Source organism: Brevibacterium epidermidis NBRC 14811 (genome assembly GCF_001570805.1).
Classification (GTDB): Bacteria; Actinomycetota; Actinomycetes; order Actinomycetales; family Brevibacteriaceae; genus Brevibacterium; species Brevibacterium epidermidis.
Genome location: NZ_BCSJ01000018.1, coordinates 170,240 through 275,291 on the forward strand (window position 1 = coordinate 170,240; position 105,052 = coordinate 275,291).

Consider the following 105,052-nt stretch of genomic DNA (forward strand, 5'->3'; position numbering starts at 1 on the left):
CGAGTTTCAGATCGGCAAACTCTGCTTCAGGACGATGCCGCTGAATATGTGCCCATGGGCCTCTCATCAGGAATGCTGTCCGAATGCCCATTGAGTTGGCTGGTGCGATGTCGTTATCTACCCGATCGCCGACATAGAGTATCTCGCTTTCGGGCACTGCTGCAGCATCGATCACCCGAGCAAAGAACCCTCTCGACGGCTTCTTTACTCCCCACTCGGACGAAGAAGCTATGAAGTCGACGGGGACCTTCAGACGGCTCAATCGTCGAGCGAGTCCGGAAGGTTGGTTTCCGGCGATTCCCACTATCGTGCCCGTCGCCCGAATGGTCTCAATACAGTCGATTGCGTCGGGGTACAGATCGACAGGTTCAGTTTGAGTCAGTTCAGCAGGTGGACGTAGTCCCAGCTCAGTCCAGATCCCGCTGTGATCGTCTCCTCGTTCGATCAGCGCCCCAAGCACAGCGAAGAACGTCAACGACGTCACTCCAGCACGTTCCGCATGATCGGCCCACATCCGAGTCTCGTCGACAAGAGTCTCACCGACGTCGAAGACGACGGCTCGGACCTTGGCTCTCGAGAAGTCATTCATCACTCGGTCTCCGCATCGAATATTCGACTACGTAGCGGAGTCTGCCACCGGCTTCACCAGGATCAGGCACGGCGTATCAGCACCCCACAGGTCAGTCTCCTCCAGAGGCAGGAAGCCCATCTTCTCGTAGAAGTGACGGGTCCGCGCATAGTTCGGATCCTCCTTCGACGGTCCGAGAGTCTTCACCTCGAGCAGCTTCGCCCCACGGGCACGCACATCCTCGGTGATGGCCTCGATCATCGCGGTCCCGACTCCCCCGCCGTGGACGGAGCGGTCGACGACGGTGAAATGGATTTCGCTGGTCTGCGGGAAATGGTGTGAGACAAGAGTGACCCCGACGACTCGGCCGCTGTCGTCGCGCACGGTCCACGTCTCCATGGTCCGGGAGTCGTCGATGTATTCGGCGTTGGATTCGGGTCTGCCGAACCATTCCGGCACGGTGGCGAGCAGCCGTTCCACATCCTCGGGGACGGCATCGTCGCGCTGGGCCATCCAGACGGCTTCAGTCATGGGCACCACCTTAGACTCCGCATCGAAGCTCCGGTACCCCGTTGCTAGACTCAGCCCCATGAGCGAGCCCGAATCCCCCGTCCTCCGACTGATCCCGTATCTTGCGGCGATCACCGCAGCCATCTTCATCGCGCTGCCCCGCCTCGGCGGTGACGGGAACCTGCTCATCAACCTCGTATTCGCGGCAGTCGCCTATTTCGCCGTGTACTTCATCGTCAAGCTCATCATCCACGCCCTCGTCACCCGCATTGATTCCGGCAGCCACGACGACCAGGACTGAGGTTCGGCCAGCCGCTCCTACTTCTTCGCCTGCGCCGGGACGACGACCTTGCGGATGATGATGAGCGCCGAGGCGGCCACCGGCACCGCGACCACCGCACCGAGCACACCGCCGAGGGTTCCGCCGGCGATCGCGGCGATGATGACGAGGGCACCGGGCACGTCGACGGCCTTGTTCATGATCCGCGGGCTGAGCAGATACGCCTCGACCTGCATGTACACGAGGTAGTAGATTCCGGCCGTGATGCCCAGCCCGGGCGAGACCATCAGACAGGACGCGGTGATGATGATCGAGCCGGTAATCGGACCGACCAGGGGAATGAGCGAGCCGAGGAACGCCACGAACGCCAACAGCGCCGGCAGCGGGGCACCAATGATGGTCAGGAAGATCGCCGAGCACACGCCGTTGATGACTCCCAAGGACACCTGACCGAGGACGTAGCGCCCGATGGATCGGGTGACCTCCTCGGTGACGGATTCGACTGTTGGCCGTGATGAGGCCGCGACCAGGGAGAACATCGCGGATTTGATCGTCGGCATGGACACGGCGAAGTAGATGGTGAGGATGACGACAATGATCACGCCGGTGAGGAAGCTGAGGATCCCCGCCCCGATCGACACCACGCCGCCGCCGAGGGAGAGCACATTCTTCGGGTCCGAAGCCCAATCCGCAACGTTGGCGAACACCGCGTCGATGTCGATCGCGCCGGTGAATTGCTCCTCGAGCTCCGTCACCCACCCGGTCGTCGCGAGGTTCGCCACGATCCCTGGCAGATCCGCGACGAACGTCTGGATCTGACTGATCACGGCCGGCGCGATGAGCAGCACGACGCCGACGACGATGAGGATGAAGGCCACGACGACGATGAGCACCGACAGTGACCGCGGCACCTTGCGATCGACGAACCACTGCACGATCGGCTCGAGACCGAGCGCGAGGAACAGCGCCAAACCGATGTAGATGATCACGGTCGCCACGGACTGCAACGCCGTCATCACCACGATCGCCAACCCCACGCCCAAGGCGCCCGTGAAACCGAGCTGGAACGCGCTGTTGAGTGTGAGGGACTTGCCCCGACCAGTGCCCATGGAAACCAGTGTAACCAGCGATCATGCACTGGTCGGCTGACTCACGTTAGGATCGGAGCGAGACCCCAACCGCTACGAAAGTGAATCGTCGAGAATGAGCGCAGATCCGAACGGCATCGATGTCTGGGAAGCGTTCCTCGACCCACAGACCGACTATTCGCTGCCCGACTTCTCCGCGGTCACCGCGGAGACGCTGCTGACCGCGGTTCACACGGCGACCGATTTCGCCCGCGCCGAGGTGGCTGCCATCATCGCCGATGAAGCGGAGTCCACGTTCTTCTCCACTACGGTGAGGTTCGAATCCGCGTCCGTTCCGATGACCCGGATCGCCTCCGTCGCCGCAGCCATCGAGTCGAATCATCTGCGTCCCGAGCTGACCGACGCCATCGGCGAGACCTGGGAACTCCTGTCCGCTACCCAGACCGAGATCCTGCTGAACGTGGACCTCTTCCACCGCATCGAACAGGTTTCGGTCTCCGACCTCAACCCCGAGGACAAACGTCAGCACGAACTGACCATCGAACTCTTCGTCCGTGCGGGAGCCCGCCTCGGCGAAGAGGAACGAGAGCAGATGGCCACGATCGCGGCCGAACTGACCACGCTGGAGAACTCCTTCTCCCGGGCTCTGCAGCTCGATACACGTGAGCTGGCCGTCCATGTCAGCGAAGCCGATTCCCTGGCCGGAATGAACGACGATCAGATCGCGGCAGCGGCGAATCGGGCTGCCGAGCGCGGCGTCGACGGCTACCTGCTGCCGCTGAACAACTTCACCCAGCAGGGCGTGCTCGAATCATTGAGCACAGCGCAGACTCGTCGGCACGTGCTGAACAATTCGATGGCGCGCGGATCCCGCGGCGGCGACGGCGACACCCGCACCCAGGTGGCCGACACCACGGCCCTGCGTGCGCTGAAGGCGCATCTGCTCGGATACCCCTCCTACTCGTCGTTCGCCATCGACAATCAGACCGCCGGCAATCCCGATGCCGCAGCCGATATCGTCTCTTCCCTCATCAACCCCGCGAACGCCCAACTCGATGCGGAGCTTGCACAGGTCAAGGAGCGCTACGGCCTGGAGACGGTCGCGGCCGAAGACGTGAAGTACTATCTCGCGAAGTACCGCGCCGACGAATTTGGCATCGACCCCGACGAGGTGGCCAAGTACTTCGAGTTCGACACCGTCCTCACCGAGGGGGTCTTCCGCGCCGCCACCGGACTGTACGGAATCACGTTCGCCCCCTATGAAGGCGTCACCGCCTGGCACGAGGACGTCCGCGTCTACGAGGTCACGGACGCCAACGAGCGACACCTGGGACTCGTGCTCATCGACCCGTACTCCCGGGACACGAAGCGCGGCGGAGCCTGGATGGACCAGCTGGTTCCCGCCTCCCGGCTGACCGGGCTGCTGCCCGTCGTCACTCTCTCGCTCAACCTCGCCAAGCCCGGTCCGGGTCGGCCCACCCTGCTCAATCCGACCGAGCTGACGACGTTCTTCCACGAATTCGGCCATGTCCTCCACGGCCTCTTCGCGAACTCCACCTACCCGTCGACGGCGGGCACCGCAGTCCCTCGCGACTATGTCGAGTTCCCGTCCCAGCTCAACGAGATGTGGCGCTTCCACCCGCAGGTCCTCCCCCACTTCGCCAAGCACGTCGACACGGGTGAGCCGATGCCGGCCGAACTCGTCGATGCGCTCGTCGCCAGTGAGAAGTTCGGGCAGGGCTTCGACACGATCGAATACCTCGCCGCGGCCATGCTCGATCTGTCCTGGCATTCGCTCGAGGCCGGGGAGCACATCACCGAGGTGCTGTCCTTCGAATCCGAGGTGCTCGCTGCGTCCGGGTTCTCCCCGCTCGTTCCGCCTCGCTACCGGTCGACGTACTTCGGGCACATCTTCGCCTCCGGGTATGCGGCCGGCTACTACTCCTACCTCTACTCCGAGGTCATCGCCGCCTGGGTGAGCGAATGGTTCGAAGAGCAGGGCGGACTCAACCGGGAGGCCGGCGATGCCTTCCGCGAAGCCATCCTCGCCCCCGGCTATTCGGTCGACCCGATGTCGGCGATCGAACGCTTCTTCGGCACCCGCCCGGATGTCGCCCCGCTGCTGCGCCGTCGCGGTCTTGCCGAACCCGTCACCGAAGTGGACGACGAAGACGACGAAGCCACGGCCGAGGCCGAGCCCGGAGCCGCCTCGGCGAAGTGGGACCACCCCAACCACGAGGCGGTCGCCGCCGATCTCACGGCCGCGGGCATCGATCCGCGCATCGAGGTATTCGACGACTCGACGCCGACGGCAGCCGCAGCGGCCGAGGCCCTGGGCATCGAGGTCGGGGCGATCGCGAACAGCCTGATCTTCTCCTCCGGCGGGGAGCCCGTGCTCATCATGGCCTCGGGCGCCCACCGGGTCGACACCGCACATGTCGCCGAACTCATCGGCGTCGACTCCCTCGATCGGGCGTCGAAGGAACTCGTGCGCGAAGCCACCGGGCAGGTCATCGGCGGGGTCGCTCCCTGCGGTCATCCGGGCCCGATTCCGACCTATGTCGATGTGTCGCTGAAGGACTATCCTGTTCTCTGGGCCGGCGCGGGGACACCGAATTCGATGGTGCCTCTGACGTACGAGCAGCTGCTCACGGTCACCGGAGGAAAGGAAATCACCGTTGTCGCAGAAGAGTCCTGAGGCTGAGCCCGGACGCTCCGAATCCGAGTCTGGGCAGCCGGGTCGTACCAGCGATCCGGCGCATACCTCCTCGGCTGCACGCTTCGCAGCATTCGCTTCCTCCCGGGGCCGCTACTATGCGGTCTTCCTGGCCGTGTTCTGCGCGGTGCTCATCATCTCGAACATCTCTGCCACGAAGGTCATCGGCTTCGGTCCGATCGTCACCGACGGCGGCGCTTTCCTCTTCCCCATCGCGTACATCCTCGGTGATGTGATCAGCGAGGTCTACGGTTTCAAAGCCGCACGGAAGGCCGTGATCACCGGTTTCGCCCTGCAGATCATGGCCACCTTCGTCTTCTGGCTCGTGCTCATCTCGCCTCCGGGTCCCGGCTACGAGAATCAGGACGCCTTCGCCGCCGTCCTCGGCTTCTACCCGCGCATCGTCGCAGCCTCCCTCGTCGGATACTTCGTCGGCCAGCTGCTCAATTCCTGGGTGCTCGTGGCCGTGAAGAAGCGGATGGGCGAGTCGAAGCTGTGGGCGCGTCTGCTCACCTCGACCGGCGTCGGCGAGTTCGTCGACACCTTGCTGTTCTGCGTCATCGCCTTCGCCGGAGTCATCCCGGGGCTCGACTTCCTCAACTACATCATCGTCGGCTTCGTCTACAAGGTCGCCGTCGAGGTCATCTTCCTGCCCGTGACCTACCGCGTCATCAAGCTCGTCAAGCGCCACGAACCCAGCTACGAGCTCGAAGCGGACCCCGCGTAGGGGCGCCGGAGCGGGCCTCGGAGGTCGGGTAGGGCCGCCGGGCACCCGCACCGGGTCACATTCCGTACACTTCTCACCACATTACGTACGCCGATGGCCACATTTGGTGCCACACATCTGTTCGCGAACTGATGCACCGGACGCATAGTGGTCGGCCTCGAACGGAAAACGGTTACCGACGAGTGTCATCGAGTTTCGTCCTCGGCTGCATCTACTTTTGGACAGCGCATCGGGATCAAACTCGATGTGCTGATCAGAAGTCGATGACTGACCGGTACGGACCGGCGGGCGACCGCAGCGGCCGCCGACAGCGCGGCTACTTCTTCGCGTAGTAGCGGCCGAGGACCTCAGCCTCGAGCTCGTCGAAGCGGCCGTCGATCATCGACTGCCGAATCTCGTCGACGAGTGAGACGACGAAGTGTTCGTTGTGGATGGTGCACAGGGTGGAGAAGAGCATCTCCTTCGCCTTGTACAGGTGCCGGAGGTACGCCCGTGAGTAGTTCTGGCATGTGTAGCACGAGCAGTCGGGGTCGAGCGGTCCGAAGTCGCGGCGGTACTTCGCACCGGTTAGGTTAAACCGGCCGTCGCGAGTGTAGATCGCAGCATTGCGGGCCACGCGGGAAGGCGAGACGCAGTCGAAAGTGTCCGCGCCGGTCTTGATCGCTTCGAACAGGTCATCGGGTTCGGAGATGCCCAGCAGGTGGCGCGGCTTGTTCTCCGGCAGCTCCTCGCACACCCAGCGGATGATGATGCCGAGGTTCTCCTTCTCCAGGGCACCACCGATGCCGAAGCCGTCGAAGTCCATGGCCCCGAGATCCCGGGCGGCCTTGCGCCGCAGGTCCTCGTACTGCGCGCCCTGCAGCACCCCGAAGAGCGCCTGGTAGGGACGGTGCGACCGTTCCTCGGTAAGGCGGAAGTGCTCTTCGATGCACCGGATCGCCCACAGACGGGTCCGCTCCAAGGATTCCTCCTGGTAGCCGCGGGTGTTGACCAGAGTGGTCAGCTCGTCGAAGGCGAACATGATGTCGGCGCCCAATTCGTGCTGCACACGCATCGAGATCTCCGGAGTGAAGCGGTGCATCGACCCATCGAGATGGGACTTAAACGTCACCCCGTCATCGTCGACGTTCGACAGCCGCTCCTTGCCGACGGCGACGAGTTCATCGTTCTGCTCCCCCGTCGCCTCCATCGAGATGACCTTCTTGAACCCCGAGCCCAGGCTCATCACCTGGAATCCGCCGGAGTCGGTGAAGGTGGGTCCCGGCCAGTTCATGAACTTTCCCAGGCCGCCGGCCTCGTCGATGAGGTCCGATCCCGGCTGCAGGTAGAGGTGGTAGGCGTTCGAGAGCACCGCCTGCCCGCCGAGTTCGGCGACCTCGTCGGGGCGCACGGCCTTGACTGTGGCCTTCGTGCCGACCGGGATGAACGCCGGGGTCTGGATATCGCCGTGCGGGGTGTGGATGACCCCGGTGCGTCCGCCCGTGTCCATGCGGGTGCCCACCTCGAATCCGAAGTTCGATCGGTCGTTGATGGGGGCGGTCTCGAATGCCGCCGAAGTTTCGTCTGCAGTCACCAGACAAGCTTAACTAAGTCCATGACGTTCACCCAGATGCTCACCCTCGCCGAGGCGGCCGCTCCCATCGTCATCGACGGCGGGCTGGGCAGCGCCGCCGAGGATCGCGGCATCGACCTCGACCACGCACTGTGGTCGGCCGAGCTCATCCGCCGTGATCCCGGCACCCTGCTCGAGGTGCACACTGCCTTCGTTGCTGCCGGTGCCCGCATCCTTACGACTGCGAGTTACCAGGCGACGCCGCGCGGATTCGCCGATGTGGGAATCAGCGACGATGAGGGACACAAAATCATCGCCGACAGTGTGGGAATCGCGCGCTGTGCAGGGAACGCGCACGCGCGCTCGGAAGCGGCCGGCGCCGGGCCGGCCGCCACCCCGCCGCTCATCGCAGGCTCCGTCGGCCCCTACGGCGCAGCACTCGGCGACGGTGCCGAATACACCGGCGACTACCGCCTGACCTCTGCCGACTACACCGCCTTCCATCGTCCGCGCATCGACGCCCTCACCGAGGCGGGAGCGGACCTGCTCGCCATCGAAACCCAGCCGCGCCTCGACGAGATCGCAGCGATCATCGACCTGGCAGACGAGACCGGTCTCCCTTCCTGGGTGACCGTGACTCTACAGACCGGCACGGACACGAGATCCCCGACCCTGCCCGACGGCAGCACCTTGGCGGAGTTCGCGGAGGCGGCGGCCGCCTCGGCGAGAGTGCAGGCGATCGGGGTCAACTGTGTGCGTCCATCTCTCGTCACTCCGGCTCTGAAAGAACTGTCCCGGCACACGGACCTGCCGCTCATCGCCTATCCGAACTCGGGCGAGATCTACGACGCGACCACTCTGACCTGGCGCGACGGTGCGGAAGCCGGCATCGCTTCGTGGCCGGTGGCGGAGTGGATCAGCCTCGGCGCGCGGATCATCGGCGGCTGCTGCCGGGTGCGTCCAGACGACATCGCGAAGCTCGGCGGCCTCCTCAGGCGCTGAGCACCCGGGCCCGTGAGCTCAGACCTGAGCGCCCACGAGTTCGGGATAGAACTTCTCGGCGACGTTCGGGTGGGAGCGCAACCGGGAGAGGAAGGCGTTCTCTCCATAGACGGCGTGGAGGGCGTCGCGTTCGTCCTGAGTCACACCGCGGGAATCGGCGGCGAGTTCGGCGGGCAATTCGACCTCGGGCAGACGAGCGTTCAGAGCCGGGTTGAAGAAGAACGGGATGGAGATGCGGTCCTGCCCGGGTCCGGTCGGCAGGACACGGTGGACGGTGGCCTTGAGGTAGCCGTTCGTGGCGACTTCGAGGAGTTTGCCGATGTTGACGACGAAGGTGTTCTCGATCGGATCCGCATCGATCCAACCGTCATCGGTGAGCACCTGCAGGCCGGTGGTGCCCGGCTGCGGGTAGAGCAGGGTGAGCGTGCCGGCGTCCCGGTGTTCGCCCACACCCTGGGTGACGGACTCGGATTCGGCTTCGGGGTAGCGGACGATCTTGATGAAGGATTCGGCATCCTCGGCGAAGGCGGACGCGAAATGATCGCCCGCCTGACCGAGGCTCAGCGCCCACTGTTCGAGGAGACGAGCGCCGACCTCGCTCAGCTGCCCGTGCCAGGATTCCGTGGCCTCGCGCAGCTCGGGCAGCGATTCCGGGTACTGGTTGGGGCCGGTGAGGTGGTCGAAGTCGTTGACCGGCTCGGCCACGGGTGCGCGTTCGGGGCCGATGTCGATCTGCTCCCGCCAGTCGACGCGCCCCTGGGTGCGTTCGCCTCCGGTGCGGGTGTAGCCGCGGAAGTGCGGAGAGTTCGTGTTCTCGATCGCGAGCTTCTCGGCCTCGGGCAGAGCGAAGAAGCGATCGGCGACATCGATGATGCGGGTGAAGTCGGCGTCGGGGATTCCGTGGCCGGTGAGGTAGAAGAAGCCGATCTCATGGGTGATACGGCGCAGGTCTGCACGGAACGCCTCGGCGGTCGCGGGGTCTTCGGCCAGGCTGAGGTCGAGGATGGGGAGCTGGGTGATGGTCATGTCACAGACGATAGGCACGTCCGCCGTCGAGGCAGCGGCGATCCGTCATCGTGCGCAACACTCCGTCATACCTGCTTGAATAGTCGGGTGACTCATTTCTATCGCCCGTCCGAAGGCCACCGTCTGCCGCACGACCCCTTCAACGCCATCGTCGCGCCGCGGCCCATCGGCTGGATCGGCACAGTCGATGCCGAGGGCCGCCGCAATCTCGCGCCCTATTCGTTCTTCAATGCGCTGAACTACTCTCCACCGCTCGTGGGCTTCTCCAGCAACGCGTGGAAGGACACCGTTGCCAACTGCCGGGAGACCGGGGAGTTCACCTGGAACCTCGTCACTCGGACCCTCGCCGAGGCGATGAACGCCACGTCGACCACCGCGAAAGTCGACGAGTTCTCCACCGCAGGAATCGAGGAGGCCGAGTCCGTGGAGATCTCTGCGCCACGCGTGGCAGCCTCACCGGCGACCTTCGAATGCCGAGTCACCCAAATCATCGACCTGCGCACCGCGGACGGGGAGAGCTCCGGCTCATGGTTCACCGTGGGCGAAGTGGTGGGAGTCCATCTCGACGAATCCCTGCTCACCGACGGGATCGTCGACACAGCCGCCGCCGATCCGGTGCTGCGCGGCGGCGGACCGACCGCCTACTTCGGGATCAGCTCGGATCAGCGCTTCGACATGCGTCGGCCGGGCTGAGTTCGGTCACCCGAGGTCTCAGCCGAGCATCTTCCCCGGGTTGAGGATCCCCAACGGATCGACCGCCGCCTTGATCGAGGTCTGCAGCGCCCGCGCACCCGCATCGAGTTCGCGCACCAGCCAGTCCTTCTTCAGATACCCGACGCCGTGCTCACCCGTGATCGTCCCACCCAGGTCGAGCCCCAGCTGCATGATCGCAGCGAACGTCTCCTTCGCCTCGGCCACACTCGCCGGATCGTGAGCATCGAAGAGCACACTCGGATGCATGTTCCCATCCCCGGCATGCCCGGCCGTGGACACCTCCACCGAATGCCCACCCGCGATCTCGTCCAACCTGGCGAAGAACTCGCCGAGGCGGGACCGAGGAACGCACACATCATCGATGAGCTCTCCCCCACCAAGCCCCGACACGTACTTCTCCATCGCCGGAGACACCGCCCGACGAGCCGCGACCAACATCTCCGAATCCGCCGGATCATCGGAGAAGAACACCTCATCGGCGCCCTGCGCCCACGCGATCGCCTCGAACGATTCCAGCTCGGTCACACCGGCCTGCCCCGGAGCATCCGACTGCACCAACAACAGCGCACCGGCCCCGTCGGGCAGTCCGAAATCACCATAGGCATTGATCATGCCCACGGTGCCTCCGTCCATGAGCTCCAACATCGACGGGGCCGCCCCGGAAGCCATGAACTCCGTCACCGTACGCCCGGCCGACTCCATATCGGGAAAGATCCCGACCCCGGTCACCGGCGGCGCCAACAGCGGTTTGAGCCCGAGCGTGATCTCGACGATGACGCCCAGAGTCCCCTCGGACCCGACGAACAGACCTGCCAGGTCGAGACCGGCCACCCCCTTCGCCGTCTGCCGACCCAACCGGGTCACTGTCCCGTCGGCGAGGACCACGGTCAGACCCCGCACATAGTCCCTCGTCACTCCGTACTTCACACAGCACATGCCACCGGCGTTCGTCGCGACGTTCCCGCCGATCGTCGAGATCGCCACCGACCCCGGATCCGGCGGATACGACAGACCATGCTCGGCCAGCGCGGTCTTGAGGTCCTGGTTGATGACTCCGGGCTGGATCCGGCAGGTCTGGTCGACCTCGTCGATATCGACGATCGCGTTCAGCTTCGCGACGTTGAGCAGGATCGCGCCGTCCGTGGCGTTCGCCGCCCCCGACAGTCCCGTCCTGGCACCCTGAGTGACCACCGGGATCCGATGCGCGGTGGCGAACCGCATCACCGCGACCACATCATCGACGTCGGCAGCACGAACGAGCGCCGAGGCGGTCCCCGCCGGACAGAACAGGGCTTTGTCCGACGAGTAGGAGTCGATGACATCCCGATCGGTGACCAGGGCGCCCGAGCTCAGTTCGGCCGCAAGTCCGTCCAGTTCCGTGCCCACCGTCGTCTCCGCGCTCATCGTCACAGGGACGCGGCGACCTTGAGCACACGGTCGAGTGCCTCATCGGGTCCGATGCTCACGCGCACGCCGCCCTGCAGTCGACGCACGGCCACGGCCTGCTTCGCGCACTCGCCTTCGAAGGCGACGGCCGCCTCGGGGTCGAGCGCAATCCACACATAGTTGCCCTGAGCATCGGGCACGGACAGACCCAGGTCCCGCAGATCATGAGCGAACCGGTCGCGCACCGCGGCGATCTCCTTGGCGCGCACGGCCACCTCGTCGACGCGTGCCAGGGATTCCCGAGCCGCGGCCTGGGCACCGGCGGTGACGGAGAACGGCGCGATGACCTGTCGCATCGCCGAGGCGATCTCGGCGTCGGCGATGCCGAAGCCCACGCGCAGACCTGCCAGGCCGTGCGCCTTCGAGAAGGTGCGGGCGAGCACGAGGTTCGAGTGCTTGCGGTAGGCGGCGAGGGAGTCGGCGGCCTCGGTGGCGAATTCGAGGTACGCCTCGTCGAGGACGACGATGACAGACTCGGGCACCTCGGCGAGCAATCCCTCGAGTTCGGCATCGGTGATCGTCGGACCGGTCGGATTGTTCGGCGAGCACAGCAGCACGAGGCGGGTCGTGTCATCGATCGCCGCGGCCAGCCCGGCGAAGTCGTGCCGACCGTCTTCCAGCAGAGCGACGGGGCGCTTCTCCGCGCCCCGCGCCGAGGCGAGGATCGGGTACATCTCGAACGACGGCCACGGATAGACCACGGACGTGCCCGCTTCGAGGGTGATGTTCGTCAGCGCCGTGAGGACCTCGGAGGCCCCGGCGCCGGGGACCACCTCGGCGGGTTCGACATCGAGGTGGGAGGCGATATCGGCCACGAGCGCGGCTGCGGTGGGATCGGGGTAGTTCCCCGGAATCGCAGAGGCGGATGCCACCGATTCGACGACACCCGGCAGCGGCGGCAGGTGGTTCTCGTTCGACGACAGTTTGTACGGGGTCAGGCCGGGGGATGCGACGGGAGGCTTGCCGGGAACGTAGGGAGGGAATTCGGCGAGCGCGTCACGGAGCTGGAAACGTTTGGACATGTGCCCATAGTTGCATATCTTGTGGCGGGCAACACAGACTGTCTTGCCAAAGCGTCCGAATGGTCGGATAAAGGCGAGCAGGGCGGACGTCCATCCGCTGTGAGAATGCTCTCGCGACGCTTCGTTCCCTCCTCCCGGGTTACAGGTGGGCCGATGCCGGAGAGTACCCTGAGAGACGAATACATGTAGTCAGAGACGAGGAATGAGAGTCCAAATGCCCTCACCGCAGGAAAAAGTCGACGTCGTCTTGATCGGCGGCGGCATCATGAGCGCCACTCTGGGCGCCATGCTGACCGAACTTCAGCCCGATTGGGACATCCGTGTCTACGAGAAGCTCGACTATGTGGCAACGGAGAGCTCCGACCCCTGGAACAACGCCGGCACCGGCCACGCCGCACTCTGCGAACTCAACTACACCCCTGAGGACTCCAACGGTCAGATCGACCTGGAAAAGGCCTCGAACATCAACCAGCAGTTCCACCACTCGCGCCAGTACTGGTCGCACCTCGTCGACACCGGTGTCATCACCGATCCGACGACCTTCATCAATCCCATCGCCCACGTCAGCTACGGACGCGGCGACAAGGGACGTGACTACATCAAGAACCGCTACGAGACGATGGTGCGCAATCCGCTGTTCGCGGACATGGAATACACCGAGGACGCGGACACTCAGGCCGAATGGCTGCCGCTGATGTTCTCCGGCCGCGGTCCCGGGCAGGTCAACGGCATCTCGCGCATCAAGCAGGGCACCGACGTCGACTTCGGCTCTCTGTCGTCTCAGCTGCTCAGCTACGTCGCCGCCAAGGGCGCGACCGTGCGCACCAGCCACCAGGTCACCGACCTCGACCGTTCCTCGGACGGCTGGACTCTCACCGTGAAGGATCTGCTCTCGCACGAGACCCACCAGGTGGGCGCGAAGTTCGTCTTCGTCGGCGCCGGCGGCGGTGCACTGCCGCTGCTGCAGAAGTCCGGCATCCCGGAGGGACGCGGCTACGGCGGCTTCCCGGTCTCCGGCTACTTCCTGCGCACCGCGAACCAGGATCTCGTCGCCCGCCACCAGGCGAAGGTGTACGGCCAGGCCGCTCAGGATGCTCCCCCGATGTCGGTGCCGCACCTCGACACCCGTGTCGTCGACGGCCAGGACTACCTGATGTTCGGCCCCTACGCCGGCTTCTCGCCGAAGTTCCTCAAGAAGGGCCGCTTCACCGATCTGCCGCTGTCCGTGCGCGGAAACAACATCGGCACGATGCTCAATGTCGCCAAGGACAACACGGACCTCGTCACGTACCTCCTCGGTGAGCTCGCCGCAACGAAGAAGGCCCGCTTCGAGGCCCTGCAGACCTTCATCCCCTCCGTCGACCCCGCCGACTGGGAACTCATCCAGGCCGGTCAGCGCGTGCAGGTGATGAAGAAGGATCCGAAGAAGGGCGGCGTCCTCCAGTTCGGCACCGAACTCATCTCGTCCGCCGATGGTTCGCTGGCAACCCTGCTCGGTGCTTCACCGGGTGCCTCGACCGCGGTGCCGATCATGATCGATCTGCTCAAGACCTGCTTCCCGCGTGAGTACGCAGGTTGGGAGAAGACCTTCAAGGACATGATCCCCTCGCTGGGTCGCGACCTCGTCGACGACGAGACGCTGCTCAAGGAGGTCTCCGAGTACACCTCGCGGACCCTGCAGCTCATCTGACTCAGCGCCTCATCTGACTCAGCGCAGACATAAGAAGCGGCCTGCCGGAATCACTTCCGGCAGGCCGCTTCTTGTCTCAGGGCCTCAGAGCTCGACCTGACGGTTGACGTCCTTGTACAGCAGGTAGCGGAAGCGTCCGGGACCGCCGGCGTAGCAAGCCTGCGGGCAGAAGGCGCGCATGGAGATGAAGTCGCCTTCCTGCACCTCGACCCAGTCGCCGTTGAGACGGTAGACGGCTTTGCCCTCGAGCACGTAGAGGCCGTGCTCCATCTCATGCGTCTCCGCGAACGGGATGACCGCTCCGGCTTCGAAGGTGACGATGTTGACGTGCATGTCGTAGGCGAGGTCGTCCGGATCGAGCGGACGGGTCGTGCGCCAGCGTCCGTCGGTTCCCGGCATCGGTGACGGTTCGACATCGGCTTCGTTGCCGAACTTCGCTTCAGGGGTCAGTCCCGCCACGGGCTGGTAGCGTTTGCGCACCCAGTGGAAGCGGGCCGCCTCGGTGCCGGTGGACTTCGCCGACCACGTCGAACCTGCGGGCAGGAACGCGAACCCGCCGGGGGTCAGCGTGTGCGCGGTGCCCTCATGGGTGACCTCGAGCGTTCCGGCCATGACGAAGAGGAATCCCTCGACCTCGGGCTGCGGTTCCGGTGCCTCTGAGCCTCCGCCAGGGGCGACTTCGAGGATTGTCTGCGAGAACGTCACCGCTCCCCCGGCCACGGGCTTGCTGAGCACCCACGACCGGGTCCCGGTCCACTCGGGCAGGTTCGAGGTGACGATGTCGCGCATCACTCCGCGCGGGATGACCGTGTAGGCCTCGGTGACGAGTGCGCGGTCGGTGAGCAGATCGGACTGCGGCGGGTGACCGCCGGTCGGGGCCCAGTAGGTGTACGGGTCGGTCGTCGTCATGGGTGGGATCTCCTTCGGTCTGTGGTCAGTCTGCTCAGTCGAGCGAGCCGCTGCGGGCGAGCTGCCCGAGTTGGGTGAGGCTGAGGTTCGTCCGCGAGGTCACGAACTCCTCGGTGTGGGCTCCGCAGACGAGCCCCCGGTCGAGGTAGCGGGCGAGAGCCTTCGCGGTGGCGGGTTCGTCGAGGACGGTCGAATCGGCCTTGAACACGTAGTCGTGCAGGCGCTGCGCCGCCCGTGCCCCGCCTTCGCGGTAGAACGCGAAGGTCGCTAAGAACCGGGTCGGCAACTGGTGCGGGTGCAGGTCCCAGCCCTGGTAGATCCCCCGCTTGAGGTGGCGGCGGACGAGTCCGGCGTGCAGGGCCCACGCATGGTGGACCTCTGCGGGTTCGCCGAGCGGGAGGATGTTCGTCGACCCGTCGGAGAGGTGGACTCCGGTGCCGGCGACGGCGAGCATCATCTGGTTCTTCGCGAAGTCCGCGACCGGATGATCCATCGCCTGGTAGGCCGCGGCTACGCCCATCGACGCCGAATAGTCATACGTTCCGTAGTGCAACGAGGTCACACGCCCGGCCCCCGCCTGCAGCGCCGCCGCCAGCGGAACGGTGCCGTCCGCGGCGAGGACGATCTGCGGAGTCTCGACCTGGATCTCGAACGTGATCGTCCCCTCGCCGAGGCTGTGCTCGGCTTCCAGCGCACGTGCGGCGAGCACCATCGCCCTCACTTGGTCGACGGTGCTGACCTTCGGCAACGTGAGCACGAGGTTCTCCGGCAGTCCGCCGCCCGCCTTGATGAGCTCGGACAGGAACAGGTCGAGAGTGCGCAGACCGCGCTCCCGGGTCGGCTTCTCCATGCATTTGAACCGGATGCCCACGAAGCCGGGGGCGCCCTTCTCGGTGCGGCCGGCCACCGCATCGCGGGCGGCCTGGACGACCCACCGGTCCTCGGTCTCATCGCCCTGGTCGCCGAAGCCGTCTTCGAAGTCCAGACGCAGGTCCTCGATCGGTTCGCGTTCGAGCTTGGCGGTGACCGCCTCGGCGAGGAGTTCGGCCTCTCTGGCCACCTGATGAATGCTCGCCACCTGGCCGGGGACTGCGGGACCGGATTCCTTCCGGGCGGCGGTGATGACGCGTTCGGCCAGCTGCAGCATTCCGCCATGGGCCTCGACGCATTCGAGCGCCTGCTGTCCCCACTGATGAGGCAGGTTCGCACTCGTACGGTGGCCGGGGACGTAGACGGTGTGCACGGGTTGGCGGACATCGCGGTCTCCGGGGTATGCGGTTGCCAGAAGCTCGTCCGTGTCTCCCAGCAGTGAGTCGATATCGGCCAGTGTTGATCGTTCCACTTTCACATTCTCTTTCTCTGCACGGGGTTCGACGGCGAGGCGGCGGTGCCGGGCCTGGCCACATTGTCTCTCATTCCCCACCCCCAGGCACGGAGACTCTCTGAGGTTTCAGGACGAGACCTGGGCGACCGCCTCGGCGACCTTCGTCGCGACCTCCGGGTCGAACACGGAGGGGATGACGTAGCCGGGGTGGAGTTCGTCCTCGGGTATGCACGAGGCGATGGCGTCGGCCGCGGCGACCATGATGTTCTCGTCGACGTCGCGGGCTTCGGCGTCGAGGAGTCCGCGGAAGATTCCGGGGAACGCGAGCACGTTGTTGATCTGGTTCGGGAAGTCGCTGCGGCCGGTGGCCACGACGGCTGCGTGCTTCGCCGCCTCGGCGGGGTCGACCTCGGGGTCGGGATTGGCCATGGCGAAGACCAGGGCGTCCTTGTTCATCGCTGCGATGTCGTCGCCGTTCAGCACGTTCGGGGCGGAGACGCCGATGAACACGTCGGCACCGACGACGGCTTCCTTCAGGCTGCCCGCGAAGCCTTCGGGGTTCGTGTTCGCCTGCAGCCACTTCTTGTGGTCGGTGTCGACCGTCGAGTCCGGACCGATCGCCCCATCACGTCCGCAGGCGATGATGTTCGTGGCCCCGGCGACCTGCAGGAGACGGATGATGGCGTTGCCGGCCGCGCCGACTCCGGAGACGACGATCCGCAGATCCTCGAGCTTCTTGCCCACGACCTTGAGCGCGTTCTTCAGTGCGGCGAGGGTGACGACGCCGGTTCCGTGCTGGTCATCGTGGAAGACGGGGATATCGAGTTCTTCGCGCAGGCGGGCCTCGATCTCGAAGCATCGCGGAGCCGCGATGTCCTCGAGGTTGATTCCGCCGTAGGCCGGGGCGATGGCCTTGCAGATGGAGATGATCTCCTCGGTGTCCTTCGTATCGAGCGCCACCGGCCAGGCGTCGACGTCGGCGAACTGCTTGAACAGCACGGCCTTGCCCTCCATCACCGGCATGGCCGCCTCGGGGCCGATGTCGCCGAGGCCGAGCACCGCGGTGCCGTCGGTGACCACTGCGACGGTGTTGCGTTTGATCGTCAGGCGGCGCGCATCCTCTCTGTTCTCCGCGATCGCCTTGCACACGCGGGCCACTCCGGGGGTGTAGGCGCGGGAGAGGTCGTCGCGGTTGCGCAGGGGCACCTTCGGAGTGGATTCGAGCTTCCCGCCGAGGTGGAGGAGGAAAGTCCGGTCAGAGACCTTGTGGACCTCGACTCCCGTCAGGGCATTGAGGGCGTCGGAGACTTCGTCGGCGTGGGCGACATCGCGGGTGTCGGCGCTGACGTCGATGATGACCGAGTGCGGAGTGGATTCGACGACGTCGAGGGCGGTGACTGACGCGCCGGTGGCGGCGGCCGCGGCGACGAGGTCGGAGGTCGAGGCCTTCCCGACCTCAGTGCCGACGCGCAGAGTGATGGAATATCCGGGGCTGGTGGCAACCATGGGCAATATCCTCCTTGATATCGTCTTTCCGTATTATGGATAGCAACTTTTGCCTAGTGGAAATTCTAGACCGTGTGAGTGAATTCGGAAAGTTTATTCCATTTCAGGGCTAGACTGAACGCAGTTTCACTGCCGAGACTCCCCACAGATTAAGGAACATCGATGAGCAGCAAGGACACCCCGGCGATCCGCCAGTCGAAGGGCGGCGTGCAGTCCGTCGAACGTGCGTTCGGACTGCTTGAGTGCATCGCGAACTCCGCAGGCTCCGCGACGCTGAGCCATATCGCCGCGGACGTCAATCTGCCGCTGCCGACGATCCACCGTCTGCTCAACACCCTGGTCAATCTCGGCGTAGTCCGGCAGCTGCCCGATCGCGGGTATGCGCTCGGACCCGGGCTGGTCCGCCTCGGAGATATCGCCGGATCTCAGCTCGGCGCAATTGCCCGGCCCTATCTGCGCGAACTCGTCGCCGAACTCGGGGAATCGGCGAACGTGGCGACGATGGACGGAGACATGGTCGTCTACGTCGATCAGGTCGCGTCGGAACGGCAGATGAGGATGTTCACCGAGGTGGGACGCCGTGCCCATATGCACGCCACCGGGGTCGGCAAGGCCATCCTCGCGGGCCTCGATTCCGAGCAGGTGCGGCATATCGCCACCACCGCCGGAATGCCCACTCCCACGGAGTACAGCATCGGGACGATCGACGGTCTCGAAGCCGAGCTCGAGCTCATCCGCGAGCGCGGCTATGCCATCGACGAACAGGAGCAGGAGCTCGGAGTGCGCTGCTTCGCCATGGCCATCCCCGACTCCCCCGCCCCCTTGGCGATCTCCGTATCAGGGCCGATCAGCCGCGTCGACCAGTCATTTGCCGATCGCGCCGTGCCGCTGCTCAAAGAAGCGGCCGCCCGCATCTCCGCAGAGATGCAGAGCGGCCGCTGACCCTGCGCTCCTGAACCTGGTCAGGAGTCTCCGCCGGCCGTTCCCGAGGTTCCGGCGTTGACGTCGTTGAGGCGATAACGTCGAGCCGCCTCGGCGGGGATGGACCCGTCGATCTCACCGCGCTTGGCGAGCAGCTGCAGGGTGCGCACGACCATCGAGTGCGCGTCGATCTTGAAGTGCCGGCGAGCGGCCGCACGGGTATCGGAGAAGCCGAACCCGTCGGCGCCCAGCGTCGCGAAATCGTGGTCGAGGAACGGCCGGATGAGGTCCGGCTGGGTCGAGTCGAAATCGCTCGTGGCCACGATCGGCCCCGGGTGACCTTCCAGCTTCTGCCGCACATAGGGCACGCGATCCGCGGCTTCGTCGTCGCCTGCGGCCGCGTTGAGTTCCGCGGCTTCGCATTCGAGACCGTCACGGCGCAGCTGCGCCCACGAGGTCACCGACCATACGGCGGCGTCGACGCCCCAGTCGGCTGAGAGCAGCTCCCGGGCTTCGAGCGCCCAGGGCACTGCCACACCGGAGGCGAGCAGCTGCGCTTGCGGACGGTCGCCCGCAGCCGCCTCGGCGACGCGATGGATTCCCTTGAGGATGCCCTCGACGTCGACGTCCTCCGGCTCAGCGGGCTGGAGCATCGGCTCGTTGTACACGGTGAGGTAGTACATGACGTTGCGCGCGTCTTCGCCGAGGTCGTGCTCGCCGTACATGCGGTGCAGACCGTCGCGGACGATGTGACCGATCTCGTAGCCGTAGGCCGGGTCGTAGACGCGCACGGCCGGGTTCGTGGCCGCGAGCACCGGTGAGTGTCCGTCGGCGTGCTGCAGTCCTTCGCCGGTCAGGGTCGTCCGTCCGGCGGTGGCGCCGATGATGAACCCGCGGGTCATCTGGTCGCCGGCGGCCCAGAAGGCGTCGCCGGTGCGCTGGAACCCGAACATCGAGTAGAACACGTAGATCGGGATCATCGGTTCGCCGTGGGTGGAGTACGCGGTTCCGGCGGCGGTGAAGCCGGCTGCGGCACCGGCTTCGTTGATGCCCACGTGGAGGAGCTGACCGCTCACGGCTTCTTTGTACGAGAGGAACATCTCGCGGTCGACGGCGAGGTAGTTCTGCCCGTTCGGGTTGTAGATCTTCGCGGTCGGGAAGAACGCGTCGATTCCGAAGGTGCGGGCCTCATCGGGGATGATGGGCACGATCCGCTCGCCCAGTCCCTTCTCGCGCATGAGGTCCTTGAGCAGCCGGACGAAGGCCATCGTCGAGGCCGCCATCTGCTGCCCGGAGCCCTTCTTCGTCTGCGAGAACGCCTTGTCACTCGGCGCAGGCAGGGTGATCCGGTTGTTCTCCGGTTTGCGCGTCGGCAGGAATCCGCCGAGCTGACGCCGGCGGTCGAGCATGTACTGGATCTCCTCGGAGTCCTTGCCCGGGTGGTAGTACGGCACCGCGTACGGGTCTTCGTCGATGACCTTGTCGCTGATCGGGATGTCCATCCGATCACGGAAGGCCTTGACGTCGGCGGCGGTGAACTTCTTCATCTGGTGGGTGGCGTTGCGGGACTCGAACGTCGTGCCCAGTCCGTAGCCCTTGACGGTCTGGACGAGGATGACGGTCGGCTTGCCCTTGGTGTTCACGGCCTTCTGGTAGGCGGCGAAGACCTTGTGATAGTCGTGGCCGCCGCGCTTGAGGTTCCAGATGTCGTCATCGGTCAGGTGGTCGACGAGGCCCTTCGTCGCGGGGGTCCGGCCGAAGAAGTTGTCGCGGATGAATCCGCCGGATTCGGCCTTGAAGGTCTGGTAGTCGCCGTCGAGGGTCTCATTCATGATCTTCACGAGGTCGCCGGTGCGGTCCTTGGCCAGCAGGTCGTCCCATTCGCGGCCCCACAGCACCTTGATGACGTCCCAGCCGGCGCCGGTGAATGTGGCTTCGAGCTCCTGGACGATCTTTCCGTTTCCGCGCACGGGTCCGTCGAGGCGCTGGAGGTTGCAGTTGATGACGAAGGTGAGGTTGTCCAGCCCTTCGTTCGCGGCCAGCTGCAGGGCGCCGCGCGATTCGGGTTCGTCCATCTCGCCGTCGCCGAGGAACGCCCACACTCGCTGGTCCGAGGTGTCGGTGATGCCGCGGTTGTGCAGGTAGCGGTTCATCTGCGCCTGGTAGATCGCGTTGATCGGACCCAGACCCATCGACACGGTCGGGAACTGCCAGAATTCCGGCATCAGCCGCGGGTGCGGATACGAGCTCAGTCCGTGCGGTGCGCGTGAGACCTCCTGGCGGAATCCGTCGAGGTCAGCCTCGGTGAGGCGGCCTTCGAGGAAGGCTCGAGCGTACATTCCCGGTGAGGCATGGCCTTGGAAGAAGATCTGATCGCCGCCGCCGGGATGGTCCTGGCCGCGGAAGAAATTGTTGAACCCGATTTCGTAGAGGGTGGCGGCTCCGGCGTAGGTGGAGATGTGACCGCCCACGGAGATCTCGGGCCGCTGCGCCCGGTGGACGAGCATCGCGGCGTTCCAGCGCAGCCACCTGCGGAAGCGGCGTTCGACCTTCTCCTCGCCGGGATAGAACGGCTCCTGGTCGACGGGGATCGTGTTGACGTAGTCAGTGGTGGTGACCTTGGGTTGGGCGACGGAGTTCGTGGCCGCGCGTGCACGCAGCGCCTCCATGATCTCGCCCGCGCGCTGGGTTCCGCGCGCGTCGACGAGCCCCTCCCAGGACTCGATCCATTCATCGACTTCTTCGTCGGTGATTCCCCTCGAACTCGCCGAGGTTGTGTCCTGTGTCATAACGGGGGTTTCCTTCTCACGGGGTCCGGGCTCCCGGAACAGTACCCCGGGAGCCCGGAGATGGAAAGTCCTGTCTCAGCAGGTGATGGTCAGATCTCAGCAGAAGCCGGCGATCTGTGCCCAGGCATCCTTGTTCTCGTCGACGCCGTCACGGGTGAAGGTGGCTTCGATGAGGCCGTAGGGGCGGTCGGCGACGATGAAGACCTCGTTCGGATTCTCGAGTCCGAAGCGTTCGATGTCGTAGAGGAAGTGATGCTTGTTCGGGCAGGAGAAGCGGATCTCGTCGATCTCCGGCACGGCCTCGATGACCTTCTCGCCCATCTGGTACAGCGTGTGCTGCAGGGCGTGGGAGAAGTGATCGGTGAAGGAGTCGAGGATGATCTCCTTGACTCGGCGGTACACGGCTTCGAAGTCGAGGTCGGTGGTGTTGTAGATCCAGCGGGTGGCGATATCGGTGGCCAGTATCCGGTCCTCGGTCTCCGGCAGAGTCGTGTATTTGTCCTTCGGGTAGCCGACGAAGCCGGATTCCGTGGTCTTGAGCACGGTGAGTCCGTTGAAGCCGGAGATCAGCGTGTCCTTGTCGCCGTCGCGGGTGAAGACGGCGGTGCGGACCTCGGGTGCGGACTTGAAGAACGAGTGCTTGTGGTCGTTGATCCGGTCCCAGCCGTATTCTTCGGCCTCCCAGCGTCCGCCGGTGACCCAGTCGAAGCTTGAGGTGAAGTGGTCGGCCAGGCCCATGAGGAACTGTTCGGGCGAGCTCACGCCCAGTTCCTTGGCCTTCGCGAAGACCGTGTTCTTCTGGGTGTCGGTGGCGACGACGTGTTCGTTGTTGCCTTCGGTATGTGCGGTCTCGAAGTCGCCCCACAGCTGCGAGGTGACGTTGAGATCGCGGATCTCATGGCGGTCAGAATCGCGGTAGACCCGCATCAGTCGGTTCTCCGCCTTGCCGTACTGGTTCGATGTCAGTCGGACCTTGCTCATTTTCTTCCTCCAGTTCGTCGGCGTGCGAGCCTGCGCACACCGTGACCATTCGATTGGCGAGGCCTGCCGGAACGGACCGGTCGGCTTCGGCGGTTTGTTGAGGATGGAGATCCTGCAGGGGGCCTGCTTCCCCTGATTGCGATTATGTGAGCGGCTCAGCTGCCGCGGTAGGTGCTGTAAGCGAAGGGGCTGAGCAGCAGCGGAATGTGATAGTGCTCCTGCCCTGCCTGAACGGTGAAGTCGATGGTGACAACGGGGTGGAAGTGGTCGATCTCCCGGGCTTCGAAGTAGTCGCCGGTGCCGAAGACGATCCGGTAGTCTCCCGGCTCAAGGTGGTCGGGGCCGAAGTCGGAGACTCTTCCGTTGTCGTCGGTGCGGGCCGAGACGATGACCTCGTCACCGGAGTAGAGAGTGACTTCGAGGTCGGCGGCCGGGGTGCCGACCATCGAGTCGAGTGCGTGGGCGGTGATGAAGCTCATGCGAGGATTCCTTCGAGTCTCAGTTCGGCGATCTGGATGAGCTGTTCGCCGACCTCGGCGGTCTCATCCTCTTCGGTATTGTCCATGCGGCGCTGCAGTTCGGACAGGATCTCTTCGGGTGCGCGCCCGGCGGCGCGGATGAGGAAGACGCGGTCGAAGCGGGCTTCGTAGGCGGCGTTGCCCTCGGCCAGCTGGGACTGCACATCTGCTTCCAGGGTGCCGAGTCCGGCCTGTTCACGGCTCGAGTGGGCCGCCTCGGCGCTCTCGCCCTTCGCCTTCTCACCGATGCGCGGATGGTGGGACATGGCCGCGTCGATCTCGGCGGTGGTCAGCGGTGCAGCGGATCGGGACGCGGCCGTCGCGGAGTCGAGGTCGGTCAGGGGGCGGGCATCGACGATCGCGTCGATCCACCGGTCGACATCGAGGCAGGGACGCAGAACTCCGCGGGCGTCATCGGCCGGGAGTCGATTGAACTCGGCCAGGTCCACGGTGACCTCCTAGGCAGGCGCTGAATGACTTTCACCGTTCGGAATACCATTTCCGAACAACTGATCCGAGTCTGCTGGGCGCCATCGGCAATGTCAAATTGCTCACACATTTTTGTGGAAACTTTCTTCCGTATGGTGGATACTGTTCATGTGGCAACTGCCGCACACCCGGTCATCGACGATGAGGTTGAATGAGTGCATGAGCCTGAAAACGACAGATCAGACCCCGTCATTCGTCTGCGCCCCTGACTCCTTCAAGGGCTCAGCCTCCGCTCCTGCCGCCGCGGCCGCCATGGCCCGCGGAGTTCGGGCGGTGTTCCCCGAAGCGCGGGTCACCGAGCTGCCCTTCGCCGACGGCGGGGAGGGCACGCTCGACGCACTGCTTGCCGTGTGGGGAACTCAGCCGCGCACAGTCGACACGGTCGATGCCCTGGGCAGGACCACCTCGGCGGCCTTCGGCCTCTCCCCCGACGGGAAGACCGCGGTCATCGAAGCGGCCCAGGCCAACGGCCTGCCACAGGTCTCGGACGTCGAACTGCAGCCCGAGCGCGCCGACACCTTCGGCGTCGGTCGCATCACGGCCGCGGCCCTCGACCTCGGGGTCGAGGAGATCCTGCTGTGCATCGGCGGTTCGGCGAGCACGGACGGCGGGACCGGAATACTGGCCGCCCTCGGCGCCCGCTTCTCCGATGCGAACGGCGATCCCGTCGCACCCGGCGGCGGTGGGCTGGCCGCGATCTCCGCGGTCGACACCACGGGGCTCGACCAGCGGGCCACAGCGGTGCGGTGGCGGATCGCCGTCGACGTCGACAATCCGCTCACCGGACCCCGCGGGGCCGCCGCGGTCTTCGGTCCGCAGAAGGGAGCGGACGCGAACTCGGTGGACGTGCTCGATTCCGGGCTCGGTCACTTGGCCGAAGTGCTCACCGGCACCTCTGCCGACGCCGAGGCCCTGGCGGCGACGCCGGGATTCGGGGCCGCTGGCGGGATCCCGCTGGCGCTGACGAAGCTGCTCGGCGCCGAGGTGGTGCCCGGCTCGACGATGGTCGCCGAGGCCGTGGGACTGACCGCGGCCCTGGCCGACGCGGACTTCGTGCTCACCGGAGAGGGATCCTTCGATTCCCAATCCTTGGGCGGGAAGGTCGTCGCGGCCGTACGGGACCACGCCCCCGCCTCGGCGAGGGTGATCGTCATCGCCGGTCGGGTCGGACTGTCCGCCGCGGAATGCCGGGACGCCGGAATCACGGCGGCGCTGTCGATCGCACCGGGACCGGCGGACCTGGCCACACTGTCCGAACGCGCCGAAGCGCTCATCGAGGACACGGCCGCGCAGGCGTGCGCACTCGCGGCTGTCTGACACTCCATTTCAACGACGAAAGGACGCACCATGACCATCACCACTCAGACCAGGCTCACGGTCGGAGACATCGCTCCCGACTTCACGCTCACCGACGCGGAGGGACGGACTGTGTCGAAGGCCGACTATGCCGGCCGCAGCGTCATCCTCTACTTCTACCCGAAGGCCGCATCGCCGGGCTGCACGACGGAGGCCTGCGATTTCCGGGACAATCTCTCGGCGTTGGCGGCCGCCGGCTTCGAGGTCCTCGGCGTCTCCCCCGATGACACCGAATCGCTCAAGGAATTCGCCGCCGAGGAGGGACTGACGTTCTCGCTGCTGTCCGATCCCGGCGCCGCTGTGGCCCGGGCCTATGGCAGCTATGGGCAGAAGACGATCGGCGAGCACACGTTCCAGGGCACTCAGCGCTCGACCTTCGTCATCGGCGCCGACGGAACCCTGACCTACGCCGAGTACAACGTCGACGCCCGCGGTCACGTCGCCCGCCTCCGCACCCACCTCCTCCCCTAATTACTACCTGACGGCGGCCCAGATACCTCGCGCGAGGTATCTGGGCCGCCGTCAGGTAGTTCTAGTTCTCATCCGGTGCGCAGACGCGAGGCGAGCTCACCGAGGATGCGTTCGAACGGCGCGGTGCGGAACAGGTCGCCGAAGGTCAGGCGGATGATCTTATAGCCCTTGGCTTCGAGTGCGGCTTCGCGTGCCTTCTCTGCAGCGAGGCTCTCACGCGGTGAACGTCCGTCCATCGTGTACTTCTCGAGTCCATCGATCTCGATGATGAGTCGGGCATCGTGATTGCAGAAGTCAACACGTGCGATGACCTCACCGAGGTGCCCGAAGAACTCCACCTGCGGCTCGAAGCCCGTGATTCCGTGCTCGAAGAAGCGCACCGCGGCAATCGACTCCGAGGGCGCCTCGCGGCGGCCGTCGGTGAGGTCCAGGGCGCGTAGCACCGCCGCGTCCCCGCGGGATTCGGGACATTCCGCCAGCACCGCCTCGATACGGAAGCGCGCGGTGCGACTTCGGCGGATCACCTCGTCGAACATCGGCACTGACAGGTCCGGACCATAGTCGCGGGCGATGTCGATGAGCGTGCGCTCGATCGTCGTCACCGCATAGATGCCGACCATCTTCCGATGCGCCGACGGAACCACGCGGTTGCGCACATAGAGGTGCCGGTATTTGCGGCTGACGTTCGGCCGGAACACCTCCACCCGCGTCTCGGCCGGATAGGCGATCGGCAGACCGTGGATGAGAGCCGCCGACAGATGCGAGAAGACTTCGCGCCCCTTCGTCACTCGCCACCGGCCGGATGCGGTGTGGATCTTCTCCGCACGAGTGCGGATGAGGACCCTCAATGGTTCGATCTCATCACGCATATCGCCTTGATGGCCGAACTCCTCGAAGTCCGCTTCGCTCAGGGCCGCCCAGATGGTTTCGTGTCGCGCATCGTCGCACGACCCCGTCGCCACATAGCGTCCGCGGGCGATGCGTGTGAGGCAGCATCGCTCTCCGCGCCTGACCTCGTCCTTGGTGAACCCCAGCCGGTAGAGCTTGTCGGTCGTCATACACAGATACATGACACCAAATTGCATCATCTGACATCAATAGACAATAGTCGAACGCAATCTGTGGATAACTTCTTCCCAGAACTACCTGACGGCGGCCCAGATACCTCGCGCGAGGTTGCTGGGCCGCCGTCAGGTAGTAATTAATCAGCGGGCGGTGAGGAGGCGGCCGTTCGGGGTCTCGAAATCGACCGGGGCTCCGCGCAGCACGGTCTGCGTCACCCGACCGCGGACGGTGCGGGTGTCATACGCACTGATCTGGTTGCGGTGCCAGAGCTCCGTGGCCCGCACCGTCCACTCTTCGTCAGGGGCGAAGACGGCGAAGTCCGCGTCGTTGCCCTCGGCGATCGTTCCCTTGCCCGCGACCCGGGCCACGGCCGCCGGTGCCGCGGACATCCAGCGGACCACCTCGGCGAGCTCGATTCCGCGTTTCGCGGCCTCGGTCCACACGAGCGAGAGTCCCAGCTGCAGCGACGAGATCCCGCCCCATGCGGCGCCGAAGTCGCCGGTGTCGAGCAGTTTGAGCTCGGCCGTCGACGGTGAGTGGTCGGAGACGATGCAGTCGATCGTGCCGTCGATGAGGCCCTGCCACAGCGCCTCCCGGTTCGATTCCTCACGGATCGGCGGGCAGCACTTGTGCGTCGTCGCCCCGTCCGGGATCTCCTCGGCGGTGAAGACGAGGTAGTGCGGGCAGGTCTCGACGGTGAGCTTGATCCCCTCGGCCTTGGCCGCGGCGATCTGCTCCAGCGCATCCGCCGAGGACAGGTGCAGGATGTGCGCCCGGGCTCCGGTCTCCCGTGCGGCGTCGATGACGCGGCCGATCGCGACGTTCTCGGCCTCGCGGGGGCGCGTGGCGAGGAAGTCGGCGAACTTCGGACCCGAGTTCTTCGGTGCCGAGGTCATCACCTCGTGATCCTCGGCGTGGACGATGAGCATTCCGTCGAAGGAGGCGATCTCGGCCATATCCGCAGTCATCTCGGCCGGTTCCAGCGGCGGGAACTCCTCAACTCCGGAGTCTTCGAGGAAGCATTTGAACCCGAAGACGCCGGCGTCGTGCAGGGGCCGCAGGTCCGCGGTGTTGCCGGGGATCGCCCCACCCCAGAAGCCGACGTCGACGAAGGCCTTGGGCTCGGCGACCGCCCGTTTCGTCTCCAGGGCTGCGACGTCGACCGTCGGTGGCAGCGAGTTCAGCGGCATGTCGACGATCGTCGTCACTCCCCCGGCCGCGGCCGCGCGGGTGGCGCTGGCGAAGCCCTCCCATTCGGCGCGACCGGGATCGTTGACGTGGACGTGGGAGTCGACGAGACCGGGCAGCAGCACCTGATCATCCTCAATCTCGATGACTTCTGCCCCCGCCGAGGCGGTCGCGCCCAGATCCTGTCCACCGCGGGAGATCGCGGCGATCTTCCCGTCCCTGACCCCGACCGTCACCGGTTCGATGCCCTCGGGCAGCAGGGCCTTCGCGGCGTGGATGATCAGGTCGAAGTCGGCGTCGTTGCTCATGTTCCTCCTCGGTCGCCCGCCCCGGAAGGCCGGTGAATGAAGTTTCGGTATACCGTTCTAGCCTACTCGGCTCGGGCGATTCGGCCCAGCCCGCAATCGGTTCGGCCCAGCCCGCAATCGGTTCGGCCCAGCCCTCAGACGATTCGGCCCAGCCTATTTCGCCGCAGCCAGTTCGCTCATCAGGCTCAGCGCCGTCGGAGCGTCGGCCGGAGTCTGGGCGAGGGTCTCGAATTCGTTGATCGCGTCGAGGGCCGCACCCATCGAGATGTTCGTGACGCGTTCGAGGATGACCTCGACGACAACCGGAACCTGGTGTTCGTCCATGAGCTCCTTGGCCACGCGCAGCCCCTCCCCGATGAGTTCGGGGTCTTCGACCCGCAGCGCCTTGCACCCGAGTCCCTGGGCCACGGCCACATGGTCGACACCGTATCCGGACGACGCGGAGCCGGCGGTGTTGATGTTCTCGAAGGCCAGCGAGACCTCATAATCCATGTCGAATCCGCGCTGGGACTGACGGATGAGTCCGAGGTAGGAGTTGTTGACGACGACGTGGACGTAGGGGATCTGGTGTTGGGCGCCGACTGCGAGCTCTTCGATCATGAACTGGAAGTCATAGTCGCCGGACAGCGCCACGACGGTCTCGCCGGGCTTGCCCTTGGCCACGCCGAGCGCGGCCGGTCCGGTCCACCCCAAAGGTCCGGCCTGTCCGGCATTGATCCAGTGCCGGGGCCGATAGACGTGCAGCATCTGGGCGCCGGCGATCTGGCTGAGCCCGATCGTCGAGACGTAGGTGACGTCGCGGCCGAAGGCCCGGTTCATCTCCTGGTAGACGCGCTGCGGCTTGATCGGCACCTCGCTGAAGTTCGTCTTCCTGTGTTCGGTCGACTTCCGCGCCGTGCATTCCCCGGCCCAGCCGGTGAAGTCCGGCAGCCTGCCCGACCGAGACCGTGCGGCGGCCAGCAGCGCATCGAGAGCGGCTCCTGCGTCGGAGGCGACCCCGAAGTCGGGGGCGAAGACGCGTCCGATCTGGGTGGGTTCGATGTCGATGTGGACGAACTTTCGGCCCTTGCGGTACACGTCGAGGTCACCGGTGTGGCGGTTGGCCCAGCGGTTGCCGATGCCGATGACGAGGTCGGATTCGAGGAAGGATGCGTTGCCGTAGCGCACATGCGTCTGGATGCCGACCATGCCCGCGGCCAGCGGATGGTCGTCGGGGATCGCACCCCACCCCATGAGGGTCGGTGAGACCGGGATGGAGGTGAGTTCGGCGAATTCGACGAGCCGGTCGGCGGCATCGGCGCCCAAGATTCCGCCGCCGGCGATGATGATCGGGTGCTCCGCCTCGGCGATGAGGTCGAGGATCTTCTCTGCCTGCGCGGGCGTGGCTGTGGGCTTTGCCGGCGCCAGCGGTTCGTAGGCGTCGATGTCGAATTCGATCTCGGTCTGCTGCACGTCGATGGGCAGGTCGATGAGCACGGGGCCGGGTCGGGCCGAGCGCATGAGCTGGAACGCGGTCTGGAAGACGCCGGGCACCTGTCCGGCTTCGAGCACGGCCTTGGCCATCTTCGTCACCGGTGCCGCGATCGAGGCGATGTCGACGGCCTGGAAATCTTCCTTGTCGAGCACTGCGACGGGCGCCTGGCCGGTGATGCACAGGATCGGCTGGGAGTCGGCGGCCGCGGCGTAGAGGCCCGTGATCATATCGGTGCCGGCCGGCCCCGAGGTGCCCAGGCAGACTCCGATGTTGCCCGGTGCCGAGCGGGTGAATCCGTCGGCCATATGCGAGGCTCCCTCGACGTGGCGGGCCAGGGTGTGGCGGATTCCGCCGTGGGCCTTCATGGCCGAATACAGCGGGTTGATCGCCGCTCCCGGCAGCCCGAAGGTCTCGGTGGCGCCTTCTTTTTCGAGGATGAGCACTATCGCGTCGACTGCGCGCATACGTGTCATTGTTCGTCCTTTGTTCTGGAGCCGGCGACGACGCTGTCGCCGGCTCGGTTTGTGGTGGGATCGCCTCGCCGAGGCGGTGCTTCAGTTCTCGTTCTTTCCCGAGAGGGCTTCGATGACGGTGAAGAGACCCGAGTGGTCGAGTCCGCCGTTGCCCTGCTGCACGGTGGCAGCGACGAGCTGGGCGACGGTGGCGCCGAGCGGGATGGCGACTCCTGCTTCGCGGGCGGCGGCGGTGACGATGCCCATGTCCTTGTGGTGGAGTTCGAGCCGGAATCCGGGATCGAAGGAGCGGTCAAGCATCTTCTGTCCCTTCTGGTCGAGGACCTTGGATCCGGCGAGTCCGCCGCCGAGGACCTGCAGTGCCGCACTCGTTTCGACTCCATAGGCTTCGAGGAACACGACGGCTTCGGCCAGCAGTCCGATGTTGCCGGCGACCATGAGCTGGTTCGCTGCTTTGACGGTCTGGCCTGCCCCCGAGGGGCCGACGAGGACGATGGTCTTGCCGACAGCGTCGAAGACATCGGCCACTGCATCGAAGTCGGCCTGGTCGCCGCCGACCATGATCGACAGGACTCCGTCGATGGCTCCGGGTTCGCCTCCGGAGACGGGAGCGTCGAGGGGTTTGAGACCGGCTTCCTTGGCCTTGGCCGCCAGTTCGGTGGCCACATCGGGACGGATGGTGGAGAAGTCGATCCAGGTGGCCCCGGCCGAAGCGTGGGCGAGGATACCGTCGTCACCGGTCAGCACGGCTTCGACGTCGGGTGAGTCGGGAACCATGGTGATGATGACATCGGCCCCGGCCACCGCCTCGGCGATGGCGGCGGCGGCACTGCCACCCGCCTCGGCGAGGGCGTCGGCCTTGGCCGGGGTGCGGTTGAAGCCGCGGACGTCGAATCCGGCAGCGACGAGGTTCTTGGCCATGGGCAGGCCCATTATGCCGAGTCCGATGAAAGCGATGGTCTTGGACATGGTGGGGTTTCCTTCGGGTCGTCGGTGGTGGGGTTCAGGCGGTCTGGGTGGCGCGGTCGAGCCAGTCGAAGGCGGTCGCGCGGTCCTGTTTGTATTCCAGTGCCACGGATCCGGAGTAGCCAAGGTCGTAAGCGCGGTCGGTCCAGTTGCGCAGCGGCAGCGATCCGGTACCGGGTGCTCCACGGCCGTCGGCGTCGGCGATCTGGATGTGGCCGAAGTTCACGGCTTCGGATTCGATGACGGCCGCGACGTCGTCGCCGTTGACGTGCATGTGATAGAAGTCGGCGAGCACGGCGATGTTCTCGGGTCCGTCGGCGCGGACCTTGGCGACCACCTCGGCGGCGTCGGCATATCGCTTGAGCGGGTAGGCCTCGGCTCCGGAGACGGGTTCGACGAGGACGGTTCCGCCGATCTCGGCGACCTTTCCGGCGGCGAGCGCGAGGTTGGCGGCGGCCGTGGCGTCCTGTCCGGCCGGGTCCTGGCCGTCGGTGCGCAGCCCAAAGAGGGCGTTGAAGGCGCGGCAACCGGTGCGTCGGCCGATCTCGACGACGATGGCGACGTTCGCGGCGAAGTCCTCTTCGGCTCCGATGATCGAGACCATTCCGCGATCACCCGCGGCCATGTTCCCGGCCCAAAAGTTCAGCCCCTTGAGAGCGACTCCCGCGGTTTCGAGGGAGGCGATGAACTCATCGACCTCCGCCGAGGATGGGGTCGGGTTCCCGTCGAAGGGCCACCAGAATTCGACCTCGTCGAAACCGGCGTCCTTCGCGGCCTGAGCCCGTTCGAGGACGGGCAGTTCGGTGAGCAGGGTGGAGCAGTTGAGGACGTAGCGCTCAGGTGAGGTGAAGTTCTGGGACATGGAGCTCTCCTTTGAGTTTCCGCTGTTTTTCGTATTGTGGAAGTGTGTTTCCATTCCGTGAAATCAGCATAAACAGCTCGCGGAGTCCCCGTCAAGACCTTCGTCTCAGAACTACGTGACGGCGGCCCAGCAACCTCGCGCGAGGTTGCTGGGCCGCCGTCAGGTAGTAATTAGGGGTGGAGGGGGTTTCCGTCGACCCAGACTTGGGCGATGTCGGCGGGAGTGCCCATGGCGAAGATCTTCGCCAGCGCGTCCCCGTCGTCGGCGGCGTGGCGGATGCCGACGTCAAGCGGCTGGCCCTCGGCCGGGCAGATGAGGACGGCGTCGAAGCGCTTGCCCTCGCTCAGCACGCCGACCTCGTCGAGTTCGAGCGCCTCAGCTCCGGCCGAGGTCGCCAGATGGAGCAGATGCGCGGAGTTCAAAGCCACTCCCCCGGCCGGATCAAGCTGCTGCATGAAGTACGACTGCACCCCTTCCTTGAGCAGGTTGAAGCCCGTGCCCGCCCCGACATCGGTGCCCAGCGCCACACGAACGCCTGCCTCGATATGCCGGCGCAGCGGGAAGAAACCACTGGCCAGAGCCGAGTTCGAGGTCGGACAGTGCGCGGCCACGGACCCGGCCTCGGCCATGCGCTCAAGCTCCCGATCCTGCGGATGGACGTTGTGCGCAAGCACAGTGCGCCGCCCCACGAGTCCCGCCCGATCATACGTGTCGAGGTAGTCGAGAGCCTCGGGATGGATCTCCGCTACGCCGGCGACCTCATCAACATTCTCGTTCAGATGCGAAGTCACCCAGATGCCCGGATTCTCCTCGACGAGGCGCCCCCCGGCGGCCAGCAACTCCGGTCCTGCAGAGAACGAGAACCGTGGAGTCACTGCGTACCGCAGCCGCCCCTTCCCGTGCCACCGGTCGATGAGCGCCTGGCCCTCTTCGGTCGAACGCTCCACGTCGGTGAGCAGCGCATCGGGCAGGTTCCGGTCGCCCGTGACCAGGCCGGACGTGATGCGCAGCCCCGACTTTTCAGCGGCGGAGAAGAAGATGTCCATGGCCGAGGCGAAGTGCGAACCGAAGACCATCGCCGAGGTGGTCCCCGCCGAGATCAGTCCCGTGAGGAATTCTCCGGCCACCGCTTCCGCGTAGGCAGGATCCCCGAGCTTCGCCTCTTCGGGCAGGGCGCACTGATCGAGCCAGTCGAGCAGCGGTTTCCCGAGGTGGCCGATGGCTCGCACCTGCGGCAGGTGGACGTGGGTGTCCACGAGTCCGGGGATGAGCACACCATCGCGGAGGTCGACGACTTGCGCCTCGGGGTGCGCAGTGCGGGCAGTGTCGAAGTCGGTGCGTGAGGTGATGAGTCCGTCGTCGACGACGAGTGCGATATCGGAGGCCGAGCGCAGCCGGCCCCCGGCGAATGGGTTGTCCGGCGTATCGAAGACGCGGGCACGATAGATGACCACAGTGGTTCTCCTAGAGTCAGTGATGTCAGGCAGCAGAAAGTGTTCAGCCCATGCGGCCGAGCAGGTCCGCGGCGACGCTCACGGCGATCGTCGCGGGTGCTTTGCCCGGCAAGTCGGGCAGTCCGATCGGGCAGCGGATGGTGTCGATGGCTTCGGGCTCGAAGTCTTCGGCGGCGAGGTTCTTGCGGAATCGCTGCCATTTCGCGTTCGAACCGATGAGCCCGACCGAGCCGAGGTCGCCACGGGTCAGCGCCGCGGAGCACAGGTGCAGGTCTTCGGCATGGTCGTGGGTCATGATGACCACATGCGCGCCGGCCGGCAGCGCAGTGAGCACCTCTTCCCCGACGACGGCGAATTCGGAGCGGATCCGCGCCACCGGGGTCTCCAAATCGTCGATCGCTTCGAGCTGTTCCGGCCGCGAATCGCTGACCGTGAGGTCGAGATCGTGGCGGGCGAGGATCCGAGTGAGTTCGAGTCCGATGTTGCCGATGCCGAAGATCGCCACCGAGGCGGGCACGGGCAGGGGTTCGAAGAGCATGGTGACCTCTCCGCCGCAGCATTGTCTGCCGTATTTGGCAGGGGCTTTGTCGTTGAGCCGCAGGGTGAGCATCTCCGGGGTCGCCTGCCTTTCGGCGAGCAGTTCCCGGGCACGGGTGAGGGCCGTCATCTCGAGATTGCCGCCGCCGATGGTCCCGAACAGGTCATCGGCGGTGGCGATCATCTTCGCTCCCGCCTCGCGTGGGGCATGCCCACGCACCGCGGCGAGAGTGATGAGGACAGCCGGCACCCGAGCTGTGCGAAGCTCGGCTGCGGTGTCCATCCAGGTCATGACGGAACTCGTTGTTCTTCCCTCGCCGAGGCGGCCGCCCCCGAGTCCTGCCCGCGGGCTTCTTCGATCGCCCAGAACACTGCTTCCGGTGTGGCCGGGGACGCGAGTTCGACGCTGTGGCCGGGGCCACCGAAGGCGCCCACGGCCTCCCGCAGGGCTTCGCGGACGGAGAAGGCGAGCATGAGCGGGGGTTCGCCCACGGCCTTCGCCCCGTACACGGCTCCCTCTTCATGCGCTTTGTCGAGGAAGGTGACGTTGAAGACCTCGGGGACTTCGGAGAAGCTCGGGATCTTGTACGTGCTCGCCGCCTGTGTGGCCAGACGTCCCCGGCTCGGCTTGTCCGATTCGTCCCAACGCAGATCCTCCAGGGTCAGCCAGCCGGCACCCTGGATGAAGCCGCCCTCGATCTGTCCGAGATCGATGAGCGGGGACAGGGAGTCTCCCACGTCGTGGACGATGTCGACGCGGCGCAGGGTGTAGGAGCCGTCGAATCGGTTGACTTCGACTTCGGACACCGCGGCCCCGTAGGCGAAGTACTTGAACGGTTCGCCGCGCATCTGGGACAGGTTCCAGTGCAGTCCCTCGGTGCGGTAGAAACCGGAGGCCGAGAGCTGGATGCGCTGGAAGTACGCGGTGTTGATCAGCTCTTCCCAGGTCACCGTCTTCGTTGAGGACAGTGCGGAGACGATTCCTCGTGAGATCTCCACCTCATGGGCGGGTGCACCGAGGATGCCCGCGGCGACCTGCCGCAGCCGGTCGAGGATCTGGTCGCAGGCGTTCTTCACCGCTCCGCCGTTGAGGTCGGAGCCGGAGCTCGCGGCCGTCGCCGAGGTGTTGGGCACCTTGTCCGTGCGCGTCGGCGCCAGACGCACCGTCGACAGGGGCACGCCGAGGGTGGTGGCCGCGACCTGCAGCATCTTCTGATGCAGTCCCTGCCCCATTTCGGTGCCGCCGTGGGTGACGAGGACGGATCCGTCCTTGTACACGAGCACGAGCGCTCCGCCCTGGTTGAAGGCGGTGAGGTTGAACGAGATCCCGAACTTCACCGGAGTGATCGACAGTCCTCGTTTGATGTGCTCGTGGCTCAAGTTGAACGCTTCGATCTCAGCCTCGCGGGCCTCCAGATCGGATTGGGAGATGAGCTGGTCCCAGCACGCCCCGATCCGCTCGGGATGACGCACCGGCTGATAGTAGGGAGTGTCCTGACCTTGCGCGTAGAAGTTCCGGCGGCGCAGCTCACGGGCGCTCAGTCCCAGTTTGGGGGCGACGCGTCCGATGATGTCTTCCATGACGAGCATGCCCTGCGGGCCGCCGAATCCCCGGAAGGCAGTCTGCGAGGTCTTATTGCATTTGGCGATGCGGCCGGTGACCCGAATGTTGGGCACCCAGTAGGCGTTGTCGATATGGCACATGGCGCGGGTGAGCACCGGCTCGGAGAGGTCGAGGCTCCACCCGCCGTCCGCGGTCAGCGTCGCATCGAGGGCGAGGATCTTCCCCTCCTCGGTGAATCCGATCTTCCACGACGAGTGGAATCCATGCCGCTTGCCGGTCATGGTGATATCCCGGGTGCGGTCGAGGCGCAGTCGCACCGGCCGGCCCGTGAGCTTCGCACCGAGCGCTGCCAGGGCTGCGTAGCCATGAGGCTGCATCTCCTTGCCGCCGAAGCCTCCGCCCATGCGCAGGCACTGGACGGTCACCTCGTGGGCGGGCACTCCGAGGACATGGGAGACGATGTCCTGAGTCTCGGTGGGATGCTGGGTCGAGGACTGGATGAAGACCTGTTCGTTCTCATCCACATGCGCCAGGCAGGCCTGCGTCTCGAGGTAGAAGTGCTCCTGACCGGCGAACTCGAATTCGCCTTCGAAGACATGAGCGGCATCGGCGAACGCGGAGTCGACCTCGCCCTTGTCGATCGACAAGGGCTTTCCGTGGTAGCTGTCGGCGGCGATGGCATCGCGCACGGTCACCAGCGACGGCAGTTCCTCGAACTCGGCGGTGACGGCCGCAGCGCCTTCCTTCGCGGCTTCGAGATCCTCGGCGAGCACCCAGGCCAGGGGCTGGCCGAAGAACATGATCTCGTCGACCGGCAGCATCGGCTCATCGTGCTTGACGCCCTGATCGTTGACGCCGGGGATATCGGCGGCCGTGATGACCTTGACGACTCCGGGCACCGCATAGGCGGGTTCGATATCGATGGCGCTGAGGCGGCCGTGCGCGGTCGTCGACTGCACGGGGAAGGCGTGGAGGACCCCGGTGAGACGTCCGATGAGGTCATCGGTGTAGAGCGCGGATCCGGTGACGTGACCGAAGGCGCTTTCGTGGTGGTGGCGTTCGCCGACGACCGGGTCGGCGGGGCGCTGGGAGAGCTGGCTCATCACTGGACCTCCTTGCTGGTCACGGCCGGGTGGCCGAGCTGCTCGGCGTAGAAGCGTTCGAGGGAGGACCGCAACATGGCGGTCCGGTACTTCGCACTCGCCCGGTGGTCGTCCATCGGAGTGCCTTCGGCGGCCAGCGTCTCGGCTGCCGCATGCACGGTCTCCAGGTTCCACGGCCGGCCTTCGAGCAGGGCTTCGGTGGCGGTGGCGCGCAGCGGGGTCGCCGCGACTCCGCCGAGGCCGATCCGGGCCTTCGCGATCACACCGTCCTGGATGTCGACGGCATAGCCGATCGCCACCGAGGAGATGTCGTCGAAGCGACGTTTCGCGATCTTCTGGAACGACGTCAGCGGCGAGAGCGGCAACGGGATGCGGATGGCGGTGATGAGCTCATCGGCCTCACGCACCGTCTGCCTGTATCCGGTGAAGTAGTCGGCCAACGCCACGGTCCTGAACCCGCGCACCGAGGTGAGCACGAGTTCGGCTTCGAGGGCGAGCAGGGCCGGCGGGGTATCGCCGATGGGCGAACCCGTGCCGAGGTTGCCGCCGATGGTCGCCCCGTTGCGGATGAGGCGAGAGGCGAACTGCGGGAACAGCTTGCCCAGCAGCGGGATGCTGCCGGAGAGTTCACGTTCGAGTTCGGACAGGGTCTGGGAGGCGCCGAGCTCGATGAAGTCGGCGGTGCGACGGATTCCGCGCATCTCCTCGAGTCGGTCGACGGCGAGGATGTTCTTCGCACGAGCTCCCTTGATGTTGACCTCGACACCCCAGTCGGTGGCCCCGGCCACGACGGTGACCTCGGGATCGGCGGAGAGGATGGAGACCGCCTCGGCGAGGGTGGAGGGACGACGGTAACGACCGATCGTTCCTGTGGCGGTGTCGGCCCGCTGATAATCGGTGGCCGCTGCGGCCGGGGCCGGGCGGTCACGGCGGGCGGCCAGGGGATCGTCTGCGGCCGGCTGTCCCAGCGCGTTCGCGGCATCGCGGATGGGGCGGTAGCCGGTGCAGCGGCACAGGTTGCCGGACAGGGAGTGGAGGTCGAAGCCGTCCTCGCAACGGTCGGGGCGGTAGTATTCGGCGGCCATCGAGGAGATGAAGCCGGGGGTGCAGTATCCGCATTGGGATCCGCCGCGCACGGCCATCTCTTCCTGGACGGGGTGGACGGAGTCTCCATCGGCCAGACCTTCGGAGGTCACGACCTCTCCCCCGTCGAGGGCTGCCGCCGGCAGCAGGCAGGAATTCACTGAGGTCCAGCGGGTTCCGCCGGATTCGTCGGGGCGGGCGACCATGATCGCGCAGGCCCCGCATTCGCCTTCGGCGCAGCCTTCCTTCGCTCCGGTCAGTCCTTGACCGCGCAGGAAGTCCAGCGCATTCGTATGGGGTGGGCCGTCGAACTCGCGGACGGTCCCGTTGATTGTCACTTCGGCAGTTGACTGGTCCGTTGTCGCTGCGGACATCGCACTTCACACCTCCCGCGCCTCGTCACTGAGGCGCACAGTGCATGGTTGGAACAATTTGCTTCGTTCTTCGAGCTTCTGGTTATCCATGCGAACAGCGCAGAAGAACGCGGAATCAGGGGACGAGGTGTCCCCGCAGGTCAGGCCCCGTGGGCGATCTGACCCTTCCCCCAAGCTGAGTGTCCAACCATTGTTCTCATGCCCCCAAGATAGCCGAAATCGGGCCGCGAACGAAGTACAGGACGAATCCAGCTGAGACGACCCACAGCAGCCAGTGGACCTGACGGCCGCGGTTGCTCATGGCGTGGATGAGTGCCCAGGAGATGAATCCGACGCCGATTCCGTTGGCGATCGAATAGGTCAGCGGCATCGTCACCATGGTGAGGAAGACCGGCAGCGAGGTGCGGAAGTCGCTCATGTCGATCTCACGGATCTGCGTGACCATCATGGCTCCGACGACGACGAGCGCTGCGGCTCCGGCTTCCATCGGGATGACGGCGATGAGCGGTGAGAAGAACATCGACAGCAGGAACAGCACACCGGTGATGCAGGCGGCCAGACCGGTCCGTGCACCCTCGGCGATTCCGGCCGCGGAGTCGACGAAGACAGTGTTCGACGACCCCGAGGCGGCGCCGCCGAAGACCGCACCGAGACCTTCGACGATGAAGGCTCCGCGGATGCGCGGGAACATTCCGTCGTCGGTCTGCAGTCCGGCCTGACGAGCCAGTCCGGTCATCGACCCCATGGCGTCGAAGAAGTTCGTGAACACGAGGGTGAACACGAGCATCGTGGCCGCGAGGACGCCGATGTGCTGGAATCCGCCGAAGAGGTCGAAGGCGCCGATGAGACCGAAGTCGGGAAGGGCGACGACCTGCTGCGGGAATTCCGGAGCGGCGAGGTTCCAGCCCAGCGGGTCCGGATCGACGGGGTCGCCAACGGTGCCGAGCTTCGCGAACGCCTGGATGATGATTGCGGCGACCGTGGCCACGATGATGCCGATGAGGATGCCGCCGGGAATCCGCCGCGCGACGAGGATGCCGATGAGCACGAGCGCGAAGACGAAGACCAGCGTCGGCAGGGATCCGATCGATCCGTCCTGGCCCAGCTGGACGGGAGGTCCGGCCGGGGTACGCGTGACAAAGCCTGCATTGACGAAGCCTATGAAGGCGATGAAGAGTCCGATGCCCACAGTGATGGCGATCTTCAGCGCGTGCGGGACGGCGTTGAAGATCGCGGTGCGGATGCCCGTGGCACCGAGGACGACGATGATGATGCCGTTGATGATCACGAGCCCCATCGCATCGGCCCAGGTGACGTCCTGGACGACGGAGACGGCGAGGAAGCTGTTCATCCCCAGGCCTGCTGCCAGCCCGAAGGGCAGTCGGGCGACGACGCCGAAGAGGATCGTGATGACGCCGGCGACGAGCCCGGTGACCGCGGTCAGCTGGGCGAAGTCGAGGCTGTCACCGGCGATGTCCTGGGAGCCGCCGAGGATGAGCGGATTGAGGACGACGATATAGGCCATCGCGACGAAGGCGACGATGCCTCCGCGGATCTCCTGCTTGATCGTCGACCCACGTTGGGTGATTTCGAAGAATCTGTCGAGAAGCCCCGGTCTCGAGGATGCGGTCTTCACCGCTTGGTCATTGTCAGCCATTTTCATGGACCACCTCAGGTTGTTCGATTTGGTCAGCCGGCGACATCATCGTCGTCGACCCTGCGCCTTGAACATGCGCAATGAAACAGGCAGGTCTCGGCCTTTTGCCGAACAAAATTTTCCACATCATGGAAAACTATTTCTGTTTCATCGAGCAAGTCTTGCCGCTCGACCCTGGTGTGTCAATCATCACACCTCTGCCAGCGCCGATGCCATCTCTCGACCGGGCAGAAGAAACCCCTGATCAGAATCGTCTGACCAGGGGTTTCCCTTGGCGGTGGCGGTGGGATTTGAACCCACGGTAGGGGGTTGCCCTACACAACATTTCGAGTGTTGCACCTTCGGCCGCTCGGACACGCCACCGCCGACAACTGTACAGCGGTGGACTTTCCGCGTCCAAATCGGTTCGCCGTGAGCTGGGACACGTCACCGTTTGGCCGCGAAGAACTCCCTCAGCAGGGTCTGACTCTCCTCCGCGCGGACGCCCGAGGTCACCTCCGGATGATGGAGTGAAGCACGGTCGCGCAGCAGGTCCCACATCGAGCCGACGGCCCCGGCCTTGTCGTCGAAGGCGCCGAAGACGACCCGGTCGAGCCGGGAGCCGACGATGGCTCCGGCGCACATCGCGCAGGGTTCCAGGGTGACGACGAGGGTGCAGCCGTCGAGTCGCCACTGCCCCTTCGCCGAGGCGGCTGCGGAGATCGCAATGAGCTCGGCGTGGCCGAGCGGGTCAGAGTCGACCTCGCGCCGGTTGTGACCGCGCCCGATGATCTCCCCGGTCTCGTCGATGACCACGGCCCCGACGGGAACGTCGTCATGAGCGGGGGCAAGGGCCGCCTCGGCGAGGGCATGGCCCATCCACTCAGCGTTCAGCGGGCGGCCTCGAGCTGATCGGCGAAGCCGACGGTCTCACCGACGTGGGCGACGACGCGGGCGGGGTCGGATCGATAGCTTTCGACCTGGTCGATCAGGGTGGCGGCGGGGACTCCGCGGTCGGAGTAGATATCGGCGTCTCCGCCCCATTCGGCGTCGGCGTCGAATTCGAGCATCTCGACCCCCTCGTCATCGTCGTCGTCCTCGGCGATCGTGCCCTCGTCGTCCTCGGCACCGAAGTCCTCTTCGGGCTCGGCGTCGTAGGCGTCAGGACGGGAGTCGAGGAAGTCAGCGAAGATCTCTGCGAACGGGCTCGCCTCCACGGCGGCGAGATCGGAGAGGAAGATCTTGACCTCGTTGTTGCTGCACAGGCGCACGAGCCCGAACCATTCGTCTTCGTGCTCGATGACGGCCACGGCCTCTCCGTCATCACCGGCGGCCGAACGCATCATATCGACGAGGTCGTCGAGGTCGTTCGCGTCACGGACGTCGACATCGAGGGCGCGGAAGCCATCGCCGGAATCGGCCAGGATCTCAGTGAAGTACGACATGCCTCCATTGTGAACGCTTCGCCCCGCGTTGACCACTGCCGGAGACGTCGAGTTCTCCCGTACCATTTGGGGTATGCATCTTCACGTAGCCGATCACCCGCTCATCGCCCACAAACTCACCGCTCTGCGCGATGCGAACACGGATTCCGCTCGCTTCCGACAGCTCACCGAAGAGCTCGTCATGCTGCTGGCCTACGAGGCGACCCGGTCGGTGGCCGTCGAGGACAAGGAGATCTCGACCCCGGTGACGAGAACCACCGGCACCCGCATCGCTGAACCCCGCCCCGTCGTGGTCCCGATCCTGCGCGCCGGCCTCGGCATGCTCGACGGAATGCTGCGCATCCTCCCCACTGCCGAGGTGGGCTTCCTCGGAATGGTCCGCGACGAGACGACGTTCGAACCCAGCGCCTACGCCGACCGTCTGCCCGATGATCTCACCGGTCGGCAGATCTTCGTCGTCGATCCGATGCTCGCCACCGGCGGCACCCTGGCCATGGCCATCGACTTCCTGCTCGCTCGCGGCGCCCGTGACGTCACTGCCGTGTGCCTCGTCTCCGCCCCCGAGGGCGTCCAGCGCATCGAGCGCGACTTTAGCGATTCTGCCGAGGTGAAGGTGTACACGGCTGCGCTCGACGAGAAGCTCAATGAGAAGGGCTACATCGTGCCCGGACTCGGCGATGCCGGCGACCGGATGTACGGAATCGTCGACTGAGAAGACACGGCGGGACCCAGTCGTTTCGTCACAATTCGTCACAGTCGTCTCATTTTCGGCGCTTTCATTGCAGCGCCTTCGCTTTATGACAAATAATGAAGCCATGACTTCGACGATCCATCAGATGCGAATGCCGGGCGCACACATGTGTATGCCCTGCGTTCGTGGTCGGTGATCGTACTCCCGCTGTCCGGCCTCGAACGAGTTCACTCAAGCAGCGGACTCTTCCAGTCATATCGACCCGATGGTCGGAGCAAAGGACAGCTATGCCGAATCAAGAACCCGCCTACGTCCACCCACGCAGCGCAGTGGCCACTCGACGTGCAGGAGCCAGGTTGAGCGCAGTCGACCCGCAAAACGCACCGCACACCTTCGGACCTGCCGGCGTCGTCCCCTCGCCGAAGGCCGCTCGCGGAATCATCGTCTACATCGGACTCGACGAGTCCAAGGCCGCAGCCGACGGCACGAACCTCTCCGCGATCGCCGCTGAGCTGCAGGCCTACGCCAAGGAACTGGCCAGCCAGGCCGAGACCCAGGCCGTCATCGCCCTGGCGCCGGAAGGCCGCGGCAGCGATATCGACGCCGTGCGAGCCGTGGCCAACGGCTCCCCCGCCGCGACCGGTGCACCGGCTGCGACTCACGGCCCCGTGCGTTCGCGCATTCCCAACCGCATCCACCCGCCGGCACTGCGCGAGGACAACGCACCGGCGGCCCCCGCACCCCGCGGATTCGGCGGACGGGCCGGCGACACCTACACCCAGGCGGCCGGCGAACGCCTGCGCATCGACATCCCCCGCCGCGAAGTCCGCATCGACGGCGACCTCGTCGATGTCACGACGAAGGAATTCGATCTTCTCGCCACCCTCGTCTCCCACGCCGATGAGACCCTCCCCCGTGAGGACCTCATCACAGCGGTGTGGTCCGGCGGCGAGGTTCCGGACGAACGCACCGTGGACGTCCACATCCGCCGACTGCGGCGCCGCCTCGGCGAATATGCCTCCGTGGTGCGCACGATGAGGGGTTCGGGATATCGCTACGACACCCACCCCGATGTGACTGTGTGGAGTGCGACGGCGCGTCGTTGATGCAGTGCGGCTGTGAGCCTCGTCGCAATGGGCATCCAGCGTGGGGCCAGACTTCCCGGTTAAGATCGTTGATCGATGAACCAGGCATATTCCACACCGCGCAGAAAGCACAGCCCGGCCAAGGGCATCACCGCATTGATCTTCGGGATCCTCTATGCGGCTTTCCTGCTCCTCCACAATCTGCTGCCGACGCGGATGGGCATCGCGCTCATCCTCGAATCGGTGCTTCCGTGGACGGGAGTCTTCCTCGCGCTCGTGCTGCTCATGTTCCTCATCCGCTTCTCGTGGCTCTCGGCCATCGGATTCCTCGTGCCCGCTCTGGTGTGGACGGGGATGTTCGGGCCCGCCCTGTTGCCGAATGAGGATTCCGGTGATCCGGACCTGACGGTGGCCACTCACAATGTGGGGGCGCGGATGCCGCAGCCCACTGCCGCCGCCCAGAACATCGTCGACCGCGATCCGGACATCGTCACGATCCAGGAGCTCGAGTCGCTGTCGGGCAAGATCATCCACAAGGAACTCGACTCCTCGTTCGAGCATTCCCAGGTCGTCGACACCATCGGCGTGTGGTCTAAGTGGCCGATGTCGGAGCCCGAGGAGGTCGACCTCGGCCTGCAGTGGCCGCGCGCCTTTGCGACCACGATCTCGACCGATCACGGTGACGTCCGCTTTTATGCCGTGCATATGCCTTCGGTGCGTCCGGGGCACGAATCGATGCGCAACGCCGCTCTGCGCCGGTTGTCCACGACGGTGGAGACCGACGGCGCCGAGCATGTCATCATCGCCGGTGACTTCAACACAGCGTCGACGGACAACAATATGGAGACCCTGGTTCCGCCGCTCAAGGATTCGAGGGAAGAGGCCCGAGGCGGCTTCGGCTTCACCTGGCCGGCCAAGTTCCCTGTCACTCGGCTCGACCATGTCCTCTACCGCGGTTTCGACGCCACCTCCGACGAGGTGCTCGAACGCGGATCGAGTGACCACCGCGCAGTCCTCGCCGGTCTCGACCTCAAGTAGTCGGGGTCAGTTCGTGCACGGGTTTCAGTTCGTACACTGACCCGTCGGCTGCGGTGCGCGCTCTGAGGCACCGGCTTCGAGTTCATCGGCGATCTCGGCTCGGGTGAGCGCGTAGCCGGTTTCGTCATCCGTTGCCGAACGAGCGAAGACCATTCCGACGACGTTTCCATCGTCATCGATAAGCGGGCCGCCCGAATTGCCTTCCCGGACGATTCCACGCAGTGCATAGACTTCCCGGACGACCGACTGCGAGTCGTAGATATCGAGACCGCGAGCGTTGATCTTCTCCCGCACGCGGGTCGGTGAGATCGTATAGGGACCGTTTGCGGGGAATCCGACGACGACGGAGTCATCACCGGGTCCGAGCCCGTTCCCGAAGTCGAGGGCTGGTGCATCGAGTCCCGGGACCCGGAGCACGGCCACGTCGGCTTCGGCATCGAATTCGACGACCTCTGCGTGGTACGGCCGGCCTTTGCCTCCGACCTGCACGGCCAGCTCGGTAGATCCGGCCACGACGTGGGCGTTGGTGGCGACGAGTCCGTCCTCATAGACGAAGCCGGAGCCTTCCGAACCCGCGGCGCAGCTGGTGGCCGTCGTCGTGATCTTGACGACCGAGTCCTCGACGCTGCGTCCGACGTCGACCATGCCCTCGTCGGGTTCTCCGACTCCGCGGATCTGTTCGGGTTGGCCGGAGAACACCTGTGGGAATCCGGAGGCGCTCAGTCCCTTCGCCAGTCCGCCGAGTGCGTTCTGAGAGGAGTAGGGAATGGTGCGGTCGATCGAAGCGATGACCGTGGAGTCGGCAACCCAGCGGTTGGGTTCGACGAGCGGAGTGGTGCGGATGAACCCGGCGGCGAGCCAGATGACGAGGACATAGACGATTCCGGCGGTGGCGGTGCCGCCGACGGCGTCAATACCCTGACCGAGGTCAGAGTCCATATTGTGCTTGATCCACGCGCCGATGCCGCTTCCGGCGAAGGCGAAGAGGACACTCAGGACAAGCGGCATCGAAGCCAGCAACATGATCACGCCGGAGTTGTCCATGACATCGGTGCCGGCGCTCAAGGATTCGACGAGTGGGGAGAGCAGGCGCCCGAGGATCCAGCCGACGATGAAGCCGGCCGCGGTTCCGAGGGCCGTGATGATGCCCTGGCGGAAGCCGGCGAAGAGCGCCCCGATACCGAGGACGATGAGGAGGATGTCGAGAACTGTCACCGCTGGAACTTACCGCACTGTCTGTTTGGAGGCGGCAAGCAGACGTTCGCGGGCGTCAGTGAACTGTTTGAGTTCGGCCCGTTCGATCTTGCGTTCCTGTTCTCCGCCGATTCCGGCGAGCACACGCATCCGCGTCGTCGACAGCTTTCCGGAGGTGCGGATCATGGTCTTCATCTCCTCCTTGCCGCCGGGGAACGACTTCGCCCAGTCGCGGCCGTTCTTCCGGCCCTTCCAGGTGCCGAGCATGTCGACCTCGGCGTGGGTGAGCCAGCCGGAGTTCGCATAGTCGCCGAGCATGTTCTGGGTGTGCATGCGTTCGCTGCGTCGCAGGATGAGGCTGAGCGTGACCCAGGCGGCGGAGTAGATGAGACTGAGGACGATCATCCCGACGCGGGAGACGATCTCATTGTGGGTGATCTCCTGATCGATAAAGGCCAGCAGCACCATCGAACCGTTCCACAGACCGTGCAGAGTCATGCCGATGAGCAGCCCCGGCAGCCACATGAGGATAGTCGTCCACCAAGCCCACTTCCGAGCGGCAAGACCGATCGACACACCGGCGGCCGTCGAGAACGTCGTGTGCAGAAGCGGGGCGCACAGGCACCGCACCACGAAGAGTTCCATCAGACCCTCGACCTGGCCCTCGTTCCAGGCTCCGCCGAGGTAGAGGATGTTCTCGGTGAAGGCGAACCCGGCGCCGATGAGAGCACCGTAGACGAGGCCATCGAGTGGGCCTTCGAAGTAGCGTCGAGCGGCAAGAACGATGACCAAGAGGAGAACGGTCTTCATCGTTTCTTCGAGGATCGGAGCCTGGATGACCGTTCCGACAAGGCTGGGCACGCCTTGGAACCCGGCGAGGACGAGCGCTATCTCGCCGGCGATGGAGAAGACAAGGGTGAGGATAACCGCGGCGACGGCACCCCAGAGGAGACAGATGCCCAGAAGGAGCTTCGGCTGCGGTCTCCAGCGATCGAGCCAGAGCACATAGGCGATGATGCCGATCAGCGGGACGGCCGAGAGTCCGATGAGTGCGAACAGTCGGACACCGAAGCTCAGTCCACCAAGCACGGCGAGGATTATCAGTCCGAAGACGAGCCCCACGAGAACGAGGATCGCGGCAACAAGCCGGACGATGTTGCCCGTCGATTCAGGTTCGGTCTCCGGCTGTGCTTTCCGTACGGCTCCGGTCCAGGGAGTGTCGGTGACGACCTGTTGGGGCGCCTGCATGCCTGCGCGGATCCGCATCTCCTGCGTCACCGTCGGCGCAAACCGCGGCTGGGCGTAGACACGAGCCTGCACCGGAGGCGCATACATCACCGGCTGACCGGGCATGGGCTGGCCCTGCATCATCGGCTGGCCCTGAGGCTGCATTGGTTGGCCGGGTGCCGGCCGCATCTGCTGTGGCTGTCCCTGCACGACCGGCTGACCTTGCGGCGGCATCGGCTGACCTTGCGGCGGCATCGGCTGACCTTGCGGCGGCATCGGCTGGCCCTGCGGCGGCATGGGTCGACCGGGCGCCAGCTGCGGATTCTGTCCCGGCATAGGCGGTTGCTGGGGCTGTGACCCCTGCGGCCGTGGCCGGAACCGGTCATGATTCGGCTGTTGCTGATTCTGCGGCGGCACCTGACCCTGCTGTGGCACTTGGCCGTGGGCAGGGGGAACGTTCGGGTTCGGTGGGCCCTGCACCTGGGGCGGCTGCGGTCTCTGCGAACCGGGACCGTTCTGTGCCGACATAGCTCGTCCTTCTGCATTGGGGGAAATTTCGCTCACCTCAGTCTAGAGTCCAAGCCCTCCGTGAACGGCCTCGTCATGTATCCGTCCAGCAACACTTCAGCCGACTGCCACGTTCTGCAGACGACCTCCCGAACCCCACTCGATCATTTTCAGGTGTGGACAATCGCGAATTCTTCAACCCTGGGTCGGTCTTGTGTCAGGCCGCAGACACAGCCTCTTCTACGCCCGCAGCCATCGCTCAACGGCCCGAACCCTCACATTGCCCGTCCGAATAGCGTTGCCCTTCCAAATCACTCGCCCACTCAGCGTCAGCCACCACGACGCCCACTCACACGTCACATCCTGTGGATACTCAAAGCAGTATCCACAGGCCTTCGAACACCCCTATCCCGCTGGGAATCGCCCCGTGTCGAATCGGTCCATGACTACTCTCAGACTCGCATCGCTGCGCACCGCACTGCTCCTCACCGTCCTCACAGTCGCTTCGCTCATCGGGCTGGGACCAGCCATGGCAGCGGGACCACCGGTCAGCCTCGGCGAGGTTCCGGTACTCACCGCTCCCAACGCCTACGGGCCAGGCATCTGGCACCACGCGAAACAGGGCAAGACCTGGTACGGCTCCTACCGGACTTTCCCTGACACCTCCTCCTACTGCATCGATGCGGGGAAGAAGTCTCCGCTGCCGAAGTACTTCAAGGGAGCGAAGGCTGACACGGTCACCTCGGCCCGCACGGCGTGGGCACTGCACGAGTACGCGGGATCGAAGTCAAAGGACGTGCAGGCGGCGCTGAGCGCGATGGCCCGCCTCGACAAAGCGCTCCCCCACGATCACACAGTGCCGCCGCAGAAACCGGCTGACCTAGGCACAAAGTTCGAAGCGGCCGCGAAGAAGTACTCGACGATCCTCGCCGAGGCGAAGAAGTTCGCCGGGCCATACACTCTCGACATCAGCCTCGAACCGGTGCTGCGCATGCCTGTGCTCGAACCTCACACCGCCCCGGAGTCCGCTCCTTCTCCTGATTCCTGGGCCTCCGACTCCAAGGACAACGACCGCAGCGCCGACAAGGATAGCCCCGACAAACCGAAGATCCTCGGCACGCCCACCGACGAGGCGACGCTGACGGTCTCGCTGACCAGTGCATCGGGAGCCCAGGTCCCCGACGTTCCCATCGCGCTGAAGACTGCCGGCACGACGAAGGCACCGACGGCCCTGACCACGGGCAAAGAGCCAGTGATCACAACGCTGCAGGCGAGCGCGCCCGGCACTCTGTCAGTGACCGCCTCGGCGAAGGTCGCTCCGCAGACCGTGCGAGTCTTCGAACCGACCTCCGGCACGCGGGTACAGCGAGTCGTCACCCCGGACACTCCCGACTCCGTCACGGACAAGGCGTCGCTGGAGCTCAGCTCCCAACCGAAGGTGACCACCGAGATCTCCGACCAGACGCCGACGCCGGGTGAGACGGTCACCGACGAGTTCACCGTCTCCGGCCTCATCGGCGACCACACCGTCACCGTCGAACACACACTGTGGCAGACCGCGACGGCCCCGAAGCAGGGCACGAAGAACGATGATGCACGCGAAATCGCGTCCGTGACCTCGAAGGATGTCGGCAACGGCACCCACACATCCGGTGAGGTCACCGTGCCCGAGGACTTCCGCGGTTGGCTGTACTTCACCGAGACGATCGCCGGGGACACGTCGACGAAGGAATGGAAGGGAATCCACGGCCAACCTCGTGAGACCGGATTCGTCCCGTGGACCCCGACCGCCGACACCGAGGCGGTCCTTGAGGGCACATCGACCCACGACGAGGTGGCCGTGACCGGTCTGCGGCCGGGTTCCGAAGCCGTCCTCACCATCACCGCCTACCATGTGGAGACCGAACCCGAGCAGTCGAAGGAGACCGCCGGCACGGAGTTGTCCGTGCAGGACTTCACCGTCATCGCCGACGAGAAGGGCCACGTCGAGATCAGCACGGAGCCGATCGACATGCCCGTCGGCTGGGTCACCTATGTGACGACGATCGAGGGCAGCGACGTCAATAAGGCGTGGACGAGCGACTGGGGCGTCCCGGCCGAAACCGTGCATCGTCCGCCCGAGGAGATGCCGTCCACTCCCCCGGCACCACCAGAGGAGCCAAGCACACCGCCGGCTCCGCCGGAACAGCCTGAGGCTCCCGAGTCCCCGGAGAAGCCCGAGACCCTACCGGCCGAACCGGTCGCAGAAACTCCCGCGGCGCCCGAGACACCGGCGGCCCCGGCCCCCGAGCTGCCTCGCACCGGCACAACCGGAAACGGAATGCTCATCGGTCTGGGCATCGTCCTCCTCGGGCTCGGCTCAACGATCCTGCTGATCTCCGGCAGCCGCCGCGACAAGGAGTGAAACACCCTATGAATACACCTCACCCCCGACCGCAGACGCGCGGTCGGGGGTGACGTGTGCTCAGCCCTGAACCCAGGTGTCGGCCCAGGCGCGGGCACCGTTCATCATCAGACCGACATCGGCACCGACGAGGACGAAGGACGCTCCGGCCTCCAGGTACTTTCGTGCCTGGTCGGGGTCGAAGGCATTGACTCCGACCGGTTTGCCGGCGGCCTTCACCGCCTCGAACGTCCGCGCCACCGCATCGGTGACGTCCGGATGGGTCTGCTGGCCGAGCAGACCCATCGACGCGGCCAGGTCGGAGGGCCCGACGAAGATCTGGTCGATTCCGTCGACCGCGGCGATCTCGGCGGCATTGTCGACCGCGGTCGCCGATTCGATCTGCACGGTCAGGGACACGAATTCCTCGGCGCGCCCCAGGTACCCGTCCACGGCGTTCCACCGGGAGGCCCTGGCCAGGGCCGAACCGACTCCGCGCACACCCTTCGGCGGATAATGGACGGCCGCCGCTGCCGCCTCGGCGTCGGATTTCGTATCGACCATCGGCACGAGCAGATTCTGCGCGCCGAGGTCGAGGTACTGCTTGATGAGCACACGATCATTCACCGGCACCCGCACGACGGGGGTCGCCGGGTAGCCGTTCATCGCGCGCAGCAGACTCGTCGTCGTCTCGAGTCCGATCGGAGAATGCTCGGCGTCGATGAGCACCCACTGCATTCCCGAGGCGGCGGCGATCTCGGCGGCCACGGGCGAACCCGAGCACACCCACATCCCGGCCAGGTACTCGCCATCGCCGAGTCCGGTCACACGGTCTGAGAAGGTCTGCGGCAGTTCTACTCGAAACGGCATGTGATGACTCCCAGCTCTCCGTAGTCGGCGTGGACGGTGTCGCCGGGATGGACCCACATGGGGCGGGTGAACGATCCGGCGAGCACGGTCTCTCCGGCCTGCAGGACGTCGCCGTGTTCGGCGAGCTTGTTGGCTAACCACACGATTCCGCGGGCCGGATGGTCGAGTACGGCGGCGGCGACTCCGGAGTCCTCGATGGTCTCGTTGCGATAGAGCAGAGCGTTCACCCGACGCAGGTCGACGGCGTCGACGGCGACCGGTCGTCCGCCGAGGACCATCGCACCCAGTGCCGCATTGTCCGAGATGGTGTCGACGATCGTGCGCCCCTCCATCTCGATGCGCGAGGACAGGACCTCGAGTGCGGGAACGACGTACTCGGTGGCGCGGAGGACGTCGAAGAGACTGACGTCGGGCCCGCGCAGCTCCTCGCGCAGCACGAAGGCGAGTTCGACTTCGATGCGCACGCCCGAATACTGCGAATGGTCGATCACGGACCCGGTGTCGTACACCTGGTCGGCGAAGATCGCCCCGTAGTCGGGTTCGGTGATGCCCGTGGCCTGCTGCATCGGCTTCGACGTCAGGCCGATCTTGTGGCCATAGAGCCGACGACCGGCGGCTTCACCGCGACGGCGCCATTCGTTCTGGACCGCGTAGGAGTCCTCGACGGTCATATCCGGGTACTTCGCGGTGAGCAGACCGATCTTCTTTCCTGTCCGCTCCGCTCCCGCGAGATCGTCGGCGATGGCCGCGATCGTTTCCTCATCGAGCATGTCGAATCCTTTCAGAGCTGGTTGCCCAGCTTGCCCTCATTCTCATCCGCGCGAGTGTAGGAGAACCCGTCGGCACCGATCGTCACGGCCATCTCCGAATCGTCCGTGCGGGCTTGCACGGGCTGCGGGTTGCCGTCGAGATCGAGAACGAGGGAGGCGTCCGAGTACCAGGACGGCACGACGGGGTTGCCCCACCAGTCACGGCGCTGATTGTCGTGGACGTCCCAGGTGATGACCGGGTTGTCCGGGTCGCCGGTGTAGTAGTCCTGCGTGTACACCTCGACGCGGTGGCCGTCGGGGTCGCGCAGGTAGAGGTAGAACGCGTTCGAGACGCCGTGGCGGCCGGGACCTCGTTCGATCGAATCGGACCGGCGCAGAGCACCGAGCTTGTCACAGATGGCCAGGATGTTGTGCTTCTCATGCGTAGCGAAGCAGACATGGTGCATCCGCGGCCCGTCGCCGCCGGTCATCGCCGTGTCATGCACGGTGGACTTGCGGCGCATCCATGCGGCATAGACCGTGCCCTCTTCGTCCTGGATGTCCTCCGTGACGCGGAAGCCGAGGTCCTGCATGTACTTCACAGCCCGAGGCACATCCGGGGTGACCTGGTTGAAGTGGTCGAGTCGGACGAGTTCGCCGGGAACGTGCAGGTCGTAGCGCCACTGCAGGCGCTCGACGTGGTCAGACTGGTAAAAGAACTCGTACGGGAAGCCGAGCGGGTCGACCACTCGCACCGAGTCGCCCACGCCCTTGACGAAGCCGTCGGGGTTGCGACGGACATCGCAGCCGAGTTCGGTGTAGAAGGCCACGGCCTTGTCGAGCTCTTCCGGGCTGCGCACCCGGTAGGAGAACGCGGCCACGGCGGCGACCTCGCCCTTGCGCAGGACGAGATTGTGGTGGATGAACTCCTCCGTCGAGCGCAGGTAGAGCGTGTTCTCGTCCTCTTCGGTGACATAGAGTCCGAGCACGTCGACGTAGAACTCCCTTGACGCGGCGAGGTCGGTGACGACGAGTTCCATATACGCGCAGCGGAGGATGTCCGGCGGGCTCGCCTGCGGTGTGACGATCGGGTTGTCGGTGGCGATGCTCGTCTCCTGGCTGACGAAGTAGCCGGCCGAGGTCCGAGTCATATCAGTGCGTTTCGTCATGGTCGCCTCACTGCTTTCCGAAGACGGGGTTGTGGACCTCGCCGAGGTTGATGTGCACGGACTGCTGTTCCGTGTAGAAGTCGATCGACCGGTAACCGCCCTCGTGGCCGAGGCCTGAGGCCTTGACGCCGCCGAAGGGGGTGCGCAGGTCGCGGACGTTGTTCGAGTTCAGCCACACCATTCCCGACTCGACGGCCTGGGAGAAGTTGTGGGCGCGCTTGAGATCGGAGGTCCAGATATAGGCGGCCAGACCGTACTTCGTGTTGTTCGCCAGCTCCAGGGCCTCCTCGTCGGAGGAGAACGGGGTGATGGCGACGACGGGTCCGAAGATCTCCTCCTGGAAGATCCGGGCGTCGGGCTTCACATCGGCGAACACGGTCGGCTGGACGAAGTTTCCGGTCTCGAAGCCCTCGGGGCGTCCGCCGCCGGCGACGAGGCGGGCCTCGGACTTGCCGATCTCGACGTAGGACATGACCTTCTCGTAGTGCTCGGGGTGGACGAGCGCGGCCACCTCGGTGGCGGGATCCGACGGCAGACCGACCTTCACGCGCTTGGCCTGGGCGGCGTAGCGCTCAACGAATTCGTCGTAGATCGATTCCTCGACGAGGATGCGCGAGCCGGCGGTGCAGCGTTCCCCGTTGAGGGAGAATACTCCGAAGATCGTGGCGTTGACCGCGGCATCGAGGTCCGCGTCGGCGAAGACGACGGCCGGGGACTTGCCGCCGAGTTCCATCGACAGACCCTTGAGCCAGGGTGCTGCGTTGGCGAAGATCGTCTGTCCGGTCGAGGATTCGCCGGTGAAGGAGATGAGCGGAACGTCGGGGTGCTTGACGAGCGAGTCGCCGGCGAAGCCCTCCTCACCGAAGCCGTTGACCATGTTGAACACTCCGGTGGGCAGTCCTGCCTCTTCGAAGATGCCCGGCCACAGGGAGGCCGAGAGCGGAGTGAATTCGGCAGGCTTGAGCACGACGGTGTTGCCTGTCGCGATCGCCGGTCCCAGCTTCCAGGACTCGAGCATGAACGGCGTGTTCCACGGGGTGATGAGTCCGGCCACGCCGATGGGCTTGCGGTTGACGTAGTTCGCCTGACGGCCGGGAACCTTGAAGGCGTCGTCGACCTGGGCGACGATGAGGTCGGCGAAGAAGCGGAAGTTCTCCGCCGCGCGCGCCGCCTGGCCCTTGGCCTGGGTGATCGGCAGTCCGGAGTCGAAGGACTCCATCGCGGCGAGCTCGTCCTTGCGCGATTCGACGATGTCGGCGATCTTGTTGAGGATGCGTGCACGCTCACGCGGCAGCATCTTCGGCCACGGACCTTTGTCGAAGGCCTTCTTCGCCGCGGCGACTGCGGCTTCGATATCGGCCTTCTTGCCCGAGGCGGCCTTGATGTACGGCTCGTTCGTCACCGGGTTGAGCACATCGAATTCTTCTCCGTCGATGGAGTCGACGAATTCCCCGTTGATGTAATGGCGGATCTTCTCCGGCATGCCTGCCGGTGGGGTGATGGACTGTGTCATGACTTGTCCTTTCGTGAATCAGTGGTCAGGTTTGGGGCGTTCTGGGCGTTCTGGAAGCTGTGCAGGGTGGCCGATCGGTGCTCACGCACGGCTTTCTCGATCTCCTGCGCCGAGGCGCGGGCCCGGATGAGGGCGACGATGCGCGAGTGCTCCTCCACCGATTCCAGCGCCCGCTCGGGGACGAAGGAGAACGTCGAATCCCGCAGGTGGTTGAGCCGGTCCCATTCGAGTTCGACGAGGGTGCACAGCCGCTCGTTCGGGCAGCGCCGGTAGAGAGTTTCGTGGAACTTGTGGTTGAGCCGGGTGAACTCGGCGGGTTCGAAATCGTCGAGCAGAGCCCGCATCCGATCGTTGATCCGCTCCGCGGCATCGAGATCATCGGCGCCGAGGCGGCTTTGGGCTTGGGCGACGGCCGCGGCCTCGAGGATCGCGACCGTTTCCATCGACTGGGCGTAGGAGCCCTGATCGACCATGGCCACACGCGCCCCGACATTGCGTTCGAAGGTCACGAGCCCGTCGGCTTCCAGCCGGCGGATGGCCTCGCGCACCGGCACCACGGAGGTGTCGAGCTCGAGTGCGATCTGAGCGAGCACGAGCTTGTGGCCGGGCTGATATGTCTGGTCGGCGACGCGTTCGCGGATCCACCGATAGGCGATCTCGGCCTTGCTCAGAGATGGCGAGCCGACCCCTGCCTGTTCGGTCTTCACCGGGAGGCCTTCCACTCGTCGAACTTCGTCTTCCACTCGCCCTTCGGCGGGAAGAGTCCGTCGATCGGGTTGCCGGCGGCGACTTGTTCGGCCACCCAGCCGTCCTCGATCTCCTTGGCCAGTGCCGCGTCGACGACCTCTTCGGCCAGGTCGCGCGGGATGACGATGGCTCCGTCGTCATCGGCGACGATGACATCGCCGGGCAGCACGGTGGCGTTTCCGCAGGCCACGGCCACGTCCGACTCCCATGGGACATGCCGGCGGCCGAGCACGGCCGGGTGCTTCGCGGTGGAGAACACCGGCAGGATCTCGGCCACTTCGGCGGAGTCGCGGACTCCCCCGTCGGTGACGACTCCGGCGGCGCCGAGCGATTTCGCGCGCAGGGCGAGGATGTCGCCGAGGGTGCCCGAACCGGATTCGCCGCGGGCTTCGATGACGACGACCTCACCGGGGCGGATCGCGTCGAATGCCTGCTTCTGGGCGTTGAAGCCGCCGCCGTGGGATTTGAACAGGTCTTCGCGGTTGGGCACGAAGCGCAGAGTCTTCGCGGTGCCGACGATCTTTGCGCCCGGCTTCAGCGGGGCCACACCTTCGATGACGACGTTGTTGAGTCCGCGCGAGCGCAGCTGTGCCGACAGGCCCGCGGTCGGGGCTTCGGTGAGCTTGGCGACGAGCTCGGCGTCGAGTCCTGCCGCTGCCGCGTCGCTGTCGCCCTCCGGTGCGAGTCCGGCCGCTTCGCGTGAACCCCAGGCGTCGACCGTCAGCGCTTCGTTCACCGCGGGCAGATCGCCGAGGGCTTCGTCGAAGTCTCCGGGACCGTCGACGACCGTGGTGGTCAGCCGCCCGGAGCTCAGTTCCCGTCCGCTCGCCGAGGCGGCCGTGACCTCGACCTCGACCGTGTCGCCGGGAGCGACGACGGAGGATCCGGCCGGAGTGCCGGTGAGGATGACGTCACCGGGCTCGAGGGTCAGATGCTGGCTGAGGTCCGCGACGATGCGCGGGAGGGAGAAGATGAGCTGATCGGCGCGCGTGCCGTCGTCCTGGACGACTTCGCCGTTGACCCAGGTGCGCAGGCGCAGGGAGTCGGGGGCCGCCTCGGTGGCGGGGATGAGTTCGGGGCCCAGCGGGGTATAGCCGTCGCGGCTCTTCGAGCGCACGTTCGCCCCCTTGTCCGGGCTCTTCATGTCGTAGAGGCCGAAGTCGTTCGACGCGGTCACGCCTGCCACGTACGACCAGGCGTCCGCCTCGGTGACGTTGCGGGCGGGAGAGCCGATGACGATGGCGACCTCACCTTCGAAGGCGAGCAGCGAGGTGCCTGCGGGGCGCTCGATGGTCTGGCCGGAAGCGGCGACGGAGCTGGCCGCTTTGAGGAAGTAGGACGGCCGTGCGGGGCGCTTGCCTCGCTGGGCCGCACGGGACTCATAGGCCACATGAACGGCAATGATCTTGCCCGGACGGGCGGGAACACCTGCTGGAGTCGACATCGATCTCACACCTCATTTCGATTGGCTTCACCACAGATCGTATATGATCCGGTTCCCGAGGACAAGTAATCCAGGCCACACGGAACGTGGCCAGAATGCACGGCAGACGTACGACAGGACACAGGAGTCATAGCAGCACAGAAGCACACTCAGACCCGGGTGGCGTTCGCGACGGTCGGGATCAGCTTCCTCTTCCGCCCCTTGGGTGCATTCCTCGCAGGCCACTTCGGCGACAAGCTCGGCCGCCGGGTGGTCCTCATCATCACCCTCATCGCCATGGGTGCGGCGACCGCGCTCATCGGCTTCCTGCCGACCTACGAATCCGCAGGCATCCTGGCTCCGATCCTGCTCATCGCGCTGCGCATCGTCCAGGGCATCTCGGCAGGCGGAGAATGGGGCGGAGCCGTCCTGCTCGCCGTCGAACACGCGGACAAGAGATCACGTGGACTGCACGGATCGTTCCCGCAGATCGGGGTGTCCATCGGACTTCTGCTGCCCTCGGGCGTCCTCGCCCTGATGACGTCGATCGCCCCGGGTGATGCCTTCCTCGAATGGGGCTGGCGAGTGCCGTTCTTCCTCTCCAGCGCGCTCGTCTTCGTCGGCTACTGGATCCGCCGCGGAGTCGAGGAATCTCCCGTCTTCCACGAGATCGCCGAGCGCAAGGAGCAGGTGTCGAACCCTCTGGGCAAGCTCATCAAGGGCCACTGGCTGCTCGTCGTCCTCGCCTCAGTCATCTTCACGGCCAACAATGCCGCGGGGTACATGACCACCGGCGGATACATCCAGAACTACGCCACGGATCCAGCCGGCCCCATCGGCCTCGAGCGCGGCCCCGTGCTCTGGGCCGTCGCCGCCTCGGCGGTGTCCTGGCTGGTGTTCACGATCATCGCAGGCGCCGTCTCGGACAAGATCGGGCGCCGGAACACCTACATCCTCGGGTGGGTGCTGCTGCTCATCGGCATCTTCAGCCTGTTCCCGCTGGTCAACACGGGTTCGGTGGGCATGCTCCTGCTCGGGCTCATCATCCTCACTATCGGCCTCGGGTTCACCTACGGCCAGCAGCCGGCGATGTACGCCGAGCTGTTCCCCTCCAGCGTCCGCTTCTCCGGGGTCTCGGTCTCCTATGCGATCGGATCGATCCTCGGCGGTGCCTTCGCCCCGACGATTGCGAAGGCCCTCGTGTCGTCGACGGGAACGACCACCTCGGTGGCGGTGTACCTGGGCATCGTCGCCGTGCTCGCACTCGTCGCGACCCTGCTGTTGCGCGACCGCACCGGCACCCCTCTCGGCCCCGACCACGAGGACGAGCAGTCGGTGAGCCCGATCGTCGGGATCGGTTCGCCGCAGATGACCTGGGACGACGGTGACGGACGCCACCCCGAAAATCCCAGATCGTATATGAACTGATAGCATTCGAGTATCACGACGAAGTGTCAAGAACCGGAGGTTGACATGCATTTCCATCAGAACGGCTACGTGTCCGCGGACCCGCGGATCGAAGAGGCCGCTGGGTACGGAATCGATCGCGCAGAGGATCTGCCCGATGAGGTCGATGTCCTCATCGTCGGCAGCGGTCCTGCGGGGATGATCGCGGCGGCCCAGCTCTCTCAGTACCCCGAAGTGAACGCGCGGATGATCGAGAAGCGCGATTCGCGGCTGGTCATCGGTCAGGCCGACGGCATCCAGGCTCGGTCCGTCGAGACCTTCCAGGCGTTCGGCTTCGCCGAGGAGATCATGCGCGAGGGTTACCACATCACGGAGATGTCGTTCTGGAATCCGGATCCGGAGAACCCCGAGAACATCATCCGCACCGGTCGGCCCAAGGATGATGAGCATGGGATCAGCGAGTTCCCGCACCTCATCGTCAACCAGGCACGCGTGCTCGACTACTTCGCACAGTTCGCCGCCCAGTCCCCCGGGAAGATCAAGCCCGACTACGGGATCGAATTCGTCGATCTCACGGTCGACGGGGACGCCGCGACCGCCTCGGCGAAAGACCATCCGGTAACCGTGACCGTCCGCTACACCGCGGGCGAGCGCACCGGTGAGGAACGCACCATCCGCGCAGGATACGTCGTCGGCTGCGACGGAGCACGGTCGAAGGTGCGGTTGGCGACCGGCCGGAAGATGACCGGCGATCAGGCCAATCATGCCTGGGGCGTGATGGATGTGCTCGCGAACTCCGATTTTCCGGATATCCGCACCAAGTGCGCGATCTCGTCGAAGCACGGCAATATCCTCCACATCCCCCGCGAGGGCGGGCACCTGTTCCGGATGTATGTCGACCTCGGTGAAGTGCCCGAGGACGATGCGCGCAAGGTGCGGTCGACGAGCATCGACGAGATCATCGCTCGGGCCAACGCGATCATCGCGCCCTACAGCATCGATGTGAAGAACGTGGCATGGCATTCGGTCTACGAGGTCGGGCACCGACTCACGGACGCCTTCGATGACACAGACGAAACCGACTCCGGTTCTCCGTGCCCCCGCGTGTTCATCACCGGCGATGCCTGCCATACGCACTCGGCGAAGGCCGGTCAGGGTATGAACGTGTCGATGCAGGATGGGTTCAACATTGCGTGGAAGCTCGGTCAGGTCATCTCCGGTCGGTCGTCGACGGAGCTGCTGCGCACCTATTCGGCCGAACGTCAGGTGGCTGCGAAGAACCTCATCGAGTTCGACAAGGAGTGGTCGACGCTCATGGCGACTCCGCAGGAGGAGCTGCCGGACAAGACCTACCTCGAGGACTTCTACGTCAAGACCGCGGAGTTCCCCGCAGGGTTCATGACCGAGTACACGGAGTCGATGATCACGACGCCGACAACTCATCAGGAGCTCGCGGCTGGGTTCCCGATCGGCAAGCGGTTCAAGTCGGCTCGGGTCAAGCGCAGCTGCGATGCGAACTTCATCCACCTTGGGCACGAGGCCCGTGCCGACGGTCGCTGGCGCGTCTATGTCTTCGCTGATCAGGCCGCTCCCGTCGTTGACGGCTCCGCCGGTGGCGGCGGCACGGCTGGCGGCTCCGCCGGGGGCGAGTCGAAAGTGGCGGCACTGGCTGCATGGCTCGAGTCAGATCCTGCCTCTCCCCTGGTCGCGTATCGCCGGGAGGGTGAGGACCCCGATGCTCTCGTCGAGCTCAGCGTCATCTACCAGCAGGAGCACAAGGAGTTCGCGTTCCCCGATGTGCCGAAGGTCTTCCGTCCGCACGTGGGCGCGTTCGACCTCGAATATGTGGAGAAGATCTACGCGACTCTGCCCGAGGAGGACATCTTCGAGGCCCGCGAGATCAGCCGCGACGGTGCCGTCGTCGTGGTCCGCCCCGACCAGTACGTGTCGGGAATCTTCCCCTTGGATGCGCACTCCGAGATCGGCGACTACTTCGCGGGAGTCTTCGAACCCGTGAAGTGACATCGGCGAGGCTCAGTTCGTCCTCCGTTTGTTGCGCCTCAAGCGCCCTCGACTGTGTGTCGGGGGCGCTGTGCTTTTGCCGCGAATCCGCAGACACCGGCGGCGGCGAGTGAGGCGGCGCCGATGAGCCACAGTCCGAAGCCGAACGACGGCCGCCCGACTTCCATCCCTCCGGTCGGTGTGCCATCGGGCAGCTGTCCGTCCCACAACGTCACCGGTGGAGAGAGGACGATGCCGACGAGGATGAAGACGATCAGCGCTGCTATGAGCACAGCCGTCACGTTCCACCACAGGTCAGAGGCGAACCCGAGGCCGAGCGCGGCGATGGCGACCACGAGCGCCCAGAGGAAAATGAACGGCGGCAGCACCTCACCGCCGTCATCGAACGTCCAGTCTCCCAACGAGGTCAGTCGGATGCGCGGGCCGTCGTCGTTGAAGCTGTCGACGACGGGGATGAAGATCGTGGCAATCCACATGGCGACCGCGACGAAGGGCAGCCACCGGGCCCACTGTTGCAGCTTGCGTTGGCGTCTGCGGATGATCTCTTCCGGCGGGCGCTGTGCCTGCCGCTGCATCTGCCGGTCGATCCGCCGCCGATCGCTGAGGAGTCCGCAGATGCCTGCGGCGATGAGTGCCCAACAGCCGATCGTCCAGAGATAGTGGCCTGCTGACGGATACCCGACGATCAAAGCACTGAACTTTTCGCCGGCGGCATCGGTGCTTTCGACGCGCTTTCGCGGAAGATCGATGACCATCGTCGCCTGCTGGATGAACAGGCCGACTCCGACTGCTACCGACAGAGGAGGCCAGTGGGCAAAGGTGGCGAACCGTTTCGCGGTCGCGGCGCAGGCGAGAACGACCGCCCAGGGCAGGATGACTTCCGGGGCGAGGTCGGCGAGATCGAAGGGTACTCGTCCGAGCGATGTCACCGTGAGTCGATCATCACCATGGTCGCCACTGTCGAAGATCGGTACCCAGATCATCAGCACCCAGCAGGCGAGCGCGACCCACGGCAGCCGCTGCGCCCAGCGATGCGTTCGGTTCCCTCGGGGCCACGGGGTGATTCTGGAGTTTGAGTAGTGAACGGGTGCTGCTTCTTCGCGCAGTGCTGTCCCGTCACCGGGGACGCTTCTCCTCCGCCTGACGTCACCGAGGAGGCCGCAGACTCCCGCGGCCAGCAGACAGGCACAGCCAAGGAGCCACAGCCCGGCACCCGGAGCCGGTTCGGCGACGACCATTCCGAATACCGGCAGCCCCTTGTCGTCGACGGCGTCCCACATGATCGTCGGCGGGTTCGCCCACAGCTCGGCCAAAACGAGGAAAGCACAGAGACTCAGAAAGAGAGTGCCGACCGACCACAGGCGTGCGACGACGTCCGGCCACAAGTACGGGGCGACATCCGGCCACGGGTGCGAATCGGGCCGAGCCCGCACAGATAGGAGGAAAGCGGCAGCCGTACACGCGAGCACCCCGAGGGCGACCATCACATTCGACACACGTGCTTCGTCGAGGTCGAACGGCGGTCCGCCGAGAGCAGTGACGATGATGCGAGGCGGGTGCGGTGCTTCCGAGGAGTCCTCAGGACTGGCGAAGACGGGCACCCACAGCATGACGATCCACAGGCAGAGCGCCGACAGAGACAGTGCTTGGGCAAAACGCAGCAGCCAGGTGCCGTCTGCGTCGCGTCGGACTCCCAGCGATCCGTGTCGAGCCTCACGCGGCGGGACCATGGCGCTTTGACATGCATCGTTTGATCCGTTCACGACGGTAGTGGTCCTTCTGGGCAGCGGCGATGAGACCACAGATTCCGGCGGCGAAGAACAGAAGGCTCCCGAGCACCCAGAAGCCGAAGCCTGCCGCGGGGTAGGCGACTTCCATGCCGCCTGTGGGCATACCGTCGGCCGTCTGCCCGTCCCACATCATGATCGGCGGATCGGCGACCATCTGCAGGAGACGCAGCCCCAGCACTGTGCCAAGGACGATGGCCGCGATCGACCACCACTTCGATGCGGAGAGCAGCCAGGCGGTGAACACTCCGGTGAGAATGACGATCCAGAGCACGAGGTAGACCTCGTCGAGGTCGTTCATGTCGATCGGCGAGAACCCGAGCGACGTCACGCGGATCCTCATCGATCCGGGGCCTTCGCTGTCGAGGACCGGCACGAAGATCGTGATCGCCCAACAGGCCACTGCCCCTAAGGGGAGCACACGCGCCACGAGGTTGAGACTTCGCCCCCGCGCAGTCGCCAGTGGTGTGCTTCCGGTCTTGTCCGCCCTGTCCATAACCACGATTCTCTGCAGTCTCCGTGTGACAGGTGTTGCCGCCATGTTCCAGATCCGACACGTGACTCAGTCGGGCCCGAACACCACCTGAACCAATTGCTCCTGGATCGGGCTGCCGTTGCATTCCGCGGTTGTCGGCCGCCGGTGTGCATTGCGTCTGCGCCAGTCGGCGATCTTCTCTGCACGAGTGCAATACCGCGGTGGCAGCTGCTCGGGCAGGACGAAGCTCGGAGCGATCGACTGGAACTCGATCGGAAACTCCGCGACTGCTCGCGGTTCCTCACCTGACGGCGGCAGCCCTTTCGGCGGAGACAGCTCGTCCGCCTGCGCCTGCCCACCCTGCAGCGTCGGCTCATACCGCTGCGTCGACTCATCACGCTGCGGTTCGAGGAATCGGGAGAATGTCTGCCGCCAATCGGTCTCCGGCGGAGATTCTCCCGGTCCGGAGACTGCTTCGGGACGCGGGAACCGCATGCGGCGGACCACCGCGGGAGTGGTCACCTCGTAGGTTCGCCCGCTCGGCGTGGTGACGCGAAGCCCGTCCGCCGTGGCCTCGTGCTTCCACCCGGGATGTTCCTTCGCGTAGTTGCAGTTTGCACACAGCCCTGAACCGTTCTCCCAGGTGGTAGCACCGCCTGCAGCAACAGGTCGAACGTGATCGGCATGTCTGATCGGGGCATCGCACCAAGGAGTCCGGCACACATCGTCGCGGAACGTGATCATCTGCCGCAGCCGCCCGGTGAACTCTCGACCCTTCGCGTCCATCCCCACCAGCTGCCCGTCATCGGGGCGAGTGAAGACCCGGCTGATGAACATCTTCGCCTCATTCGCGGCGATGAACTTCCGTGCCGTCTTCGCCGGCAGCGGTCCGAACCCGGGCAGCCAGGCGGGTACGAGCCCGTCAGAGAGCAGGGATTCGGCTTCGACGAGCAGATGGATCTCCGCGGGCACCGCCGTCGCACTCGTTTGGCCGCTCAATCGTTCGACGAAGGCGTCGGCGAGCACCTGCTGGCGATTCCGCCCGCCTGCGTCACCGGCGGCAGTGATCGTCTCGGCACCGGCTCTGAGGCTCTCAAATGCGGCGACGGCCTGTGGAAGAGGCAGGATCGCAGAGATCCTGGCCATCCCGTCGTCGATCACGGTCATGTTCACACGACGATTGGTCGCGGCTTTCGCTGCCCGCTTCGCGGCCGCCTCGGCGTCCATCTCCGCACTGAGCGCGCGCACCTCAGCACGCAGACTCCGCAGCCCGGACGGTTCCAGACCGCGCTTCATCCGCGTATCGACCTTGCGTCGATCGGCAGCGTCGAGGACCGCGGTCTCGTCGACCATGATCCGTGCCTTGTCCTCGGAGATCTCCCCTTTGGACAGGGCTTTGAAGGTGTTGGGCATGCCGATGACGATCGTGCGGGCAGTGCTGAGGAATTTCCGGCCCGATCCGGGCGAGACCTTCTTCGCCAGCCCGACCTCGTCCCCCGCGCGTTTTCCGCAGTCGAGCGCGGGCACCCGGTTGAGCCGGTCCCGCTCGATGCGCAGCGCTTCGAACGCCACTGCCTCTTTTGATTGTGCGGCAACGACAGCGGATCTGAGTTCTTCGAGCGCTGTGATCCGCTCCAGCGTCTCCGCTTCGGTATCGCCCTGGTCAAGACCGCGCAGGAACTCACCGAACCGAGTGATCTCGGTCAGCGGATCCGGAACCAACGCTGGTTCCTGTGCGGGGTCGACGTCCATATTGAAACGGTACCCGTCGCCACTGACACGACTTCGCGAACAGACCCGACAGGCGCTGTCCGCCCAGGTCAGGCCCTATCCCAGATTCAGCGGACTCCGCGTTGGATGCGGTTGAGGATCATGTCCATGGCGACGATGTTGTGACCGCCGTCGGGGATGATGAGGTCGGCGTTGCGCTTCGACGGCTCGACGTAGAGTTCGTGCATCGGCTTGACCGTGCCCAGGTACTGGTCCTCCACGGACTGCAGGGTCCGTCCGCGGTCGACGACATCGCGTTTGATTCGGCGCAGCAGGCGCACATCGGCGTCGGTGTCGACGAAGAGCTTGATGTCGAGCAGCTGGCAGATGCGCGGTTCGGCGAAGATGAGGATGCCTTCGACGATGATGACCGGTGCGGGTTCGACCAAGGTCGTGTCATCGCTGCGGTTGTGGATCGAAAAATCGTAGACGGGGCTTTCCACCGACCGAGAGTCACGCAGCGCGGTGAGATGGTCGACGAAGAGGTCATTGTCGAAGGCATCGAGATCATCGTAGTTGACCTTCTCGCGCTCCTCATAGGTGAGCTCGTCGCGCCGTTTGTAGTAGTTGTCGTGGAAGAGCACCGACGGAGGTCCCTCGCACTTGTCCAACAGCGCCTGAGTCAGCGTCGTCTTTCCGCTGCCGGTTCCGCCGGCCACGCCCACAACCAAAGTCTCCACGGCACAAATATAGACCACGACCCCCGCCGAGGCGGCTCCCGGCTTCCGTACTCACCCGAGGCTGCGGGTCAGCTGATTCCACAGTTCCTGGTCGAAGCGCCGCCTGCCCAGCAGACCGGCCATATGCCGCACGGCATTGTCGACCTTGCCGCGCCAGACCTCGATCGCCGACTTCGCATCCCCCCGGCTGAGCGCCCTGAACATGGCCCGGTCGTCGCTGACGATGCGGTCACTGGCCGGCGAATAGTCGAGCTGCAAGATGGAGATGAACAGACGCAGCCGCAGAGTCAGAGATTCGAAGGCACGCGCCGATTCCCGCAGACCCGAAGCACGAGCCAGCTCCTGCTGGAAATGGAGGTCGGCATCCTCGACGTCGATGCCGCTGCGCGTCGGCGCCGACGCTTCGACCTGCCGCAGAGCCAGCTGCACGGGCACGAGGTAGCGCTGCGGACGCAGGGCCAAGGACCTGAGCACGACCTCTCCGATGGCCATGCGCGCGGCATAGAGGTCGAGCACATCGACGGTCGTGATCAGGGGGATCCGTGCGCCGCCGCGAGACCCGTCGAGCAGCTTGTCATCGACCATCCGCCGCAGCGCCGCGTCGACCGAGGCCCTGGGCACCTGCATACGACGAGACAGCAGGCGCGGATTGATCCGGTCCCCGGGTTCGTATCCGGAGTCGATGATCTCCTCGCGCAGCGCGATCGCCAGATGCTCGGTGATCGATCGGGTCTCCTTCGGCAGCCACGACGATATCTCCATTGAGTCAGAAGTAATAGAACTTCTCCGAGGCTCGTACGGGGCCGATTCCCACCACAGCACACCTTCGAGTCCGTTCCGGACGCGGTCGGCGAGCAGATCGAGCAGGGACCCGGGGATGTCCTGACACTCGCCGAGGCGGGTCTTGAGTGCGCTGACGAAATCATCGAAATCCGCGCACGCCCTCACCCGGGTTCCCGCCCCGCCGGAGAGGTCGTCAGGAACCTCGCCGAGGGGGTCGAAGACGAGGAAGTCACCATCACCGTCGAGCAGGTCGAGCAGTTCGGCGGTGGGCACCTGCCGATGCTCGCTGTCGAAACGCTGCGCCCACCGCCCGACGCCCGCGGTGCGCAGGGCCGCGGTGATTCCCGCGATGCGCCGCTGAATTCGCCGAGGCGGCACAATCGTCGCGGACTCTCCGCGAGGGTCTCCCCCACCTGCATCGTTCCTGCGAACGCCGACGATGACGAGGGGAAACCCGCTGGCCGCGAGGATGAGCTCCGCGGCACCGGCCACCTCGGCGACGGGGACCGTCAGCGCCCGCACCGACCGGGAGACGATGCTCTGACTCAGCCCCGTCGCCTCGGCCAGGGCACGAGTCGAATAGTCCCGTCCGGAGATTCTGGCCCCCGCGGTGGCAACGAGGGCTTCGACCACCCGATCGGCGGTCTCCTGGATCGGCGGGCGGCCGCTGCGGGGACGATCCGCGAGGTCGGATCGGCTCGCCCAACGACGCAGGGTCGACGGTGATGCTCCCGTGCGCGCAGCCGCCTCGGCGAGCGTCGACGTCGTCAGCAGCGCCACGGCGTCACGACGGAACTCAGCGGAGTACATCACTCTATCTTAGGACTTCTGACTCAAACATTCACGGCGGTCGACTCCATCTCTTCACCCCCGGATTTCGGCGGCGCATACTGATCTCACACCCAGGTTCCACGGTCAGCGCCGACGCGTGAGAGCACCGAATCCGAGCACCGAAGGAGCACAGTTGCTGCACACCGAAACCGACCTCGCCACGCTCACTGCCCAGTCGATCGACACCGCCCGCCGGTGGCTGCGAGTGTCGACGTCGATGACCACGGCGAAGAACCCCGCGGCCGAACGCCTCTCCGCCGTCCTCTCCGACGACAACGGGCTCGACTTCACCGTCGGATTCGTCGATCGGGTCGTGCGCACCGATGATGTCCACGCCGCCGCCGACGCGCTGACCGAGGTCGGCAAGCTCGCCCCCGAAACGATGTCCTACCTCGACCGCGCACAGATCAAGGCCGGCGCCGCGCTGGCCAAGATCGCCCCGCAGGTCGTCGTCCCCGCCGCCCGCACTCGCCTGCGTCAGATGGTCGGTCACATGGTCGTCGACGCCCGCGACAAGCAGTTCGGCAAGACCGTGGCCGCACTCACCGCCGACGGTCACCGGCTCAACATCAACCTCCTCGGCGAGGCCGTGCTCGGTGACGGCGAAGCCGACAACCACCTGGAGCAGACCCACCGGCTGCTCGCCCGCGACGATGTCGACTACGTTTCGGTGAAGGTCTCCTCCGTGGCCTCGCAGATCTCGATGTGGGCCTTCGACGAGACCGTCGACTATGTCGTCGACCGCCTCCGCCCGCTCTACCAGCAGGCCGCGAAAGCCCCGACCGGCGCGAAGTTCGTCAACCTCGACATGGAGGAGTACCAGGACCTCGAGCTGACGATCGCCGTGTTCACGCGCCTGCTCTCCGAACCGGAGTTCAAGGATCTCGAGGCCGGAATCGTCATCCAGGCCTACCAGCCCGATGCGCTCGGCGCGGTGCAGCGGCTGAGCGAATTCGCTTCCCGCCGCGTCGAGAACGGCGGGGTCGGGATCAAGGTCCGCCTCGTCAAGGGCGCGAACCTGGCGATGGAGACCGTGCATGCCGAGATCGCAGGCTGGCCTGCGACAACGTGCAATTCGAAGCAGTCCACGGACGCGAACTACAAGCGGGTCCTGCACTGGCTGTTCACCCCGGAGCGGATGAAGGGCCTGCGCATCGGCGTGGCCGGGCACAACCTCTTCGACATCGCCTTCGCCCACCACCTCTCCGTCGAGCGCTCGGTGACCGACCGCGTCGAGTTCGAGATGCTCCAAGGCATGGCCAGCGAGCAGGCTGCGGCCGTGACCGAGGACGTCGGAGACCTCCTCCTCTACGTTCCCGCCGTGCACCCGAAGGAGTTCGACGTCGCGATCTCCTACCTGGTGCGCAGGCTCGAGGAGAACTCGGCGTCGGAGAACTTCATGTCCGGAATCTTTGACCTCGCCAACGGCAATGACGTGTTCAAGCGCGAAGCCGACCGGTTCACCGCATCCGTCAACCAGCTCGAATCGATCCTCGAGACCGAGGGTGAGACCGCACCGGCCCCGAACCGCCACCAGAATCGGTCGACCGAAACTCTCGGTGAGACCGTGGTGCCGACCCAGTTCTTCAACGAGCCCGACACCGACCCGGCCCTTCCGGCCAACCAGGAATGGGTGCGCAGGATCATCGCCGAGGCGACCGCCCCCGGATATCTCGATGACCGTCCGAATGCGCCCAAGGTCGGTTCCACGGACGAGCTCGATGAGATGATCGCCCGCGGTCGCGCCGCCGCTGCGGATTGGCGGGCCCTCGGTGCTGCCGGTCGAGCCGAGATCCTCCACCGAGCCGCGGATATCTTCGCGGCCCGTCGCGGCGAGTTCATCGCCGTCGAGGCCGCCGAGGTCGGCAAGATGCCGTCGCAGTCCGACCCCGAGGTGTCCGAGGCCATCGACTTCATCCGCTACTACGCGCTGAATTCGCTCGAGCTCGAGGAGCTCGAGGGCGCGGAGTTCACCCCGGACGAGATGGTCGTCATCACTCCCCCGTGGAACTTCCCCGTGGCGATTCCCACCGGCGGCACCGTTGCGGCTCTCGCTGCCGGATCCGCAGTCATCCACAAGCCTTCGAAGCCGACGCCGCACTGTTCGGCGCTCATCATCGACTGCCTGTGGCAGGCCGGAGTGCCCAAGGACGTGCTGCAGCTGTGCGCACCGATCGAACGGGAGCTCGGCCAGCACCTCGTGTCACATCCCGATGTCGACCGGGTCATCCTCACGGGTGCGTCCGAGACCGCGGCGATGTTCAAGTCCTTCCGTCCCGAACTCCACGTCAATGCCGAGACCTCGGGCAAGAACGCCCTGGTCATCACCCCGGCGGCGGACCGGGACCTCGCCATGGCCGACCTCGTGTATTCGGCCTTCGGCCATGCCGGACAGAAGTGTTCGGCCGCCTCGTTGGGGATCATGGTCGGATCGACCTACGATTCTGAGCGCTACCGTCGCCAGCTCATCGATGCCGCCTCGTCGATGGTCGTCGATTGGCCGTCGAACCTCGCATCGACCATGGGCCCGCTGACGGAGGACCCCTCGGACAAGCTGCGTCGGGCGCTGACGTCGCTCGAACCCGGCGAATCCTGGCTGCTCGAGCCCAAGCAGCTCGATGATTCGGGTCGTCTGTGGAGCCCTGGTATCAAGGACGGGGTCAAGCCCGGTTCGTTCTTCCACCTCACCGAAGTCTTCGGTCCGGTGCTCGGTCTCATGCATGCGAAAGACCTCGATGAGGCCATCGAGTTCCAGAATGCCGTGGACTTCGGTCTCACCGGCGGCATCCATTCCCTCGACCCCGAGGAGGTCGCCACCTGGCTCGATCGCGTCGAGGTCGGCAACGCCTACGTGAACCGCGGTATCACCGGTGCGATCGTGCGTCGTCAGTCCTTCGGCGGTTGGAAGCAGTCCTCTGTCGGACTGGGGTCGAAGGCCGGCGGCCCGAACTACCTCATGCTCTTCGGCCACTACGCCGATGCAGGCAACCAGGATCTCGAGGCGGCCAAGGCCGATGACAAGCGCTGGTTCGAGGCCGAATTCGGTGCGGCGAAGGACCACACGGGACTGCGCGCGGAGGCGAACATCTTCCGCTACCGACCCCGCCCGGTGACCCTGCGCGTCACCGCCGAGGCGAGCCTGTTCGACCTCGAACGCTCCCTGCACGCAGCCCGCACGGTGGACTCGCCGGTGCAGCTGTCCGTGGCCGAGGATGTGCCCGCAGAAGTGAAGATCGCCGTGACGAATGCCGGTGTTCCCGCCCGCACCGAGACTGCCGCCGAGTTCGCCGAGATGGTCGGCCAGGGTCGCTACGACGACACCGTGGGGGCTCGCATCCGCGTGCTCGGTCGGTTCGAGGACGAGCTGCTGGCCGCAGCCGCGCCTCGCCCGGAGGTCGCGATCATCGATGAGCCGGTGACCACATCGGGACGTGTGGAGCTGCGCTACTACGTGCAGGAGCAGGCGGTGTCGATGACCTTGCACCGCTTCGGCAACCCGAGCCGCGACTTCCACGAGCTCGCCGCCACCCTCACCTCCTAATTGCTACCTGACGGCGGCCCAGCAACCTCGCGCGAGGTTGCCGGGCCGCCGTCAGGTAGTTCTGGGGCAGGGCGGGTTGTGTAGGATGAGTGCCACCCGTGGCACTCAGTGGACTGTTCGTCTGTTCACAAGTTGTTCACATCTTCGCCGCTGTCGTCGATGAGTGAGCCGCTAGGGTGCAAGGGACTGCGCACGTGGATCCTCACGATGTGCACAGCTGCTCATCCGCCCGAAAGGCTCCCATGAAAGTCACGACAACTCTCTCCTCCGCCGCGGCGCTCAGCCTCGTCGCGGGCCTGTCACTCTCCCTGTCGCCTGCGGTCGCTGCAGACGTCGCGGACGGTGACGTCAACATCTCCGAGATCGCCTACACCCCCGAGACCGATTTCATCGAGATCGCCGCCGACCCCGGCACCGATATCTCCGGATGGACCTTCGGTTCGGTGACACGCGGCGGCAGCGTCCAGGCGCAGCAGAACACCGTCACCGTGCCCGAGGACACGACGGTCGGCGATTCCGGTGCCGTCGCGATCGACGTGCCGATCACGAACTCCGTCAAGGCCGGTTCAGCCGCCGACGGCGAGTACGGCTCGAGCGCCTTCGTCATCGACGACGACGGCGAGCTGGTCGACTTCCAGCAGATCGGCGGCGTCGTCGACGGCAAGGGCGTCACCGGCACGAAGAACACCTTCACCCCCGCACCCGTCATCGGCCAGGAGGCCGAACCGACCGGCGCGACTGCCGCAGGCGGCCAGTCGATCCAGCTCACCGGCGATGCGTGGAAATCGGCGGTCCCCACCCCGAACGCCCTGCCAGACAGCAGTGACGACGGAGACGACGATGGCGACGACGATGGCGACGACGGCGAATCTCCCGATGGCGTCACGCCGATCGCCGACATCCAGGGCACGGGCGACGCCAGCCCCATCCAAGGCAAGACCGTGACCACCCGCGGTGTCGTCACCGCCGCCTACCCCGAAGGCGGGCTGAACGGCTACTACATCCAGACCCCAGGCACCGGTGGAGCCGACGCCGCAGATGACACCGCTTCCGACGGCATCTTCGTCTACTCCCCCGACACCGTGGCCGATGTCAGCATCGACGACCACGTCGAGGTCACCGGCACCGTGTCCGAACACTACGGCCAGTCCCAGATCTCCGTGTCAGCGAGCGGACTGAGCGACGTCGACGAACCCGCCGCGGCCGTCAAACCCATCGAAGACGCCTTCCCCGCCGGGAACGAGAAGCGCGAATCCCTCGAAGGCATGCTCCTGCAGCCGAGCGAATCGCTGACCGTCGCCGACAACTACAACACGAACACCTACGGTGAGGTGGTCCTCGCAACCGGTGAAGGCACCCTCGACCAGCCCACCGACGTCCACCGCCCCGCCACCCCCGAGGCGAAGGCCCTGGAAGCCGAGAACCTCGAACGGGAAGTCGTCCTCGATGACGGCGCCACGGTGAACTTCCTCAAGACCGATAAGGACGTCCCCCTGCCCTACCTCAGCCAGGACGAACCCGTCCGCGTCGGCGCGCAGGCGAACTTCACCTCCCCGGTGGTGCTCGGCTTCGATCACGAGAAGTGGCGGTTCCAGCCGACGACCCGCCTGACCGGGGACAACGCCGAGGCGGTGCAACCGACCAGCTTCACCGACACCCGCACCGAGGCCCCCGAGGCCGTGGGCGGACAGGTCAGCCTCGCGAGCTTCAACGTGCTCAACTACTTCACCACCACCGGTGACCAGCTGGACGGCTGCCAGTACTACGACGACCGCGAAGGCAACCACATCACCGTCCGCGGCGGCTGCGATGCCCGCGGTGCCGCGAACGCGGAGAGCCTCAAGCGGCAGGAGACGAAGATCGTCACCGCGATCAACAAGCTCGACGCATCGGTGGTCTCGCTCATGGAGATCGAGAACTCCGCCGCCTTCGGCAAGGACCGCGACGACGCGCTGGCGACCTTGGTCAAGCGCCTCAACGAGGCGGCCGGAGCCGAGAAATGGGACTTCGTCGAATCCCCCGACGCCGTTCCGGCTGATGAGGACGTCATCCGCACGGCCCTGATCTATCAACCCGCCGAGGTGGCCCCGCAGAACGAGTCCACGATCCTTGATGATCAGGATGCGTTCTCCAATGCCCGCGAACCCCTGTCTCAGGCGTTCGCCCCGAAGGACGGCTCCGGTGAGGTCGAGAAGGACAAGACCTTCGTGACGATCTCCAACCACTTCAAGTCCAAGGGATCGGGTTCAGGTCCGGGCAATGAGGACTCCGGTGATGGTCAGGGCGCGTCGAACGCCGATCGTGTGAAGCAGGCTGAAGCGCTCGTCGGCTTCGCCGGTGACCAGCAGGAGGCGGCCGACAGCGAACTGGTCTACCTCCTCGGTGACTTCAACTCCTACACTCAGGAGGACCCGATGCAGGTCTTCTTTGAGGCCGGGTACAAGGACATCGCGGCGGAGAAGACGGACGAATCCACCTACGTCTATGGTTCGCGCACCGGCAGCCTCGACCACGTCCTCGCTCTCGACGCCTCGGACGCAGGCGATGGGCCGACGGCCTTCGGCTCTGTCACCGGGGCCGATGTCTGGAACATCAACTCGGTCGAGTCCCTGGCACTCGAGTACAGCCGGTTCAACTACAACGTCGCCGATCTCTTCGCTCCGGACCAGTTCCGGGCCTCCGACCATGATCCGGTCGTCGTCGGCCTCTTCGACGAAACGGACGAAGGCGGCGACGATGACAGCGGAGCCGATGGATCCGATGAGTCGAACGACGATGCCGACGGTGCGGACAACGCCGACGGCTCAAGCGACCACCCCGGCGGAAAGAACGCGGGGAAGAACGGCGGCAAGAACGGCGGCAAGAACGGCAATCATTGGGGCAGCCGCGACGGTGATCACCCTGGAGGCAAGAACGCCGGGAAGAACGGTCGCCACAACGGTTGGTGACACCTAGTCGGTGACGGCCACCTGCCCCCGCATGAGCACTCGTGCCGTGCGAAAGAGGGAGGTGGCCGTCACCGTGTCCGCGTCGAAGACGGCACCGGCCGTGACGACGCCCGAAGGGGTGGCCAGCCGCACTTCCGGCCCGACATTTTTGTCTTCGTACCCGGTGTCGGACCCGGGCCTGGAGCGTCGGATGATGCGGTTGATGATCGTGTCCGGGATCTGCGCGGCCGCGGCCAGGCACATGGCTCCGGTTCCGGGCACGGCTTTATGCGTCTGACCCATGGAGATCATCCGCACGAGCAGGTCGGTCTCCTCGACGGCCAGGGTCGTTCCGTCGAGCAATCGGGTGGGCTGTGGGGCGGCGACCACGGCGACCTTCGGCACGACGTCCGGCGCTTCCTCCGGTGACTCACACAGCCCCATCCGCACAGCGGCGTTGCGGCGCAGCTTCGCGATCATGCCCATCGCGTGCTTGTTCGCGTCGATCTCCTCCGGAGATTCGGTGCCCTTGAGTCCGATCGCAGCACCCGGGACGATGACGACGGGCAGGGTGGCGTCGACGAGGCTGACCTCGAACATCGCCCCACCGGCAGTGATGGACTCGGCTGCCTTCCCCGTCGGCAGGAGTCCGGCGGTGCGGCTGCCGGCCGGGTCGGGGTAGATGAGTTCGAGCGGTGCGCCCGTTCCGCTGACTCCGGGCAGCACCAGATCTCCCGTAACGTCGGCCTGCCCATCGACGACGCCGAGGCCGACGTCGACGAGTTTCTGCGTGTTCGTATTGAACAGCCGGAAGACATTCCATCCGTCGGCTGCGGTGATCAGACCCTCTGACAGCGCGAAGGGCACGACCCCGGACGACAGATTTCCGCAGTTGCCGGAATAGTCGACGGCCGCCTCGGTGACGGAGACCTGACCGAACGTGTAGTCGAGGTCGACCCCGTCCCTCGCCGAGGCGGCCACGACGACGATCTTCGACAGCGAGGAGATTCCCCCGCCCATTCCGTCGAGCTGACGGCCGAACGGATCGGGCGAGCCCATCGCCTGGCAGAAGATCGTGTCCCACTCCGCCGTGTCCCCGTCCGCGTTGAGCGACGGCAGCGCGGATTCGCTGAAGAACAGTCCCTTGCTTGTGCCGCCGCGAACGAACGTGGCATCGACCCACCGAGTCATGCTTTCAGCGTAGCGACTTCGGCACGATCGCCATGGCAGCGAACCCGAGCACGGCGACGACAGCGAAGAGATAGAAGCCCCACGGATAGGCGATGCCCGCGGTGACGAGGGCGCCGGTGATGAACGGACCGACGATGGCACCGATCCGACCGATGCCCGAAGCCATGCCCAGCGCGGTGCCGCGGGCCTGAGCCGGGTAGATGGCCGAGACGAAGGCGTAGACGAGCACCTGGGCGGAGAAGACGAAGACTCCGGTGATGAACACCGCGATGTTGAGCAGCACCTGGCTGGTCATCGGAATCGACAGTGCGGCGAGGAAGATCGCTGCGAGGACGAACCACATGAGCACGATCTTCTTCGTCCCGTGCTTGTCGGCCAGCCAGCCGGCCAGGACGAGCCCGACGACGGCACCGATGTTCATGACGAAGAGCATGACCAGAGAATCCGAGACCTCGTAGCCGGCGTCGGCCATGATCTTCGGCAGCCAGGTGTTGAGTCCGTAGACCAACAGGAGTCCCATGAAGCTCGCTGCCCACACGCCGATGGTCACCAGGGCCAGCTTGCCCTCGAAGAGCCCCGCCATTCCTGTCTTCGCCTGCGCGTCGACGGTGCCGGACGGATCAGCAGCGTCGACATCCACCGCCTGCGCGGCAGCGGGGTTGCGTTTGAGTTCCTGAGCGATGAGGAAGACCTCGGATTCGGGCAGCTTCCAGATCAGGAGGGGCACCATGACGAGGCCGGCGATTCCGCCGGCGAGGAAGAGCAGGTGCCAATTGTGGGAGTAAACGACGGCGAGCAGGGAGATCGCGACGGCGCCGGCATGGTAGCCGGTCATCGTCAGCGTCGTGGCCTTTCCGGTCTTACCCGACTTGTTGTACTCGCTGATGTAGGCGAGCGCGCTGGGCATCACGGCACCGAGGAACAGTCCGGCAATGAACCGGTAGGTGGTGAACAGTGCGACGTTCGGAGCGAACGCGACGAGCAGAGTGAAGACGCTGAAGCCGATGACGCAGCCGATGATCGCCCACCGTCGTCCGATCCGGTCGACGACGGGGCCGACGGATACAGCGCCGAGGCCGACGCCCACGAGGCTGAGCGTGGCCACCATCGTGGCCGCCTCGGGGGTGAATCCGAGGGCCTCGGTGGCCAGCAGCTCGGGGATGACCGCGCCGAGGACGACGAGGTCGAAGCCTTCCAAAGCGACGGCCAGCCAGCACAGGACGGCCGGCCAGCGGCCCGCCGAGGCGGAACCGGTCGCGGATGCGGATGGGGCGGTTGCGGACATCGGTGTCTCCGGTGTGTTGTCGTGCAGGTCAGAAGGGGTAGGGCGCGATGGACGAGCGCATCGTCACCCACTGGGTTTCGGTGAAGGCTTCGATATTGGCCTCAGCCCCGCCGAAACGGGATCCGTTGCCGGAGTCCTTCATCCCGCCGAAGGGGACGTTGGCCTCGTCGGAGACGGTCTGTTCGTTGATATGGACCTTCCCGGTGTCGACGAGGTCGGCCAGGTCCATGGCCAGACCCACATCGCCGAGGATGCCGAGCGAGAGTCCGTATTCACTGTCGTTGACCATCTCGGCGGCTTCTTCGAGGGTGGAGAAGCGGGCCACCGGGGCGACGGGTCCGAAGATCTCCTGCGCCCAGGCGGGGTTCGACGGGCTGAGATCCGTGAGCACTGTGGGCAGGACGAAGGCGCCTTCGCCCGGGCCTCCGGCGACGAGTGTGGCGCCGTCGGCGGTGGCTTTGTCGAGGATGTCGCGGACGTGGGTGCGCTGTTTCTCGTCGATGATCGGTCCGATCGCAACCTCCTCGGTGGCGGGGTTGCCCACCGGCAGATTGCGGGCGCGTTCGGCCAGCTGTTCGACATAGTCGTCGTAGATGGATTCGTGGACGAGGTGGCGGCCTGTGGTCATGCAGATCTGGCCTTGGTGCATCCACGATCCGAAGGCCCCCGCGGAGGTGGCCGGACCAACCTCGGCTCCGGGCAGGACGACGAGCGCATTGTTTCCACCGAGTTCGAGGTGGCAGCGCTTGAGGAGGCGACCCGCGGCTTCGCCGACCTTGCGTCCGGCCGCAGTGGAACCGGTGAACGAGATGACGGAGACCTCGGGAGCGGCGACGACGGCTTCACCGGCGTCAAGGCCGCCGGGCAGAACCTGGAGCAGCCCTTCGGGCAGTCCCGCCTCGGCGAAGACCTTCGCGATCGCCACTCCGGCGCACACGGCGGTGCGCGGGTCCGGCTTGAGCAGAACCGCGTTGCCCAGGGCCAGGGCCGGGGCGACGGAGCGCATGGCGAGGATGAGGGGGAAGTTGAACGGGGCGATGACGGAGACGACTCCGGCGGGCACCCGACGGGCGAAGGACCAGCGGGGTTCGTTCGAGGTGAGCACCTGCCCCTTGGGGTGGCTGGGCAGGGCGGAGGATTCGTAGCAGATGGCTTCGGCGGAGGAGATCTCGAGTGCGGCCTTCGGCGGGATGGAGCCGGCTTCTCGGATAATCCATCCGGCGATCTCATCGCCGTGTTCGGCCCACAGAGCACCGGCGCGGCGCAGCACTGCGGCCCGTTCGGCAGGAGTGGTCTTCGCCCATTCCTTCTGTGCAGCGGCGGCTCGCGTGGCGGCGGCGGTGACATCGTCGGCGCTGGCGGCACCGAGGCGGCCGAGGGTCTCACCGGTGGCCGGTTCGATGACGTCGTAGGTCTCTCCGGAGCCGGCGGTCCAGGTGCCGGTGAAGATCTTCTCGTGCCAGTCGGTTCCCAGGAAATCAGTCATTGTCTGTCCTCACTTCTTTGTCGGGGCGGGACTGTGGTGCACCTCTCGTCAGAGTAGTGACCCGCACCACCCGAAGCCACAGCGCTCCCATTCATTGAGAATTTCGATAGAGAGCCGCTAGAATCCGAGGCATGGCGAACTCTCCTTCCGGCGACTCGATGATCGATCGGCTCGTGCGTGTGCTCGCATCCTTCGACCCGGACCATCAGAGCCTGAGCACCGACGAGATCGCCGAGCGTGCCGAACTGCCGAAGTCGACGGCCTACCGACTCATCGGTGAGATGATGCGTCACGATCTGCTCCAGCGCGACCCCAATGGGCGTATCCGAATCGGAGTCGGGATGTGGGAGCTGTCGAACCGCGCCTCCGATGCCGTCGATCTGGCTTCGGTGGCCAGGCCGCACATGATGGGTGTACACGAGTTCGTCGGTGAGAACACCCAGTTGGGCATTCTGCGGGAGCGGGAGGTGCTCATCATCGAGCGCATGTCGGCGCCGAATGCGGTCATCCACCGGTCGAAGACCGCCGGTCGGCTGCCGGCTCATGCGTCGTCCTGCGGACTCGTGCTCTTGGCGTATGCGCCCAAACATGTGCGTGAGGCGTATCTGCGGGGTCCGCTGGCCGCACTCACGGAGAAGACGACGACGGATCCTGCCGCCCTGCGCAAGATGTTCACCTCGATCCGGTCTCACCATTTCGCGGAGCTGTCCGGCCATATCGATGAGGGCACGACAGGCATCACGGTTCCTGTCTTCGATGCCGGTGGGGCGGCGATCGCCGGGCTTGGCGTCGTCATCGATTCGGAGCACCGGAAAGGTGTGCCCGCGATCATGCGGGTCCTACGGACCGCCTCGGCGAGGATCACGCAGGATCTCTCAGCCGATCATCGATTCGCCGGCTGAACCGGATCGCCGCGACTCAGATCAGCACTCCGACGATCAGGCAGAGCACACCGAGCAGCGGCAGAGTGCCCTGTTTGATCGCGGAGGCGAGCAGCTCACGGCTTGAGAGTGCGAGCACCAGTGCTGCGGCGAGCATCGATCCTGCCCCGACGAAGACGAGGGTGAGACCGACCGCAGCAGAGCCTGCACCGAAGACGATGAGGCCGATGAACACAGCGAGTGCCAAGAAGAGGTTGTAGAAGCCCTGGTTGAAGGCCAGGGACTTCGTCGTCTCGGCCTCGGCCTCGGTGGTGCCGAATGTGGCGCGGGCACGTGGACTCGTCCAGGCGATGGACTCCAGGTAGAAGATGAAGACGTGCAGGGCGGCGGCGAGGCCGGCGACGACGAGTCCGGCGATCGTCATGCGCGACCTGCGAATCTCGCTCGTCGCTTCTCCGCTTCCTCCTCTCGATTCTTCGGCGGCGCGTTCGTCACCAGCGCATCGAGGAGGTGCTGGGTGGTGTGCGCGATCTCCTCGACAGCGGCGTCGAAGGCTTCGGCATTGGCCTGCGAGGGCTTCGTCGTCCCGGCGATCTTGCGCACGTACTGCAGGGCGGCGGCGTGGACTTCGTCGGAGGTGGCGGCGGGTTCGAAATTATGGAGTGTTCTGATGTTTCTGCACATGCCAAAACGGTACCCCTCGGCACTGACGCAGCACAGATGTTCCGCCGATACACTGAGGCCACAATGGAGATCGGGAGAGAGATGACGCCAGCAGAGACAGCCCTGACAACGCAGCAGATCGAGAGCATCCGTCAGCTGCGGCTGGATTTCTCGCAGCTGATCATGCACCACCGATTCGTCATCGACGAGGTGCTCACGAAGATCTCGATCCTGCGCGAGGAGTCCGTCCACACGCGCAGCTACAACCCGATCGAGCACATCTCCTCTCGCGTGAAGTCGCCGCGGAGCCTGCTGGAGAAGGTCCATCGTCGGGGCCTGCCGCTCGACACCGAGATCATCCGGCGGGAGATCACCGACATCGCGGGCATCCGCATCACCTGCAGCTTCATCGCCGACACCTATCACGTCCTCGAGCTGCTCACCGCGCAGAACGACGTCCGCCTCGTCGAGGTCAAGGACTACATCGCAGAGCCGAAGCCCAACGGCTACCGCAGCCTGCACGCGATCCTCGAGGTCCCGGTGTTCCTCCGCAGCGGGCCGACCCCGGTCATCTGCGAGGTGCAGATCCGCACGATCGCGATGGACTTCTGGGCGAGCCTCGAACACAAGATCCACTACAAGTTCGACGGCGACGTTCCCGAACGTCTCATCGGCGAGCTCACCGAGGCGGCCGACGCGGCTAGTGAACTCGACCGGAAGATGGAACGCCTCCACGCCGAGGTCAGAAGCGGTTCACCGGATGTCGATTCCGGCGAGGAGTTCGACGAGGAGGCTCTGCGGATCCTTTGGGACCTCAGTCGGCGGGAGGGCTAGACCTCTTGGGTCGGTACGTCCGGCCGAAGCTGCGGGCGTTCGCCGTATCGATCGTCTCGAGCTCCCAGTCGACCCGCCGTCCGCCGGGAACATCGAAGATCCGGGTGCCGTCGCCGAGGAAAACCGGGGCGACGTAGACCTGGAGTTCGTCGATGAGGTCGACCTCGAGCGCTTGCCGGGCGATATCGGCGCTGATGATCTGGATGTCACGGTCACCAGCGATGGCCTGGGCCCTCTCGACCGCCTCAGTGATGGTGCAGTTCATCGCGGTCACCGAGGCGTCCCCGGCCAAATCCTCGGGACGGTGGGTGAGGATGATCTCCGTCCCTGACCACGCACCGCCGTAAGCCTCGGACGTCAGCTCATCGCGTTCGTCGGCCTGCGTCTTGGCCGCGTCGTAGCCGCGGCGGCCGGAGATGATGACGGCAACCTTCGACGCCATGCCCTCGGTGGTGCCTTCGGCGTTCGGTTCGGAGGCCGAGAGCCACGACATGTCATGGCCCGGCCCGGCGATGAATCCGTCGATCGAACAAGTGAAGCCCCATGCCACTTTTCCCATCGCTCCCCCTCGAGCCGCAGCGATCATCAATCTAGTTGCAGATTGCAATCAGTTAACCACTGTTGCCAGCCTCGATCAATGCCCCGTGTGACCGAACAGGCCGACTTACAGCGGAATATTCTCCGACTCTTCCTCGTTACGCCTAGTGAGGACCACATCAGCGGGGTCCCGAAGATTTTCGAGAAAGAAGGTCATCACCATGGCAGATTTCACGGACAAGGTCGCGCTCGTCACCGGCGGCGGATCGGGGCTCGGGGAGGCGATCTCCAAGGACCTCGCCTCCAAGGGCGCGAAGGTCGTCCTCACCGACATCAATCTCGAGGCAGCCGAGCGTGTCGCCCGCGAGATCACCGAGGCCGGAGGCACCGCCTCGGCGATCCAGCAGGACACGTCCTCGAAGGAGGACTCGGAGAAGGTCGTCAAGTTCGCCGTCGACACCTACGGCGGACTCAACTTCGCCGTGAACAACGCGGGCATCGGCGGCAAGCAGGCTCCCGCCGGCGAGACGGACCTCGATTCCTGGGATCAGGTCATCGACGTCAACCTCAACGGCGTGCTCTACGGCATGCGTTTCCAGATCCCGGCCATGCTCAAGGCCGGCGCGAAGGACTCCGCCATCGTCAATATGGCCTCGATCCACGGAACCGTCGCCGCGATCAACAACGGCGCCTACACGGCTGCCAAGCACGGCGTCGTCGGCATCACGAAGAATGCCGCCGCCGAATACGGCGCCGAGGGTCTGCGCATCAACGCCGTTGGTCCCGGCTACATCACGACCCCGCTGCTGGAATCGAACCTCGACGCCGAGACGCTCGAGGGGCTCAAGGCCAAGCACCCCCTCGGCCGCTTGGGCACCGCCGACGAGGTCGCAAAGGTCGTATCGTTCCTGCTCTCCGACGATGCCTCGTTCGTCACCGGCGCCTATTACCTCATTGACGGCGGCTACACCGCGGTGTGATCGCTCTGTCGATGACGCACGAGCACTGTCACCGCCTCAGTGCTCGTGCCCGGCCCCGTCATGCCCGGCCGGCACCCCGACTTCTGCCTCCTGACCTCGCTCGATGACGACGAACTGGCCCATCATGCCCTCGTCCTCGTGCAGCAGCATGTGGCAGTGATACATGTACGGCATCGTCGGGTCGGCGTAGTCCTCGAATCGCATGAGCAGTCGGTAGTCGCGATTCGGTTCGAGGTAGATCGTGTCCTTCCTTCCGCTCATCTCCACCGGCGGCGTCTCCCCGTCGACCGAGAGCACCTCGAACTGCACGTCATGGATATGGAAGCTGTGAGGGATCGGCTGCTTGCTGCGCACCTCCCACACCTCGGTGTCGCCGACGTAGGCCACCTCGTCGATGCGGTTCATGTCCATCCGCTCACCGTTGATCTCACGTTCCTCGAGTTCGAACTTGCGGGTCGTGGCTGCCTCAGCCTCAACTAGGGCATCGTCCCCAGCATGCGACGACGGCGACCATGCGGGTTCCGGAGCAGGTGTCAGGGTCTCGGCCGCACGGAATTCGAGAACGTCGAAGGAATCGTGTCCGCCCATCGTCGCCGGCACCGCTACCCCGCCGAGGTCGACCTCGGCCGAGCGCATCCGCACCGTCTCACCTGCGGTGAAGTCGACGACCACCTCGGCGCGCTCACCCGGTGCCAACCTCAGCCGATCGACCTCGGCAGGTTCGTCGAGGAGTCCGCCGTCACCGGCGATGAGATCCATCGACCGATCGGGGAATTCGAAGGCGTACGTCCTCGCCGTCGATCCGTTGAGCAGACGCAGCCGCACCTTCTCCGATGTCACCTCCTGCACCCCGCCGATGGTGCCGTTGACCATGACGGTGTCGCCGAGCATCCCCGGTTCGGCCCCGTCGTCGCTGAGCTCGAGCTCACCATCGTCGAAAGACTTGTCCTGGACGATGAGCGGGAGATCGTCGACGCCGTACTCGTCCGGCAGATCCGCGTCGGCGCTAGCATCGTCGTCGAGGATGACCATCCCAGCCAGCCCTTTGTACACGTGGTCTTCGGTCTTCCCGTGGGGATGCGGGTGGTACCACAGGGTCGACGCCTGCTGGTCGATCGTCCAGTGCGGCTTCCACGTCTGACCAGGATCGATCATCTGATGCGGACCGCCGTCCATCGTCGCCGGCAGATGCATCCCGTGCCAGTGCACGCTCGTCGCTTCGTCGAGGTCGTTCGCAACGTCGACGGCGACTTTCTCCCCGCGTTCGGCCCGCAGGGTGGGTCCGAGAAATGACCCATTGAATCCCCAGGTCTCCGTCGGTCCGTCCTGACCGGGAAACTCAGTCGACCCTTTCTCAGCGGTGAGGTCGAAGGTGCGCACTCCGCCGTTGACCGTCGATTCCGCCAACGGCGGGATGGCCAGTTCATTCGTGAACTCGGCCTCCGTCACCGAGGTGGTCGACACTCCGCAGGCAGCCAGCCCGACCGCGACGACCACCGCGACAGCGGCCCCGGCAGCGACCGAGGCGTGCGGGCGCCGTCTCATCGCTGCTCCCGCTTCCCGAGCATCGCCTGGATTCCGTAGGCTGCCAGTCCGGTGAGGGCGCCGATCCCGGCGCCCATCGCCACGCTGGGGATGAAGGCCATGAGCATGGAGGGGCCTGCGCCGGTCATTCCGGTACTGGCGAGCAGGCCTCCGAGGGCGAGGTTGAGGAACCCGTATGCGGCACCGCAGATCGTCAGAGTGAGCACGGGCCGAGCGACGCGGGCGAAGCCGACGGTCCCGATCCACACCGCTCCGGTGAGACCGAGCAGAGTGAGGGCGCGGACGGCACCGTCACCGAGGATGGGCCACAGTCCGGTCAGCGGCCACAGCAGTGCCAGAGAGGACAGACCGACGATGAGCGGCCAGGACAGGGGACGTTTCGAATGTGTTGTCGTATTCATCTCCTCTACTCTTCCGGTCGGCCGGATCTGCCACATCGACGCTGAGGCGTCAGTTCCTCCCGCCCCGAGGCGAGGCTCGAGTCGCCTGGAGGCGGTTGCCCGATCGACGCCGAACGACTGCGGCGGACGCGTTTGCTCCGTAGTCTTGGACTATGGGTTCGGCAGATGTGAGTGAGACGGGTGAAGAGCGCGAGCGCCTCGAACCGTGGCTGACTGATGCCTCCCTGGCTGTTGCGGTGACCCTGGTGATCTCGCTGGTCATCGCCGCCGATGCCGAGTCCTCCCCGCTGCCCGGCGTCGCCTGGGCGATCGGTTTCGGTGCCCTGATGCTCCTGCGTCGCCGTCTGCCGCTGACCGTTCTGGCCGTGACCGTGTTCGGGATCTTCGCCTACTACGCTCTGAATCTGCCGCCGATCGGCATGGTCCTGCCCGCGGTCGGTGCCCTCTACTCGACTGCCGAGGTGCGGCGCACCTCATGGGCGGTGCTCGGTGCCGCGGTCTTGATTGCCGTGTCGACGTTCTACCGGTTCGATGACCTCGATCCGCGCGCCCAACTGACCGGGTACGGCTTCGTCACCGAACTTGCCCTGGCAGCCGCCGCGATCGCCCTGGGGTCCGTGGTCCGTTTGGTCCGGGAGACCCGTACGCAGTCGGCGCGCATCGCCGCCCTCACCACTGCCGAGGAGTCCCGAGCCGCCGAGGCGCGGATGCACTCCGAACGAGTGCGCATCGCCCGCGACCTCCACGACACGATCGGCCATACCCTGTCCGTGGCTTCCCTGCACACCTCAGTGGCGGCCGAGGCCGTGGATCCGGACGACCGCGCGGCCGCACTCGAACGGGTGCGCGGTGCGACCTCGGAGGCACTGCGGGAACTGCGTCGCACGGTCAAGGTCCTCCGCGAGGAGTCCGCAGGTGTGACCGACCCGGGACCTGCCTCGGCGCTGGGGTTGGCTTCGATCTCCACCGTCATCGAGGCGGCCCGAGCCGCCGGCCTCGACGTCACGGTCGACCTCGGTGTCGATCCGGCACGGCTGCCGCGAGCCGTCGATGCGGCGGCATTTCGAATCGTCCAGGAGTCGGTGACGAACGTGCTCCGCCATTCCGGGGCGAGCGCGGCCCAGGTCTCTGCTCAGGTGCAAGGCGACGAACTCATCGTACGCATTGTCGATGACGGTGTCGGCGGAACCACGGGCTCGGAGCCTGGTGCCGGCATCCGCGGGATGACGGAACGGGCGGGGCTGCTCGGGGGTCGCCTCGCTGCTGGACCGAACGTTGAAGGATTTGAAGTGATCGCGCGTCTGCCGATCGAGGTTGAGGAGAACGAATGACCGAGACGATTCGCGTCGTCATCGTCGACGATCAGGAACTCGTCCGGGCCGGACTGCGGCCCCTGGCCGAACGCGACGGAGACATCACGGTCGTCGCCGAGGCGACGGACGGGAGATCAGGACTGTCGCATGTGCGGGAGCTGCGCCCCGATGTCGTGCTCATGGACATCCGCATGCCCGTCATGGACGGAATCGAGGCGACGCAGGCGATCGTCGCCGACGATGCGCTGAACGGGGTCAGGGTTCTCATACTCACCACCTTCGACGAGGACGAGAACGTCTTCGCGGCTATCCGGGCGGGTGCCGCCGGGTACCTACTCAAGGACGTCTCCCCCGACGATCTGCGCTCGGCAATCCGCACGGTCGCCGCCGGTGACGCCCTGCTGTCGCCATCGATCACCGCTGCGGTCATGCGGGCCGTCGCCGAGGGACACTCCTCCGATCCGGACGGCCATGGGCTCGATGAGCTGACCGAACGGGAAGTCGAGGTCCTCAGCGGAATCGGGCGCGGACTGACCAATGACGAGATCGCCGCCGAACTCTTCCTCAGCCCCGCCACGGCTCGCACCTATGTCAGCCGACTGCTCACTCGCCTCGACGCTCGGGACCGAGCGGCGCTCATCGTGCTCGCCTATGAGACGGGGCTGGTCCGGCCAGGCGGAGGCGCTCCTCACTGATCGGAACCGACTCCCATCGAACGTCCTCCGATCACCCAGTGCACACTCTGACTGCAGGAGTAGCGTTGCAGGCACAGCCCAAAAGGTTTGGACCGTGGACGAAAACATCAGGTGATCGACCATGAGCACAACCCAGATCTATCAGTCTCCGCAGCCCCTGCAGGTGGTCGGCAAGAGTGCGGCGCTGTTCCTCTTCCTCGGCGTCCTCGGCTTCCTCTTCGTCAAGGTCGTCGGCCCGATCCTCCAGACCGGACCCGAATATGTCATCGAGGCGATCGTCTCCGGGGTCCCGCTGCTCATCGCCGCCGGATGCGCCGTCACCGCGCTGACGCTGACGATCGTGCACCGGATCCGGCGTTCCTGATCAGCGAGAGTGCGCGACGATATTGAACACGTTGCCATCGGGTGCGCGGACGAAGAACCGTCGCACTCCCCATTCCTCGTCAGTGAGCGGGTGGACGATCTCGATGCCCTGCTCCTGTGCTTCAGCAAAGGCAACGTCGACGTCTTCGACGAGCACCGAAGCCACGGGATTCGTGTGCCCGGTCTCATCCTCGGTGAGCACCTGCACGCTGGCGCCGGTCTCCGGAGAGGTGAAGCGTGCCACCCAGCCGAGGTTGAACTCCTCGTCGCTCAGCCCGAGGAAGCCCGCATAGAACTCCCGAGCGGTGTCGAGATCGTCGACTGCGATGTCCGGGATGACTCTGTTGACCTGCATGCCATCACCACTGATCGTGGTCGAAGACCTGGCAGAACACGCTGGTCATCTGATCGCTGAAGAGGACGAACTGCAGCTCGTCGATCGATTCCCAGCGCCCGCGGGACCGTCCGTCGACGATGACGCTGTGAACCGCCTCGGCGACGTCTCTGGGCGACCAGCCGTAGACTCCGCCGCCGATGGCGGGGAACGCGATCGAAGAGGCTCCGACCTCCTCGGCGAGGTTGAGGCTCGACTCGAAACAGGACTCGAGGATCTCCGGGTCCGCCTCACCCGCGTTCCGATTCGGTCCGACCGTGTGGATGACCCAGCGGGCAGGCAGATCCCCCGCCGAGGTGGCCACGGCCTGACCCGGCGGCAGACCGCGCACATGGGTGGTCTGCCTGACCTCGCGGCAGGCTTCGAGCAGCGCGGGACCAGCCGCGCGGTGGATGGCTCCGTCGACTCCGCCGCCACCAAGCAGAGACGAATTCGCGGCGTTGACGATCGCGTCGACGGCCACCTCGGTGATATCGCCTTCGAGAACCGTGATCTTCATGCCTCGAGTCTAGACATCGGCACTGACAATGCACATCGGCCAGCGCAGCTTTTCAGCTGCGCCGGCCGATGTGGCTGGGTTCTTCCGTGAGTCAGGCCTTCTGGACGGTGATGGTCCAGCTGGCGTCGGTGACCCGGTCGAAGTGGGTGACGGGATAGCCGTTCTCGGCGGCCCACTGCGGGATCGCCTCGGTGGCCTGAGTGCAGTCGAAGTTGATGACGAGTTCGTCACCGGCCTCGAGACCGGTCATCGCATCCTTGGCTTCGACGAGGGGGAAGGGGCAGACCTGGCCGTCGGTTTCGAGTACTTGCTTCATACTGTCCTGCTTTCCGCGGGCGCTGCGGCCTGCGACTTCTTCGGTTTGATGGAGACCTTGGCTGCGATTCCGGAGCCGACGATCATGAAGACCATAGACACCCAGCCCTGGTATTCGAACTGTGCGGTCGAGACCATCGCGTTGCCGACGGTGCAGCCGCCGGCGATGGCTGCGCCGACGCCCATGCCGATACCGCCGATGATCGACTTGATGATCACGCTCTTGTCCGGCACGCGGACCCGGAACTCGCCGGAGGCCTTTGCTGCGATGAAGGAGCCGACAAGGATGCCGATGACGAGCATGACGCCCCAGTCGATGAGCTGCGTGTCACCCGTGGTGAGGTATCCGGCGAGGTTCGCCGAGGGGGTGGTGATGCCCAGACCCGAGTTGCGGCCCGTGGCGGCGGAGAGCGGCCAGGCGATCGTGGCGATGATGCCGATGACCACGGCTGTGGCGAAGGGGTTCCAGCGCTTCTCGGTGAGCAGGTGCGCCAGGCCTGTCTTGCGCGGAGGCAGGGTGGCCATCGGAGTCTTGAGTTTGCGGGCATGGTGGACGGTCAGCCAGATCGCCACTGCAGAGATGATGGCGACGAAGACCCAGGGGCTCATGCCGGTGCTCGCCTGCAGGCTGCCGTTGTCCAGGGTGATCCCGCGGATGCCCTCGGTGAAGCCGGCGAGCGGGCCGAGCTTCATCACCGCGGAGAAGAGGGCGTAGAAGATGAGGGCGAACCAGCTGCCGACGAGTCCTTCACCGGCCCGGTAGTAGGTGCCAGTCGCGCAGCCTCCGGCGTAGACCATGGCCCAACCGAAGATCAGTCCGCCGACGATCGAGGCCAGCCATGGGAACGGCGTCGCCTCGAGGGTGATGACTCCGAAGCTGTTGAGCAGGAACAGGCCGATGGAATGCACGGCGATGAGCACGATGAGGGCGGAGAACCACCGCGTGTTCCCCGTCAGGGTGAGGTCGCGGAAGGCCCCGGTCACACAGAAACGCCCACGTTGGAACACAAATCCGAGGACGAGGCCGACTATAAGTCCGGTAATGATCATTGAGCTGCTTTCTGTTCACGGCAGGTTCGCTGACGAACACAACAGTGGCCTATTTTGCTCAACAATCGGGGATCAGTCAACCATGAGCGACAAGGAGCGCCGCCAGCACCGCACATCTCCCATTCATTGAGAACGTCGTCGCCTCACGTCCGTGACTGGGAGCACACTGTTGAGAAGAGAGAAGGCAAGGAGGCCAAAGTGGCACAACTTCAGACAGAGGTCGCGATCGTCGGCGCCGGACCCGCGGGACTCATGCTCGCGCACCTGCTGCACAACGCAGGCATCGAATCCGTCGTCATCGACAATCGCAGCCGCGACGATATCGCCCACACCCACCGCGCCGGAATCCTCGAAGCAGGATCGGTGCGCATGCTCGAGGCCGCAGGCGTCGAATCCCGCGTCCACAAGGACGGGCACCGCCACGACGGCATCGACATCCGAGTCAACGGCACCTCGAACCACTTCGACTTCCCCGAACTCGTCGGCGAATCCGTCTGGCTCTACCCCCAGAATGAGATCTTCGTCGACCTCTCCGCCGCCCGCGAACGAACCGGCCGCCCCATCTACTACTCGGTCACGGACACCCGCATCGGCGATATCGAAACCGAACGCCCATGGGTCACCGCCACCACCTCCGACGGCGAGGAACTGCGCATCGACGCCCGTTACGTCGTCGGCTCCGACGGCTCCCGCGGACCCTGCCGCTCGATGATCCCGGACGACACCCGACAGCGGTTCTTCCACGAGTACCCCTTCGCCTGGTTCGGCATCCTCTGCGAAGCCCCGCCCAGCCACGAAGTCCTCATCTACTCCCGCTCCGAACGCGGATTCGCACTCATCTCCCAGCGCAGCTCGAACGTCCAGCGGATGTACTTCCAGGCCTCCCCCGACACCGACGTGGCCGACTGGTCCGACGACCGGATCTGGAGCGAACTCCAGGCGCGCGTCGACGGCCCCGACGGCTTCGAGCTCAAGACCGGGCCAATCTTCGACAAGACCGTGCTGCCCTTCCGTTCGGCCGTGACCGAGCCGATGCAGCACGGATCGATGTTCCTCGCCGGCGACAGCGCCCACACGGTCCCGCCGACCGGAGCGAAGGGCCTCAACCTCGCCTTCGCTGACGTCGCAGTACTCGCACCCGCCCTCATCAAGGCGCTCAAGGAATCCGACGCCGAGGCGCTGGCCGGCTATTCGCAGACCGCGACCAAGCGCGTCTGGAAGGCCCAGAACTTCTCCTACCAGATGACACGGATGCTCCACACCGACCCGACTCAGGATGCCTTCGAAACGAAGCGCAGCCTCGGCGAGCTCCGATCCATCCTCGAATCCGACCACGGTCGCCGCTACCTGGCCGAGTGCTACACCGGCTGGCCACACGGCTGAGCCGCCACGACCCCACCACGACCTCAACCTCAGCAGAAAGGTTCGACGATGAGTGCACAACAGAACTCGGACGCCGACGAATTGAAGGGCCCCGACGACGCCGCAGAATCCCAGGCGACGCTGTCCGCCGAGATCGACGGCATCGAAGCGCAGTACAAGCAGGACGTCGCGGGCGGCAAGAAGCCCGAGACCCAGCCCCGCCTGGACTACCGGCCCTACCGGTCCTCGATCCTGCGCCATCCGACGAAGGACCCCCGCCACACCGACCCGGAGACGATCGAGCTCTTCTCCCCCGCCTTCGGACACCGGGACATCGGCACCCTCGAATCGGATCTCACCATCCAGGCCGACGGCGAACCCATCGGCGAGCGCATCCGCGTCACCGGTCGGGTCCTCGACGGCGAAGGACGCCCCGTGCGCAACCAGCTCGTCGAGATCTGGCAGGCGAACTCGGCCGGCCGCTACATCCACAAACGCGACCAGCACCCGGCCCCGATCGACCCGAACTTCACCGGCGTCGGACGCACCCTGACCGGCGACGACGGCTCCTATTCATTCACGACGATCAAGCCCGGCCCCTACCCGTGGAAGAACCACCACAACGCCTGGCGACCGGCCCATATCCACTTCTCGCTCTTCGGATCCGAGTTCACACAGCGGATGATCACTCAGATGTACTTCCCAGGCGATCCGCTCTTCGCGCTCGACCCGATCTACCAGTCGATCACCGACCAGAAGGCCCGCGACCGCCTGGTCGCGACCTATGACCACAACATCACCGAGCACGAATTCCTCATGGGCTTTAACTGGGACATCGTGCTCACCGGCGCCAACCGGACCTGGATGGAAGAAGAGGACGATGACTGACACCCCCACGACCCCTGATCTCACACCGACCCCGGGCCAGACCGTCGGTCCGTTCTACGGCTATGCGCTGCCGTTCGAGCACGATAATGAGCTCGTCCCGCCCGGCTCGGCTCGCGCCGTGCAGCTGACAGGAACCGTCTATGACGGAGCCGGTGACCCGGTCCCCGATGCCATCCTCGAGATCTGGCAGCCCGATGAGCACGGCGCTGTCCCCCGCGAGACGGGATCGCTGCGCCGCAACGGCTTCACCTTCACCGGCTTCGGCCGCGCCGCCGTCGACCCCGAAGGCGAGTTCAGCTTCTCCACGGTCGATCCCGGCCCCACCGAGGCGGGCAAGGCCCCCTTCATCAGCGTCGTCATCTTCGCCCGCGGGCTGCTCAACCGCCTGTTCACCCGCATCTACCTGCCCGAGGACACCGCGGCCCTGGCCGCCGACCCTCTCCTGTCCTCGCTCGACGACGACGAGCGCTCCCGCCTCATCGCCACTCGAGGGGCTGACGGATCGCTGCACTTCGACATACGGTTGCAGGGTGAGGAGGAAACCCCCTTCCTCCGTTTCCCCAGCCACGAGGACTGACGCGACATGACCGACACCGCCCACACCCGGTTCCTCTTCGCCCCCGGCGATCTGCGCGGATCCGAAGCCATCGACGACGCCGCGTTCATCACTGCGATCGGCCAAGTCGAGACCGCATGGATCGTCGCGCAGGGACGGGTGGGGCTGGTGTCGTCGGAGATCCGCGCCGAGGTGGCCGCCGCCATCGATGCCACGATCCGCACGCTCACGGACGATCCCACCCAATTGCAGACCCTCGGCGAGGATGCCGAATCCGGAGGCAACCCGCTCATCCCGTTCCTCGCTCTCGTCCGCTCCCGGCTCTCTTCCGAAGCCTCACGCTGCCTGCACCGGGGACTGACCAGCCAAGACGTCATCGATACGGCGATCGGTCTGCTCGTTTCCCGCGTCGTTCGACAGATGCAGGCACGCCTCGAAGTCATCGGCGCCTCCCTCGTCGAACTCTCCGACGCTCACGCCCAGACCCTGTGTCTGGCCCGCACCCTCACCCAGCCGGCCCTGCCGACGACCTTCGGACTCAAGGCCGCAGCCTGGGCCGCCGAGGTCAATGAAGTCCAGGGGCAGGCGCCCTACGTCGACTATGTGCAGGTCGGCGGGGCCGCCGGCACCCGTGCCGCGATCCGCTGGTTCGCCGGCGACTCCACCGAATCCCTGCTGCGCGAATTCCACGTCCAGATGGTCGGCCCCGATGCGGCACTCACCCAGATCCCCGTTCCCTGGCACACCGATCGCGTCCGCATTCTCTCCTGGGGCTCCCACCTCGCCCAATGCGTCACCGTCGGGGCGTCCATCGCCCGCGACGTCCTCATCGGCGTGCGTCCCGAGATCGGTGAGCTGTCCCTGGCCTCCACCGGCGGGTCCTCGACGATGCCGCACAAGTCGAACCCCACCTCGGCGGTGCTGCTCCACCGCAACGGAATGCGCGTCCCCGGAGCGCTGTCCACTCTGACCACGGCCGCCGCCGAAGCCATCGAAGAACGCTCCGACGGCGCCTGGCATGCCGAATGGCCGGCCCTGTCCGAGCTCATGACCCTGGCGATCTCCTCGCTCATCATCCTCGACGAGATGATCGCGGGCCTGCGGGTCAACGCCGAGGCCATGCGCGTCAACCTCGACGCCGCCTCCCCCGGGATCTATGGGGAGAAGCTCGGCATCGTCTTCGGCGACCGGATCGACAAAGACACTCGCGCAGCCATCATCGCCCCCGGCTCCGATCCTGTCGCAGCGCTGCGCGCCGAGATCGGCGACGAGGACGGAATCGAGGAATTCTTCACCCCCGAGTCCTACCTCGGTGAGGCCGAGGACATCCGCCGCACCATCCTGGCGACCATCGACAGTTCCGGACCGCAGGAGATCGACCTGCCGTCCTTCGACTGAGACCCGTATTCCGATTTGAGAGCCGACCGAAGAAAGTGACATCCATGGACCTCACCGCATCCGTCCTTGCCGCCCCCGCCGCCCCTGCCGCCGACGCCCGGGTGCTCGTCGTCCTGCCCTCGCTGGGCACCTCCGTAGCAGCTCTGTGGCAGCAGGCCGCCACCGAACTGACCGCGCTCAGTCCGGAGACGACGGTCATCGGCATCGACCTGCCCGGTCACGGTCGTTCGGTTCCGATCGACGTCCCTGCGGGGACCTCGGTGGCCCCGCGAATCACGATGTTCGACCTCGCCGAGGCGGTCCTGGGCACCCTGGACCGGGTCCTTCCCGATGTGGCCGCCCCCGGCGCTCCCGTCGACCTCGCCGGTGATTCGATCGGCGGTGCCACCGCCCTGCAGCTGGCGCTCGACCACGGAGACCGCTTCGGCCGCATCGCTGTCTTCTGCACGGGCGCGAAGATCGGTGAGGCCTCGGCGTGGGAGGAACGGGCACAGACCGTGGCGACCTCGGGCACCCCGACTCAGGTCATCGGTTCGGCACAGCGCTGGTTCGGTGAAGGGTTCATGGACCGGGAACCGGAGGCCTCGGCCGCACTCCTGCATTCTCTTCAGGACGCCGACCGCTTTTCCTATGCCGCTCTCTGCTACGCGCTGGCCGACTTCGACGTCCGCTCGCGCCTGCCCGAGATCACGAGGCCGCTGCTAGCCGTCGCCGGGTCTCAGGACCAGCCGACTCCGGCGACGAAGCTCGCCGAGATTGCAGGCGAGGTCCCCGGCGCGCTCCTCGAGGTCATCGACGGTGCCGCCCACCTCGTCCCGGCCGAGGCTCCGGTCGTGACCGCGGGTCTGCTCGCTGACTTTCTGCAGGGAAAGGGACTCGGCGCCGGTGCCGGCGGCACGGGCGGGGTCGGCGCGGCCGCCGCAGGAGTTTCGGAGACCGAACTTCCGACCGCTTCCGGACCGAGGGAAGCCAGCCGCGACGACGTGCGCGAGGCCGGAATGACCGTGCGACGGCAGGTGCTCTCCGACGCCCACGTCGACCGCGCGAATGCGAAGGTCGATGACTTCACGGCCGACTTCCAGGACCTCATCACCCGCTACGCCTGGGGAGAGATCTGGACCCGACCGGGACTCGAACGTCGCATGCGCTCGGCGATCACGCTCACGGCCATGATCGCCGGCGGCCACGAAGCCGAACTGGCCATGCACGTCAAGGCCGCGCTGCGCAATGGACTCACCCGCGACGAGATCAAGGAGGTCCTCCTCCAGTCCGCGATCTACTGCTCCGTGCCGAGCGCGAACACCGCTTTCTCCGTCGCTTCCCAGGCCCTGGCCGAATACGAGGCGGAGGAAGCCCCAGCCGACTGAGGCTGTTCGAATCGTCACATTGCGTCCTCAGGGGTTCCGAGGAAAGTCTGTGGGCAATAGGCTGGTGCGGTTGCCTCGCCGATCCCGCTTTTCCCCTTGAAGGAGCCCTATGAGTGATGCCCCGGTCTCCCGCGGAGTCTACAAGTTCGCCGTCTTCGCCTTGGCGATCGGCGCTTTCGCCATCGGAGTGACCGAATTCGCGACCATGGGCCTGCTGCCCATGATCGCCGAGGAACTGGGCATCACGGTCCCCCAGGCCGGGCATGCGGTGTCGTTCTATGCGATCGGCGTCGTCGTCGGCGCACCGCTGATCACGACCATCGCCGCGCACATGGACCGCAAGCTGCTGCTCCTGTGCATGATGGGCCTCTTCGCTCTGGGCAACCTCGCCTCGATGCTCGCCCCGACCGCGACGCTGTTCAACATCGCGCGCTTCGTCTCCGGTCTGCCGCACGGAGCCTACCTGGGCATCGGAGCCGTCGTCGCCGCCTCCCTCGTCCCGGCCAACCGACGCGGCCGAGCCATGTCACGCGTGATGCTCGGCCTGACGATCGCGAACATCTTCGGCGTGCCCTTCGCCGCAGCCCTCGGCAATATGTTCGGATGGCGAAGCGCCTACGCCCTCGTCGCCGCGCTCGGAGTGCTCACCGTCATCATGGTCGCCATCGCCGTTCCGCGAGTGAGCGTCGGTGCCGGTGAGGTGCCTTCGGCCCGCGGCGAGATCAAGGCTCTCGGCCGGGTCCAGATCATCCTCACCCTCGTTGCCGGTTCCGTGGGCTTCGGCGGAATGTTCGCCGTCTACACCTACATCACCCCGACGATGACCGACGTCGCCGGCGTCCCCAGCGTCGCGATCCCGTGGGTGCTCGCCGTCTACGGCCTCGGCATGACCGCCGGCTCGCTGATCGCCGGGCCTCTGGTCGACAAGTCCATCGAACGCTCGGCGACCGGCGGCATGATCCTCTCGGCCCTCGTGCTCGCCGCCTTCGGCGCCTTCACCCACATCGCGGCCGTTGCCATCATCGCGCTCTTCCTCATCGGCGTCTCGGGGTCGATGATCACCACGGCCCTGCAGATGCGTCTGTTCCGCGAATCCCATGACGCCCCGAGCCTGTCAGCGGCCATGAACCATGCCGCCTTCAACCTCGCCAATGCGCTCGGCGCGTGGCTCGGCGGAATCGTCATCACCGCCGGCCTCGGCTACCGTGCACCGGCGTGGGTGGGTGTGGGCCTGTGCGTGTCCGGGCTCATCGTCATCTCCGTTGCGATCTTCCTTCGCCGAGGCGGCTCCCCCGACCCGAGCACCCGCACCTCCGTCGAGACCTGACCGCAGAGAAACGGGTTGAGTGTCGAGACACGCGTGTGCACGCCCGTGTCTCGACGCTGGACCCGTTTCTCGCTGAAAGTGCCGATACGATGAACGCATGGATCACCTCGCGCAGAGTCGCTCTCATGCCCTAACCCGCCACTCTGATGAATCGACCCGTCGCCCGAAGTCGGCCCTTCTGCTGACCCTCGCTGCTTTCGCCGTCCTCGCTCTTCTGCTGCTGAGCGGATGCGGTTCGTCTGATTCCGAGGGGGATTCCGCAGAAGGTTCCGGAGAATCTGACTCCTCGGCCGCGGCGGGAACGTGCTCATACCCCGCCGATTCGCAGTCCGCGGCGAAGGACGTCGAAGCACCCGCAGAGGAACCGGAGGCCAAGGGCACCATCACGGCCACCATCGCGACCTCGGCAGGCGACCTGGCCGCCACCCTGGACGCCGATCGCACCCCGTGCACCGTCAACAGCTTCCTGTCGCTGGCGAAGCAGAAGTACTTCGACGACACCGAGTGCCACCGCCTGACCACCGAGGGCATCTTCGTCCTCCAGTGCGGTGACCCCACGGGCACAGGCACAGGCGGTCCCGGCTACTCGTTCGCCGATGAGCTCGACGGCTCCGAGACCTACCCGGCGGGCACTCTGGCCATGGCGAACTCCGGTCCCGACACGAACGGCTCCCAGTTCTTCGTCGTCTACGACGACAGCTCACTGCCGCCGGACTACACCGTGTTCGGACAGCTCGACGAGAAGAGCACGAAGACCGTCGCCGACCTCGCGGCCAAGGGCACGGACAACGGTGCCGGCGACGGCGCGCCCAAGGAGAAGGTGACGATCACCGAGGTGACTGCGAAGAGCTGACCGCCCATCCGAGTTGCCCAGAACACTCCGACCACCAAGTAATCCCAGTTGGTGAGACTCGGAAATCACGTTTTGTGAGACGAGCGTACTGTCGATTCGTCGCCGTCGACGCTGTGCCTGTCACAGCGCCGACGGCCTTTTCCATTGGCACGGACCACCCGCCCGTGCCTGCACTCACGAAACAGCGGAGCACCACCACCATGTCCACCGAAACACAGCCGGAGAATCCCTCCTCGGCACCCGGAGTCGACGACGACGCGATCGCAGCGACTCGGAAGAACAACACCCGCGGCAAGGTCCTGACCGCCTCGATGGTCGGCACCACGATCGAATTCTTCGATTTCTACGCCTACGCCACGGCCTCCTCATTGGTCTTCCCGGCCCTCTTCTTCCCCAATCAGACATCGACGACTCAGCTGCTGAGCTCGTTCGCGATCTTCGGCGTCGCCTTCGTCGCCCGCCCCCTCGGCTCGATCATCTTCGGCCACTTCGGTGACCGCATCGGCCGGAAGAAGACGCTCATCGCTTCCCTGCTCATCATGGGCATCGGCACCTTCCTCATCGGACTCCTGCCGACGGCAAGCACCCCGGGCTGGGTCGTTCTCGCTCCGCTGTTCCTCGTCCTCCTGCGCTTCTGCCAGGGAGTCGGCCTCGGCGGCGAATGGTCGGGCGCGGCGCTGCTGGCCACCGAGAATGCCCCGAAGGGCAAGCGCGCCATCTGGGGTACTTTCCCGCAGCTCGGCGCGCCCGTCGGCTTCATCATCGCGAACCTGCTCTTCGTCGCCCTCGGCACCTGGACCTCCCCCGAAGCGTTCCTCGCCTGGGGCTGGCGCATTCCGTTCCTGCTCTCGGCCCTGCTCGTGGCCGTCGGCCTCTATGTCCGCATGTCACTCATGGAGACCCCGGCGTTCCAGCTCGTCGCGCAGAAGCAGCAGATCTCGAAGGCCCCGCTCGGACGGGTCTTCGCCACGAGCTGGAAACCGCTCATCCTCGGCACGTTCATCATGCTCGCGACCTACGTGATCTTCTACTTCATGACCGCGTTCACCCTCACCTACGGCACCTCACCGGCAACCCCTGAGCAGGCCCAGACCGCCGCCGAGGCGGCAGGGAAGACCTTCGATCCCGCAGGTTTCGTCGCCGGGCTGGGGTACTCGAAGAACGAGTTCCTCACCTACCTCATCATCGGGGTCGTCTTCTTCGGCATCTTCACCGTCGTCTCCGGACCTCTGGCTGAGAAGCTGGGTCGTCGGAAGATGCTCCTGGGCGTGACCGTGCTCATCGCCGCCTACGGACTCGTCGTCAACACCCTTTTCAATGCAGGGACGCCGGGCGTCATCATCGGACTCATCGTCGGCTTCATCCTCATGGGCCTGACCTTCGGACCGATGGCCGCCTACCTGCCGGAGCTCTTCCCCGCCAATGTCCGCTATACGGGTTCGGCGATCTCCTACAACATGTCCAGCGTCATCGGAGCCGGTCCCGCACCGTTCGCCATGGTCGCACTGTGGCAGGCCGAAGGCGGGTCGATCTTCTACTGCGGTCTCTACATCATCGCCGCGGCGATCGTCACGATCATCGCACTGTGGCTGGCAAAGGACACCTCTGACCTCGACATGGAGGATCAGCTCAGCTGAGCCTGCCGAGCCAAGCTCGCTCCACGGCCCGAGGGCCCGACCAACGACTTCGCTGGTCGGGCTTCTCTGCATTCATGGCCACGATGTTGACTACGATTTCGTCACAACCGCCTCGGCGATCATCGAAGCGACATGAATGTGACTCAGTTCACGGTAGGATTCCTCTCAGACATTGCCCAGACACGGATGCCTGGGCATTCCGTTTGCGTGACGAGGCCGTCACCGATCCCCTGGAGGAACCATGAAACGACGCCCGAGCCTGGCCATTGTGGCCGCCGGCGCCATGCTCGCCCTGTCCGCCTGCGGCGGCGGAGGCGATTCCGAACCTGCAGCGACTGCCGAGGGCGGAGTCCCCCTCGTCAAGGAAGGCAAGCTGACCACCTGCACACACCTGTCCTACCAGCCGTTCCAGTTCGAGAAGGACGGCGAGGTCGTCGGATTCGACGTCGACATCGTCGATGCCGTCGCAAAGAAGCTCGGCGTCGAACAGGAGATCATCAACACCTCGTTCGAGACGATCACCTCGGGCGCGGAATTCAACCAGAACAAGTGCGATGTCGCGGCCGCCGCGACGACGATCACGCCTGAACGAGAGGAAGCCACGGACTTCTCCGAGCCATACTTCGATGCGAACCAGGCGATTCTGACGAAGGCCGACAAGAAGGCGAAGGACGAGAAGGCGCTCAAGGGCTTCAAGATCGCAGCCCAGGCCGGCACCACGGGTCTCGATTACGCCAACGAACACTTCAAGGATTCCGAGGTCATCACCTACGAAGATCTGCCGCTCTCGCTCGAAGCGCTCAAGACCGGTCAGGTCGATGCCGTCATCAACGACAACGGCGTGCTCTACAACTACAACACCGAGAACAAGGGCTTCGCTGTCGGCTTCGATATCAAGACCGATGAGCACTACGGCATCTCGATGAAGAAGGGCAACAGCGAGATGAAGAAGGCCGTGGACGACACGATCAAGGAGATCAAGGACAACGGCGAGTACGACAAGATCTACAAGAAGTGGTTCGGCGACGCTCCGAAGTGATCGACCGCGAATGGGCGGCCCGCTGCGATTCGTCGTCGCAGCTGGCCGCCCGTTCGGCTGAGTTCGACCGACCTGCCTGAGTCTTCTCCGTCTCTCACGGCACGCATTCCGGCGGGCACCCCCGCCACAGCTTTTTTCGAAGGACAACCATGTCAGTTCACACAGCGAACGAGGACGGCCGCCAGACCGGCCCCGCCGTCCCGGCCGCCTCCGCCACCCCGAAAGCCAGGATGAGCAAACGCCAGAAGGCGAAGCTCTCCCGCGGCATCCAATACGCCATCCTCATCGTCATCGCGGCCCTCATCGCGATCTTCGCCGACTGGCCGACACTCATCGACTCGTTCGGCCGCGTCGACATCGCCGCTGGCATGTTCCCCGACGTCATCACGATGGCTCTGAAGAACACCGTGGTCTACACGTTCCTCGGCTTCGCACTCGGCCTCGTCATCGCCCTGTTCGTCGCACTCATGCGCCTGTCCTCTGTCGGCGTCTACCGCTGGCTGGCGACGATCTACATCGAGTTCTTCCGCGGCCTGCCCGCCCTCGTCGTCTTCCTCGTCCTGGGCTTCGGAATGCCCGTCGCCTTCCCCGGATTCAACCTGCCGCAGCTCGTCATCATCATGATCGCCCTCGGCCTCGTGTCTTCGGCATATATGGCCGAGACGATCCGCGCCGGCATCCAAGCCGTGCCGAAGGGTCAGATCGAGGCCGCACGGTCGTTGGGCATGTCATCATCGCGCGCGATGTTCACAATCGTCCTGCCGCAGGCGATGCGCATCATCCTGCCTCCCCTGACCAACGAGCTCATCCTGCTCGCGAAGGACTCCTCACTGGCCTATATCCTCGGCTCCTCGGTCGACGGCCGCGAGCTCGCCGCACTCGGCCGCGCCGAGATCGTCAACACCGCGAACCTCACCCCGTTCATCGTCATCGCGCTGTGCTATCTCATCATCACGATCCCGCTGTCGTACCTGTCACGGGTGTTGGAGAAGAAGTACGGTTCCGCAGATTCTGGAGTGAAATGATGACCACCACAGCACAAGCCGCGACCCAGACACCGATCATCGCGATCCGCAACCTGCAGAAGAGCTTCGGGACGAACCAGGTCCTCACCGATATCAACCTCGACGTCGACAAGGGCGAGGTCGTCTGCGTCATCGGGCCCTCTGGCTCGGGCAAATCGACGATGCTTCGATGCATCAACACCCTCGAGACGCCGACCGGCGGGTCGATCGTCGTCGACGGCATGGACATGACCGATCTCGACCTCGACATCGATGCAGCCCGGACCCGCATCGGCATGGTCTTCCAGTCGTTCAACCTCTTCGGCCACCTCACGGTGCGCGAGAACCTCACGGTCGCTCAGACCAAGGTGCTGAAACGGTCGAAGGCCGAAGCCAACAAGGTCGCTGAAGAAAACCTCGCGAAGGTCGGCCTGTCGGAGAAGATGGAGGCGAAGCCCGGCTCGCTGTCCGGCGGGCAGCAGCAGCGCGTGGCAATCGCCCGAGCACTGAGCATGGATCCCGACGTCATGCTCTTCGACGAGCCCACCTCGGCGCTCGACCCCGAGACCGTCGGTGATGTCCTCCAGGTCATGCGCAACCTTGCCGAGGCGGGGATGACGATGGTCGTGGTCACCCACGAGATGGAGTTCGCCCGTCAGGTCGCCGACCGCGTGGTCTTCATGGACGGCGGAGTTGTCGTCGAGGAGGGCCCGGCGAAGGATGTCATCGGCAATCCACAGGAGCAGCGGACGAAGGACTTCCTCTCCCGCGTGCTCAATCCCGGCCAGCTGGGATAGTCACCGCGTCGCCGACAGCTGAGCGCCCCAACTCACCTCTGCAGGTGTGTTGGGGCGCTCAGTCGTTCGCTCAGTTCCCCAGGACCTCTTTGAGGATGACGCGGTAGCCCAGGTGCGGGTCATAGCCGTGGATCTCACGGGTGTCGAGTGCGGACATGAAGTCGAGCACCTCGACGGTGATGATCTGTCCGGGCACGAGCACCGGGAACCCGGGCGGGTACGGGGTGACGAAGCCGGCAGAGACCGGCTGTTCCCCGTTCTCGACGCGGCGTCTCAGCTCATGCGGCAGCACGTGCTCGATGTTCTGGCGACGCAGACCCGCATAGTAGGCGGTGCGCAGGTCGCCGTCGGGCAGCTGCTTCGATGGGTCGTCGGCGGGCACCTCGGCGGCGTAGTCGGGGGCGAACGCGCTGAAGTCCGGCAGCGGCGGCATCACTGCCGCCGGCTCGGTCAGCGCATCCTCGTTGCGCAGCTCATGCGGGTCGTTGAACATTCCTGCGAGCTTGACGAGCACCTCGATGAGGTAGGCGACGGCCGAGCGTGAGGTGCCGATGTTCGTCATGAACAGCACTGTGTTCCGGCTCGTCTTGTTCACCTGGATGCCGTAACGGTCCATGAGGTGTTCGTGTTTGAACGTGTCCCCGTCGACTCCCGTGCCCGAGATCTCGACGGTGATTCGGCTGGGATCGACGACGAATTCGTCGCGGACCCAGGCGTCCCACATCGTCGAGAGCCCATCGCGCAGCGGCATCGTCCGATCCGTGACTCGGTATTCCTCCGGGATGAGGTCGGCGGCGGTGAGCACCTTGAACGTCTTCTTCAGCAGCGGGTGACGCGCGATCGCCGACGACAGGCTCATCGCCAGGTCGAGCTGCTTCTGCACGAGTGCGAAGCCCTCCATCTCCACCTGCCTGCGACCGAGGTCGAGGGAGGCGAGGATCTGGTAGTTCGGCGACGTCGAGGTGTGGGTCATGTACGCCTCGTGGAAGGCCTCCTCGGCGCCGGTGGAGAACTCCTGATCAAAGACGTGGATCATCGACCCCTGGCGCAGCGCGGTCAGCGTCTTATGCGTCGACTGGGTCGCGTACACGCGGATCGTCGCGTCAGGCGGCGGCAGCAGGTCCTCCTCCAGCCACACCGAATCGGGGGCCGGGGCACCGGTCGCGGGATCGAACAGGCGCTTCTGCTGCTCGCGGTACGCCGCTGCGTGGGCGTTGGTGGCGAGGTTCTCCTCGAGGGTCTCTGCGGCGACCATGGCGGTGCGTTTGCGGGTGACCGGGTGGAACCGGGCGAAGGCGAACCAGGCTTCGTCCCAGAGGAAGACGAGGTCGGGTTTGATCGCCAGGCATTCGGACATGACCTTGTAGGGGTCGTAGACGATGCCGTCGAAGGTGCAGTTGGTCAGGGTGATCATCCGCACCTCGTCGAGGCGGCCGGCGGCCCGATAGTCGAGCAGCAGCTGCTTGATCCGGCTCAGCGGCACCGCGCCGTAGAAGGCCACATCGTTGAGCGGGTACGCCTCGAGGTAGGCAGTGCGGGCACCGGTGAGCATGAGCGCATGGTGGTGGGATTTGTGGCAGTTGCGGTCGACCATGACGACTTCGTCGGGTGAGACGACGGCCTGGTGGACGATCTTGTTCGCCGTCGACGTGCCGTTCGTGACGAAGTACGTGCGCTTGGCGCCGAAGGCCCGCGCAGCCAGCAGCTGTGCCTTCTTCAGCGTGTGCACCGGAGCCAGCAGGGAATCGAGTTCGCCGGAGGTGGCACTGGATTCGGCCAGCAGCAGGTTGAGTCCGTAGAAGTCGACGAAGTCCCCGATCCACTTCGAACCGACGACGGAGCCGCCGCGAGAGACGGGCAGTGCGTGGAAGACTCCGGCCGGGCGGCGGGCATGCTCACGGATCGCGTCGAAGAACGGGGTGTCGTAGAGGTGCTGGATGCGGCGCAGCAGAGACAGGTGGAGTTCGAACTGGTCCTCGCGGCGGAAGACGCGGCGGAACCGGTGGGTCAGGGCACCGGCGAGGCTTTCGATATGCGCACCGGCCATGAGGTAGAGGTCGAGCTCGGGGCGCAGGTTCGCCAGAGTATCGGCCAAACGCAGCACACGACGCACCGAGTTGAGCGGGCTCATCGGCGCCGTCGGCGATTCCTTCGTCGAAGTGTGTGCGAATTCGATGGAATCGCGCAGGTCACGGCTGAGCACCTCGCGGGTGTTGTCGGTGAATCCGGGGCGGATGACGCAGGCGAGCAGATTCGGGTTCGTCAGGGCCGCGGCCACCGCATCGTCGGCGGTGGGCACGATGACGTAGTCGTAGATGAACTGGTCGGAGGCGTTGCGGAGCTTGAGCAGATCCGTATGCAGCTCATCGCGGCCGCCCTCGGTGGTCTCGTCGACGATGAGGACCTCGAAGCGGGGACGGGTGTCCTGTCGGTCCTTGAGTTCGGCGCGCTCATCCTCGGTGAGGTCGTCTTCACCGGTGTCGGGCACGGTGGTTCCGCGCAGCCGATTGACCGCACGTGTGATCATGTCGTGGGCCCGATCGAACTCGCCGTTCGAGAGCAGGTCGGTGATCTCCTCGACATAGCGCTGACCGAAACCACCCCAGTAGAGCTCGATCGTCTTCAGCGAGCGCAGCGAGCGCCACACTTCACCGTCTTCGGCGATCATCGAGAAGTCGCCGCCGCTGACGGCCAGCCGTTTGATCGCGAACTTCAGATACTCCCACGAATCCGAACGCAGCCGCCACGTGCTCGCCGGCATTCCCGGATCCCGTTCGAGCTGCGCCCGGCGCGGCGTCGAGGGGGCTCCGACGCGACCGTGCCTGCGGCCGCCGCCGAGGTCGGTGGGCTCAAACTCCTGCGCCGTTGCCTGGTCGGAGTCGATTCCGGTCATGCGAGAGCCTCCTGGCTGTCAGTCTCAGTCCCCACCCCGGTCCGGTGTGGATTTCCTGCTCACGGGCTCAGCCGGCGGACCGTACTGATTCCGTTGTTGCACGATCATACGACCTCACAGTTTCGAATGGGCAGGGTGGTGGGCAGTTGAGACAACCACAGGAGGCGAAATGATGATAAGCATGGGGTATGGACACCTCCGCGTCTCTTTCTGCAGGTCATCTCATCGTCGAGGAACTCGAAAAACACGGAGTCACTCGCACCTATCTGGTTCCCGGCGAGTCGTATCTCGACGTCATCGACGGACTCCGCGATTCGGCTATCACCCCGATCGTCTGCCGCCAGGAGGGCGGGGCCGCATATATGGCCGTCGCCGAGGGGCGGATGACCGGAGTGCCCGGCATCGCCATGGTCACGCGTGGTCCCGGTGCGGCGAACGTCAAGGTCGGAGTCCACACCGCCTACCAGGATGCGACCCCGCTCGTCGTCTTCGTCGGCCTCATCCCCACCGATCATCGCGGCCGCGAATCCTTCCAGGAATTCGATCTGGACGGCTGGTTCTCCTCGACCGCGAAGAAGGTGCTCACCCTCGATGACCCCGATAAGGCCGCCGAGGTGGTCGTCGACGCCATGCACACCGCCGCGACCGGGCGGCCCGGTCCCGTCATCGTCGGTCTGCCCGAAGAGGTCCTCGTCCGCCCGAGTTCGGGAACGGTGCTGCCCCCTCGCGTGCACGGTTCGGCCTCACCGTATGCCGGGGACGTCACGGAGCTGCGCGCCCGCATCACCGCCGCCGACCGTCCCGTGCTCATCATCGGCGGCGAGGACTGGTCGCCGTCGACCTCACGGCGCATCGCCCAGTGGTCACGCGACCGCGGCCTCGGAGTGCTCGGCACCTTCCGTGCCTATGACGGCATCGACCACGACAGTCCGAACTTCCTCGGCATCTTGGGCTACGGTGCTTCCCCCGTCGCGAAGAGGGTCTTCGCCGAGGCGGACCTGCACATCTTCCTAGGCTGTGTTCGCACGGACGTGGCCACCGATGGATTCAGCAACGGCGTCGACCAGCGCACCGTCGTCATCGGCCCCGATGCCGATGCGCACGGTCACTTCGGTCGGCTCGACCAGCACATCGTGACCTCGGTCGGCCGGTTCGCCCAGTCCCTGTTCACCGAGGAGGGAACCCGCACGTATTCGGTGTCCTCCGACGGCTCGATCGACGAACCGCCGCTTGGTGATGCCCTGTCCGAGGCGGCCGGGGAGGCCGTGCCGCTGCCGGCTTGGGTCGCCGAGGCCCGGGCCGAGCTCGAGGCGTGGCGGAAACCGCAGGTGAGCACGTCAGGGTCGGCCGCCTCGGCGGGGTTCGTCGACATGGACGAAGCATTCGTCCATGTTAAGGACCTGCTGCCGACGGACGCGATCATCACTTACGGGGCGGGGAACTTCTCCGGCTGGGCGACTCGGTTCCTGCCCACGCACGGGTTCCCCTCGGCGCTGGGCCCGCGCAACGGATCCATGGGATTCGGGCTGCCGGCCGCGGTCGCCGCCGCGCTCGTCCATCCGGAACGATCCGTGTTCTGCATCGCCGGCGACGGGGACTTCCTCATGAACGGGCAGGAGATGGCCACGGCCGTCCAGTACGGCGCCGATATCACCGTGGTGCTCAACGACAATTCGGTCTATGGCACGATCCGCGGCCATCAGGACCGCGAATACCCGGGCCGGGCCACCGCCACGGCGCTGCAGAACCCGGACTTCGCTGCGATGGCCACGGCTTTCGGCGGACTCGGAATCCGCGTCGAACGCACCGAAGACTTCCGCGATGCCTTCGAACGGGCGCTGGAACACAAGGGGCTCTCGCTCGTCCACTGCATCACGGATCCGGCCGTGCGCGGGGCGCGCCTGCCGTGAACTCTCGGGGCGAGGTCAAGCGAATCTGATTAAGGTGGCCATATGAGAATCGACGCGATCTTCACCGACCTGGACGCTCATACTCTTGATCCAACGCGCCCGCGGGCGCAGAAGATCGGGGTGTGGGGCAACCGGATCATCGGCTTCGACGAGGAGCTCGACGGCATCGAGGCCGATCGGGTCGAATCCTTGCGCGGGGCGACGGTGCTGCCGGGCTTCAACGACGTCCACTGCCACACCACGTGGTTCGGTCTCACTTTGGCCTCGGTCGATGTCACGGCGCTGCCAGGCGGTCTGCCGGATGTGTACGCGGCGCTCGAGAAGGCCGCGGCGACGACTCCGTCCGGGGAATGGATCGAGGCCACGGGGTATGCCCACCGTGACTATGACGGGCAGTATCCGGATCTGGCGCGTCTCGACGAGATCACCGGAGACCGTCCCTTGTTCATGCGGCAGACGTCCGGCCACGCCGCGATCGCCAATACCGAGGCGATGCGTCGGGCGGGGATCCTTGACCCCGGTTTCGAGGAGCCGGTCGGCGGGAAGGTCGTGCGTGACGCGGCCGGACATCCCACGGGTCTGATCGAAGAGACCGCGCAGACTCTGGTGCAGGACCTCATCCGTCCGTATTCGCTCGACACCGTCGTCGACGCCCTCGATCTGGCGACGGCCTACTACGCGAAGGAAGGAATCACGTCCTTCGGCGAATGCGGAATCGCCTATGGCTGGATCGGCCACTCCCCCATCGAGATCAGCGGCTATCTGCGCGCCCGGGAGGAGGGCAAGCTGCGGGCCCGGGCTCAGCTCATGCCGCAGGCCGATGGTCTGCACCCGATCGCGGCGAACTCCGCCGACGGGTTCGGCATCGGTCTGGATGCGGGACTGCGCACCGGCCTCGGCGATGATCTCATCTCGATCGGGCCCGTGAAGTTCTTCATGGACGGTGCACTATCCGGCGAGACCGCGGCGCTGCGGGAGAACTATGCGGGCAAGGACCACCCCGGCTATCTGCAAGACGACGCGGAGGTGCTGCGTCAGCAGATCCTCGACACCTATGCCTCCGGCTGGTCGTTGGCCGTGCATGCCATCGGCGATGCCGCCGTGGATGCCGCGATCGCCAATATCGTGGAGGCCCAGAAGCGCTATGGCCGTCGGGCGGTGCCCAACCGGATCGAGCATGCCGCTCTGGTCCATGACGAGCATCTGGCGACTCTGGCCGAGCACGGAATCGTCGTCACTCCGCAGGCGGCGTTCGCCGACGGCATCGGCGACGGGATGAACGCTTCGCTCGGACCGGACCGCCGGCATCTGATCTACCGGGCGAAGTCGTTCGTCGATGCGGGTGTGCCGATGGCCGGCAGCTCTGACCGTCCGTGCGCCGACGGCAATGTGCTGCGCGGAATCGAAGCGTATGTCACCCGCATGACCCGCGACGGGGACGTCATGGGTTCGGCCTCCGAATGCCTGAGCGTCGATGAGGCGATCGCTGCCTACACGGTCGAGGCCGCGAAAGCCTCGGGTCAGGGTGCGGACAAGGGGACGCTGACCCGCGGCAAGCTCGCCGACTTCGTCGCCTTGGAGACCCACCCGGGCAACGTCGAGCCGGACGAGATCGCAAAGATCCCCGTCAGGG

General features: G+C 65.6%; 88 protein-coding genes and 1 tRNA gene (1 of these 89 only partly in view). 36 read left to right on the forward strand and 53 right to left on the reverse strand.

Annotated elements, in window-relative coordinates:
- Positions 1-589 carry the 5' portion of an HAD family hydrolase gene (locus BEP01S_RS15310; RefSeq protein WP_062244964.1) on the reverse strand. 86 nt of this gene lie to the left of the window's left edge, so the window shows 589 of its 675 coding nt (coding positions 1-589); its start codon is at positions 587-589; the stop codon falls past the left edge of the window.
- A gap of 27 nt (positions 590-616) precedes the next feature.
- Positions 617-1,099 (reverse strand): GNAT family N-acetyltransferase, encoded by a 483-nt coding sequence (locus BEP01S_RS15315; RefSeq protein ID WP_052239820.1) that lies wholly within the window; start codon positions 1,097-1,099, stop codon positions 617-619.
- 58 nt (positions 1,100-1,157) lie between these two features.
- Between BEP01S_RS15315 and BEP01S_RS15320 the strand changes: the two genes are divergently transcribed.
- Positions 1,158-1,379, forward strand: a complete 222-nt coding sequence (locus BEP01S_RS15320) for a hypothetical protein (RefSeq protein ID WP_062244968.1) — start codon at positions 1,158-1,160, stop codon at positions 1,377-1,379.
- A 17-nt stretch (positions 1,380-1,396) separates the two neighbouring features.
- On the opposite strand, the gene BEP01S_RS15325 is transcribed toward BEP01S_RS15320, so the two are convergent.
- A complete protein-coding gene (locus BEP01S_RS15325; RefSeq protein ID WP_062244970.1) occupies positions 1,397-2,467 on the reverse strand; it encodes an AI-2E family transporter in 1,071 nt (356 codons plus the stop codon).
- A 94-nt stretch (positions 2,468-2,561) separates the two neighbouring features.
- On the opposite strand from BEP01S_RS15325, the gene BEP01S_RS15330 reads away from it, so the two are divergent.
- Both BEP01S_RS15330 and BEP01S_RS15335 read left to right on the forward strand, forming a co-directional pair.
- Positions 2,562-5,144: a M3 family metallopeptidase gene (locus tag BEP01S_RS15330; RefSeq protein WP_062244973.1), complete on the forward strand. Its 2,583-nt coding sequence runs from the start codon at positions 2,562-2,564 to the stop codon at positions 5,142-5,144.
- Positions 5,125-5,889, forward strand: coding sequence for a queuosine precursor transporter (locus BEP01S_RS15335; protein ID WP_174521234.1), 765 nt, complete (start codon positions 5,125-5,127; stop codon positions 5,887-5,889). The genes BEP01S_RS15330 and BEP01S_RS15335 overlap by 20 nt, the downstream gene beginning before the upstream one ends.
- Positions 5,890-6,205: 316 nt before the next feature.
- Here the strand turns inward: BEP01S_RS15335 and tgt are convergent, their stop codons facing one another.
- Positions 6,206-7,462, reverse strand: a complete 1,257-nt coding sequence (tgt, locus tag BEP01S_RS15340; protein WP_062244977.1) for a tRNA guanosine(34) transglycosylase Tgt — start codon at positions 7,460-7,462, stop codon at positions 6,206-6,208.
- A 21-nt stretch (positions 7,463-7,483) separates the two neighbouring features.
- Here tgt and mmuM point away from each other — a divergent pair, with 21 nt between their 5' ends.
- Positions 7,484-8,443, forward strand: a complete 960-nt coding sequence (gene mmuM / locus BEP01S_RS15345) for a homocysteine S-methyltransferase (protein ID WP_062244980.1) — start codon at positions 7,484-7,486, stop codon at positions 8,441-8,443.
- An 18-nt stretch (positions 8,444-8,461) separates the two neighbouring features.
- Here the strand turns inward: mmuM and BEP01S_RS15350 are convergent, their stop codons facing one another.
- Complete coding sequence (locus BEP01S_RS15350) at positions 8,462-9,469, reverse strand: isopenicillin N synthase family dioxygenase (protein WP_062244982.1); 1,008 nt, start codon at positions 9,467-9,469, stop codon at positions 8,462-8,464.
- A gap of 87 nt (positions 9,470-9,556) precedes the next feature.
- Here BEP01S_RS15350 and BEP01S_RS15355 point away from each other — a divergent pair, with 87 nt between their 5' ends.
- Positions 9,557-10,162 carry a flavin reductase family protein gene (locus BEP01S_RS15355; protein WP_062244985.1) on the forward strand — a complete coding sequence of 202 codons (606 nt, stop codon included), beginning with the start codon at positions 9,557-9,559 and terminating at the stop codon, positions 10,160-10,162.
- Between the two features lie 18 nt (positions 10,163-10,180).
- On the opposite strand, the gene BEP01S_RS15360 is transcribed toward BEP01S_RS15355, so the two are convergent.
- Together BEP01S_RS15360 and BEP01S_RS15365 are read right to left on the reverse strand one after the other, a co-directional pair.
- Entirely contained in the window at positions 10,181-11,587 is a 1,407-nt protein-coding gene (locus BEP01S_RS15360) for an FAD-binding oxidoreductase (protein WP_062244988.1), read from the reverse strand.
- A gap of 2 nt (positions 11,588-11,589) precedes the next feature.
- On the reverse strand, positions 11,590-12,651 hold the full coding sequence (locus BEP01S_RS15365) for a pyridoxal phosphate-dependent aminotransferase (RefSeq protein ID WP_062244991.1): 1,062 nt from the start codon (positions 12,649-12,651) through the stop codon (positions 11,590-11,592).
- 214 nt (positions 12,652-12,865) lie between these two features.
- Here BEP01S_RS15365 and BEP01S_RS15370 point away from each other — a divergent pair, with 214 nt between their 5' ends.
- On the forward strand, positions 12,866-14,341 hold the full coding sequence (locus BEP01S_RS15370) for a malate:quinone oxidoreductase (protein ID WP_062244995.1): 1,476 nt from the start codon (positions 12,866-12,868) through the stop codon (positions 14,339-14,341).
- A gap of 84 nt (positions 14,342-14,425) precedes the next feature.
- Here BEP01S_RS15370 and BEP01S_RS15375 read toward each other — a convergent pair whose 3' ends face one another.
- The 3 genes from BEP01S_RS15375 to BEP01S_RS15385 all read right to left on the reverse strand — a co-directional run bounded on the left by BEP01S_RS15375 (position 14,426) and on the right by BEP01S_RS15385 (position 18,080).
- Entirely contained in the window at positions 14,426-15,250 is an 825-nt protein-coding gene (locus BEP01S_RS15375; RefSeq protein ID WP_039207887.1) for a bifunctional allantoicase/(S)-ureidoglycine aminohydrolase, read from the reverse strand.
- Between the two features lie 34 nt (positions 15,251-15,284).
- Complete coding sequence (locus BEP01S_RS15380) at positions 15,285-16,592, reverse strand: DUF6986 family protein (RefSeq protein WP_083532763.1); 1,308 nt, start codon at positions 16,590-16,592, stop codon at positions 15,285-15,287.
- 108 nt (positions 16,593-16,700) lie between these two features.
- Positions 16,701-18,080, reverse strand: coding sequence for an NAD-dependent malic enzyme (locus BEP01S_RS15385; protein WP_062245000.1), 1,380 nt, complete (start codon positions 18,078-18,080; stop codon positions 16,701-16,703).
- Between the two features lie 162 nt (positions 18,081-18,242).
- Between BEP01S_RS15385 and BEP01S_RS15390 the strand changes: the two genes are divergently transcribed.
- On the forward strand, positions 18,243-19,022 hold the full coding sequence (locus BEP01S_RS15390) for an IclR family transcriptional regulator (RefSeq protein ID WP_039207890.1): 780 nt from the start codon (positions 18,243-18,245) through the stop codon (positions 19,020-19,022).
- Between the two features lie 20 nt (positions 19,023-19,042).
- Here BEP01S_RS15390 and aceE read toward each other — a convergent pair whose 3' ends face one another.
- From aceE to uraD, 4 genes are all read right to left on the reverse strand, one after another.
- Positions 19,043-21,790 (reverse strand): pyruvate dehydrogenase (acetyl-transferring), homodimeric type, encoded by a 2,748-nt coding sequence (gene aceE / locus BEP01S_RS15395; RefSeq protein ID WP_062245003.1) that lies wholly within the window; start codon positions 21,788-21,790, stop codon positions 19,043-19,045.
- A 96-nt stretch (positions 21,791-21,886) separates the two neighbouring features.
- Positions 21,887-22,771: a factor-independent urate hydroxylase gene (gene pucL / locus BEP01S_RS15400; protein ID WP_062245006.1), complete on the reverse strand. Its 885-nt coding sequence runs from the start codon at positions 22,769-22,771 to the stop codon at positions 21,887-21,889.
- A 155-nt stretch (positions 22,772-22,926) separates the two neighbouring features.
- The gene (gene uraH / locus BEP01S_RS15405) at positions 22,927-23,250 is read right to left on the reverse strand and encodes a hydroxyisourate hydrolase (protein WP_062245009.1); all 324 of its coding nucleotides are present in this window, start codon (positions 23,248-23,250) and stop codon (positions 22,927-22,929) included.
- Positions 23,247-23,738 carry a 2-oxo-4-hydroxy-4-carboxy-5-ureidoimidazoline decarboxylase gene (gene uraD, locus BEP01S_RS15410; protein ID WP_062245012.1) on the reverse strand — a complete coding sequence of 164 codons (492 nt, stop codon included), beginning with the start codon at positions 23,736-23,738 and terminating at the stop codon, positions 23,247-23,249. Before uraD ends, uraH begins: the two co-directional genes overlap by 4 nt.
- 199 nt (positions 23,739-23,937) lie before the next feature.
- On the opposite strand from uraD, the gene BEP01S_RS15415 reads away from it, so the two are divergent.
- Positions 23,938-25,095 carry a glycerate kinase gene (locus BEP01S_RS15415; RefSeq protein WP_062245015.1) on the forward strand — a complete coding sequence of 386 codons (1,158 nt, stop codon included), beginning with the start codon at positions 23,938-23,940 and terminating at the stop codon, positions 25,093-25,095.
- A 30-nt stretch (positions 25,096-25,125) separates the two neighbouring features.
- Positions 25,126-25,605 (forward strand): peroxiredoxin, encoded by a 480-nt coding sequence (locus BEP01S_RS15420; protein WP_062245018.1) that lies wholly within the window; start codon positions 25,126-25,128, stop codon positions 25,603-25,605.
- Between the two features lie 68 nt (positions 25,606-25,673).
- Here BEP01S_RS15420 and BEP01S_RS15425 read toward each other — a convergent pair whose 3' ends face one another.
- The 13 genes from BEP01S_RS15425 to BEP01S_RS15485 form a co-directional block, all read right to left on the reverse strand.
- Positions 25,674-26,663 carry a DUF559 domain-containing protein gene (locus tag BEP01S_RS15425; RefSeq protein ID WP_062245021.1) on the reverse strand — a complete coding sequence of 330 codons (990 nt, stop codon included), beginning with the start codon at positions 26,661-26,663 and terminating at the stop codon, positions 25,674-25,676.
- 147 nt (positions 26,664-26,810) lie between these two features.
- Positions 26,811-28,166 carry an allantoinase AllB gene (allB, locus tag BEP01S_RS15430; RefSeq protein ID WP_062245024.1) on the reverse strand — a complete coding sequence of 452 codons (1,356 nt, stop codon included), beginning with the start codon at positions 28,164-28,166 and terminating at the stop codon, positions 26,811-26,813.
- Between the two features lie 153 nt (positions 28,167-28,319).
- Positions 28,320-30,113 carry a glyoxylate carboligase gene (gene gcl / locus BEP01S_RS15435; protein WP_062245027.1) on the reverse strand — a complete coding sequence of 598 codons (1,794 nt, stop codon included), beginning with the start codon at positions 30,111-30,113 and terminating at the stop codon, positions 28,320-28,322.
- An 81-nt stretch (positions 30,114-30,194) separates the two neighbouring features.
- Positions 30,195-31,205 (reverse strand): 2-hydroxy-3-oxopropionate reductase, encoded by a 1,011-nt coding sequence (locus tag BEP01S_RS15440; RefSeq protein ID WP_373277914.1) that lies wholly within the window; start codon positions 31,203-31,205, stop codon positions 30,195-30,197.
- Complete coding sequence (locus tag BEP01S_RS15445) at positions 31,117-31,941, reverse strand: hydroxypyruvate isomerase family protein (RefSeq protein WP_062245033.1); 825 nt, start codon at positions 31,939-31,941, stop codon at positions 31,117-31,119. The genes BEP01S_RS15440 and BEP01S_RS15445 overlap by 89 nt, the downstream gene beginning before the upstream one ends.
- 170 nt (positions 31,942-32,111) lie before the next feature.
- A complete protein-coding gene (guaD, locus tag BEP01S_RS15450; protein WP_062245036.1) occupies positions 32,112-33,395 on the reverse strand; it encodes a guanine deaminase in 1,284 nt (427 codons plus the stop codon).
- A 43-nt stretch (positions 33,396-33,438) separates the two neighbouring features.
- Positions 33,439-34,224 carry a xanthine dehydrogenase accessory protein XdhC gene (gene xdhC / locus BEP01S_RS15455; protein ID WP_062245037.1) on the reverse strand — a complete coding sequence of 262 codons (786 nt, stop codon included), beginning with the start codon at positions 34,222-34,224 and terminating at the stop codon, positions 33,439-33,441.
- Entirely contained in the window at positions 34,221-36,599 is a 2,379-nt protein-coding gene (gene xdhB / locus BEP01S_RS15460; RefSeq protein WP_062245039.1) for a xanthine dehydrogenase molybdopterin binding subunit, read from the reverse strand. Before xdhB ends, xdhC begins: the two co-directional genes overlap by 4 nt.
- Positions 36,599-38,056, reverse strand: coding sequence for a xanthine dehydrogenase small subunit (locus tag BEP01S_RS15465; RefSeq protein ID WP_062245042.1), 1,458 nt, complete (start codon positions 38,054-38,056; stop codon positions 36,599-36,601). The genes xdhB and BEP01S_RS15465 overlap by 1 nt, the downstream gene beginning before the upstream one ends.
- A 196-nt stretch (positions 38,057-38,252) precedes the next feature.
- Positions 38,253-39,713 (reverse strand): NCS2 family permease, encoded by a 1,461-nt coding sequence (locus BEP01S_RS15470; RefSeq protein ID WP_062245045.1) that lies wholly within the window; start codon positions 39,711-39,713, stop codon positions 38,253-38,255.
- Between the two features lie 272 nt (positions 39,714-39,985).
- Positions 39,986-40,076 (reverse strand) — tRNA-Ser (locus BEP01S_RS15475).
- 63 nt (positions 40,077-40,139) lie between these two features.
- Positions 40,140-40,571, reverse strand: coding sequence for a nucleoside deaminase (locus BEP01S_RS15480; protein WP_062245048.1), 432 nt, complete (start codon positions 40,569-40,571; stop codon positions 40,140-40,142).
- 11 nt (positions 40,572-40,582) lie between these two features.
- On the reverse strand, positions 40,583-41,137 hold the full coding sequence (locus BEP01S_RS15485) for a tRNA adenosine deaminase-associated protein (protein WP_062245051.1): 555 nt from the start codon (positions 41,135-41,137) through the stop codon (positions 40,583-40,585).
- Positions 41,138-41,210: 73 nt separating this feature from the next.
- Here BEP01S_RS15485 and upp point away from each other — a divergent pair, with 73 nt between their 5' ends.
- From upp to BEP01S_RS15500, 3 genes are all read left to right on the forward strand, one after another.
- Positions 41,211-41,849, forward strand: coding sequence for a uracil phosphoribosyltransferase (upp, locus tag BEP01S_RS15490; protein ID WP_039207917.1), 639 nt, complete (start codon positions 41,211-41,213; stop codon positions 41,847-41,849).
- A 266-nt stretch (positions 41,850-42,115) separates the two neighbouring features.
- Complete coding sequence (locus BEP01S_RS15495) at positions 42,116-42,934, forward strand: winged helix-turn-helix domain-containing protein (RefSeq protein ID WP_062245054.1); 819 nt, start codon at positions 42,116-42,118, stop codon at positions 42,932-42,934.
- Positions 42,935-43,009: 75 nt separating this feature from the next.
- Complete coding sequence (locus BEP01S_RS15500; protein ID WP_062245057.1) at positions 43,010-43,951, forward strand: endonuclease/exonuclease/phosphatase family protein; 942 nt, start codon at positions 43,010-43,012, stop codon at positions 43,949-43,951.
- 24 nt (positions 43,952-43,975) lie between these two features.
- Here the strand turns inward: BEP01S_RS15500 and BEP01S_RS15505 are convergent, their stop codons facing one another.
- Complete coding sequence (locus BEP01S_RS15505; RefSeq protein WP_062245060.1) at positions 43,976-45,166, reverse strand: MarP family serine protease; 1,191 nt, start codon at positions 45,164-45,166, stop codon at positions 43,976-43,978.
- A gap of 9 nt (positions 45,167-45,175) precedes the next feature.
- Positions 45,176-46,708, reverse strand: a complete 1,533-nt coding sequence (locus BEP01S_RS15510; protein ID WP_157070590.1) for a PrsW family intramembrane metalloprotease — start codon at positions 46,706-46,708, stop codon at positions 45,176-45,178.
- Between the two features lie 613 nt (positions 46,709-47,321).
- On the opposite strand from BEP01S_RS15510, the gene BEP01S_RS17245 reads away from it, so the two are divergent.
- Complete coding sequence (locus tag BEP01S_RS17245; protein ID WP_062245063.1) at positions 47,322-49,283, forward strand: LPXTG cell wall anchor domain-containing protein; 1,962 nt, start codon at positions 47,322-47,324, stop codon at positions 49,281-49,283.
- Positions 49,284-49,343: 60 nt separating this feature from the next.
- On the opposite strand, the gene BEP01S_RS15520 is transcribed toward BEP01S_RS17245, so the two are convergent.
- Genes BEP01S_RS15520 through BEP01S_RS15545 form a run of 6 tightly spaced genes read right to left on the reverse strand, consistent with a single transcriptional unit; the run spans position 49,344 to position 55,754 of the window.
- Complete coding sequence (locus BEP01S_RS15520; protein WP_062245065.1) at positions 49,344-50,132, reverse strand: HpcH/HpaI aldolase family protein; 789 nt, start codon at positions 50,130-50,132, stop codon at positions 49,344-49,346.
- Complete coding sequence (locus BEP01S_RS15525; RefSeq protein ID WP_062245067.1) at positions 50,117-50,902, reverse strand: fumarylacetoacetate hydrolase family protein; 786 nt, start codon at positions 50,900-50,902, stop codon at positions 50,117-50,119. The genes BEP01S_RS15520 and BEP01S_RS15525 overlap by 16 nt, the downstream gene beginning before the upstream one ends.
- Before the next feature lie 11 nt (positions 50,903-50,913).
- On the reverse strand, positions 50,914-52,050 hold the full coding sequence (gene hpaD / locus BEP01S_RS15530; protein ID WP_062245070.1) for a 3,4-dihydroxyphenylacetate 2,3-dioxygenase: 1,137 nt from the start codon (positions 52,048-52,050) through the stop codon (positions 50,914-50,916).
- Between the two features lie 7 nt (positions 52,051-52,057).
- On the reverse strand, positions 52,058-53,563 hold the full coding sequence (gene hpaE, locus BEP01S_RS15535; protein WP_062245074.1) for a 5-carboxymethyl-2-hydroxymuconate semialdehyde dehydrogenase: 1,506 nt from the start codon (positions 53,561-53,563) through the stop codon (positions 52,058-52,060).
- Positions 53,560-54,270 carry a GntR family transcriptional regulator gene (locus BEP01S_RS15540; protein WP_062245239.1) on the reverse strand — a complete coding sequence of 237 codons (711 nt, stop codon included), beginning with the start codon at positions 54,268-54,270 and terminating at the stop codon, positions 53,560-53,562. The genes hpaE and BEP01S_RS15540 overlap by 4 nt, the downstream gene beginning before the upstream one ends.
- The gene (locus BEP01S_RS15545) at positions 54,267-55,754 is read right to left on the reverse strand and encodes a fumarylacetoacetate hydrolase family protein (RefSeq protein ID WP_062245077.1); all 1,488 of its coding nucleotides are present in this window, start codon (positions 55,752-55,754) and stop codon (positions 54,267-54,269) included. Before BEP01S_RS15545 ends, BEP01S_RS15540 begins: the two co-directional genes overlap by 4 nt.
- A gap of 159 nt (positions 55,755-55,913) precedes the next feature.
- On the opposite strand from BEP01S_RS15545, the gene BEP01S_RS15550 reads away from it, so the two are divergent.
- Together BEP01S_RS15550 and BEP01S_RS15555 are read left to right on the forward strand one after the other, a co-directional pair.
- Positions 55,914-57,161, forward strand: coding sequence for an MFS transporter (locus tag BEP01S_RS15550; RefSeq protein WP_244882290.1), 1,248 nt, complete (start codon positions 55,914-55,916; stop codon positions 57,159-57,161).
- Positions 57,162-57,206: 45 nt separating this feature from the next.
- Positions 57,207-59,162, forward strand: a complete 1,956-nt coding sequence (locus BEP01S_RS15555) for an FAD-binding monooxygenase (RefSeq protein WP_062245080.1) — start codon at positions 57,207-57,209, stop codon at positions 59,160-59,162.
- A 38-nt stretch (positions 59,163-59,200) separates the two neighbouring features.
- On the opposite strand, the gene BEP01S_RS15560 is transcribed toward BEP01S_RS15555, so the two are convergent.
- The 5 genes from BEP01S_RS15560 to BEP01S_RS15580 form a co-directional block, all read right to left on the reverse strand.
- A complete protein-coding gene (locus tag BEP01S_RS15560) occupies positions 59,201-60,892 on the reverse strand; it encodes a hypothetical protein (RefSeq protein ID WP_062245084.1) in 1,692 nt (563 codons plus the stop codon).
- Positions 60,876-61,379, reverse strand: coding sequence for a hypothetical protein (locus BEP01S_RS15565; RefSeq protein ID WP_157070591.1), 504 nt, complete (start codon positions 61,377-61,379; stop codon positions 60,876-60,878). The genes BEP01S_RS15560 and BEP01S_RS15565 overlap by 17 nt, the downstream gene beginning before the upstream one ends.
- Before the next feature lie 132 nt (positions 61,380-61,511).
- Positions 61,512-63,176 carry an HNH endonuclease gene (locus BEP01S_RS15570; RefSeq protein ID WP_083532766.1) on the reverse strand — a complete coding sequence of 555 codons (1,665 nt, stop codon included), beginning with the start codon at positions 63,174-63,176 and terminating at the stop codon, positions 61,512-61,514.
- 86 nt (positions 63,177-63,262) lie between these two features.
- Positions 63,263-63,874 carry a uridine kinase gene (gene udk, locus BEP01S_RS15575; RefSeq protein ID WP_083532773.1) on the reverse strand — a complete coding sequence of 204 codons (612 nt, stop codon included), beginning with the start codon at positions 63,872-63,874 and terminating at the stop codon, positions 63,263-63,265.
- A 51-nt stretch (positions 63,875-63,925) separates the two neighbouring features.
- Positions 63,926-65,467: an FCD domain-containing protein gene (locus BEP01S_RS15580; RefSeq protein WP_062245095.1), complete on the reverse strand. Its 1,542-nt coding sequence runs from the start codon at positions 65,465-65,467 to the stop codon at positions 63,926-63,928.
- Positions 65,468-65,621: 154 nt separating this feature from the next.
- On the opposite strand from BEP01S_RS15580, the gene BEP01S_RS15585 reads away from it, so the two are divergent.
- Together BEP01S_RS15585 and BEP01S_RS15590 are read left to right on the forward strand one after the other, a co-directional pair.
- On the forward strand, positions 65,622-69,029 hold the full coding sequence (locus tag BEP01S_RS15585; protein WP_157070592.1) for a bifunctional proline dehydrogenase/L-glutamate gamma-semialdehyde dehydrogenase: 3,408 nt from the start codon (positions 65,622-65,624) through the stop codon (positions 69,027-69,029).
- 242 nt (positions 69,030-69,271) lie between these two features.
- Complete coding sequence (locus BEP01S_RS15590) at positions 69,272-71,977, forward strand: ExeM/NucH family extracellular endonuclease (protein ID WP_157070593.1); 2,706 nt, start codon at positions 69,272-69,274, stop codon at positions 71,975-71,977.
- Between the two features lie 3 nt (positions 71,978-71,980).
- Here BEP01S_RS15590 and BEP01S_RS15595 read toward each other — a convergent pair whose 3' ends face one another.
- The 3 genes from BEP01S_RS15595 to BEP01S_RS15605 are packed head-to-tail and all read right to left on the reverse strand — an operon-like array spanning position 71,981 to position 75,918.
- The gene (locus tag BEP01S_RS15595; RefSeq protein ID WP_062245098.1) at positions 71,981-73,147 is read right to left on the reverse strand and encodes a PrpF domain-containing protein; all 1,167 of its coding nucleotides are present in this window, start codon (positions 73,145-73,147) and stop codon (positions 71,981-71,983) included.
- Positions 73,148-73,151: 4 nt separating this feature from the next.
- A complete protein-coding gene (locus BEP01S_RS15600; protein WP_062245100.1) occupies positions 73,152-74,432 on the reverse strand; it encodes an MFS transporter in 1,281 nt (426 codons plus the stop codon).
- A 28-nt stretch (positions 74,433-74,460) separates the two neighbouring features.
- The gene (locus BEP01S_RS15605) at positions 74,461-75,918 is read right to left on the reverse strand and encodes a benzaldehyde dehydrogenase (RefSeq protein ID WP_062245102.1); all 1,458 of its coding nucleotides are present in this window, start codon (positions 75,916-75,918) and stop codon (positions 74,461-74,463) included.
- A gap of 131 nt (positions 75,919-76,049) precedes the next feature.
- On the opposite strand from BEP01S_RS15605, the gene BEP01S_RS15610 reads away from it, so the two are divergent.
- Positions 76,050-76,820, forward strand: coding sequence for an IclR family transcriptional regulator (locus tag BEP01S_RS15610; RefSeq protein WP_062245105.1), 771 nt, complete (start codon positions 76,050-76,052; stop codon positions 76,818-76,820).
- A gap of 16 nt (positions 76,821-76,836) precedes the next feature.
- Here the strand turns inward: BEP01S_RS15610 and BEP01S_RS15615 are convergent, their stop codons facing one another.
- Both BEP01S_RS15615 and BEP01S_RS15620 read right to left on the reverse strand, forming a co-directional pair.
- The gene (locus BEP01S_RS15615; RefSeq protein WP_062245109.1) at positions 76,837-77,223 is read right to left on the reverse strand and encodes a DUF1304 domain-containing protein; all 387 of its coding nucleotides are present in this window, start codon (positions 77,221-77,223) and stop codon (positions 76,837-76,839) included.
- The gene (locus BEP01S_RS15620) at positions 77,220-77,483 is read right to left on the reverse strand and encodes a DUF2277 domain-containing protein (protein ID WP_062245112.1); all 264 of its coding nucleotides are present in this window, start codon (positions 77,481-77,483) and stop codon (positions 77,220-77,222) included. Before BEP01S_RS15620 ends, BEP01S_RS15615 begins: the two co-directional genes overlap by 4 nt.
- An 81-nt stretch (positions 77,484-77,564) precedes the next feature.
- On the opposite strand from BEP01S_RS15620, the gene BEP01S_RS15625 reads away from it, so the two are divergent.
- The gene (locus BEP01S_RS15625; protein WP_062245246.1) at positions 77,565-78,296 is read left to right on the forward strand and encodes a GTP pyrophosphokinase; all 732 of its coding nucleotides are present in this window, start codon (positions 77,565-77,567) and stop codon (positions 78,294-78,296) included.
- On the opposite strand, the gene BEP01S_RS15630 is transcribed toward BEP01S_RS15625, so the two are convergent.
- Complete coding sequence (locus tag BEP01S_RS15630; RefSeq protein WP_062245114.1) at positions 78,277-78,855, reverse strand: dihydrofolate reductase family protein; 579 nt, start codon at positions 78,853-78,855, stop codon at positions 78,277-78,279. The two genes, BEP01S_RS15625 and BEP01S_RS15630, sit on opposite strands and share 20 nt — an antisense overlap.
- 199 nt (positions 78,856-79,054) lie before the next feature.
- Here BEP01S_RS15630 and BEP01S_RS15635 point away from each other — a divergent pair, with 199 nt between their 5' ends.
- The gene (locus BEP01S_RS15635) at positions 79,055-79,813 is read left to right on the forward strand and encodes an SDR family NAD(P)-dependent oxidoreductase (RefSeq protein WP_062245117.1); all 759 of its coding nucleotides are present in this window, start codon (positions 79,055-79,057) and stop codon (positions 79,811-79,813) included.
- A 36-nt stretch (positions 79,814-79,849) separates the two neighbouring features.
- Here BEP01S_RS15635 and BEP01S_RS15640 read toward each other — a convergent pair whose 3' ends face one another.
- Both BEP01S_RS15640 and BEP01S_RS15645 read right to left on the reverse strand, forming a co-directional pair.
- Complete coding sequence (locus tag BEP01S_RS15640; protein WP_062245119.1) at positions 79,850-81,358, reverse strand: multicopper oxidase family protein; 1,509 nt, start codon at positions 81,356-81,358, stop codon at positions 79,850-79,852.
- Positions 81,355-81,759, reverse strand: coding sequence for a hypothetical protein (locus BEP01S_RS15645; protein WP_157070594.1), 405 nt, complete (start codon positions 81,757-81,759; stop codon positions 81,355-81,357). The genes BEP01S_RS15640 and BEP01S_RS15645 overlap by 4 nt, the downstream gene beginning before the upstream one ends.
- 152 nt (positions 81,760-81,911) lie before the next feature.
- Between BEP01S_RS15645 and BEP01S_RS15650 the strand changes: the two genes are divergently transcribed.
- From BEP01S_RS15650 to BEP01S_RS15660, 3 genes are all read left to right on the forward strand, one after another.
- Positions 81,912-83,090 (forward strand): sensor histidine kinase, encoded by a 1,179-nt coding sequence (locus BEP01S_RS15650; RefSeq protein WP_062245125.1) that lies wholly within the window; start codon positions 81,912-81,914, stop codon positions 83,088-83,090.
- Complete coding sequence (locus tag BEP01S_RS15655) at positions 83,087-83,767, forward strand: response regulator (protein WP_062245129.1); 681 nt, start codon at positions 83,087-83,089, stop codon at positions 83,765-83,767. Before BEP01S_RS15650 ends, BEP01S_RS15655 begins: the two co-directional genes overlap by 4 nt.
- A gap of 121 nt (positions 83,768-83,888) precedes the next feature.
- Positions 83,889-84,131 (forward strand): hypothetical protein, encoded by a 243-nt coding sequence (locus BEP01S_RS15660; protein WP_062245132.1) that lies wholly within the window; start codon positions 83,889-83,891, stop codon positions 84,129-84,131.
- Here BEP01S_RS15660 and BEP01S_RS15665 read toward each other — a convergent pair whose 3' ends face one another.
- The 4 genes from BEP01S_RS15665 to BEP01S_RS15680 all read right to left on the reverse strand — a co-directional run bounded on the left by BEP01S_RS15665 (position 84,132) and on the right by BEP01S_RS15680 (position 86,388).
- Positions 84,132-84,485, reverse strand: coding sequence for a VOC family protein (locus BEP01S_RS15665; RefSeq protein ID WP_062245135.1), 354 nt, complete (start codon positions 84,483-84,485; stop codon positions 84,132-84,134).
- Between the two features lie 4 nt (positions 84,486-84,489).
- Complete coding sequence (locus tag BEP01S_RS15670; protein WP_062245138.1) at positions 84,490-85,023, reverse strand: O-acetyl-ADP-ribose deacetylase; 534 nt, start codon at positions 85,021-85,023, stop codon at positions 84,490-84,492.
- Positions 85,024-85,114: 91 nt separating this feature from the next.
- The gene (locus tag BEP01S_RS15675) at positions 85,115-85,339 is read right to left on the reverse strand and encodes a sulfurtransferase TusA family protein (protein ID WP_039207979.1); all 225 of its coding nucleotides are present in this window, start codon (positions 85,337-85,339) and stop codon (positions 85,115-85,117) included.
- Positions 85,336-86,388, reverse strand: coding sequence for a YeeE/YedE family protein (locus BEP01S_RS15680; protein ID WP_062245143.1), 1,053 nt, complete (start codon positions 86,386-86,388; stop codon positions 85,336-85,338). Before BEP01S_RS15680 ends, BEP01S_RS15675 begins: the two co-directional genes overlap by 4 nt.
- 198 nt (positions 86,389-86,586) lie before the next feature.
- On the opposite strand from BEP01S_RS15680, the gene BEP01S_RS15685 reads away from it, so the two are divergent.
- The 11 genes from BEP01S_RS15685 (at position 86,587) to BEP01S_RS15735 (ending at position 98,616) form a co-directional block, all read left to right on the forward strand.
- Entirely contained in the window at positions 86,587-87,771 is a 1,185-nt protein-coding gene (locus BEP01S_RS15685) for a 4-hydroxybenzoate 3-monooxygenase (RefSeq protein WP_062245147.1), read from the forward strand.
- Positions 87,772-87,819: 48 nt separating this feature from the next.
- Positions 87,820-88,638: a protocatechuate 3,4-dioxygenase subunit beta gene (pcaH, locus tag BEP01S_RS15690; RefSeq protein WP_062245150.1), complete on the forward strand. Its 819-nt coding sequence runs from the start codon at positions 87,820-87,822 to the stop codon at positions 88,636-88,638.
- A complete protein-coding gene (pcaG, locus tag BEP01S_RS15695) occupies positions 88,631-89,215 on the forward strand; it encodes a protocatechuate 3,4-dioxygenase subunit alpha (RefSeq protein WP_062245152.1) in 585 nt (194 codons plus the stop codon). Before pcaH ends, pcaG begins: the two co-directional genes overlap by 8 nt.
- Before the next feature lie 6 nt (positions 89,216-89,221).
- Positions 89,222-90,592 carry a lyase family protein gene (locus BEP01S_RS15700; RefSeq protein WP_062245156.1) on the forward strand — a complete coding sequence of 457 codons (1,371 nt, stop codon included), beginning with the start codon at positions 89,222-89,224 and terminating at the stop codon, positions 90,590-90,592.
- A 44-nt stretch (positions 90,593-90,636) separates the two neighbouring features.
- Positions 90,637-91,959 (forward strand): bifunctional 3-oxoadipate enol-lactonase/4-carboxymuconolactone decarboxylase PcaDC, encoded by a 1,323-nt coding sequence (gene pcaDC / locus BEP01S_RS17360; protein WP_062245160.1) that lies wholly within the window; start codon positions 90,637-90,639, stop codon positions 91,957-91,959.
- A gap of 109 nt (positions 91,960-92,068) precedes the next feature.
- Positions 92,069-93,286 (forward strand): MFS transporter, encoded by a 1,218-nt coding sequence (locus BEP01S_RS15710; protein WP_062245162.1) that lies wholly within the window; start codon positions 92,069-92,071, stop codon positions 93,284-93,286.
- A 97-nt stretch (positions 93,287-93,383) separates the two neighbouring features.
- A complete protein-coding gene (locus BEP01S_RS15715; protein WP_083532768.1) occupies positions 93,384-94,139 on the forward strand; it encodes a peptidylprolyl isomerase in 756 nt (251 codons plus the stop codon).
- A gap of 200 nt (positions 94,140-94,339) precedes the next feature.
- The gene (locus tag BEP01S_RS15720; RefSeq protein ID WP_373277915.1) at positions 94,340-95,776 is read left to right on the forward strand and encodes an MFS transporter; all 1,437 of its coding nucleotides are present in this window, start codon (positions 94,340-94,342) and stop codon (positions 95,774-95,776) included.
- 241 nt (positions 95,777-96,017) lie between these two features.
- A complete protein-coding gene (locus BEP01S_RS15725; protein ID WP_062245166.1) occupies positions 96,018-96,815 on the forward strand; it encodes a transporter substrate-binding domain-containing protein in 798 nt (265 codons plus the stop codon).
- A gap of 230 nt (positions 96,816-97,045) precedes the next feature.
- The gene (locus tag BEP01S_RS15730; RefSeq protein ID WP_039208192.1) at positions 97,046-97,840 is read left to right on the forward strand and encodes an amino acid ABC transporter permease; all 795 of its coding nucleotides are present in this window, start codon (positions 97,046-97,048) and stop codon (positions 97,838-97,840) included.
- The gene (locus BEP01S_RS15735; protein WP_062245169.1) at positions 97,840-98,616 is read left to right on the forward strand and encodes an amino acid ABC transporter ATP-binding protein; all 777 of its coding nucleotides are present in this window, start codon (positions 97,840-97,842) and stop codon (positions 98,614-98,616) included. Before BEP01S_RS15730 ends, BEP01S_RS15735 begins: the two co-directional genes overlap by 1 nt.
- A gap of 70 nt (positions 98,617-98,686) precedes the next feature.
- Here the strand turns inward: BEP01S_RS15735 and BEP01S_RS15740 are convergent, their stop codons facing one another.
- Positions 98,687-101,509 carry an aminotransferase class I/II-fold pyridoxal phosphate-dependent enzyme gene (locus tag BEP01S_RS15740; RefSeq protein WP_062245173.1) on the reverse strand — a complete coding sequence of 941 codons (2,823 nt, stop codon included), beginning with the start codon at positions 101,507-101,509 and terminating at the stop codon, positions 98,687-98,689.
- A gap of 188 nt (positions 101,510-101,697) precedes the next feature.
- Between BEP01S_RS15740 and BEP01S_RS15745 the strand changes: the two genes are divergently transcribed.
- Positions 101,698-103,419: a thiamine pyrophosphate-dependent enzyme gene (locus BEP01S_RS15745; protein ID WP_062245177.1), complete on the forward strand. Its 1,722-nt coding sequence runs from the start codon at positions 101,698-101,700 to the stop codon at positions 103,417-103,419.
- Between the two features lie 42 nt (positions 103,420-103,461).
- Positions 103,462-105,052 (forward strand): amidohydrolase (locus tag BEP01S_RS15750; RefSeq protein ID WP_062245180.1); only part of this gene is annotated, 1,591 nt, incomplete at its 3' end.

Excerpts from the sequence above, each read along its gene's own strand:
- BEP01S_RS15315 (WP_052239820.1), bottom strand. The coding sequence starts at position 1,099 with ATGACTGAAGCCGTCTGGATGGCCCAGCGCGACGATGCCGTCCCCGAG.
- BEP01S_RS15320 (WP_062244968.1), top strand. The coding sequence starts at position 1,158 with ATGAGCGAGCCCGAATCCCCCGTCCTCCGACTGATCCCGTATCTTGCG.
- BEP01S_RS15325 (WP_062244970.1), bottom strand. The coding sequence starts at position 2,467 with ATGGGCACTGGTCGGGGCAAGTCCCTCACACTCAACAGCGCGTTCCAG.
- BEP01S_RS15330 (WP_062244973.1), top strand. The coding sequence starts at position 2,562 with ATGAGCGCAGATCCGAACGGCATCGATGTCTGGGAAGCGTTCCTCGAC.
- mmuM (WP_062244980.1), top strand. The coding sequence starts at position 7,484 with ATGACGTTCACCCAGATGCTCACCCTCGCCGAGGCGGCCGCTCCCATC.
- BEP01S_RS15350 (WP_062244982.1), bottom strand. The coding sequence starts at position 9,469 with ATGACCATCACCCAGCTCCCCATCCTCGACCTCAGCCTGGCCGAAGAC.
- BEP01S_RS15360 (WP_062244988.1), bottom strand. The coding sequence starts at position 11,587 with ATGAGCGCGGAGACGACGGTGGGCACGGAACTGGACGGACTTGCGGCC.
- BEP01S_RS15365 (WP_062244991.1), bottom strand. The coding sequence starts at position 12,651 with ATGTCCAAACGTTTCCAGCTCCGTGACGCGCTCGCCGAATTCCCTCCC.
- BEP01S_RS15370 (WP_062244995.1), top strand. The coding sequence starts at position 12,866 with ATGCCCTCACCGCAGGAAAAAGTCGACGTCGTCTTGATCGGCGGCGGC.
- BEP01S_RS15375 (WP_039207887.1), bottom strand. The coding sequence starts at position 15,250 with ATGACGACGACCGACCCGTACACCTACTGGGCCCCGACCGGCGGTCAC.
- BEP01S_RS15385 (WP_062245000.1), bottom strand. The coding sequence starts at position 18,080 with ATGGTTGCCACCAGCCCCGGATATTCCATCACTCTGCGCGTCGGCACT.
- BEP01S_RS15390 (WP_039207890.1), top strand. The coding sequence starts at position 18,243 with ATGAGCAGCAAGGACACCCCGGCGATCCGCCAGTCGAAGGGCGGCGTG.
- aceE (WP_062245003.1), bottom strand. The coding sequence starts at position 21,790 with ATGACACAGGACACAACCTCGGCGAGTTCGAGGGGAATCACCGACGAA.
- pucL (WP_062245006.1), bottom strand. The coding sequence starts at position 22,771 with ATGAGCAAGGTCCGACTGACATCGAACCAGTACGGCAAGGCGGAGAAC.
- uraH (WP_062245009.1), bottom strand. The coding sequence starts at position 23,250 with ATGAGCTTCATCACCGCCCACGCACTCGACTCGATGGTCGGCACCCCG.
- BEP01S_RS15415 (WP_062245015.1), top strand. The coding sequence starts at position 23,938 with ATGAGCCTGAAAACGACAGATCAGACCCCGTCATTCGTCTGCGCCCCT.
- BEP01S_RS15420 (WP_062245018.1), top strand. The coding sequence starts at position 25,126 with ATGACCATCACCACTCAGACCAGGCTCACGGTCGGAGACATCGCTCCC.
- BEP01S_RS15425 (WP_062245021.1), bottom strand. The coding sequence starts at position 26,663 with ATGACGACCGACAAGCTCTACCGGCTGGGGTTCACCAAGGACGAGGTC.
- allB (WP_062245024.1), bottom strand. The coding sequence starts at position 28,166 with ATGAGCAACGACGCCGACTTCGACCTGATCATCCACGCCGCGAAGGCC.
- gcl (WP_062245027.1), bottom strand. The coding sequence starts at position 30,113 with ATGACACGTATGCGCGCAGTCGACGCGATAGTGCTCATCCTCGAAAAA.
- BEP01S_RS15445 (WP_062245033.1), bottom strand. The coding sequence starts at position 31,941 with ATGTCCCAGAACTTCACCTCACCTGAGCGCTACGTCCTCAACTGCTCC.
- xdhC (WP_062245037.1), bottom strand. The coding sequence starts at position 34,224 with ATGACCTGGATGGACACCGCAGCCGAGCTTCGCACAGCTCGGGTGCCG.
- xdhB (WP_062245039.1), bottom strand. The coding sequence starts at position 36,599 with ATGAGCCAGCTCTCCCAGCGCCCCGCCGACCCGGTCGTCGGCGAACGC.
- BEP01S_RS15465 (WP_062245042.1), bottom strand. The coding sequence starts at position 38,056 with ATGTCCGCAGCGACAACGGACCAGTCAACTGCCGAAGTGACAATCAAC.
- BEP01S_RS15470 (WP_062245045.1), bottom strand. The coding sequence starts at position 39,713 with ATGGCTGACAATGACCAAGCGGTGAAGACCGCATCCTCGAGACCGGGG.
- BEP01S_RS15480 (WP_062245048.1), bottom strand. The coding sequence starts at position 40,571 with ATGGGCCATGCCCTCGCCGAGGCGGCCCTTGCCCCCGCTCATGACGAC.
- BEP01S_RS15485 (WP_062245051.1), bottom strand. The coding sequence starts at position 41,137 with ATGTCGTACTTCACTGAGATCCTGGCCGATTCCGGCGATGGCTTCCGC.
- upp (WP_039207917.1), top strand. The coding sequence starts at position 41,211 with ATGCATCTTCACGTAGCCGATCACCCGCTCATCGCCCACAAACTCACC.
- BEP01S_RS15495 (WP_062245054.1), top strand. The coding sequence starts at position 42,116 with ATGCCGAATCAAGAACCCGCCTACGTCCACCCACGCAGCGCAGTGGCC.
- BEP01S_RS15500 (WP_062245057.1), top strand. The coding sequence starts at position 43,010 with ATGAACCAGGCATATTCCACACCGCGCAGAAAGCACAGCCCGGCCAAG.
- BEP01S_RS15510 (WP_157070590.1), bottom strand. The coding sequence starts at position 46,708 with ATGCCGGGACAGAATCCGCAGCTGGCGCCCGGTCGACCCATGCCGCCG.
- BEP01S_RS17245 (WP_062245063.1), top strand. The coding sequence starts at position 47,322 with ATGACTACTCTCAGACTCGCATCGCTGCGCACCGCACTGCTCCTCACC.
- BEP01S_RS15520 (WP_062245065.1), bottom strand. The coding sequence starts at position 50,132 with ATGCCGTTTCGAGTAGAACTGCCGCAGACCTTCTCAGACCGTGTGACC.
- BEP01S_RS15525 (WP_062245067.1), bottom strand. The coding sequence starts at position 50,902 with ATGCTCGATGAGGAAACGATCGCGGCCATCGCCGACGATCTCGCGGGA.
- hpaD (WP_062245070.1), bottom strand. The coding sequence starts at position 52,050 with ATGACGAAACGCACTGATATGACTCGGACCTCGGCCGGCTACTTCGTC.
- hpaE (WP_062245074.1), bottom strand. The coding sequence starts at position 53,563 with ATGACACAGTCCATCACCCCACCGGCAGGCATGCCGGAGAAGATCCGC.
- BEP01S_RS15545 (WP_062245077.1), bottom strand. The coding sequence starts at position 55,754 with ATGTCGACTCCAGCAGGTGTTCCCGCCCGTCCGGGCAAGATCATTGCC.
- BEP01S_RS15555 (WP_062245080.1), top strand. The coding sequence starts at position 57,207 with ATGCATTTCCATCAGAACGGCTACGTGTCCGCGGACCCGCGGATCGAA.
- BEP01S_RS15560 (WP_062245084.1), bottom strand. The coding sequence starts at position 60,892 with ATGGTCCCGCCGCGTGAGGCTCGACACGGATCGCTGGGAGTCCGACGC.
- BEP01S_RS15570 (WP_083532766.1), bottom strand. The coding sequence starts at position 63,176 with ATGGACGTCGACCCCGCACAGGAACCAGCGTTGGTTCCGGATCCGCTG.
- BEP01S_RS15580 (WP_062245095.1), bottom strand. The coding sequence starts at position 65,467 with ATGTACTCCGCTGAGTTCCGTCGTGACGCCGTGGCGCTGCTGACGACG.
- BEP01S_RS15590 (WP_157070593.1), top strand. The coding sequence starts at position 69,272 with ATGAAAGTCACGACAACTCTCTCCTCCGCCGCGGCGCTCAGCCTCGTC.
- BEP01S_RS15595 (WP_062245098.1), bottom strand. The coding sequence starts at position 73,147 with ATGACTCGGTGGGTCGATGCCACGTTCGTTCGCGGCGGCACAAGCAAG.
- BEP01S_RS15600 (WP_062245100.1), bottom strand. The coding sequence starts at position 74,432 with ATGTCCGCAACCGCCCCATCCGCATCCGCGACCGGTTCCGCCTCGGCG.
- BEP01S_RS15605 (WP_062245102.1), bottom strand. The coding sequence starts at position 75,918 with ATGACTGATTTCCTGGGAACCGACTGGCACGAGAAGATCTTCACCGGC.
- BEP01S_RS15610 (WP_062245105.1), top strand. The coding sequence starts at position 76,050 with ATGGCGAACTCTCCTTCCGGCGACTCGATGATCGATCGGCTCGTGCGT.
- BEP01S_RS15615 (WP_062245109.1), bottom strand. The coding sequence starts at position 77,223 with ATGACGATCGCCGGACTCGTCGTCGCCGGCCTCGCCGCCGCCCTGCAC.
- BEP01S_RS15620 (WP_062245112.1), bottom strand. The coding sequence starts at position 77,483 with ATGTGCAGAAACATCAGAACACTCCATAATTTCGAACCCGCCGCCACC.
- BEP01S_RS15625 (WP_062245246.1), top strand. The coding sequence starts at position 77,565 with ATGACGCCAGCAGAGACAGCCCTGACAACGCAGCAGATCGAGAGCATC.
- BEP01S_RS15630 (WP_062245114.1), bottom strand. The coding sequence starts at position 78,855 with ATGGGAAAAGTGGCATGGGGCTTCACTTGTTCGATCGACGGATTCATC.
- BEP01S_RS15635 (WP_062245117.1), top strand. The coding sequence starts at position 79,055 with ATGGCAGATTTCACGGACAAGGTCGCGCTCGTCACCGGCGGCGGATCG.
- BEP01S_RS15640 (WP_062245119.1), bottom strand. The coding sequence starts at position 81,358 with ATGAGACGGCGCCCGCACGCCTCGGTCGCTGCCGGGGCCGCTGTCGCG.
- BEP01S_RS15645 (WP_157070594.1), bottom strand. The coding sequence starts at position 81,759 with ATGAATACGACAACACATTCGAAACGTCCCCTGTCCTGGCCGCTCATC.
- BEP01S_RS15650 (WP_062245125.1), top strand. The coding sequence starts at position 81,912 with ATGGGTTCGGCAGATGTGAGTGAGACGGGTGAAGAGCGCGAGCGCCTC.
- BEP01S_RS15655 (WP_062245129.1), top strand. The coding sequence starts at position 83,087 with ATGACCGAGACGATTCGCGTCGTCATCGTCGACGATCAGGAACTCGTC.
- BEP01S_RS15660 (WP_062245132.1), top strand. The coding sequence starts at position 83,889 with ATGAGCACAACCCAGATCTATCAGTCTCCGCAGCCCCTGCAGGTGGTC.
- BEP01S_RS15665 (WP_062245135.1), bottom strand. The coding sequence starts at position 84,485 with ATGCAGGTCAACAGAGTCATCCCGGACATCGCAGTCGACGATCTCGAC.
- BEP01S_RS15670 (WP_062245138.1), bottom strand. The coding sequence starts at position 85,023 with ATGAAGATCACGGTTCTCGAAGGCGATATCACCGAGGTGGCCGTCGAC.
- BEP01S_RS15675 (WP_039207979.1), bottom strand. The coding sequence starts at position 85,339 with ATGAAGCAAGTACTCGAAACCGACGGCCAGGTCTGCCCCTTCCCCCTC.
- BEP01S_RS15680 (WP_062245143.1), bottom strand. The coding sequence starts at position 86,388 with ATGATCATTACCGGACTTATAGTCGGCCTCGTCCTCGGATTTGTGTTC.
- pcaH (WP_062245150.1), top strand. The coding sequence starts at position 87,820 with ATGAGTGCACAACAGAACTCGGACGCCGACGAATTGAAGGGCCCCGAC.
- pcaG (WP_062245152.1), top strand. The coding sequence starts at position 88,631 with ATGACTGACACCCCCACGACCCCTGATCTCACACCGACCCCGGGCCAG.
- BEP01S_RS15700 (WP_062245156.1), top strand. The coding sequence starts at position 89,222 with ATGACCGACACCGCCCACACCCGGTTCCTCTTCGCCCCCGGCGATCTG.
- pcaDC (WP_062245160.1), top strand. The coding sequence starts at position 90,637 with ATGGACCTCACCGCATCCGTCCTTGCCGCCCCCGCCGCCCCTGCCGCC.
- BEP01S_RS15710 (WP_062245162.1), top strand. The coding sequence starts at position 92,069 with ATGAGTGATGCCCCGGTCTCCCGCGGAGTCTACAAGTTCGCCGTCTTC.
- BEP01S_RS15715 (WP_083532768.1), top strand. The coding sequence starts at position 93,384 with ATGGATCACCTCGCGCAGAGTCGCTCTCATGCCCTAACCCGCCACTCT.
- BEP01S_RS15720 (WP_373277915.1), top strand. The coding sequence starts at position 94,340 with ATGTCCACCGAAACACAGCCGGAGAATCCCTCCTCGGCACCCGGAGTC.
- BEP01S_RS15725 (WP_062245166.1), top strand. The coding sequence starts at position 96,018 with ATGAAACGACGCCCGAGCCTGGCCATTGTGGCCGCCGGCGCCATGCTC.
- BEP01S_RS15730 (WP_039208192.1), top strand. The coding sequence starts at position 97,046 with ATGAGCAAACGCCAGAAGGCGAAGCTCTCCCGCGGCATCCAATACGCC.
- BEP01S_RS15735 (WP_062245169.1), top strand. The coding sequence starts at position 97,840 with ATGACCACCACAGCACAAGCCGCGACCCAGACACCGATCATCGCGATC.
- BEP01S_RS15740 (WP_062245173.1), bottom strand. The coding sequence starts at position 101,509 with ATGACCGGAATCGACTCCGACCAGGCAACGGCGCAGGAGTTTGAGCCC.
- BEP01S_RS15745 (WP_062245177.1), top strand. The coding sequence starts at position 101,698 with ATGGACACCTCCGCGTCTCTTTCTGCAGGTCATCTCATCGTCGAGGAA.